The following is a 115,343-nucleotide window of genomic DNA, read 5'->3' on the forward strand; positions in this document are numbered from 1 at the left end:
GGTTTTCTTTTTTGGAACTTTTTTAAAGAAACGTACCCTCGAAACTATGAGTATGTTTTTTTAGCAATATTTCATATCAGGCAGATAGTTTTAGAACTAATCGAAAGATATATGCGGCGAATTCCTCATTATTTTCAAAAGCTTGTGCGTGTTTATCCACAGTTATCCACAGCCCCTGCGGAGGACTCGGAAGCCCCTCTGAGTCAAGCCACTTTTTGAAAAATTATTTTGTCGGAGAACATATCGTGCCCGTCTAAAAAACCGTCAATCAAAACGCATTGAATCCAAAGGCGTTATTGCTCTCTCGACCGATTCTCTGCTTGAGGGCACAGGGCATGCAAGTCTTTCTTGAAGAAAAAACTGCAGATCTTAGGCTTGCTCTTTGCCGTAAGGCTTCGTTAAAGTCAGAGCCATAAGAGGGGTGGGCCGATGGCCCGGAGTTAGCATTAAATAGGATGTCTTATTGGCGTGGGCAGCTTTGTCCGCGGGTGCTGAATTCTGGTCTTAAGGTCCTGTTCTTATTAAGTTTGTCTCTTTTGGTGATTGCTTACCATTCATTAACCGGAATGCTGTTTTTGGCGCATCTTCGCAATTGAATGGTTGTGGCAAATTCCGATCCGGGCAATCAGCCTTGAGCAAGGATTTGATGAGTCGTAACGAGTAGCTCAACAGGAGTTATCTGGGTGTTTGTCCGCAGCAGTTGTTCGATTGCGGACGGTTTGAGTTTGTGTGCGGTTCTTAGAAAGAACCAGTGTGAATTGAGTACCAGCTGGGTTTCTGGTTCCCCAAACCGGACACGATGCAGGAAATAACGACAAGCGCTGTAAAACTAGCGCGTAGGAATGTGAAGGCAGGCGAGACGATGGCAATGATGACTGGTAAGTCGACGGCAACGATGGGTGATGATGCGCATGCGAACCGTATCCATGGATCTTCTGCTACTGGAAAAGAAAACAGCCTCGTGGTGAGTGCTGAAAGCAACGTCGGCGAAGACGTTTTCGAGCGTCTGACTGCAAAGCTCAAGGCACGCGTCGGCAGCGAGATTTATTCAAGCTGGTTTGGTCGCCTCAAGCTCGATGACCTCTCCAAAAGCGTTGTTCGTCTGTCGGTTCCGACCGCATTCCTCCGCTCTTGGATCAACAATCATTATTCTGAACTGCTGACCGAGCTTTGGCAGGAAGAAAATCCGCAGATTCTCAAAGTGGAAGTCGTTGTGCGCGGCGTGAGCAGAGTCGTTCGTACTGCAGCACCAGCAGCGGATACGAATGACGCGATTGAAGCAAAACTGTCTGTCGCCCCACGCGAAAAGATGGCTTTCCCTGTAGGCCAGCCAAGTGCTGAAAAACGCGGTTCCGCAGTTGTTGCAGAATCGGTTGCCGCTTCCGGTGCCGTTCTCGGCTCACCGCTCGACCCACGTTATACGTTTGATTCTTTCATTGATGGTGCATCCAACCGTGTAGCCCTTGCCGCCGCCCGCACCATCGCAGAAGCAGGTTCTAGCGCTGTTCGCTTCAACCCGCTTTTCATCCATGCATCTGTCGGTCTTGGTAAGACTCACCTTCTTCAGGCAATTGCCGCAGCAGCGCTGCAGCGTCAGGAAAAGGCCCGAGTCGTTTATCTGACCGCTGAATACTTCATGTGGCGCTTTGCAACTGCGATTCGTGACAACAATGCTCTTTCCTTCAAGGAACAGCTTCGTGATATCGACCTGCTCGTCATCGATGACATGCAGTTCCTGCAGGGCAAGTCGATCCAGCATGAATTCTGTCATCTGCTCAACACGCTGCTCGATAGCGCTAAGCAGGTTGTTGTTGCCGCCGACCGTGCACCTTCGGAACTGGAATCGCTTGATGTCCGCGTGCGCTCGCGTCTTCAGGGCGGTGTCGCTCTGGAAGTTGTTGCACCAGACTACGAAATGCGCGTCGAGATGCTGCGCCGCCGTCTGACGGCTGCTCAGGTCGAAGATCCAAGCCTCAATATCGATGACGATATCCTCGCTCATGTCGCCCGTACGGTCACTGGATCGGGTCGCGAACTGGAAGGTGCATTCAACCAGCTTCTGTTCCGTCAGTCGTTCGAGCCTAATCTCTCGATTGATCGCGTTGACGAACTGCTTGGTCACCTGACACGCGTAGGCGAACCAAAGCGCATCCGCATTGAAGAAATTCAGCGCATCGTTGCTCGTCACTATAATGTGTCGAAGCAGGACCTGCTTTCAAATCGCCGCACGCGTACCATCGTGAAGCCACGTCAGGTTGCAATGTATCTTGCCAAGATGCTGACGCCACGTTCGCTGCCGGAAATCGGTCGTCGTTTTGGTGGTCGCGACCACACGACGGTTCTTCATGCGGTTCGCAAGATCGAAGATCTGGTCGGTGCTGACACCAAGCTGGCGCAAGAACTTGAGCTTCTCAAGCGTCTGATCAACGATCAGGCAGCCTGATCGACAGAAATTAGTTAAAAAGCCCGCGCCGTGTCGATTTGCGACGTGGCGCGGGCTTGCTTTTCGTCTCAAAAATCTGCCACTTTAGCAAACCTTCGGGCGCCACAAGCGCCTTACTGATAGGGGCGTCTGCCCGTTGCGCGGTTGCCCAGTCCTAGAGAGCGAGTGCGTTTCAATATGCGTGTAACCCTGGAACGGTCGAACCTTCTTAAATCCCTCAATCATGTGCATCGCGTTGTCGAACGCCGCAACACGATTCCTATCCTGTCGAACGTGCTTTTGCAGGCAGAGGGCGCAAGCCTCGCGCTGAAGGCCACCGACCTTGATCTTGAGGTCAATGAAGCAACCGCAGCCATGGTCGAGCAGGCTGGTGCCACCACGGTTCCGGCACATCTTCTTTATGATATCGTGCGCAAACTGCCGGATGGCGCTGAAGTGATGCTGTCCACCAATCCGGATGGCGGGTCGATTTCGGTGATTTCCGGAAAATCCTCTTTCCGTCTGCAGTCGCTGCCACAGTCCGATTTTCCGGAACTGACTGCCGGCGCTTTCACCCATTCATTCCGCATCGATGCACAGGCTCTCAAGCGCCTGATTGATCGCACCCAGTTTGCGATCTCGACGGAAGAAACTCGCTATTACCTCAACGGCATTTATTTCCACGCCATTGAAAGCGATGGTGCTTTGAAGTTGCGTGCCGTTGCAACCGATGGCCATCGTCTGGCACGCGCTGAACTCGAAGCCCCTTCTGGCACTGAAGGTATGCCGGGCATCATTATTCCGCGTAAGACGGTTGCTGAACTTCAGAAGCTCGTTGATGCTCCGGATACGGTTGTTTCGGTTGAACTTTCTGACGCAAAAATCCGCTTCACTGTTGGCTCGGTGGTTCTGACCTCCAAGCTCATCGATGGCACATTCCCGGATTACCAGCGCGTGATCCCTTCGGGCAATGACAAGAAGCTCACCATCAGCCGTCAGGAATTTGCTGCTTCTGTTGATCGTGTTTCCACGATTTCCAGTGAGCGCGGCCGTGCGGTCAAGCTTTCGATCGCTGATGGTCAGTTGACGCTGACGGTCAACAATCCCGATTCGGGAAGTGCGACCGATGAACTGGCTGCGGATTACGATGCTGATCCGATCGATATCGGTTTCAACTCGAAATATCTGCTCGACATCACCAGCCAGCTTTCCGGTTCCGATGCCGTCTTCATGCTGGCTGATGCCGGTTCTCCTACGCTGGTGCGCGATACCGGCGATGAAGATGTGCTCTATGTTCTGATGCCTATGCGCGTCTAGGATATGAAAACCGACCGTGAGCATTTCTGAACCCATTATAAGCCGTCCGGATCGAGTCTCGGTCCGGCGGCTTAAACTTTCTGATTTCCGCAACTACACGGAACTCACGCTCCCGCTTGGTCCCGGCCATGTGGTGCTGACAGGTGAAAACGGTTCAGGCAAAACCAACCTCATTGAAGCCGTTTCCTTTCTGTCGCCGGGCAGGGGGCTGCGCCGTGCTTCCTATGATGACGTGGCTCGCACCAGCGGCCATGATGGCTTTGCCATTCATGCTTCGCTTGATTGTATGATCTATGGTGATGCTGAAATCGGCACCGGCACAGCGGGCGGTGGTGAAGGCGGCCGCAAAGTCCGCATCAATAGCAATGCTGCATCCGGTGACGAACTTCTCGATTATGCGCGCATTCTCTGGGTGGTGCCGTCAATGGACGGTCTATTTACCGGTGGCGCATCGGACAGGCGGCGCTTTCTTGACCGCATGGTGCTGGCAATCGATACCGGCCACGGCAAGCGCGTGCTGGATTATGAGAAGGCCATGCGCTCGCGCAATCGGCTGCTGAGCGATGGTAACAGCGACAATCAGTGGCTCGATGCGATTGAAAGCCAGATGGCTGAGCTTGGCATTGCCATAGCGGCGGCCCGCTCAGAGGCCATGCGGCTGATCGCTGCGATGATTGAACGCCTGCCTGCTGAAGGTCCTTTTCCCAAGGCAGACTGCTTTCTTGAAGGAACACTTGAGCAGCGCATTGGTCTTGAAGCAGCGCTTGATCTTGAAGAAGATTTTCGGCGCACAATGCGAGACGGTCGTGCCCGGGATCGCGCTGCAGGACGCACGCTTGAAGGCCCGCATCGCACGGATCTGATTGTGCAGCATCGGCCAAAATCCATGCCCGCTGCCCTTTGTTCCACCGGCGAGCAGAAGGCACTGCTGATCGGGCTTATTCTGGCTCATGCAAGGCTGACGGGCGAGCTTTCGGGCATGGCACCGATTTTGTTGCTTGATGAAATCGCGGCCCATCTCGATACCGGACGCCGCGCGGCTTTATTTGGTATTCTCGATGATCTTGGCGGACAGGCTTTCATGACCGGCACCGACCGTTCACTGTTTGAAGCTCTTGAAGGGGATGCGCAGTTTTTCAATGTTGCTGGGGGCGAACTCACCAGACTTTGAGACAAAATATCCGCTGACAGATGGCCTTAACGGGCCTATGTTTATGCATCATGAACGCACCATCAAAGCCCTTTTCATCCGAAGAATTAGAGCGCTATGCGCGCCATATTGTGCTGCCGGAAATCGGCGGGCCTGGACAGCAGCAGCTGAAAGCTGCCCGTGTGCTCGTGGTGGGAGCTGGCGGACTCGGTGCGCCGGTTCTGCAATATCTGGCCGCAGCTGGTATCGGAACACTTGGCCTTGTCGATGACGATACGGTGTCGTTGTCGAACCTGCAGAGACAGGTAATCCACGACACTGAGAGCGTTGGTCAGAGCAAGGTTGCAAGTGCGACGGCTTCGATTGCTCGTATCAATCCGCATGTGAAGGTCGAAGGCCACGCATTGCGCCTCAACAGTGAAAATGCACAAGCCCTGATCAGCCAATATGATGTTGTTGTTGATGGCTCTGATAACTTTACGACACGTTATGCACTCGCAGATGCAAGCGCTTTGGCAGAGCGACCACTGGTCTCAGGTGCAATGGGGCGCTTTGACGGCACGGTCACTGTGCTTATGCCTTATGCAAAGGGCGCAGATGGAGCGCCTAATCCTTCCTATCGTGATCTGTTTCCGGATATGCCGCCGCCGGGTGCCGTGCCGACCTGTGCTGAGGCCGGAGTTCTCGGTGTATTGCCGGGCGTGATCGGCAATTTGCAGGCCATGGAAGTCATCAAGCTCATAACGGGCATTGGCGAACCGCTGGTCGGAAGGCTCCTGCTTTACAACGCATTGAACGTGCGTTTTGAAACAATCCGATACAAGGCACGCAAACCCAAATGACAGAATTTCGCATGACATCCATCGACGCGGATTTTGGTCACTGGGACGAACTTTTGAAGCTCATTCAGAGCAGCTTCGTTTATATGGATGGCATTATCGATCCGCCATCGTCTGCGCATCATCTGACGATAGAGGCTCTTCAAGGGAAGGCAGCCGTAGAAACCGGCTTTGCAGTGTTCATCGGTGATGCTTTGGCTGGTTGTGTGTTCATCGCTGAGAAAGAAAATCATTTTTATCTCGGCAAGCTTGCTGTCGCACCTGCCTTTGAAGGCCGGGGTATTGCACGTCAGCTCATGGCAAAGGCCGAGCAGCAGGCAGTCACGCGCGGCAAACCTGTAATGGAACTGCAAGTGCGTATCGAGCTTGAACGCAATCACATTGTTTTCGGTAGGCTCGGCTATCGCAAAGTAGCCGAGACATGCCATCCCGGGTTTACAAGAACGACATCGATAACCATGCGTAAGGAGATCTCGCGTGGCACTGACATTAACCCATGAAGAGCAGTCGATAGCTGCCGGGGAACAGGGACAAGGGGCTGCGATGGCCATGCGCATCGTAGCCGAAACAGCGCGTTTGATGGGGGCATCGCGCCTCATCCCGATCGCGTCTGCACATATTGATGGTGCGCTCTATCACGGCGATAGCGGTACGCTGTTCGCTGAACGACTGGTTGATGGCGGTGCCAGAACCAAAGTGCGCGCCACCCTTAATGTGGGATCTATTGATCTCACCGGCTGTTCCCGCAATTTGTTGCCGCAACATGAGGCCGACATGGCCAGACGCATGATGCGGGCTTATATCAAGCTCGGATGCGAGCCGACATGGACCTGCGCGCCTTATCAGGCCGGACATCGTCCCGCAAAGGGAACAGACGTTGCATGGGGCGAGTCGAACGCCGTCGTATTCTGCAATTCCGTGCTTGGTGCCAGGACAAACCGCTACGGCGATTTTCTGGATATAGCTTGCGCTATTGCCGGACGCGCACCTGATTATGGTCTCCATCGAAACGAGAATCGTCGAGCGACGGTTATTCTCGATATTTCCGCAATTAATCCTGCTTTCCTTCAATCAGAGGTCGCGTGGCCGATTCTTGGCAATCTGTTTGGCCGGAGTGTTGGCACAAGTATCGGTGTTGTGGCTGGTGCGGGAATGCGTCCGGATGAAGATGCGCTGAAGGCCTTTGGAGCTGCGGCAGCCTCGGTGGGGTCTGTTGGCCTTTTCCACGTCGCGGGTGTGACCCCGGAAGCTCCCGACCTTGAAACAGCCATGCAGCATCAAAAGCCAGACGGCATCATTCATGTGACACAGGAAATGATCGAAGCCACCCGCAAACGTCTGTCGACGGTCGATCATGCGGATTCAATAGATGCGGTGGCGATTGGCAGCCCGCATCTGTCGATCACTGAATTTGACAGGCTCGAACGTGCAATCGCGGGTCGGAAGCTTGCCGTGCCGCTTTATGCTTGTACCGGGCGACATGCCCTTGTTGAGCTGGAAAAGAACGGACGCAGAGCGCTGCTTGAAAAGGCAGGCGTTGTCATCGTAGCGGATACTTGTGTTGTGGTGACGCCGATCATGCCAACAAAAGATGATGCGGTTCTGATGACCAATTCCGGCAAGTTCGCGCATTATGCGCCGGGTAATACCGGCTATGGCGTACTGTATGGCTCACTTGAGGAATGCGTTGAAAGTGCTGTCGCTGGTCGACCTATATTTGAGAGGCAGGCCGCATGAGTACCTCCAATTATATGTCATCGGTTCTGGTCGCGGGGAAGGCAACAGAAGCTCACGCACTGGTTTTGTCGGCTCCTATCAGCTTCTGGGGCGGAGTTGACCCCAAAACCGGACGGATTGCCGATGTCCGCCACCCGGAACACGGGCAGAGTATTTCGGGCTATGTGTTGTGTTTACCGGGAACGATCGGCTCGTCATCAGCCGCAGCAGTACTGCTCGAGCTGGTTCATGCCGGTTTGGCACCGGCCGCAATCATATTGCATGAACCCGATGCGATCCTGCTTCTCGGGCTTATTGTTGCACGCGAGATGGGACATGATGTTCCTATCGCAGTCGAGTTTGACCGGGAGAAGCAAAAGAAACTCGCCGGCCATCGGGTGACGGTCGGCGAGAATGGGAATATTTCGATCAGCGCCTAATATTGCGTGGCGCGGTCAACCACGTTTTCGAGCGTTCCGTCGCGTTCAAACGCTTCGATCTGGCGGATAATCTGCGGAACAATTGCGGTTGCCGAGGAGCTTGCAGCCGCATGTGGCGTGATCGTTACCTTCGGATGCGCCCAGAGCGGGCTATCAGTGGGCAGCGGTTCCTGGTTGAACACATCGAGCGTGACCGCCGAAAGCAGGCCACGATCAAGAGCTGCAAGAATATCAGCTTCGTTCTGCAAGCCACCACGACCTGCGTTGATCAGCACAGGCGCGCCCAGCGGACCGTCGCTTTTCAATTGCGCAAACATCGTCATGGACAGAATGCCCTTGGTGTCCGGCGTCAAAGGCAGAAGACAGACGAAGATATCGGCGGTCTTGAGGAAGCGTGTAAAGCCTTCCTTGCCGTTGAAGGTCTGAACGCCGTCGATCTCCTGCGGACGGCGACTCCATCCGGTAACATTGAAACCAATCGCTTTGAGCTTTTCTGCTGCATCACGGCCCAAGACACCCAATCCCATAATGCCGACAGTCACTTCATGGGCTGCTGGCTGGCGTGGGTCTTCATGCCAGACGCGATTCTTCTGCTGCTTGCGGTAGCTTGCGCCAAGGCGATGATGATCAAGCACCTGCCAGACCACATATTCGGTCATGCGCATGGTGAGATCATCTGAAATGACCCGTACCAGCGGTACGTCCGGAATATGCGGATCATGAAAGACATGATCGACGCCAGCCCCCAGCGAGAATATCACTTTGAGATTTGGAAGATTGGTCAGCGAACCGGGCTTTTGCTTCCAGACAAGCGCGTATTCGATGCTTGGATCATTTTCTGTACGTTCTGTCACGACATTGCGTTCAGGCGCATGGGCCTTGAAGCTATCGATCCAGATGGCCGGGTCCCAATTGGTCACGGAGAGTAAGATATTGCCGCTTTTGCTCATTGTTTCACTCCTCCCAAAGTGGTTGCCTCCATGTGGAAGGCTGCTGCCATCAGTGCCTTGGTATATTCCGTTTTCGGATTGGCAAAGACTTCCTTCGACGTTCCGTATTCGACTGCCTTGCCATTGCGCATCACCAGCACATCATTGGCCAGTGCCCGCACTACTTTCAGATCGTGGCTTATGAAAAGATAAGCGAGATCATGCTTCTTCTGCAATGCGCGCAAAAGATCAACCACCTGCGCCTGTACGCTCATGTCGAGCGCCGAAGTTGGCTCATCCAGCATTACGAATTTCGGATTGAGTACCATGGCGCGTGCGATGGCAATGCGTTGGCGCTGACCGCCGGAAAACTCGTGCGGGTAACGAAAGCGACTTTCAGGATCAAGGTTCACTTCTTTGAGCGCGGACACAACGCGCTCGTCGCGATCATCAGCGGAAAGCTTCGGCTCATGCACCAGCAGACCTTCAGCGATGATATCTGCGATGGTCATACGCGGGCTTAATGAGCCGAACGGGTCCTGAAAGACGATCTGCATTTCACGGCGGAGCGGGCGCATATCCTTGAAGCTGAACTTCGCAATATCGCGTCCGTCGAAGCGGATTTCGCCCTTGGATGAGATCATGCGCGACAGGGCCAGCCCAAGCGTCGTCTTGCCGGAACCGGACTCACCCACGACACCCAGCGTCTGTCCCGCGCGCAGTTCCACATCAATGCCATCTACGGCCTTCACATGATCGACTGTCTTACGCAGGAAGCCCTTTTTGATCGGGAACCAGACGCGGACATCCTTGCCTTCCATCACTGTCTTGGCAGAGAGATCGGCCAGTGGTGGCTCGCCCTTTGGCTCTGCGGCAAGCAGATGCTTGGTATATTCGTGTTGCGGATTATCGAAGATTTCCTTGGTCGGCCCAGTCTCGACAATCTTGCCTTTGCTCATCACGCAAACCCGGTCGGCGATTTTGCGAACGATGCCGAGGTCATGGGTGATAAAGAGCATCGACATGCCCTGTGCTTCTTTTAGGTCTGCAAGAAGCTTCAGGATTTGCGCCTGCACCGTGACGTCGAGTGCTGTGGTTGGCTCATCAGCGATCAGCAGCTTTGGCTTGTTGGCAAGCGCCATGGCAATCATCACGCGCTGGCGCTGGCCACCCGAAAGCTGATGTGGAAAGGATTGCAGGCGTTTTTCCGGCTCACGGATGCCCACTTCTTCCAGCAATTCCAGCGTCCGCTTGCGTGCTGCCTGATCGCTCATGCCCTGATGCATCTTCAGAATTTCACCGATCTGTCGCTCCACCGTATGCAACGGATTAAGCGAGGTCATCGGCTCCTGAAAGATCATGGTGACATCGTTGCCGCGCACGCGCCGCAACTCAGGCTCGGAAGCCTTCATCAGGTCTTTGCCGTTGAAGAGAATTTCCCCGGATGGGTGGCTTGCAGCCGGATAGGGCAAAAGCTTCAGGATGGAGAGTGCTGAAACGGACTTGCCGGAACCAGACTCACCAACCAGTGCAATTGTTTCACCTTCGGCGATATCGAAGGAAACGCGGTCGACGGAAATGCGTTCTTCACCATTCTGGCGGAAGGCGACGGAAAGATCGCGGACGGAAAGCAAAGGCTTATTCATCGACCCACTCATTGACCGGCTCATTGAAATGCCTTTCGTGGATCAAATGCGTCACGGGTGGCTTCGCCGATGAAGATCAACAGCGACAGCATGACCGAGATAACCACAAAGCCTGTAATGCCAAGCCATGGGGCTTGAAGATTGTTCTTGCCCTGCGCAAGCAATTCGCCAAGCGAGGCCGAGCCTGGCGGCAAACCGAAGCCAAGGAAGTCGAGCGCTGTCAGCGTCGTGATCGAACCATTGAGAATGAACGGCAGGAAGGTAAGCGTTGCGACCATCGCGTTGGGCAAAAGATGTCGCCACATGATTGTGCCATTCTTCACGCCGAGTGCACGGGCTGCATTCACATATTCAAAGTTTCTGGCACGCAGGAATTCAGCACGCACCACGCCAACAAAGGCGACCCATGAAAACAGCAACATAATGCCCAGCAATACCCAGAATCCGGGCGGTAGTATCGCAGCGATAATCAGCAGCAGATAAAGCACCGGAATCGAAGACCAGATTTCGATCACGCGCTGGAAGATAAGATCGACCCAACCGCCGAAATAGCCCTGCACAGCACCAGCTGTCACGCCGATGATGGCGGAGAAGAAGGTGAGGATCAGACCGAACATCACCGAGATGCGGAAGCCATAAAGCGCGCGGGCAAAGACATCGCGGGCCTGATCATCAGTGCCGAGCCAGTTCCAGTTGCCGACGATGCAGTTCGGGTCGTTGATACCGTCCGGGTAACGCTGGCAACGCTGTTCTGCCGTATAAAGCCATGTAGGCTTTGAAGGTGCTGCTTCTGGAATCTCGTTGTTGACGGTGTTGTAGGAATACCGAACGGGTGGCCAGATTGCCCAGCCATTATTCTTGATTTCATCCTGAATAACCGGGTCGCGGTAATCGGTGACGGCGTAAAAGCCTCCGAATTTTTCTTCCGGATAATCGACAAAAACCGGCGTGAGCAGCTCGCCTTTGTAGGAAACGAGGATCGGGCGGTCGTTAGCGATAAACTCGGAACAGATCGCTGCCACAAGAAGCACGAGGAAAATCCACAGCGACCAGTAACCGCGCTTGTTGGCTTTGAAATTCTGCCAGCGACGACGATTGAGCGGTGAAAGAAACGGGCGCTTTACCGGCTTGGCTTGAGGGGAAAAAGTGGCGTCTGTCATCACACGTCCCTCCGGTCAAAGTCGATGCGCGGATCAATCCATGTGTACATAAGATCAGACAAAAGCCCGACCAAAAGCCCGATCAGCGAGAAAATAAACAGGCTGGCAAACACTACCGGATAATCGCGGTTGATGATCGACTGATAGCCAAGAAGCCCCAGACCATCGAGCGAGAAGATCGTTTCGATCAGCAGTGAGCCAGTGAAGAATGCCGAGATGAAGGCGCCCGGAAAACCAGCAATTACGATCAGCATGGCATTGCGGAACACATGGCGGTAAAGCACCTGATGTTCGGTCAGTCCCTTGGCGCGTGCCGTGGTCACATATTGTTTGCGGATTTCTTCCAGAAACGAGTTCTTGGTCAGAAGGGTTGTGGTGGCAAAGGCCGACAGGACCAGAGCTGTTACGGGCAGAACCATGTGCCAGAGATAATCGCCGATCTTTCCCAATACCGACATTTGCGCAAAATCAGGCGAGGTGAGGCCACGGAGCGGGAACCAGTCGAAAAACGAACCACCGGCAAAAAGTACAATCAGCAGGATGGCGAACAGGAAGCTCGGAATAGCATAGCCGACGATGATGATGGCGCTGGTCCATGTGTCGAAGCGGGTGCCTTCCTTGATCGCCTTGCGAATGCCAAGCGGGATCGAGATCAGATAGGACAGGAAGGTGAGCCACAGTCCGAGCGAGATGGAAACCGCCATTTTCTCTTTGATGAGGTCGATCACGCTGATGTCGCGAAAATAGCTGCGGCCAAAATCGAAGCGCATATAGTTCCAGAGCATCTGTCCGAAGCGCTCGAGGGGAGGCTTATCGAAGCCGAACTGCTTTTCAAGATCGGCAATGAACTGGGGGTCGAGTCCCTGCGCACCGCGATATTTCGAGTTGGATGAACCACTATCGAGGTTGTTTTGGCCAAAATCACCGCCACCGCCCGAAAGTCGGTCAAGAGCATCGCCGCCCTGACCGGAAAGCTGTGCAATCACACGCTCAACAGGCCCGCCGGGAGCAAACTGAACAACGGCGAAGGATATGGCCATGATGCCGAGAATGGTCGGGATCATCAAAAGCAGGCGGCGTAAAATATAAGCGCCCATCAGCCTTCACGGCTCCGGAAATTCAGGTTGCTCTTATGGCTTGCCAACAGCTTTTGCCCTTTTGTTTTTCAAGATCATGATCTTGCCCGAAAACGGGTCCCCTTTTTGGGGTTATGTTTTAATCCACCAAAGCGTCTCAACCGGGAAGCCATAATCGGGCTTTGGCTCCTTGAAACCAAAACGGTCCCAATAGGCCGCCAAGTGATTCGCTACAGTCCAATTTGGAATCCACTCGCGCCGGATACGCAAGTACCGATCAAGCACCCGGATCGTTGCGACTAGTTCGTCGCGCGTGGAAACCTTGCCCACATCCTCGATCAATGCGTCGATAATGGGATCAGACGTGCCCGGAAAGTTATAAGTGCCCGGTGTTTTTGCCGATTCTGATCCGAACATGCTCGCTAGCGAATCCTTGGTTGGCGTCGCGCTGAACTGGATCGCCATGCCGACCATATCGAAATCAAAATTCTGCAACCTTGCCTGATACTGGCTGGCATCGACCAATCGTTGACTCGCATCAATGCCAATTGCCCGCAGCTTCTGTACAAAGGGATTGTAAATGCGTCCAAAGGCATCTGAGTTGCTGAGAATTTCCAGCGAGAATTTCGTCCCGCTCTTGTCATGGAACTGACCGTTCTTGCGTTCAAAACCTGCCTGCTGCATCAGATCAACGGCACGCGAGAAAAGTTTGCGATCTCGTCCGGTGCCGTCGGAAACCGGCATGACCGGAACTTCCGCAAAAATCTCCTGCGGAAGCTTGTCACGGTAGCGTTCAAGGATCTTCAACTCGTCTGATCCCGGCGCTCCCGTCGCCTCAAAATCCGAGCCGTTGAAGCATGATTGCGAGCGCTCATAGGTATTGTAGAACAGGTTTGCGTTGGTCCATTCGAAGTCAAAGCAAAGATTGATGGCTTCACGTATGAGCGGATCGCGGAAACGTTCGCGGCGCTGGTTGAGCGCCCATGCCTGCATCAGTGGACGCTTCTCTCTCGGGAACGTGCGCTTGATCACTTTCTTCTGCTGAACGGCAGGGAAGTCATAGGTCGTCGCCCAGTTCTTTGCGACATTCTCTTCGCGAAAGTCTATGGCACCTTTCTTGAAGGCTTCAAACTCCGGCTGGCGATCCTGATAGAACTCAATCCGAATGCGATCAAAATTGCTGGTTCCGCGCCTTACGGGCAAATCTTTCGCCCAATAATCCTCTACACGCTCATATTCGATTGCCTGCCCAGCAGACACTTTTCCGACCCGGTAAGCGCCAGATCCAAGAACGGCCTCCATGCTGGCCGAATCAAACTCGCGATCCTTGAACCAGTTTGCAGAAAGGATAGGGAGTTCAAGAGAATCAAGAATTGCCTGCGGATTTCGACCTTCTGCAAGGCGCAAACGCACCTGATATGTTCCGACCGCATCCACTTTTTCAATAGCCGCCAGCGATTGTCGAAGGAGGGGATGCCCCTTTTCCTTGATCGTTATATAGCTGAAGACCACGTCTTTTGCTTCAACGGTTGAGCCGTCGTGAAAGCGTGCTTCTTTACGAAGATCAAACAGGAAAGACCGGCGGTCTTCAGACAGAGTTACGCTCTTCGCCAGCAGACCATACATGGAATCAGGTTCATCGAGTGCTGAGGCCATCAGACTGTCGAAAGTGAGTTCCATGCGCGGCGGCGCATCGCCTTTAAACGTCAGAGTGTTGAGCGTGTTGAAGGTCTGTGTGTTCTGGTTCCAGAACCATGTGTTCGGTGCCAGCGTGAATGTTCCGCCCTTTGGCGCATCGGGGTTCACATAGTCGAAATGCGTAAAATCTGCCGGATATTTGAGTTCGCCAAAAGCCGATAATCCATACAACGCTTTTTGGGTTGGCAATTTGGCAAAGGCCATTTCTGGAAGCCAGGCCGCAATAGCGGCACTGCCTGAAAGACCTAGAAAATGGCGACGGTCCATAAGTAGGATGGTCATTTTCGCCGTCCTTATTCAGTGCCAGTCTTGATCTTGGTTTCCTTCGCAGGGTCTATCCACCAGGAAAATGGGTCAATCCCCATATATTCAGGCTGCTCTTCCGGCATACTGAATTTGTTCCAGTAGGCCACGTTGATGTGGTCGGAATACCATTGCGGAATGACGTAATAATTCCACAGCAATGCGCGGTCGAGGGCATGAGATGCCGTAACCAGCTCCTCGCGGTCCTTCGCATAAATGATACGGTCGATCAGTTTGTCGATGGCCGGATTTTTAATGCCCGCATAGTTGCGGCTACCTTTGAAGTCCGCGGCTTTCGAACCCCACATATCGCGCTGCTCGTTGCCTGGCGAGGCGGTCTGTGCGGTGACGGAGGTGATTACGTCGTAATCAAAGTCATTAACGCGGGCTTGATACTGCGCGGTATCGACGATGCGGACCGTCGCGTTAATACCGATCTTGCGCAGGCTTGCTGCAAACGGATTATAGATGCGTTCATCCGTTGGGTCTTTACCCAGAAATTCAATCGTGAACTGATTGCCTTTGGCATCAACAAGCTTGTTGCCCTGCAATTTCCAGCCAGCTTCGCCAAAAAGCTGCAACGCCTTGCGCAGATTATCGCGTGTTGCCTGTGGCGTATCGTAAACCGGAAGCTTGAACTCTTCGGTCAGAGCCTCGGCCGGTAGTGCGTCCTTTACGGTTTCAAGAATTGCCGTTTCTTCCGGCGTTGGCGCTCCGCTCAGCTGCAGTTCGTTGCCAGCAAAATAGCTGTTGATGCGTGTGTACTGATTGAAGAATAGAAGGCGGTTCATCGATTCAAAATCGAAAGCATAGGTCAGTGCTTCACGTACTTTCGGGTCTTTGAACTTATCCTTGCGGGTATTCAGAAAATACCCCTGCATTCGACCGACCGCATTGAATGGGAATGATTTTTTTACAACATCGCCGCGTTGCACCGCTGGGAAATTATACTGCTCGGCCCAACGCTGCGCGCGATTCTCATTGCGGTAATCGTACTGACCGCCCTTCTTGAAGGCTTCCCATGTCGCATCTTCGTTGAAGTAATATTCGTAGCGCACTTCATCGAAATTGTTGCGTCCGATATTTACAGGCAAGTCTTTGCCCCAATAATCGGCTACACGTTCCCATATGATGGAGCGACCGGGCACAACACTCTTGATCTTGTAAGCAGCGGAACCGAGCGGAATTTCCAATGTGGGGCGGCTGATATCGCGCTGCTTGCCCTGCGCATTTTTACCTTCCCACCAATGCTTTGGCAGAATGGCAAGCTGACCAACAATCTGTGGCAACTCGCGATTGCCGGTCTGCGAGAAGGTGAATTTCACCTCATGGTCGCCGGTCTTCTCGGCTTTTTCCACATCGCTATAATATTTGTTGTAAAGCGGCGACTGCTTCTTGAGGATATCGAAAGACCAGATAACGTCATCGACAGTGATCGGTTTGCCATCATGCCATTTGGCGTTGGGATTGAGTTTGAACTTCACCCAGGAAAAATCATCGGGATACTGCAAAGCCTCCGCAATCAGCGGATACTGTGTCGATCCCTGATCCAGCGAGTCCGTCATCAGTGTATCGTAAAGCATTCCGCCGCCAAAATCGGCGAGTCCTGCTGCGGGCACGCCCTGAACCACAAACGGATTGAGGCTATCAAATGTGCCGACTGCCACTTGATTGAGTGAGCCGCCTTTCGGCGCATCAGGGTTCACATAGTCGTAGTGTTTGAAGTCTGCCTGATATTTGGGCTCGCCGATAAGGCTGGAAGCATATCTCCATTGAGGCTCGGCATCCGTGGCATGACCAAACGATACCGTGCTCGCCAGCATGGCTACTGCGAACGCTCCCGCCCAAAAACCTCTCATCCAGCATCTCCGTTTCTGCTTCGGATATTTTGGGAGCGATTTTTATGGGTTTTTGCGGAGGAAGAAAGGCACAAGTTGAAAAAACATGCAGGCAATAAAAAAGCCGGGTCGAAACCCGGCTTTTTCTCGATATTTCAATCAGCTTAGTTCGCTGGCGCTGGCTGTGCCGGCGCAGGTGCTTCACCGCCGCCCGCTGGAGCCTGTTCTGCAGGCTTTTCAGCTTCACCTGCAGGCGCCGCACCTTCAGGTTTTGCTTCGCCACCTTCCGCAGGGGCTGCATCGGCTGTCGGAAGCGGAGCAGGATTGTCGGAAAGCGTGCGCAGATAAGCAATCAGATCGGCGCGCTCATTGTCCTTCTTATCGCCAGCAAAGCCCATGGCTGTGCCCTTGATGAAGCCCTTTGGCGAGGTGAGGAATTTGTTGAGATGTTCGTAATCCCACTTGTTGCCAGCAGCACCAAATTCTTTCATCGCAGCCGAATAGCCGAAACCTTCAACAGAGGCAGCTGGACGGTCCAGCACATCCCAAAGATGTGGTCCAACCTTATTGGCGCCACCCTTTTCACCGGTATGACATGCCGCGCAACGCTTGAAGACGGTTTCGCCGCGTGCAGGATCAGCGGATTGCAGCAAAGTTGCAATCGACACTTCTTCCTTGGCAGGTGCAGCTTCACCACCAGTCGAAGCTTCTGCCGCTTCGATTATGAAACCTGGCTTTTCAGGTGCGGGTGCATGAAACAGCGTATCGGACAGAATGCCCGTTGTCATGACAACGAAAACCGTTGCCAGAAAAGCCATGATAAACTTATTAGTCCGGGTTGAATTCATCGCCGGTCAGCGCTCCCTCTACTCAACGCCTCCAAAGCCGGCATGCAGAACCTGTGTAAAAGGCTAGCAAGTCTCTCCCCGGCATTGGGCGGAAACTAGGTCTTTTACAGGGGGGGTGCAACACCTATAAGGGGTGCTACCCCCGTGACTTTTTGACACTTTTGCTGCATTTGCTATGCAGATAAAGGTCGCCAGGAAGCAACATCAGACCTTTTAAGGCCACATTAAACACCAAGAGGCGATCATGCTTCAGACTTTGAAAACACTGACACTCATTCCGGCGCGAATGGCCTCCACACGCCTGCCAAACAAGCCTCTCGCCGACATTTGCGGCAAGCCGATGATCGTGCATGTGGCCGACCGTGCTGCGGCAGCCAAGCTCGGTCGTACTGTGGTGGCGACTGATAGCGAAGATATTTTTGCAGCAGTTCAGGCACATGGTCATGAGGTCATTATGACGCGCAGCGATCATGAGTCGGGCTCGGACCGCATTTATGAGGCGCTGCAGACAGTCGATCCGAATGGCGAGATGGAGGCGATCGTCAATGTGCAAGGTGATCTGCCGACAATCGACCCTGAAACAATCCGCCGTGCATTATTGCCGCTGGTCGATGGACCTGCGGATATCGCAACGCTTGGCGTCGAGATCACCATGGATGAAGAAAAGATCAATCCCAATGTAGTCAAGATCGTTGGTTCGCCGATGAATGATGGCGAACGCCTGCGTGCGCTCTATTTCACACGCGCTACTGCCCCTTATGGTGATGGCCCGCTTTATCATCACATCGGTCTTTATGCCTATCGCCGGGCGGCGCTGGAGCGTTTTGTGAAGATCGGGCCTTCGCCGCTCGAAAAGCGCGAAAAACTTGAGCAATTGCGTGCCCTTGAAGACGGCATGCGCATTGAAGCAGAGATTGTCCGTACAGTTCCGCTTGGCGTTGATACGCAGGCTGATCTTGACCGGGCACGGGAAATTATCGCAAAGGGTTTGTGATAAGTAAGTTTCGATTGTTGCGAAACATTTCAGAAAGTACGGATACGATGAAGACCAACCGGATTTCCTTTCAGGGTGAAGCGGGCGCCAATTCCGATACGGCTTGCCGCAACATGTTTCCCGATATGGAGCCTTTGCCGTGCCCGACTTTTGAAGATGCCTTTAATGCGGTCGAAAGCGGTGTTGCGGATCTTGCCATGATCCCGATCGAAAACACGCTCGCAGGCCGCGTTGCCGATATTCACTATCTGCTGCCGCTTGCTGATATGCATATCGTTGGTGAATATTTCCTGCCGATCCACTTCCAGCTTATGGTGCTTCCGGGCGTCAAGCGCGAAGAAATCAAGACTGTTCACAGCCATATTCATGCGCTCGGTCAGTGCCGCAATGTCATTCGTAGCAATGGCTGGAAGCCAGTGATTGCAGGCGATACGGCGGGCGCTGCACGCCTCGTTGCCGACATGAAAGATCGCTCAATGGCGGCGCTTGCGCCAAGCCTTGCGGCTGAACTCTACGGTCTCGATATTCTGGAAGAGAATGTTGAGGATTCGGAAGACAACGTGACCCGCTTCGTCGTTCTGTCCAAGAACAAAAAATGGGAGCCACGTCCAGAAAACGGCGAGCGCATAGTCACAACTTTTGTCTTCCGTGTTCGCAACGTGCCAGCCGCGCTTTATAAGGCGCTCGGTGGCTTTGCTACCAACGGCATCAACATGACCAAGCTGGAAAGCTATCAGATCGGCGGCCGTTTTATCGCGACGCAGTTCTATGCTGATGTCGAAGGTCATCCGGAAGACCAGAACCTTCAGCTCGCATTGGAAGAACTGCGCTTCTTCACCAAGGAAGTGCGCATTCTCGGCGTCTATAAAGGGGCCGATACGCGCGGCACGCAGTTGTTGGCGGCTGAATAGTTAACTACTCGCCCAGGCCTTGATCAGGTGGGTTGCGATGGCACCGGATGCCGGTACACGCAGCCCATTTTCATGTGTACCTGCAAGCATGGCACGCACTTCCACCTTGTCGAACCAGCGACCGTCTTCCAGTTCTGAACAATCAATAGTGAAGTCGTCAGACAGTACTTCGGCATGGCAGCCGATCATCAGTGAATAGGGGAATGGCCATGGCTGGCTCGCATGATAGGCGACGCGGCCGATTTCGAGCCCCATTTCCTCAAAACTCTCACGGCGCACAGCAGCTTCGATTGTCTCGCCATGCTCGATAAAGCCAGCAAGGCAGGAGTAAGACCCTGCGGTAAAATGTGGGCTGCGCGCGAGAATACATTTCTCACCGCGAACGGGCAGCATGATCGCTACGGGATCAGTGCGCGGAAAATGCTCGGCACCGCAATTCGGGCAGACACGTTTGCCACCACCGGCACGCATTTCGCTTTTTGTGCCACAACGCCCGCAAAAACGGTGGTTGCTGTGCCATGCGGTCAGTGCTGCGGCTTGTGCCAAAGCACCGACGATATCTGCAGGTACGAGCCCTTCCATGTAGATGCTGCGATAGTCCTGCGCCCGAAATGGCTCTGCAAGAGCATCCGGATCGAGCGGTGCCATGAGTGCCACAATCGGTGCGCCATCTTGCAATCCAAGCAGTACCGGCTCGTTGAGATCAGGCGAAAATGCCTGTGCTTGTTCAAGTGAGAACAGGGCGCGGGGCGCGGTTTCTTGCGTATAATCAAGTAGAAGCTTATTGCCGCCTAAAACCATCACGCGGGTTTCAGGCAACTCCAGCGCTGTAAAAGCGGAATCGTCCTGTCGCTTTTCGGAAAGGCGGTCAATGCGGTTGCCTGCAAAGCCGACAAGACGGCTCGGTTCTGTCTCCGGCAGGTCGTAAAGGCGAAAAGCCATGATGTTCTCGGGAAAATGTTTGGGAGGGAATCAGAGTGCTTCGCGGATTTCTTCAATCAGCTTTTGTGCGTCAGCATCGCTATAGGGTTCGCGGGTGCCGTGCCCCCAGACGGGGCCGGGCCAGCCTGCATCACCTTCATTGCGCGCAATGACATGGATGTGCAGCTGGCGTACGATATTGCCAAGCGCGCCGCTGTTGATCTTCTCGCAATTGGTCAGTTTCTTGACCGCCTGCGCAACAATGCCGGTTTCAAAGGTCAGCATGGTCTGATCAAGCGGCGTCATGTCGTGAATTTCGCTCAATGAGCCACGGCGCGGAACAAGGATAAGCCATGTCCAGCGCTTGTCATTCATGAGCCGCAGCTCGCAAAGGCCGAGCGGGACCACTGAAAAAGTGTCGGCGGAAAGCCGTTTATCGAGTTCAAACTGTTCCATAATAGAATTCTTATCAGTTTTTTCGTCTCTGCGCTTGTTTTTTGCGCCATGCCCTTCTTGCTTTTTGCTTCATAATTGACGATATGCAGCGTGGGAGGTTGGTGGTGGACGAGCCACTCGCCAACCGGGTCAGGTCCGGAAGGAAGCAGCCCCAACGAGCACGGCACGGGTCATCGTGCCAGCCTCCCACCTTTCTTTCATGACGATTATGGCTGTTGATGGTTGATAAGCCAGCGTCGAAGTCACTTTCGTCTGCGGTCCAAACTGTTTAGAGTTTGTTGATCGGAACAAGCGAACAGGGAACGGAAGGGTCGCAATGGACACAAAATCCGAAACTGGCGCTTATCGCGTTCTCGCCCGCAAGTATCGCCCCCAGAATTTCAATGATCTGATCGGCCAGGAGCCGATGGTCCGCACGCTGAAAAACGCGTTCGAGACCGGTCGTATCGCGCAGGCATGGATGCTGACTGGTGTTCGCGGTGTGGGCAAAACCACAACTGCGCGTATTCTGGCGCGCGCGCTTAATTACAAGACCGATTCTATCGATCAGCCGACAATTGATCTCTCCGTAATGGGTGAGCATTGTCAGGCGATCATGGAAGGCCGCCATGTCGATGTCATCGAAATGGATGCGGCTTCGCATACAGGTATCGATGATATTCGCGAAATCATCGAGCAGGTGCGCTATCGCCCTGTTTCGGCGCGCTACAAAGTTTACATCATCGACGAAGTGCACATGCTGTCCAATCAAGCCTTCAATGGCCTGTTGAAGACGCTTGAAGAGCCGCCGCCGCATGTGAAATTTATCTTCGCCACCACCGAAATCCGCAAGGTTCCGATCACAGTTCTGTCGCGCTGTCAGCGTTTTGATCTGCGTCGCATCGAATCGGGTACGTTGGCTGCACATCTGCGCCGGATTGCCGAAGCTGAAGCAATCGAAGTCGATGACACATCGCTTGCGATGATTGCGCGCGCGGGCGAGGGGTCCGCACGCGATTCGCTCTCCATTTTTGATCAGGCCATCGCGCATGGCGCGGGTCATGTTTCGGCGGAAGCCGTGCGTTCAATGCTCGGTCTTGCAGACCGCGCGCGCATTATCGATCTCTTTGAGATGATCATGCGTGGGGACGTTGCTGGTGCTTTGACCGAATTTCGTGCGCAATATGATGTCGGAGCCGACCCATCGGTCGTGCTTACTGATTTGGCCGATTTCAATCATCTGGTGACACGTCTACGGTTTACGCCGGATGTGGCGGAAGATGTATCGCTCTCGGAAGATGAGCGCGTTCGCGGTCGCGATTTTTCGCAGAAGCTTTCGGTGCGCGTGCTGTCTCGGACATGGCAAATGCTGCTTAAGGGCATTGCAGAAGTGGATACGGCAACGCGGCCTGTGCAGGCCGCAGAAATGCTGCTGATCCGTCTGGCCCATGCCGCTGATCTGCCAACGCTTGATGAAGCACTGCGTGGACTTGAAAATGGCTCTGTTTCGGCTCCGCGTCCGCAATCTCCAAGCGGCGCAAGGCCAAATGGCGGTTCGCAGCCAGAAGCGCGCGGCAGTGTTGATGCGGTTTCCGCCTCAACCATGATGCCTGCATCGGGTGGTCCTGCAACAGCCATGCGTCTGGTGGAAACACAGCCGCAGCCGGTTCAACCGCCCGCACCACAGCAGTTTGTCGATAGCACACCACAGCCTTCGGTTCAGATCAACAGCCTCAATGATATCGTTGCGCTGGCTGATAAGTTTCGCGACATGCAGTTCAAGATTCTGGTCAAGAACTGCGTGCGCCTGTCCTCCATCGCTGCCGGAAGGCTTGAGATTGGTCTGACCGACGATGCACCGAAATCGCTGCCGAGCGATATTTCGCAGCGCCTGCACAACTGGACCGGCATTCGCTGGGTCGTGACAGTTGCGCGTGACGTTTCTGGGCAAACTGTTGCAGAAGCTGAAACCGAGCGTCGCGATAACCTCGTGACCGATGCGCGCGCTGATCCCGATGTTGCTGCAATTCTTGCAGCTTTTCCGGGCGCAAAGATAACAGATGTCCGCATTGCCGTTGCAGAACAGGGCGATGATGACGATATAGACCTTGATACTGTCGAAGACGTGCCCGGCGCGCCTTCTGACGATGATTGAATTTTAGAGCGCATCCCGAAAAGTGCGAAGCGGTTTTCGGAGTAAGATGCGCGTTCAAAAAATGATGGAGTGAACCCATGCGTGACATGATGGGCATGATGAAACAGGCAAAGGAACTGCAGGCCAAGATGAAGGCCATGCAGGACGAGATTGCCAATCTTGAAGCAACCGCTTCTTCGGGTGGCGGTTTGGTTACTGTCACGCTTTCGGGCAAGGGCACCTTGTCGGCTCTGCGCATAGATCCTTCACTTGCCAAGGAAGACGAGGTCGAAATCCTCGAAGATCTGATCATCGCAGCTCATAATGATGCCAAGGCGAAGCTCGAAGCTGAAATGGCTGAAAAGACCCAGTCGCTCACCGCCGGTCTGCCAATTCCTCCGGGCTTCAAGCTGCCGTTTTAAGACTATTCGGGGAGCTAACCAGCTCCCCTTTTTACCTCTTTATGACTCCCCAACCACCTAAAGCAGCATGTCAAAACGTATCGCCGGTCCCGAAATTGAACGTCTGATCCAGCTTCTGGCTCGTGTGCCGGGATTGGGGCCGCGTTCTGCGCGTCGTGCGGCGTTGCACTTGATCAAGAAAAAAGAGGCGCTTCTGGTGCCGCTTGGCGGTGCCATGCAAGAGGCTGCTGAAAAAGTGCGCATCTGCTCATGTTGCGGCAATGTCGATACTTCTGACCCCTGCACCATTTGCACTGATGCTCGTCGTGATCCTACGACGTTGATCGTCGTGGAAGATGTGTCCGACCTCTGGGCGCTTGAACGCGCGGGCACCATGAATGTGCGCTATCATGTGCTGGGCGGTCGCCTGTCGCCTCTGGATGGCATTGGCCCGGATGATCTCAACATCAAAGGGCTGGTCGAGCGCGTTGCAACGGGCGACATCAAGGAAGTGATTCTCGCGGTGAATGCGACAGTCGAAGGCCAGACGACAGCGCATTACATTACCGATCAGCTGACAAATTTTGAAGTCCGTGTAACACGGCTTGCGCATGGCGTTCCTGTTGGCGGTGAGCTTGATTATCTCGATGAAGGAACGCTTGCGGCTGCATTGCGAGCGCGAACGACGCTTTAAGTCTCAATTATTCTGTTTTGGGAGACGTGTATGAAGGCTGCATTCTGGAAACGAGGCCTGACCACGGCTCTTTGTGTGGCTGCGTCCCTATCTGTAGCGCCTTCTTTTGCAGCCCCCTCCAAAGCGCAGATTGAGAGCCAGTATCGCAACTGGATTGAAAAAGACCTCTGGCCCGAAGCAAAGGCGGCTGGTGTTTCACGCCCTGTTTTTGAGCAGGCTTTTGCAGGTGTTACGATCAACTGGAAACTGCCTGATCTTGTCATTCCGGGCGAAAAACCAACAGCACCCAAAGAGCAGAAACAGGCGGAGTTCGGCGCGCCGGGCAAATACTTCAATGCCAAAACGATTGGTTCTGTCACAAGCGGCGGCAAAGCGCGGCTTGGTCAGAATGCAAGCCTGCTCAAAAGCATCGAGCAGCAATATGGCGTGCCGGGCCGCATCCTTGTGGCCATCTGGGGTCGCGAATCGGGCTTTGGCACGGTCAAAATTCCGTACAATGCCTTTGAAGTACTGGGCACCAAGGCCTTCATGGCAACGCGCAAGGAAATGTTCCGCAAAGAGCTGATTGCAGCACTCCAGATCACCTCACGCGGCTACATCTCCAATGGTTCGATGAAAAGCTCGTGGGCGGGTGCGCTGGGTCAGCCGCAATTCATGCCGACATCCTATCTCAAACATGCCGTTGATTTTGATGGTGACGGCAAGCGAGACATCTGGAATTCGGTGCCCGATACGCTCGGCTCCATCGCCAATTATCTAAAAATCCATGGCTGGCAGGCGGGGCGCGACTGGGGCTATGAAGTCAATGTGCCTCAGAATATTTCCTGTTCTCTGGAAGGGCCAGACCAGGGCAAGACATTTGCCGAATGGGCAAAGCTCGGTATCGCCCGCACCAATGGCAAGGCGTTTCCGGCCAATGAAATGCGCGGTGAGGGTTTTCTGCTCATGCCCGCTGGTCGTTATGGACCGGCCTTTATCGTGACGCCGAATTTCTACGTCATTAAAGATTACAATATGAGCGATCTCTATGCGCTCTTCATCGGCCATGTTGGCGACCGTATTGCCTATGGTGCGGGTGATTTCCAGACGCAATGGGGCAATGTCGGCACCATGTATCGCTCCGACATTCTTGCGATGCAGAAGCGTATGCAGGCGCAGGGTTACGATGTTGGTAAGGCCGATGGTCTGCCGGGCTTCAAAACCCGTCGCTCGATTGGTCTTTGGCAGTCAAAGAATGGGCTGGCACCAACCTGTTTTACCCAGCCCGAACTGGTTAAATCCATCCGCTAAGGTGGATTGCCGGGAGCGAAAACTCCCGGCATCAATATTTTAAGCGGCCTTTGTCAGCATACCGTGCGGGTCGAGTACGAATTTCTTCGCCACGCCATGATCGAAGCTTTCGTAGCCTTGCGGCGCTTCTTCCAATGAAATCACCTGCGCATTGACGATATCGGCAATGTTTAGACGGCCATGCAGAATAGCCTGCATGAGTTGGCGGTTATATTTAACCACCGGCGTCTGACCGGTATGGAAAGATTGTGCCTTTGCCCAGCCGAGGCCAAAGCGCAGTGACAGGCTTCCCTGCTTGGCAGCACTGTCGACAGCGCCCGGATCTTCGGTCACGTAAAGACCAGGAATGCCAATAGAGCCTGCCGGGCGGGTGATTTCCATCATCTGGTTGAGAACGATGGCCGGTTGTTCGCCACCGCTATGGCCGCGGGCCTCAAAGCCAACCGCGTCAATGGCGCTGTCCACTTCGTTGCTGCCGGTGACTTCGGCAATCATATCGCCAAGGCGATCACTCGCTGAAAGGTCAATCGGCTCAAAGCCGACCTTGCGGGCATGTTCCAAGCGCTCTTTGTTGAAGTCGCCAACCATGACGACCGCAGCGCCAAGGATACGGGCAGAGGCGGCCGCAGCAAGTCCAACAGGACCAGCACCAGCCACATAGACAATGGAGCCCACGCCGACACCCGCCTTAACCGCGCCATGGAAACCGGTGGGCAGAATATCGGACAGCATGGTCAGATCGCGAATTTTCTCAATGGCCTGTTCGCGGTCTGGGAATTTCAGCAGATTGAAGTCGGCATAAGGCACCATGACATAGCGTGCCTGCCCGCCGATCCAGCCGCCCATATCGACGTAGCCATAAGCGCCGCCAGCGCGTGATGGATTGACGGTAAGGCAAACGCCGGTGTCCTGCGACTTGCAGCAACGGCAGCGCCCACAGGCGACATTGAACGGCACGGATACGATATCGCCCACTTCGAGCATTTCGACATCGCTGCCTTTTTCAATCACTTCGCCGGTGATCTCATGACCGAGCACAAGGCCGGGCATTGCGGTGGTACGACCACGCACCATGTGCTGGTCGGAGCCGCAAATATTGGTGGTGATCACTTTCAGGATGACGGCATGGTCCAGCTTGCGCCCATCGGGAGCGCTCAACACCGGATCATCAATATCTCGAACTTCGACTTTACCCGGGCGCATATACACAACGCCTCTATTCCTGCTCATGTCTACCTCCTCCAGATCGACGTGCGGATCATTCCCGATCCGCACATAGTGGGCCGGGATGTGCGGGGATATACCCGTGGAAGAAGCGTACAGTGGTTATCGGTCGGGGAGTTGTTCTGTGCGCGACATGTCCGGTTCTCTCATCAGCATGTCAGCGAAAGATTTAAGCGCCTTTGTCTGATAGCGGTCATTATGCGACAGCATCAGAAACTGGCGTTGTGGGAGAGTAAAATCGGCCTTGACGAGTGTGCCTGCTGCAAGATGCGGTGCTGCGACGAGTTCCGAAATTGCAGTCACGTAATTGCCTGACAGGACGGCCGAACAGATCGCTTCGTTGGATGGAAGTTCCAGAGCTATTTTGAGGCGTTCAGGATTGTAACCCGCAACCCGCATCGCATCTTCAAACACGCTGCGAGTGCCTGACCCATGTTCACGCAATATCCATTGGCCGCTGAACAACGTATCCCATGTGAGTTTAGCGGCAGTGCGCCATTCATGCGCAGGGCCTGTGACAACGATAAGCTGATCCGTTCCAACCTTGCGCATCGAGAGGGCGGGAGCTTGCACAGCGCCTTCCACGAGACCGATATCCGCCAGTCCTTCTTGCGTGGCCTGCGTGACACTCTCGGTGTTCCCGAGCGTCAGGAGCAAGTCGATCATCGGATGCGTCGCATGAAACCGTGCCAGATAAGGCGGTAGCCAGTAACTTGCGATAGTCTGGCTGGCATGGATTGTAAGAATACCGCGTTTGCCGCCGCCAAGTTCTGAAAGCATACGCTCTGCCGATTGTGCACGGGCCAGCGTCGCGCGCGCTTCATCCAGAAATATGCGGCCATCGCCTGTCAGCTCGATACGACGACCGATGCGGTTGAAAAGCATCGCGCCATAGCGTTCTTCGAGCGTGCGAATGGCCGAACTCACCGCCGATGGCGTGAGATGAAGTGCTTCCGAAGCGCGGGTGAGGTGTTCGCGCTCGGCCACCTCGATGAAAATACGCAGTTGTTCCAGTGTCATAGTTTCAATCGTTCGATTTTATCGAATGAATTGTGCCATATTATGCGATGGAATGAACAGAAGAATTAGCGCATCTCATTGGAAAATATTTCTCAAGATTTGAATGCTGATTCCGATGACCACCGCAACTGCCACAAAATTTCAGAACATTCTCCCGGGGCTTGCACTTAGCCTTGCTGTTTCGGCTGTGGCGATCGGGCTTGAAAAGATTGAGGAGCATTATACCGGTAAAGCTTGGCTGGAAGCGCTGGTGCTGGCAATTCTGATTGGCACCGCCGTCCGGACCATTTTCCGCCCCGGTAAGCAATTTTCCAAAGGCATTAGCTTTTCCGCGAAACTTCTGCTGGAGATAGCGGTCGTGCTGCTTGGCGCTTCGATCAGTGCCAGTGCCGTCATTGACGCTGGTCCCGGCCTTATATTTGGCATTGCCTGTGTTGTGGTGATGGCCATTACATTCAGCTACGGGATTGGACGATTACTGAAGCTGCCGCATCGCATGGCTGTTCTGGTTGCTTGTGGCAATTCCATCTGCGGTAACTCGGCGATAGCGGCAACGGCTCCCGTCATTGGTGCAGACAGTGAAGATGTTGCAGCTTCCATCGCATTCACGGCCATTCTGGGTGTCGTCGTTGTGTTGCTCCTGCCGCTGCTGGTGCCGTTGCTGGGATTGTCTTTCACGCAATATGGCGTTCTGGCTGGGCTGACGGTCTATGCCGTGCCGCAGGTTCTGGCTGCTACCGCTCCAATCGCCACAATCAGCGTCCAGCTTGGCACATTGGTCAAGCTCGTCCGCGTGCTGATGCTCGGCCCTGTCATTCTGGCGCTTTCCGTGCTGGCTGGCAACAAGGACGCGGAAGTAAAACCCGGCTTCCTGCAATTAGTGCCGTGGTTCATCATCGGCTTTCTGGTGATGATGGCACTGCGTTCGCTGCACCTGATCCCCGAAGCCATTCTTCCCGGCATTCAGTTTGCGTCCACCGCACTGACGATCATTTCCATGGCAGCACTTGGTCTGGGCGTCGATGTGCGCTCTGTGGCTTCCGCTGGCGGGCGGGTGACACTGACAGCTATTCTGTCGCTGCTGGCGCTTGGCGCTATCAGTCTGGGCTTGATCCATATGCTGAACATTGTCTGACGCCTATTGTCGGACTTCACCAGAATAGATTTGCGATTGTCCGGGCTGCGGAAAAATGCTGCGATAAGTCATAGCTGATCAACGACTTGCGAGATTAGAAATGGCAGTATTACCGCTTACCAAAATCCCAGACCCGCTTTTGCTCGCGGTCTCTCTGCCTGTCGAAACCATCGACGACGATATTCGCGTTTTTGCGGATGATATGCTTGATACGATGTAGAAGTCGGGTGGTGTCGGCATTGCCGCAGTTCAGGTGGGAAAGCTCCTGCGTATCACGGCCATTGACGTGAATTACCGGGATGGCGAACGCAAGCCGCTGATTGCGATCAATCCAGAGATCGTTGCTTCCTCCGAGGAACAAAGCAGCTACGATGAAGGTTGCCTTTCGGTCGGGCCTTATCGGAGTTCTATATCACGTCCAGCGCGTATTACTGTCAGCTATACCGATCTTGAGGGTGAGAAACACCAGATCGAAGCTGATGGTATTCTGGCAACATGTTTTCAGCACGAAATCGACCATATGGACGGTGTGTTGTTTTTCGATCATCTGACCAAAGAGCAGCGACAGGAAATTCTGGATCAGGTGGCTGCGGAACAAACGTCTGTAGCCTGATGTCTATGGAAAATGCAGATCGGCGCATTTCCAATGCTTGTCCGCGATCAGGATAAAGAAAAAGCCCGCCATTTGGCGGGCTTTCTCATGTTCAGTCGAAGGGACGGAAAACTTAGTTGTTTTCCGACTTCTTCATTGCTGCAGCAAGAATATCGCCGAGCGAAGCGCCTGAGTCGGACGAACCGTACTGAGCAACTGCTTCTTTTTCTTCAGCGATTTCGAGCGCCTTGATCGAGACCTGCAGCTTGCGGGTCTTCTTGTCGAAAGCGATGACGCGAGCGTCAACCTTCTGACCAACCGTGAAGCGTTCTGGGCGCTGTTCGTCACGATCACGCGACAGATCCGAGCGCTTGATGAAGCTTTCGAGGTCGTGATCGACCAGGCGAACTTCAAGACCGCCATCGGTAACAGCGGTTACTTCACAGGTTACAACGGCGTTCTTGCGCAGATCACCCGAAGCTGCTGCTTCACCGACCTTGTCGCCGGAAAGCTGCTTGATGCCGAGCGAGATGCGTTCCTTCTCAACGTCAACGTCGAGAACGACAGCCTTAACGACTTCACCCTTGTTGTACTCTTCGATGACCTGTTCGCCTGGACGGTTCCAGTCGAGGTCGGAGAGGTGAACCATGCCGTCGACGTCGCCGTCGAGACCAATGAACAGGCCGAATTCGGTCTTGTTCTTAACTTCACCTTCAACGATCGTGCCCTGAGGGTACTTCTGAGCGAAGGTCGTCCATGGGTTGTCGAGTGTCTGCTTGAGACCGAGGGAGATACGGCGCTTGACCGGATCAACTTCGAGCACAACAACTTCGACTTCCTGAGTGGTCGACAGGATCTTGCCTGGATGCACGTTCTTCTTGGTCCACGACATTTCCGAAACGTGGATCAGACCTTCGATGCCTGGCTCGATTTCGACGAATGCACCGTAGTCGGTGATGTTCGTGACAGTACCGGTGATCTTTTTGCCGATCGGGTACTTCGCGCCGATGCCATCCCAAGGATCGTTCTCGAGCTGCTTCATGCCGAGCGAGATACGATGGGTATCCTGGTTGATACGGATGATCTGCACCTTAACGGTCTGGCCGATGGTGAGGATTTCCGATGGATGGTTGACGCGGCGCCATGCCATGTCGGTAACGTGCAGGAGGCCGTCGATGCCGCCGAGGTCAACGAACGCACCGTAATCGGTGATGTTCTTGACAACGCCTTCAACAACCTGACCTTCTTCAAGGTTCTGAACGATTTCCGAACGCTGTTCCGCACGGCTTTCTTCAAGAACGGTACGACGCGAGACAACGATGTTGCCGCGACGCTTGTCCATCTTGAGGATTTCGAAAGGCTGTGGGACGTGCATAAGCGGGGTAACGTCGCGGATCGGACGAATGTCGACCTGCGAACGTGGAAGGAATGCAACTGCACCGTCCAGATCGACGGTGAAGCCACCCTTGACCTGGTTGAAGATGACGCCGTCGACGCGCTCGCCATTGGCGAACTTCTGCTCGAGCTTGCCCCAGCTTTCTTCACGACGTGCTTTTTCGCGCGACAGAACAGCTTCGCCGAGTGCGTTTTCGATGCGCTCAACGTAAACTTCAACTTCGTCGCCCGGCTTCATCGAGCCGTCTTTGCCCTTCGCGCCGAATTCCTTCAGCGGTACGCGACCTTCGACCTTGAGGCCAGCATCGATGATTGCCATGTCTTTTTCGATGGCAACGATGCGACCCTTTACAACATAACCTTCTGCAAGGTCATTGTTGGCAAAGGATTCGGCCAGCAGCGACTCGAAGTCTGCGAGGGAGGGATTGAATTCAGACATAAATACTCCTGATGCATCCGGTATGAAACAACATCGGATGCGGCGCCGGGGGTTAGAGTTGCGTTAGGCCTGTCCTTCAGCTCCGTCTCTTTGAGACAACCGGCGCATGGAACGCGAAGTCAGGTTATAAATATGGGTGAGACCTATATAGGAACAAACCCGGAATTATCCAGCATTTCCAAGGCCTATCTTATCAGAAAGTCGTTAAACTGTCCCGATATTATGCCTTGTGCTGCGCGAAAGCGTGATCAATCAGCTTTTTTGCTGCAAGAAATGCCGCTTCTATACTCATTTCACTCGTATCTAGCAAGTGCGCGTCTTCAGCGGGCCTAAGCGGAGAATCGGTGCGGTTCATGTCACGCTCATCGCGCTTCCTGAGATCGGCCAGAATTTCATCGAGATCAGCCGTCCCGCCTTTGGCAACGATTTCCTCAAAGCGGCGTTGTGCGCGCACTTCAGGCGATGCCGTCACAAAAAGCTTTATATCAGCCTCCGGGCAGACCACAGTTCCAATATCGCGGCCATCAAGTACGCTTGACGGCAATGCATTGGCGAAACCGCGCTGGGCTTCAACAAGAGCGCGCCGCACGGCAGGCATCACTGCTACTTTCGACGCCGCCTCGCCAATAGCATGGGCTGAAAGAACGGCCTTGTCCATCTGATGAAGGTCAAGATTAAGCGCCACATCAGCTGCAATTGCTTCATCATCAAGCGGCAGCCCCTGATCGAGCAGAGCTTTCGCCACTGCACGATAGGTGAGGCCGGTATCGAGATGCGGCATGCCGTAATGAATGGCAATGCGCCGGGCAAGGGTTCCCTTGCCCGAAGCTGCTGGTCCGTCGATGGCTACGACGAAACTTGTCATTGCTGCTCGCTGACTTCGATTTTTGCACCAAGGCCGGGCATCATGGTCATGAATTCGGGGAACGAGGTTGCAATCATCGTGCTGTCATCGACCGTGACTGGCTTTTCAGCGGCCAGCCCCATGACGAGGAAGCTCATGGCAATGCGGTGATCGAGATGCGTTGCAACGGTGCCGCCTCCAAGGCCTTTGCCGTCTGGACGACCACGAACCGTCAGCGACATCTCGCCTTCGGTGCAATCGACACCATTGGCTTCAAGGCCGCGCGCAACAGCTGCCAGACGGTCTGATTCCTTCACACGCAGCTCGTCGAGGCCGTCCATGACGGTTTCGCCTTCGGCAAAAGAAGCCGCAATCGCCAGAACCGGATATTCATCGATCATCGATGGTGCGCGTTCCGGAGGAACCGTGACACCCTTGAGCTTCGATGACTTAACGCGCAGATCGGCAACATCTTCACCGCCAGCAAGGCGTGGATCGATGATTTCGATGTCTGCGCCCATTTCCTGCAATGTCAGGATAAGGCCGGTGCGGGTCGGGTTCATCAGCACGTTACGGATGGTGACATCCGAACCTTCGACCAGCAGAGCCGCAACCAGCGGGAAGGCGGTCGAGGATGGATCACCCGGTACGTCAATGGTTTGGCCCGTAAGCTTGCCCTGCCCGACGATGCGAATGTGACGCACGCCATCCTTGTCGGTTTCGACGGTGAGATCGGCACCGAAGCCCTGCAGCATCTTTTCGGTGTGATCGCGCGTCATGACAGGTTCAATGACGGTTGTGACACCTGGCGTATTGAGACCGGCGAGCAGAACTGCCGACTTCACCTGAGCAGATGCCATAGGCACGCGATAGCTGATCGGGTTTGCAGTCTTTGGGCCGGTCAATGTCAGCGGCAGACGGTCGCCTTCTGCGGCTTTCACCTGTACGCCCATTTCACGCAGCGGATTGAGCACACGGCCCATCGGACGCGATGTCAGTGATGCATCACCGATAAAGGTTGTCGTCATGTCGTAAGTGCCGACAAGGCCCATGGTCAGGCGGGCGCCGGTTCCGGCATTGCCGAAATCGAGCGGTGCTTCAGGTTGCAACAGGCAGCCATTGCCAACACCGTTGATGACCCAGATATCGCCGTCTTTGCGAATCTTGGCGCCCATCGCCTGCATGGCGCGGCCGGTATTGATGACATCTTCGCCTTCGAGCAGGCCGGTGATGCGGGTTTCACCCGAAGCAAGGCCGCCGAACATGAAGGAACGATGCGAGATGGATTTGTCACCCGGAATGCGGATTTCGCCCGTTAAAGCCTCCGAGCGGCGGGCGGTTGCAGGTTTCGGGGTAGCGGAATGGGACATGGATTCTTCACTGTCTCATTTTGGCGTTATTCACGCTGGATTAATCAAAGCGGCAGCTTCCTAGCACATGAACGGGGCGGGGTCATCCGCGAATACGTCTTTAAAGAGAGCTCTCTTTAAGACTATCGGGGCTGCAACGAGTCTTTAGCTTTGACAAAAGCTGCAAATTGCGTTTATGCACCGAACAACACCGTAAGGCGCGCCTTACGCCTTCTCTCGACCGTTTATGGTTATTGAGTATGATGGCGAGCAACATGTATGTAGTCATGGCAGGCGCGGTTGAATGAATTTGTGTCCCCGGGTGAACAAGTGGCGGAAATGCTGCAAGTGCTACGGGGGAAACATCAGGCGTGGAGTGCCACAGGCACGACAGGGATAAAAACTCACGAGGCTAAACGTGGCAAAAACTGAACTTGGTACCAAGCGCATTGACCCGGAAACGGGCAAGAAGTTTTACGACCTCAATCGTGATCCGATTGTTTCGCCTTACACCGGCATTTCCTACCCGCGTTCGTATTTCGAAGCGACCGTAGCAGAAAGCCGTGCGGTCGAAGAGGAAACCGAAGAGGAAGAACTGGATACGGCACTCGAAAAGCCGGAATTCGTTTCCCTTGAGGACGCGGACGACGAATCGAAGGGTGGCGAAGATCTTCCGGATATCGACGACGATGTCGATCTGGGCGACGACGATGAAGACACCTTCCTTGAAGAAGAGGAAGATGAAGACGACGACATGTCGGGCATTCTCGGCGGCGGCGTCGGTGGTGAAGACGAAGAAGGCTGATCGTCTTCTTCACCAAGCTTTTTTGCAGGGCGGTCCAGTGGGCCGCCCTTATGCATTTAGGCGGGTTAACGGCAATGTTCTGTTCCAGATTGCGGGGCGAATCTGCACAACCGGCAAATTAATTTGCCCGATACGAAAAGAGTTGCGATTTAGCTCTTGATCTTCTGTAACGAGCCATTTAATAAGCCGCCACACCGGACAGAAATTCCTGTCTGGCCCACCTCGAAAGAGGTCTGATGGGGCCATAGCTCAGCTGGGAGAGCGCTTGCATGGCATGCAAGAGGTCAGCGGTTCGATCCCGCTTGGCTCCACCAAATTTTCCAAATCATTTATATCGAGATTTACGATAGAGCATTGTACACGACCGAATGGTCGCAGGGGTTGTAACGCATCTCGACTTTTCCCAAAAAGTTGCTACTGACATATCAATGAAGTAAAACTCTGCGATACGTTGAATGAAAAGACTTTCTGATTTCGACGGTATGCGATTTTTATTGTGTATCGGAATCGCGCTCTTTCATTATTCTTTTCGGATTTCCGTAAAGAACGACGCTATCCAAAATATTATATTAACATTTGCTTATTTTACGGATATCTTTTTCATTGTATCCGGTCTTTTCCTCGGGCGGCGTCGCAATTATGTTTGGGGTGCTCGCCACTATGCAGGCTTTGTAGGAAGGCGCTTGGCGCGCATCTATCCGCTTCATGCCGTGGTGTTTTCCTGCTTCGCTCTCATATCCGTTCTGACCGCCTGGGGCATGTTGCACCCCTCTACACAGCCGAACATGAGCTGGTGGACCGGGTTTGCGCAATTGCTGCTGATTCACAATTGGGGGATGGGGCAGACCTTCTCCTATAATTATGTCAGTTGGTCGCTCAGCGCGCTTTTCATGATGTATTTGTGCTTCCCCTTATTTGATATTCTATGCAAGCGGCTGGGAGGCTGGCTTCTCGTTATTATTGTCGCTGCAATCATTGGCGGTGATTATCTGGCGCGATTACTTGGCGCATCATCGCTCACCCGAATCCAGTTTGCCGATGTTGGTGTGTTCCGTGCTCTGCCGTCATTCCTTTTCGGTATGTGGCTTGCGAGACGCGAGCAGAGCGCTTTGCCAAAGTGGCTTATCAAGATCGCGCTTGCAGCCTGCATGATCGTGTTTCTGTTCTATCACCCGTCGGGTAGTGATACTGATACTGCAACGCTGGAAGGGCCAAAACGGCTCCTCTTCCTCTACTTCTGCATGTACATGCTTTATGCCGCCAGTACACAGCAACTCTATACGCCGTTGCGATGGAGCGGCTTTGTCCAGCTCGCCCGCTACAGCTTTGGAATCTTCATTCTGCATCCGCTGATCGGACTTTTTTTCTTCAATGCACTGCCTAAAAGCTGGGGGCAGAATACGCTCGAAGCAGTTCTGCTGATCGGTGCAGGCGTTCTGGTAAGCATCGGGGCAGCCATCGTCGCTTATCATTTTTTCGAAAACCCGGTTAATCGCTGGCTGGTGGCAAAGATTAATGCTTGGGAGAACCGGACGCCTGATATCGTTGTGGAAACGGCTTCTCCCACACAGTCAGCCTGACAGAACGCCAACCCCAGATAGCGTTAATTTAGAGCGCATCCCGAAAAGTGCGAAGCGGTTTTCGAAACAAGATGTGCGTAAAAACAAATGTATAGAGCATTTCCAATGACCCAATCAAAACAGGAAATGCTCCAAATGGGCGAAGATCCGCTGTTTGATATCCCAATTGAACTGCTTTTCAGAAGTTGCATTATTATCAGTCATCGTTGACCCGATATTTATCGGCAACCCAAAACGATGCACCAGCAATATGGATTTCATTATAAGTTATTGATCGGTTGGCAAAACTGCCGATTTTTTTCAGAAAACAATGGGACAAGTAAGCAAGGCTCAGTTTGGGTACTGCTTCGTTTCCTTCATTAAAACCCGTGGACGTTTCCTCAACACTCCCATAGAAATTTGCCCACACATTGATGACTTGCGCTGCAAGTGATCGAGCATGATTCTGGGAGGAATGATGAATATCGAGGCCGTTTCCGCTGACAGCCAGCCATTGTGGCAACCTGATGCAAAACGCATTGCGGCAAGTAATCTGGAGCAATTCCGTTTGCGCGCAGAAAAGCTTACGGGGCAAGGTCTGGCTGATTATCAGGCCCTGCATCGCTGGTCGATTGAAGATCGTGCAGCTTTCTGGACACTCATCTGGGACTTTTGCGAGATCATCGGTGAACGTGGGGAAACAGCGCTGATCGATAAAGGTCATATGCGTGAGGCAAAATTCTTCCCCGGCGCTAAACTCAATTTTGCTGAAAATCTCCTGCGTCACAAAGGCGATGGCGAGGCGATCATCTTTCGCGGTGAAGACAAGGTCGAGCGCCGCCTAACATGGGATGATCTGCACGCGTTGGTCTCAAAGCTCCAGCAGTTCATGCTGGCAGAAGAGGTGAAGCCTGGAGATCGCATTGCAGGCATGATGCCCAATATGCCAGAAGCGGTTGCGCTGATGCTGGCAGCAGCGTCTATCGGCGCGGTATGGTCTTCGTGCTCGCCTGATTTCGGCGCACAGGGCGTGCTGGATCGCTTTGGTCAGATCGAACCCAAGCTGTTCTTTGCCTGCGACGGCTATTGGTACAATGGCAAACGCATTGATGTGGCCGACAAGATTGCCGAAGTCACAGCCAAGCTTCCGAGCTGCAAGCGCTCAGTTATCGTCACCTATCTCGACGAAGCGGAAGCTGTCGCCAGCAAGGCTGCAAACGGCATCGCGCTTGATGCTGCACTCGCATCGTTCACTGCAAAGACTGTCGAGTTCACGCGACTGCCATTCGACCATCCGCTTTATATCCTGTTTTCGTCTGGTACGACGGGCATCCCAAAATGCATCGTGCATCGCGCTGGCGGCGTGCTGTTGCAACATCTTAAGGAACATAGCCTGCACGCGGATATTCGCGAAGGCGACCGATTCTTCTATTTCACCACCTGCGGCTGGATGATGTGGAACTGGCTGGCCTCAGGCATCGCATCAGGCGCAACGCTTCTGCTCTATGATGGCTCGCCCTTCTATCCCGATGGCAATGTATTGTTCGATTATGCGGCATCCGAAGGCATGACTTATTTCGGCACGTCAGCAAAATTCATCGACGCCGTTTTGAAAGCCGGGCTGCGTCCCGGTGAAGCCCACGAACTATCCGCACTTCGCACCATTTCCTCGACCGGCTCGCCATTGTCGCCGGAAGGCTTTGCTTTTGTATATGACGCAATCAAGAAGGATGTGCATCTCGCATCCATCTCGGGCGGAACGGATATCGTTTCGTGCTTCGTGCTGGGCGTGCCAACCGAACCGGTCTGGCAAGGCGAAATTCAGGGCGCGGGTCTTGGTATGGCTGTCGATGTCTGGGACGACGATGGCAAGCCGGTGCGCCGCGAGAAAGGCGAGCTGGTTTGCACCAAGGCTTTCCCCTGTATGCCGCTGCAATTCTGGAACGATCCGGACGGAGCGAAATATCAGGCGGCCTATTTCGAGCGTTTCGATAATATCTGGTGTCATGGCGATTTTGCTGAATGGACCGAACATGATGGCATCGTCATTCATGGCCGTTCGGATGCGACGCTTAATCCGGGTGGTGTGCGTATCGGTACGGCGGAAATCTACAATCAGGTCGAACAGATGGCAGAGGTCGCAGAAGCGCTTTGCATCGGGCAAGATTGGGACAATGACGTGCGCGTGGTGCTCTTTGTGCGACTTGCTGAAGGTGTATCGCTCGATGACGATCTCAAAGCGCGTATCAAGACCAAGATCCGCACCGGTGCAACGCCGCGCCATGTACCTGCGAAGATCATCGCTGTTAGCGATATTCCGCGTACCAAGTCTGGAAAAATTGTCGAACTTGCCGTGCGCGACATTGTGCATGGGCGGGAGGTGAAAAACCGTGAAGCATTGGCAAACGCCGAGGCGCTGGAGCTTTATCGCAAGATTGCCGAGCTTCAGAAGAATTGATGCGGAACATGCCGCGAAAGAAAATTTCGTAATAGGGTAATAAATAGCCACAGAACGCCGCGCAAAGCCATTGCCTATTCGTCCGCCACGGGACACTCTGACCGGAACATAGCTGTTTTCAAAAACAGCAGCCGGGCAGAACTTGTGGAGGACGAGTATGTTTGCTTCTGGCATGAATTTCGGTCTTGGCGAGGAGATCGAAGCCCTTCGTGATACGGTGCGCCGTTTCGCGGAAAGCCGCATTGCGCCGCTTGCCGCCGAAACTGATCGCAGTAACGCATTTCCTATGCATCTATGGCGTGAACTGGGTGATCTCGGTGTGCTGGGCATCACAGCACCTGATGACTATGGCGGTGCGGGTATGGGCTATCTCGCGCATTGCGTGGCAATGGAAGAAATCAGCCGCGCATCGGCTTCGATTGGCCTGAGCTATGGCGCGCATTCCAATCTTTGCGTCAACCAGATCAATCGTAATGGTTCCCCCGAACAACGCGCAAAATATCTGCCTAAGCTCATTTCCGGCGAGCATGTCGGCGCGCTTGCGATGTCAGAGCCGGGGGCAGGTTCTGACGTTGTTTCGATGAAGCTGCACGCTGAAAAGCGCGGCGAAAGTTACGTTCTCAACGGCAACAAGATGTGGATCACCAACGGCCCTGATGCCGAAGTGCTGGTGGTTTATGCCAAGACTGACCCGTCTGCTGGTCCGCGTGGCATCAGCGCCTTCATCATTGAGAAAACCTTCAAAGGGTTCTCCACCGCGCAGAAACTGGACAAGCTCGGTATGCGCGGCTCCAACACCTGCGAACTGGTGTTTGAGGATTGTGAAGTTCCGGCTGAAAACCTGCTCGGTGAAGCGGGCAAGGGCGTCAATGTGCTGATGTCCGGCCTCGATTATGAGCGGGTGGTGCTGGCGGGCGGTCCGCTCGGCATCATGGCGGCCTGTCTTGATGTGGTTATGCCTTATGTGCATGAGCGCAAGCAGTTCGACCAGCCGATTGGCGAGTTCCAGCTCATGCAGGGCAAGCTTGCCGATATGTATGTGCTGTTCAACGCTTCGCGCGCCTATGTCTATGCGGTGGCAGCTGCGTGTGATCGTGGCGAGACGACGCGCAAGGATGCGGCAGGCTGCATTCTCTATGCAGCTGAAAACGCCACCCAAATGGCGTTGCAGGCGATACAGGCGTTGGGCGGCAACGGCTATATAAATGATTATCCGACAGGTCGTCTTCTGCGGGATGCGAAGCTTTATGAAATCGGTGCGGGTACGTCGGAAATCCGGCGGATGCTGATCGGGCGGGAACTCTTTCAGGAGACCCGTTGATGCCGGTTCTGAAATCTGAAATTTCGACACGCAGCGCCGTCTTTGAAGCCAACCGCCAAGCCATGCTTGCAGCGATTGATGTGGTGGCACAAGCATCACGCACTGCCATTGATGGTGGCGGTGAAAAGGCGCGTGAACGCCATGTCTCGCGCGGAAAGCTTCTACCGCGCGATCGTGTGGCGCAGCTGCTTGATCCGGGTTCGCCGTTTCTGGAAGTGGGGCTGACGGCAGCGCATGGCATGTATGATGGTGCAGCACCTTCCGGCGGTATGATCACCGGCATTGGCCGTGTATCTGGCCGTGAATGCATGATCGTCTGCAATGATGCGACGGTAAAGGGCGGCACCTACTATCCGATCACCGTGAAAAAGCATCTTCGCGCACAGGAGATCGCGGGCGAGAATCGCTTGCCGTGCATTTATCTGGTTGATTCCGGCGGGGCCAATCTACCCAATCAGGATGAAGTGTTCCCGGACCGCGATCATTTCGGACGCATCTTCTATAATCAGGCGCAGATGTCGGCGGCGGGCATTCCGCAGGTCGCGGTCGTCATGGGATCGTGCACGGCAGGCGGCGCTTATGTGCCTGCCATGAGCGACGAGACGGTCATCGTGCGCAATCAGGGTACTATTTTTCTGGCCGGACCGCCGCTAGTCAAAGCGGCGACGGGCGAAGTGGTGAGCGCGGAAGATCTTGGCGGTGGCGATACGCATACAAGGCTTTCCGGTGTTGCGGATCATCTCGCCAATGACGATACTCATGCACTGCAAATCGCACGCGCTATCGCCGCCAATTTCAACAGCCAAAAGCGCGAGTTTATTCCAAAGGGCGATGGTGCAGCACCGCTTTATGACGCGGAAGAAATTCTCGGAATTGTCTCAGCTGATACCCGCATTCCCTATGATATACGCGAGCTGATTGCGCGGCTGGTCGATGGTTCCGACTTCGATGAGTTCAAGGCACGATTTGGCCCCACGCTGGTTTGCGGTTTTGCAAGCCTTTATGGAATGCCGGTCGGCATTATCGCCAATAATGGCGTGCTGTTTTCGGAAGCGGCCTTAAAGGGTGCGCATTTCATCGAGCTTTGTTGCCAGCGCAATATTCCGCTGGTGTTTTTGCAGAATATCACCGGCTTTATGGTCGGGCGGAAATATGAGGCCGAGGGTATTGCCAAGCACGGCGCAAAGCTGGTGATGGCTGTTGCGACCGCAAATGTGCCGAAGATCACCATGCTAATTGGCGCATCCTATGGCGCAGGCAATTACGGCATGGCGGGGCGGGCCTATTCACCGCGCTTCCTGTGGACATGGCCGAACAGCCGCATTGCGGTGATGGGCGGCGAACAGGCGGCGGGGGTGCTGGCCACCGTCAAGCGCGAAGGCATTGAGCGCACCGGCGGCACATGGTCGGCGGAAGGTGAAGCGGAGTTTAAACGCCCAACGCTGGAAATGTTCGAGCGCCAAAGCCACCCGCTTTATGCCTCGGCGCGGCTTTGGGATGATGGCATTGTTGATCCACGCAAGAGCCGCGAAGTGCTAGGTCTTTCGCTTTCTGCAACGCTGAACGCTCCAATCGAGCCGACGCGCTTCGGCATCTTCAGAATGTAAAGAGGGCGATCAGATGTTTAGGAAAATACTGATTGCCAATCGCGGAGAAATCGCCTGTCGGGTCATTCGCACGGCGCGCCAATTGGGCATTGCCACAGTCGCGATTTATTCCGACGCCGATGTCAACGCGCTTCATGTCGAAATGGCCGACGAGGCCGTCCGTGTCGGTCCTGCCGTTTCTGCGCAAAGCTATTTGAATGTCGAAGCGATCATAAAAGCGGCGAAGGATACGGGCGCAGAAGCCATCCATCCGGGCTACGGCTTTCTGTCGGAAAATGCCGGTTTTGTAGATGCTGTCGAAGTGGCGGGCCTCACCTTCATTGGCCCATCGGCAAAAGCCATCCGCGCCATGGGGCTAAAAGATGCTGCCAAGGCGTTGATGGAGAAAGCCGGTGTCCCGGTCGTGCCCGGCTATCACGGCGATAATCAGGATGGCGATTTCCTCAAAAGCCAAGCCGATGCAATCGGCTATCCCGTGTTGATCAAGGCCCGCGCTGGCGGCGGCGGCAAAGGTATGCGCCGTGTCGATCAGGCGGCTGACTTTGCAGCGGCGCTGGACAGTGCGCGACGCGAGGCGGAAGCGTCGTTTGGCGATAGCGCTGTGCTAGTGGAAAAATACATGACCAAGCCGCGCCATATCGAGGTGCAGGTCTTTGGCGATAATTTTGGTAATGCGGTGCATCTTTTTGAGCGCGATTGCTCGTTGCAACGCCGCCATCAAAAGGTGATCGAGGAAGCGCCAGCGCCCGGCATGACGCCTGACATGCGCGCCGCGATGGGCGATGCAGCGGTGAAGGCCGCACAAGCCATTGGTTATTCCGGCGCAGGCACGGTGGAGTTTATCGCCGATGTGTCGGAAGGGCTGCGATCCGACCGATTCTTCTTCATGGAAATGAACACACGGCTACAGGTTGAGCATCCGGTGACGGAAGCAATAACCGGCCTTGATCTGGTCGAATGGCAATTGCGCGTGGCATCCGGCGAGGCCCTGCCGAAGCGTCAGGACGAGCTTTCCATAAACGGTTGGGCTTTCGAGGCGCGGCTTTATGCCGAAGACCCGGCGCGTGATTTTCTTCCCGCGACCGGCAAGCTTGCGCTGTTTGCAGCGCCTGAAAATGCGCGGGTGGATTCTGGTGTGCGAAGCGGCGATACCATCACACCGTTCTACGATCCGATGATTGCGAAGATTATCACGCATGGCGCTACCCGTGACGAGGCGTTGAACCGGCTTGAGAGCGCCTTAAACAAAACCCGTATCGCCGGACTTGTCACCAATCGCCAGTTCCTGTCCGACCTTTGCAAGCTTGAAGCGTTTCGCTCGGGCGATGTTGATACGGGGCTTATTGCCCGCGAGTCGGCTGTTCTTTTCAGGGATGAACAACCTTCCGAGATTGTATTTGCGCTGGCGGCACTCGGTGCGCTTGGTCTTCTGGATTTGCCACAAGAAGGCGATCCATGGGGCAGCCTGCGTGGGTTCCGCCTTTGGGGTGAGGCTTCACGCTTGGTTCTGCTTGATCATCATGGCGAACACCATGCTGTAAGCTTCACGACCAAAAACGACAGGCATTTCGGTTTTGCTTTTGGCGGTGTTGAAGTCCGCAATTACAAAAACGGTCTGGCTCGCTTTGCCGTTGATGGCCGCGTTGCGGAAGCTTCAGTCTCACGCAACGGCCATGACGTGACCGTGCAGTTCGAAGGCCGCGACACCATATTTCATTATGTTGAGTCTATCGGCGCAGAGGAGGAGGCTTCGAGCGAAAGCCGCATTCTGTCGCCAATGCCGGGACTTGTACGACTGGTTTCCGTCGCGGAAGGTGCCAGCGTCGCCAAAGGCGACCGGCTTGTGACGATGGAAGCGATGAAGATGGAGCTTTCACTGACTGCGCCGCGTGATGGCAAGGTCGCATCTGTGAGCGTCGCGGCTGGCGATCAGGTCAATGAAGGCGCGCTACTGGTCGAACTGGAGGAAGAACATGGCTGAACACGTTGAGATCGTCGAAATGGCTGCGCGTGACGGCCTGCAAAACGAGAAGCGTTTTGTACCAACAGCTGAAAAGATTGCACTGATCGACCGTCTGTCCGATTGTGGCTATTCCCGCATCGAGACGACCAGTTTTGTCAGCCCCCGATGGGTGCCGCAACTTTCCGATGCTACTGAAGTTATGGCCGGTATCCGCCGTGCCGACAGTGTGCGCTATTCGGTGCTCGTGCCAAATATGAAGGGCTATGAGCTCGCGGCGAGCGCCAATGTCGATGAGATTGCGGTGTTCATTTCGGCTTCTGAAGGTTTTTCCAAAGCCAATATCAACTGCACTATTGCAGAGAGCATTGAGCGGCTTGCGCCAGTGATTGGCGCGGCCATCAATGACGGGCTGGCCATTCGCGGCTATGTCAGCTGCGTTGTCGAATGCCCCTATGATGGATCGACCGCGCCGCAGGCGGTTGCCGATGTTACGGAACAGCTCTTTTCGCTTGGCTGTCACGAAGTGAGCCTTGGTGACACGATTGGGCGTGGTACACCCGAAACTGTGAGCGCCATGCTGGATGCAGTCTTGAACGTGGCACCAGCGCATAGTCTTGCAGGTCATTATCACGACACCAATGGACGGGCGCTCGACAATATTCAGATCAGCCTTGAAAGAGGGTTGAGGGTGTTCGATGCATCAGTCGGCGGGCTTGGTGGCTGTCCATTTGCACCGGGTGCCAAAGGCAATGTCGATACTGTGGCAGTCGTGGAAATGCTGCACCGCCTTGGCTTTGAAACAGGTCTTGATATTGAAAAGCTGAGATCAGCAGCTTTGTTTGCGCAAGCACTCCGTCAGGATAAAGCGGCATGACAGAGCTTGAAACTATCCGGATTGCTACTGACGAGCGTGGCGTTGCTACGCTAACGCTCAACCGGCCTACGCAGCATAATGCGCTGTCCGGTCTTATGATTGATGAGCTTCTGACTGCCACGCTTCGATTAGCAAATGATGATGCGGTGCGTATCGTAGTGTTAACCGGCAGCGGCACCAGCTTTTGTGCTGGCGGTGATCTTGGCTGGATGCGAGAGCAGATAAACGCGCCCCGCACACAACGTATTGAAGCGGCGCGCAAGCTTGCGTTGATGCTCAAAGCATTGCGCGATCTGCCGAAACCTCTTATCGGACGCGTGAATGGGCAGGCCTATGGTGGTGGTGTTGGGCTGATTAGCGTTTGTGATGCGGCGATTGGTGTTTCTGATGCGCGTTTTGGGCTGACGGAAACCAAGCTCGGTCTGATCCCGGCAACCATCAGTCCCTATGTGGTGGCGCGTATCGGTCAGGCTCATGCACTGAGATCCTTCACCTCGGCACGATTGTTTGATGCAAACGAAGCAAAGCATATTGGATTGCTGCATCAGGTGGTCGAAGCCGAGCAACTCGATGCGTCTGTAAAGTCCGAGATCAGGCCGTATTTTTCCACTGCCCCGGCAGCGGTTGCTGCCTCAAAGCGGCTGGTTCATGCGCTGGGCAGTCCGATAGACGAGGCCGTCATCGAAATGACGCTCACCCGCCTTGCTGATACATGGGAAACGCCAGAGGCCGCAGAGGGAATTGCGGCCTTTTTTGCAAAGCAATCACCATCATGGAGGAGAGGAGGATAGGCATTTAATGGGAGGCCGATTTTCGTTGTAGTTGCGGGCACTTGGCCCCTTGCAATCGGAAGCCGGAAATGCATTCTTATTACATCATGAAAGCTCGCTCCCGTTCTGGAGCATGATTCCGAAAGAGCAGGTGCAATTTCGGATAATATTATGGCTCTGGCACCTTAAATGGATGATGGCGCGGCGTGCTTTTAGATTAACCCTTTGAGATCATACGATGGAAAAAAGGGAGGGCCCGGCATTTCGGCAGCGCAATCGCGCTGAGATTTGACCGGCATGGGTTGTCTGAGGTCATCGATGAAAAAGCGAGACCTCGCCAAAGGAGAAAAAGAATGAATCTGAAACTGCTTTCCAGCGTGGCTTTTGCCGCAACACTTGGCTTTGCCGGTGCCGCTTATGCAGATATCACGATCGGTGTTATTGCACCGCTGACAGGTCCGGTTGCGGCCTATGGTGATCAGGTTAAGAAGGGCGCGGAAACCGCCGTTGAAGTCATCAATGCAAAGGGCGGCATCAAAGGCGAAAAGATCGTCTTGAAGTTTGCTGACGACGCAGGTGAACCAAAGCAGGGTGTTTCGGCAGCGAACCAGATCGTTGGCGATGGCATCAAGTTCGTGGTTGGTCCGGTTACGACCGGCGTCGCAATTCCTGTTTCTGATGTTCTTTCGGAAAATGGCGTTCTGATGGTTACGCCAACCGCAACCGGTCCAGATCTGACCGCGCGCGGTCTGGAAAATGTGTTCCGCACCTGCGGCCGCGATGACCAGCAGGCTGACGTCATGGCTGCTTACTTCTTGAAGAACTTCAAAGACAAGAAAGTCGCAATCGTTCATGACAAGGGCGCATACGGCAAAGGTCTTGCAGATTCCTTCAAGGCTGCAATCAACAAAGACGGCATCACTGAAGTTCAATATGATTCGGTTACACCTGGTGACAAGGATTTCAGCGCGCTCGTTTCCAAGCTGAAAGCCGCAGGCACTGAAATCGTTTATTTCGGTGGCTATCATGGTGAAGGCGGCCTTCTTTCCCGTCAGCTGCATGATGCGGGCCTCAAGGCTCTCATCCTTGGCGGCGAAGGCTTGTCCAACACCGAATATTGGGCAATCGGCGGCACCAATGCTGAAGGCACGCTCTTCACCAACGCTGTTGACGCGACGAAGAACCCAGCTTCCAAGGAAGCCGTCGATGCACTGACGGCTAAGAAAATCCCGGTCGAAGCATTCACCATGAATGCATATGCCGCTGTCCAGGTTCTCGCGAGTGGTATTGAACGCGCTGGTACGACGGATGATTCTGCCGCCGTTGCGAAGACCCTCCGCGACGGTCAGCCAATCGATACCGTTATTGGTAAGCTGACATATGGCGAAACGGGTGATCTGTCGTCACCAAGCTTCGACGTGTTCAAGTGGTCGGATGGCAAGATCGTCGGTCTCGATTAATTGCTGATTTAAAGTAAGTGAAACGCCGGGGTTTTATCCCCGGCGTTTTTGTTTCAGACGAAAGAATTGCTGCAGAATTACGAGTTCGGAAAGCCAAGCTCGGCTTCGATGGCCTCAAAAGTTTCTTCCATCGCATAGGTTGGGCTGAAGGGAATTCCGAAATGGCCATAAGCGATTGACATTTGCCCTTCGGCCCTGCGTTCGCCACCTTTGGCTACGGCGGCGACATAAAGTGCTGCGGCAAGACCCGTTCGGTCTGATCCAGCTTTGCAATGAATGAGAATTGGCTTTTCAGCAGTCTGCATGAGTGCAATCAGCTCGCGTGTCCGCTCTGGCGTCAGCTGGCGACTGGACGACATCGCATAGTTCGTGAGCTTGATGCCAAGAGCGCTGGAAGTTGTAACTTCGTCGTCATACCATTTCGCGCCAGGCTCTGCGCCGCGCAGGTTGATGATTGTTTTAATACCATCAAGCTCTTTTAATTTAGCGATGCGAGACGGATCGGGTTGGTTGGATCGATATGCCTGCCCCGCTATAATCGTATGGATATTACCTTTGTATTGAATCGTAAAAAGATAGCCGCCCAAGAAGCTAGCGCCGATTAAGCCGCTGACACTTAGTATTGGGACGTGGTTGAGCGAGAAATTGGCGTATCTTTTGAAGAAGTTCATGTTTTTCTTTAAAAGAGGATTGTTGAATGAAGCATTTTTTCATTTATTCTTTGATTTAGATTTTTATGTAGTTATATTGAGGCTTAATATTGTTCGTTGAGAATATATGTTTGATTTTTGTCTGAGTTATCAGGGTTGACCCGATCGGACATTTGCTCGCTATAGCTTGAAGAATTTCAGTTTTAGCTCAAATGATCGTCAACAGGTAAGCTTCGGTTAACCATAAGCGTTTAGTGTATATGTATCAAAATGGGGCAATTAGCGGAGCAGGTTTATGCAGCGCTATAGATTTGACGATAAAAGAGTTCTGATCGAAGCAATCGTTGAGCTTCTCAATAGAGGTGTGGAGCCGGATGAGCTTGATCTTGTATTAAGCCGTATTGGGCCGGTTGATCTTGATCTCATGCAGCAATGCCTGATCGAAGTCTGGAATTATAACCATCCAGAACCGATCGAAACACCGATGGCGGCTTAATCGGCATCTTTGATTGTGAAATCCACTCTTGGTGTACGGCGGTAAGGTTCCCTGAGAGTGTCACAATCTTGAAATGCTCGGCTGCTATATCCATATTGTATCGGGAATTCATTTGGTGATGTGACCACGGATGTACTGGCGCAACCTAAATGAGAGCGGAAGGTCGGGTTCACCCCGGCCTTTTTCGTTTTTGGCTGTTAATGAATTCTTGCGATGATAATTATTCCCGACATGCAATATTTATCCTGCAGCGGCTCCAGTTAAGACTGAATCGTTGGGGCTGCTGTAACTGTTTGTTTTTACGCATTTTCCGACGCATCGCAGCAGGAAAAGAAATCAGTCCGGCGAACTGATTTCCCAGCGGAGACGCTTCGCACTTTTGCTGGAAATGCTATAAGTCTCGGAAGACCGGTTTGGCGCGGGTGTTAACCCAAGCTAGTATTAATTCGACGTTATCACAGCACGGATTTTCATCATGATACGCCATATAGTTCTTGTTAAATTCAAAGCCGAACTCGATAGCGCGAGCATTGAGGCTGCTTTGAATGCAGTTGTCGCTCTGAAAGATAAAATTGAGGGCATCATTGCCGTAAGTGTTGGTGATAACAACAGTCCGGAAAATCTGGAAAAAGGCTTTCGCCACGGCTTTGTTGTGGACTTTGTGGACTCGGCTGCGCGCGACGCTTATCTGCCCCACCCAGAGCACGCGAAAGTCGGAAAAGCGCTGGTCGAAGCCGCAGAAGGCGGCCTTGCTGGGATTTTGGTTTTCGATTACACCTTTTGATCGTTTTAAAGCAGAAGTCCACCGACGCCCATTCGTGCAAGGGCGTCTGAATCAAGTGCTAAGCCAGCCATTAATCTGTCTAGCACTTGGTCGAGACTATTCTCACGCGCACTTCGAGCTGTTCCCGGCGCCACGATGATGTACTTTCCGTTGAGCTTTCCGAGCGAGAGTAGATTGCCGGGATCAACGGGAATACCGATACGGAGGATTTCTCCTCCTGCCTGAACGATGGACCTCGGCACAATATCGATCTCGTCCGCAACCGCGGAAGCACTGAAAATAATCAGCAGATCGCAACTGGTGCTCAGCTCACTTATGGCCTTAGACAAGGGAGCTATTTCGTGTGCTACACGCGTCTCCGCTATCACCGAGCCGCAATTGTGTTGCACGCGCTTCGTAATCAATTCGTGGGTTTTATCGAGCACAGTTTCGCGAACGGAAGGAAGTCGTGACTGAATGACGCCGAGTCTCGTTTTCTCAAACGAATGAACCTTGAGAACCTGTTTTGTCTCGAGGACTGTGCGAATATTTCCAATAAGAGAGCCTGGAACGGCAAACGGAATGATTTTGACGGTTGCAACCATTTGCCCACTTTCAACACGGCTAAGATTGTTCAACGTGGCCACTGATATCCTCGGGTCGAGCAAGTTAATTGTATCGATGCCAGCAACATCAACACTAAACAAACCGTTGCTGCGGGCAAAGAGATTGACACGGCCGGTTGTGGCAGGGCCTGCCTCAATCATATCTTCAATCAGGCTTTGCCCTATTACGAGGGCTGCTTCATCTTCGCCAATATCATTGGGTTCCAGTCGAGCGGCAACAACGCGGTTGATTCCCGCCCGTTTCAAAGCTTCGATGTGATTTTCGGTCAGCAAGGTGCCTTTGCGAACACTCTCCGCCTTCGTCACCAGCGTATAAGCCAGTATTGCACCCTCTGCCTCGTCAATCGCCCACTCAGCGAAAATCATGAACGTATCTCTTGGTCGCTATTTCATGAAAGTTGCCCGGTAATGTCAGAACTCTTATCTAAAATGAGATCGTTAAGAAACGACCGGTATTCGCAACGATGGAGTTTATCTCTTTCAGAAAACGAATACTTTCCCAGATAGAAGCTGTAAAGCTGATGTGGGTTGAGAGTCTTTCCGCGCGGTTGCGTTGACATTTAACAAAATATACGTCTCTATCAGGTCGGATTTATTATTAGTTTTTATTTTTTTATTTAAGTAAATTAAAATTTAGATGCGTACTAGTGTCGAATTTTTAATTATTGATTTCTATTTACGTTAGTAAATTTCTATCACGATTAGGTTATTTTTCTTTTTTTATTTATCCGTTTTAGAAAAGATCATGACTTATGGCTAACTTACGGCAAACTATATCAATTTTGTCGTTCTCCGAGTCATTTCTGACTCATGTGGCGTGTCCGGCCGCGACATTTCGAACCAGTACATTTTGCTCCAGGCAGGTGACAAACGGAATTATTCGTTATAACGGTTCCTTTGGAATTTTCAGAATTTACCGAAAACTAGGAAATGACGCATGCGCCGGAGCTGAAGCTCTGCGCGCAGGATGGAAAGACAAATGAAACACGGCACCCCCCGGACGATCGTTTCGTTCGCCGTCTTGGCCCTCACGGCGTTTCTCGCCGGCTGCGAGAACCAAGTCCTGCTCTCTCCGAAAGGAGAGGTCGGTGTGGCTGAGCGCGATCTTATGCTTTTCGCAACTGGTTTGATGCTTCTCGTCGTGCTGCCGGTCATCTTTATGACCTTGTACTTCGCGTGGAAGTATCGCGCCGACAACGATAAAGCAGAATACAAACCTGACTGGCATCATTCTACGAAGATTGAAGCCGCAGTCTGGCTTATTCCGTGCGCCATTATTGTGGTTCTCGGAACGGTAACTTGGATCAGCACGCATAAGCTCGATCCTTATCGTCCGCTGGAATCAAATATTCCGCCAATCAATGTCGAAGTCGTAGCGCTCGACTGGAAGTGGCTGTTTATCTATCCGGATCAGGGTGTTGCCTCTGTCAACGAAATGGCAATGCCTGTTGGTGTGCCTGTCAACTTCAAGCTGACTTCCAGCAATATCATGAACTCCTTCTTCATTCCGGTACTCGGTAGCCAGGTCTATTCCATGCCCAGCATGCAGACCAAGCTTCACCTGATTGCTGACCACGAAGGTGTGTTCGACGGCATTTCCGCAAACTACAGCGGCCAGGGCTTTGCCCAGATGCGTTTCAAGGCGCATTCGCTGGATCAGGCCGGCTTTGACAAGTGGGTTGCTGATGCAAAGGCTTCTGGTCAGGAACTGTCGCGTGAGCGTTATGCTTCGCTGGTTCAGCCAAGTGAAAAAGCTCCGGTTCAGCATTTTGCTTATAACGACAAGGCACTGTTTCATAACATCGTAAACCGTTGCTGGGATGGCAAGTCGGTCTGCCTGGATGATCAGATGCACCAGGCTCAGATGGTTCGTGAAGCTCGCGCAAATCTACGCAAGTCTTCGCCAGTCGATTTCAGCCTTTGGGCAAATGACATCATTTGCGCCATTCAGCCGCAGCGCCTGTCGCAGCTTGAAAACTGATTTGCCGATGCGGCTTAGCCCTGGAGATTGTCCGGGGCTAAACCGCTGATCGCACTCCAATCGAAGTAAGAATAGAAATGTTCGGAAAACTTACGCTCGAAGCGATCCCGTATCACGAGCCTATCATCATGGTCACATTGACCGCGATAGCTGGTGGGGCGCTCGCTATTCTCGCAGCCATTACCTACTATAAAAAGTGGGGTCCACTCTGGAACGACTGGCTGACCTCTGTCGATCATAAACGTATCGGCATTATGTACATTATTCTGGCTTTCGTGATGCTGTTCCGCGGCTTCTCGGACGCTGTCATGATGCGTGCCCAGCAGGCTCTGGCTTCTGGTGCAAATGAAGGCTTTCTGCCGCCACATCACTACGATCAGATATTCACCGCCCATGGCGTGATCATGATCTTCTTCGTCGCAATGCCTTTCATCGTTGGTCTGATGAACTTTGCCGTACCGCTTCAGATCGGCGCGCGCGACGTTGCGTTCCCGTACCTCAACTCACTGAGCTTCTGGCTGACAGTTGCTGGTGCGATTCTGATCAACGTTTCGCTCGGCGTTGGCGAATTCGCCAAGACCGGCTGGCTGGCCTATCCACCGCTTTCCGGCAAGGAGTTCAGTCCAGATGTCGGGGTCGACTATTATATCTGGGCCTTGCAGATTTCAGGTATGGGTACGCTTCTTTCGGGCGTCAACCTGATCACAACCATCATCAAGATGCGTGCACCCGGCATGGGCATGATGCAGGTTCCGGTTTTCACTTGGACCGCACTCTGCTCGAACGTGCTGATCGTGGCTGCGTTCCCGATCTTGACCGTAACGCTCGCTCTGCTATCGCTTGACCGTTATCTGGATTTCCACTTCTTCACCAATGATGGTGGCGGTAATCCGATGATGTATGTGAACCTGATCTGGATCTGGGGTCACCCAGAAGTCTATATTCTGGTTCTTCCTTGCTTTGGCGTTTTCTCTGAAATCATTGCGACCTTCTCTGGCAAGCGTCTGTTTGGTTATGCATCGATGGTTTATGCGACCGTTGCCATTACCATTCTGTCATTCCTTGTCTGGGTGCACCACTTCTTCACAATGGGTGGCGGAGCAAGCGTAAACGCCTTCTTTGGCGTTGCAACGATGATCATCTCGATCCCGACCGGTGCAAAAGTCTTCAACTGGCTCTTCACCATGTATAAGGGGCGGGTTCGCATGGAAACCCCGGTCATGTGGACCATCGGCTTCATGTGCACCTTCGTTGTTGGTGGTATGACGGGCGTTCTGCTTGCTGTTCCGCCTGCAGACTTCGTACTGCACAACTCAGTGTTCCTGATCGCCCACTTCCACAATGTGATCATCTCGGGCGTTCTGTTCGGCTGCTTTGCCGGTCTCATCTACTGGTGGCCAAAGGCCTTTGGCTTTAAGCTGCATGAAGGTCTTGGCCGCAAGGCATTCTGGTGCTGGCTCGTTGGCTTCATTCTCGCCTTCATGCCGCTCTATGTGCTCGGCCTGATGGGTATGACCCGTCGTCTGAACCACACCGAAAACCCGGCATGGCACATCTATCTGATCGTTGCTGCTATCGGTGTCGCGATTATCCTTTGCGGTATTGTGTTCCAGGTTCTGCAGATCATGATCTCCATCCGCGATCGCGAAAAGCTGCGCGTTGTTGATGGCGACTCATGGGGCACAGGTCGTACACTCGAGTGGTCGATTTCGTCGCCTCCGCCATTCTACAACTTCGCTGAAGTGCCGCATGTCCGCGATCACGACAGCTGGTGGGATATGAAGCAGAACGATTATGTTCGTCGTACCGAAAAGTTCGCGCGCATTCATATGCCAAAGAACACCGGAACGGGCTTCATCATCGGTATCCTGTGCATTCCATTCGGCTTTGCCATGGTGTGGCATATCTGGTGGTTGGCAATTGCATCGTTCATCGCTGTCTTCGCAGTTGCTATCGCCCACTCCTTCAACAATGACAGGGACTTCTATGTCTCGGCCGATGAAGTACAGCGCGTCGAAGACGCCTATACTCGGCAACTGAATGCTCAGGAGGCATGATCCATGAGCGCGACTGTTACGACTACCGGCCCTTTCAAGGGCGGAAACGAGCATCCCGCTCACGAAGACCATCATGATGCAGGGTCGACCACACTGGTCGGCTTCTGGATCTACCTGATGAGCGACTGCGTTCTCTTCTCGGGCCTCTTTGCAACCTATGCTGTTCTGGCACATCAGTTCGCGGGCGGTCCAACCGGCCGTGAACTCTTCGACCTGCAGTTTGTGTTGACGGAAACCATGCTGCTTCTGGTGTCGTCCCTGACCTATGGTCTGGCGACGCTGTCGATGTACAGGAATAACCGTGCAGGCGTTCTGTTCTGGTTGGGCGTAACCTTCCTGCTTGGTGCAGCGTTCTTGGTTATGGAAATCTATGAATTCCATCACCTGATCGTGGAAGGTGCAGGTCCTGACCGCTCAGCATTCCTTTCGGCATTCTTTGCGCTGGTTGGAACGCATGGTCTCCACATTACTTCGGGTCTGGTCTGGATTCTGGTGCTTTCGGCCCAGCTTCTACGCGATGGCCTGACTGAAAAGAACCGGACGCGCGTGATGTGCTTGAGCCTCTTCTGGCACTTCCTGGACATCATTTGGATTGGCGTCTTTACCCTTGTCTATCTGCTGGGTGTATTGTGATGAGCTCTGGACACGAAACACATGATCAAGCCGCACACGGCAGCCTGAAGTCTTATCTGATTGGCTTTGTGCTGGCGGTTATTCTCACCGTCGTTCCCTTCATGCTGGCCATGAACGGTTACTTCACGCCGGCAACCACCGCAGCCATCGTGCTCGGTATCGCCGTCGTTCAGATCCTGGTGCATCTGGTTTACTTCCTGCATCTTGATCCGAAGTCGGAAAATGGCTGGAACATCCTCGCGCTCATTTTCACGGTCATCATTCTGGCCATCGTGCTTGCTGGCTCCATCTGGGTCATGCATCACCTCGATACCAATATGATGCCGATGTATATGACGCCGGATGATGCACGTAATCTGCCATAATTAAACTTCGAAGGGCCTGTTTCTGCAGGCCTTTTGATATCAGATACCTGGCCTGACGGCCCGGTTCCGCGGCTTTTTTCCTCCCTCTCCCCCTTAAAAGCCGCGTGGCGCCCCGGTTCCCTCCGGGGCGCTTTCATTTTACTTGGTAAGAAGATGAGGCATTTATTCCAAGTTTATCTTGTATAAAATTTTAATAAAATTTCGATTCTTATTGCTGGATGATATCCGTAATACGGCTATTGTGTTTATAATTCCGCATCAACAATAATGATATTTACCATCATAAATAGACTTATTTGATTTAATCTATTTAATGTTGTATGTGTTGCTTCGTTAATTTCTTCGCATTGCATTTGTGTAGTTGCATATTTGGAGAAGTATCGATGTTTTTATTTAAGAGAGTACTTAATAATAAGTTTGTTGGGGGATTGACTTTTGCTATGGCTGTTGCCGTTCCGGCATTGGCGTTTGCAGCCTCTGCAACTGTGACTGCAAACGTAAATGTTCGCAGTGGACCCGGCGCAAATTATGCGCGTTTGGCTGCTCTGCCCGCAGGTGTTAGCGTGAATGTGGGGTCATGTCGTGGAAGCTGGTGCCAGATCTATAATGGCAACAGAGTTGGGTTTGTTTCTGCACGTTATGTTCGCTTTGGCTCCTATAACGGCAACGCTTATGCTGCTCCGTCTAACACGACTGTAATTGTCGGCAATGATGGCTACAACGACGGTTGGGCCCCTGGTTTCGGTCTAGGTCTAGGTCTCGGCTGGGCAACAGGTGGCGGCTATTGGGGGCCGGGTTGGGGCGGTCCAGGTTGGCGAGGCGGGCCAAACTATTACAACGGTTGTATTGGCCGCAATTGCCAATCCAATCGTGGCGGTGGGCGCAATGGCTGGAACCCTCGCTGGGGCCATGGTCCACAATGGGGTGGCCGTGGATGGCCGCGGGGCCAGGTTCGCGGTAACTGGGGCCCCGGTCCGGTTGTGGGGCCGCGCTTCACATCTGGTCAGGGTCACTTCGGCGGGTTTAACCGCCCAGCATTTGGTAATCGCGGTTTTGGTGGTGGCTTTAGCGGTGGCGGTATGCATTTTGGGAACATGCGTCCCATGCATGCCGGACGGTAGCAATAATCACTCACAGCATTTCCAGCAAAAGTGCGAAGCGGTTTTGCGTCGGATAATGCGTAAAAACAAACAGTTACAGCGAATCCAACGGTTCATTCTTAGCTGGAGCCGCTGTAATTCACTCGATATCAGGTCGTTATCCTCCCCTCCTGATGGCCTGATCCGCGGCTCACTGGAAACTCCTCCCTCCAGTGGGCCGCAATCATTTTGCAATGTTCGCTTTGCATATTAACCCTCCATTGACTCAATCTATTCAAAATAGGGAATAAAGAATGTTTGGGTTTTGGAAGCATTTTGAGATTCTGATCGAGCCGATGTGTATTTTCGGTTTTGCTTAGATAAAATCTCGTCCGGGCCTGAAATGTCTTAACGCATCTGGGTTGAAGCTTGGCCTTCCCACTACTCTATGTTAATCCCTGAATCGTCCTGGGATTTGGGGGAGGACGAAGCGCTACCCGAGCGGTCGTAAAACAGAAACCGGACAGTAACGTGTATGACTTGGAGTAACAGGACGATACAGGGAAGAAGTCTTATTGTGCTCGCGCTTGCGGTGCAATTTGCTTCGATGACGGTGTCGCCTGCATTGGCGTTTGAGATTTTTGGCGTCCGTCTCTGGGGCAAGGATAAGACGGAGGATGCCGCTGCGGTTATCTCCGATCCCAAACATTATTCAGTCAACGTTGAGGCAACGGGTAGTCGCAAAAATGCTGACGGTAGCGATGCTGACGTGAAATCCGTTATCGAAGGCGCTTCTGGCCTCGTATCGGATGAAGATAAGCCAGCATCAGGTTCAGCAGGGCTTTTGGCCAAGGCGCGTGGCGATTATCGCCGCATTCTATCAGCGCTATATGGCGAAGGTCGATATGGTGGCACGATCTCCATCAAGGTTGATGGTCGTGAAGCCAATGATATTCCCGTTGATGCCGTTATCCCAGACAATGCCAAGATTGACATTTCAGTTGATCCCGGTCCTCAGTTTTTGTTCTCGCGCACAGCAATTTCCAACATAGCGCCGCCGCCTGTCGACAAGCGCGATAAAGTGCAGTCGCCGGAAGAAGCTGGCTTTGCACCCGGTCAGGTTGCCCGTTCAGGTACGATCCTGAAGGCAGAGCGTCTGGCAGTCGAGGCCTGGCGTCAGCAGGGCTATGCGAAGGCAAAAGTAACCGGTGAAGACATTGTTGCGGATCACGACGGCAATACACTTGCCGCTGACGTTTCGCTCGATCCGGGTCGTAAGGCGCATTACGGTCCTGTGAGTGTGGTTGGTACAGCGCGTATGGACCCGCAATTCGTGGCCTGGATGACGGGCTTGAAGCCGGGACAGGAATACGATCCTGACGATATAGAGAAGGCTAAAAAGCGGCTTGGTCGCATGGAAGTCTTCCGTGCGATGAATTTCGAGGAAGCCGAGAAAATTGAGGCGGATGGCAGTCTGCCAATGACGCTCAATGTTCAGGAGCGCAAACCACGTCGCTTTGGTTTTGGTGCAGAATATTCAACGCTTGATGGCTTCGGCGTCACCGGATACTGGATGCACCGCAACCTTTTCGGCAGAGGCGAACGTTTGCGCTTTGATGCCAAGGTCAGTGGTGTAGGTGGCTCACAAGACAACTCGTTCGATCCGGCCAACTTTACCTATACGCTGGGCACCAGCTTCACAAAGCCTGGGGTTTATACGCCGGATACGGATTTCGTTGCAGCACTCGATGCAAAGCGTGAAGTGCTCGACGCTTATACCGAAACATCGATCAATGCGAAGACCGGCTTCACGCAGATTTTCAGTGATGAGCTTTCGGGGGCGCTTTATGCCAAGGCCAGCCATGGCCGCTTCGATGACGATTATTTCGGAACCCGTGAATTCACGACAGTCGGGCTTGAAGGCAATCTTCTTTATGATGGCCGTAACAACAAGCCCGACCCAAGCTCCGGTGTCTATCTCGAAGGCAATATTCAGCCGTTCTACGAGTTTCAACGCGGCAATTTTGCAACCCGTTTTACAGCTGAGGGCCGTGCCTATTACGGGTTTGGAGCAACAAACCGCGTGATTCTCGCAGGTCGCGTAAAGGTCGGTTCGGTTGTTGGTGCCGATATTGCAGATCTGCCGCCCAACCAGCTGTTCCTTGCGGGTGGCGGTGGCTCCATCCGTGGCTATTCCTATCGCGGTGTCGGTGTTGAAACATCGACGGGCGATGTCATCGGTGGCCGCTCGCTGGTTGAAACATCGGGTGAAGTGCGCGCACGCGTCACCGATTCCATCGGTGTTGTTGGCTTTGTCGATGCGGGCTATGTGGGTGAGCAATCCTATCCAGATTTTTCGGAAGAAATGCGTGTCGGCGCGGGTCTCGGCTTACGCTATCTGACGGGGCTTGGGCCGATCCGCCTCGACGTCGCACTTCCGCTTAACCGCCGCTCGGGCGATCCGAGCTATGCATTCTACGTAGGCATAGGACAGGCGTTTTGACCAGATTTCTTGCACTCTTAGTCTTCATTCTCTTCGCCATTCCTGTGGTCGCGCAGGAGCAGGCGGAAGAGGAAAAGTCGTATTTCATTTCTTTCGTGGAGAGCAAGCTTTCCGCGCCAAACCGTCGTATCCAGTTTTCGGGTCTGAGCGGTCTTCTGTCATCTGAAGCGAGTGTCGGCGCAATTACCATTGCCGACCGTGAAGGTGTATGGCTGCGAATTGAAAATGCAAAACTCAACTGGAGCCGCACGGCGCTGTTCACTGGCCGACTCAGCATTCAGTCGCTGGTGGCAGAGCGTATTGACCTGATCCGCAAGCCGTTGCCGGATAACAGTCTGCCTTCGCCTGAATCATCAAGCTTCAGCCTGCCGGAACTGCCGCTTTCGATCAATATCGACAGCCTCGACGTCTCAAGCCTGCACTTTGGTCAGGATATTTTCGGTCTGCAATCGGAAGTTTCGCTCAACGGTAATCTGTCGCTGGCCGATGGATCGCTGAATTCCGCTTTCAATATCAAGCGCCTTGATGGTCCGGGTGGCAATTTTTCGCTCCGGGCAGCTTATGCCAATGCCGATCAGAAGCTTGATCTCGATCTGAAGGTCGCGGAACCGGCCAATGGTATTGTTGCCAATGTGCTCAATATTGATGGCCGTCCGCCTGTTGATCTAACGCTGACCGGCAATGGCACGCTCGACGACCTCAAGATCGATCTGGCTCTTGATACCAATGGCAGCCGTACGCTCACCGGCGGCTTTACGCTGGTTCGTCAGGCTGATGGGCGTGTTTTTGCAACGCGTGTCGATGGACCTATCGCGGTTCTGGTTCCGCCAGCATTTCGCGACTTCTTTGGTGCAGAGACTGCACTTGTCGCCAATGGTTTGCTGAAAGACGGCGGTGGCTTCCGCCTTGATGATCTGGCGTTGAATACCGCCGCTTTGAAGATAAAAGCTTCAGCTGAATCCGGAAATGATGGCTTCCTGAACAAGCTTCGCGTTGATGCGGCCATTCAGGATGACAGCAAGGGCGAGGTGCTCCTGCCAGTCAAGGGTGGTGATACGACTATCAACAACGCCACACTGCAAATCTCTTATGGTGATCGTCCAAACAATGACTGGACGGGTAAGCTTGCGGTTTCAGGTTTCAAGAATGCAACCGTATCTGCTTCCAGTATCGTGCTGGATATGGGCGGCGTTGCTGAAAATCTTGGTGATATTACAAATCGCCATGTCACTTTCAATGTGAACGGCGGCATCAGCGGTATTGATGCAACGGATGCAAAAGTTGCCGAAGCGCTGGGTCAGAAAATCGATCTGGCGATTGCGGGCGGCTGGCGCGCCGGCTCGGCTGTTGAGCTCGCCAAGGCAAGCATCGAGGGCAATGGTCTGAGCCTTGAGCTTCAGGGCAACATTGATGACTTTGCATTCAACGGCGATATCATTGCCAAGGTTGCGAGCCTTGCTCCTTATGCCGAGCTCGCCGGACGTGATCTGGCTGGCAGCATTGACGTGAAGGCATCCGGCATTGTCAGGCCGATCAGCGGCGCATTCCAGCTCAATCTTGATGGTACAGCGCAGAACATGCGTACCGGCACCGAAGCCGTGGATAATATCCTCGACGGTGAAGTCCGTCTCAGTGGCGCTCTGGGGCGCAGCGCGGAAGGATTTTCCGCGCGTGATTTCCGCATCGGCAATGAGCTGAGCGAAATCACTGCCAATGGCTCATTTGCATCCGATAAAGCCGATTTCGATTTTGGCGTCATGCTGTCTGATCTCAAGCTTCTGTCCGACAAAGCTTCCGGTCGCATGACGATCAAGGGTAGCGCGCGTGGCGATGATAAGCTTATTGCTTTGGCCCTTCGTGCCGATGCACCACAGGGCACGCTTGCCGACCGCAAGCTCGCCGATGGTGCTCTCGACTTCAACGCGCTTCTGGACGGCAATGCAACGACGGGCGCATCGCTTTCGGGCAAGCTTGCAGGCAGTGCGTTCCTCAATGGCGAGAAGATTGATCTCGGGTCACTAATCGATATCGTCAATGATGAGAAGCGTCTGACCAACCTCGTATTCAATGCAGGCGGCGCGCATCTTTCCGGCAATGTTACACAGAATGCCAAAGGCTTGCTTGCTGGCCAACTCAATGTGGATGCACCGGATATCTCGACAGCCGCGGCACTTTTCCTCGCCGATGCAACGGGTGCGGCGAATGCCGACATTACGCTCGATGCCAATGGCGAACGCCAGAATGCAACTGTTAATGCCAAGGCCAATAGTCTCAAGATCAATGGTAATCACATTGCTTCGGCTGATATTGCGCTAACGGCCCAGGATCTGTTTGGTGTGCCGGTCGTCGATGGCACAGCGGCAGCGCGCGATATTCTCGTTGGCACTTTCGGCATCGACAATTTTGATGCAAAGGCCAATGCAACAGGAACAAAGACCGAATTCACTGCGAGCACCAAGCTCAAGATTGGCACTTTGGCCAATGCATCCGGTTCGCTGGAGCCGAAGGATGGTGGTTTTGAGCTGGGGCTGACATCTGCCGATGTGAAGCAGGGTTCACTTTCAGCGGTACTAGCAGCGCCTGCAACCATTGCCATGAAAGGCAGTGACATTTCGTTTGGCGATATCATCGTCAATACCGGTGACGGTCAGGTAAAGGTCAATGGTGCGATTGGAGAGCGTCTCGATCTTTCGGTTGCACTTTCCAATCTGCCTTTGGCGCTCGCCAATACCTTCAAACCTGATCTTGGTCTTGGCGGCACGCTCAATGGCACGGCTCGCGTCACAGGAACGCGTGAGAAGCCGAATGCGGCTTTCGATATTGCCGCGCGGGGCGTCACGGCGGCACAGCTAAAAGATCAGGGCATCGCGCCGCTCAATGCTGATGCCAAGGGTAGCTCGGATAATAATCGTCTGAATGTGGATGCTCATGTTACTGGTGGTGGTGGCATTGATGTGACCGCAAAGGGTGGTGTTCCGCTCGGACAGGGCGATATGGCGGTCGATATCAATCTCGCCAACCTGCCACTGACTGCACTGAATGGCGCTGTGAAAGGGCAGGACCTTGCGGGTAATGTCACGGGTACAGCGCGTGTCACCGGACCTTTGACCAATCCTGCTGCAAGCTTCAATCTGCGTGGCACAGGACTGGCGGCAAAGCCTCTGCGCGACAACGGCCTTGCGCCGCTGAGCCTGCAGGCGGCTGGTAACTATGCGGCAAAGGCGGTCGATATTTCTTCGCTGACTGTTGATGGTCCGCAGGGCCTCAATGTCACAGCCAACGGCAAGGTTCCATTCTCGGGGCAGGGCCTTGGTGTCAATGTTTCTGGCAGCCTTCCACTAGCACTCGCCAACCGCTTCCTCGCGGACCGTGGTGCGCAGGCAAGCGGTACGCTTTCGTTGACGGCAAGTGTTTCAGGCGGATTTGATAAGCCACAGCTTCGCGGGATGTTCTCGGCGTCAGGTGCGCAGTTTATCGATCCTGAAACCAATGTTCGTCTGAACAACATCAATATTATGGGCGCGATGGAGGGTGAAACCATCACACTCCGTCAGGTCAATGCAGCCTTTGGTAGCGGTGGCGCGATTTCTGCAACTGGTACGATCTCGACTAACGCTGCAGCCAACTTCCCGGCCAATATCGATATCAAGCTTGATCGTGCGCGCTATGCCGACGGCAAGCTGGTGGTGGCAACGGTGAATGGTGGTATTACGATCTCCGGGCCGCTGATGCGTGATCCGCTGATTGCAGGCCGCATCGATGTGGATCGTGCCGAAATTACTGTGCCGGAAAATCTTGGCGGGGGCGCAACCTATGTTCCGGTGCGTCATATTAATACGCCCAAGAACGTTCAGGCGACGCTCGATCGCGCTAAAGTGGAAACGCGCCGCAGCAAGGTGCCGACGCCCACTGCGCGCCCGACAGTTCCGCGTCTTGATGTCGTTGTAAACGCGCCAAACCAGATATTTGTTCGTGGTCGTGGCATTGATACTGAGCTTGGCGGTCGCGTACGGCTGACAGGTCCTGTGACCGGCATCCAGCCCGTTGGCTCATTTGATCTTATTCGCGGTCGTATTGGCATTCTCGGCCAGCGCATTACCTTCGATGAAGGACATGTCACACTTGTTGGCGACCTTAATCCGCAAATCAACTTCGTTGCACGCAGTGAAGGCGATGACATCACGGCAATTGTTACGGTGACCGGCACCGTCGATAATCTCAATATCGTGTTCTCGTCTTCACCGGAATTGCCGCAGGACGAGGTGTTGGCGCATCTGATCTTCAAGCGCTCAATCGGCGAATTGTCGGCGTTTCAGATTGCACAGCTTGCTGCAGCAGCGGCAGAACTGGCCGGCGGTTCCAACAACTCGCTGATGGGTAAACTGCGTCAGGGCACGGGTCTCGACGATATTGATGTCGTGACTGACAGCAAGGGCGAAACTGCCGTCCGTGCGGGTCGCTATATTCGGGACAATATTTATCTGGGTGTTGAAGCCGGTTCTGGCGGATCGACCAAGGGCACCGTCAATCTGGACATTTCCCGCAACCTGAAGGTCAAGGGCGCGCTTGGATCAGAAGGCGATTCCAGCGGCGGTATCTTCTACGAAAAAGATTACTGATCGATCAGTAAAGCTTGATCCAAAGGCCGGGTATCTCCCCGGCCTTTATTTTATCGACCTCACAGTAACCATTTTTCTTAACGTTTACGCGAGTGATTTAACGCTTCCTCAACCATAAGGACGCAAATTGTTGGGACGATAAAAGGGCATTTTGCCGATTGTTTCGAGTTGGACGATTTGTATGTCTAAGTTGAGTGAGAAATTAAGCCGTCGTCATTTTCTGCTGGGCACCGGCGCTGCCATGCTTGGCGGTGTCGCGGGCTGTTCGCAAACCATGGACATGTCTGCTTTTCAGATGAACATCGACCCGATGTCCACAAGCGGCATTTCGCCGATGCGTCCGCAGATCAGTGTCGATAAGAACATTACGACGCCGGATGTGATGTATGCTTCGGTGCAGGAAGGGCCTTATGCGCTTCCAGCCATTCCATATCAGAAAGTGCCGAAAGAATTTCGCCGTCAGATCGTGCCTGATCCGACAGGCGAGGCGCCTGGAACCATCGTGGTTAGCACCAAGGATCACTTTCTGTATTACGTTCTCCCGGGTGGCGAAGCGCTGCGGTATGGCGTCGGCATCGGTAAGGCTGGCTTTGAATGGCAGGGCCGCGCCAATGTTCAATACAAGAAGCAATGGCCGCGCTGGACGCCTCCGCCGGAAATGATTCAGCGCAAGCCAGAGCTTGAAAAATACCGCAATGGTCAGGAGCCTGGGCCGCAAAATCCGCTGGGCGCGCGTGCGCTTTATATCTTCCAGAATGGCCGCGACACCGGCTACCGCATCCATGGGTCGCCGGAATGGTGGTCGATTGGTCAGTCCATGTCCTCGGGCTGTATCCGTTTGATGAACCAGGACATCATCGATCTTTATAATCGTGTTCAGGGGCAAGCACCGATCATCGTTGGATGATCGGTTCACCGATGGGCAAAAAATAGAGCGCGCACATATGATCTATGTACGCGCTCTCGTTTTTACCGGACGGACTGGAGGCGTTTCGCCCGGCTGATCGTTGCTTTCGCTTATTCGTAATGAACCGGCTTGGTCGCGGTGTCGGCAAAAGCAACAAGGCGAGAAAGCTCGATCTTCATGCTGTCGACCGATGCATGAAGGGTGGTTGATGCAGTCGTATCCTGCGCCATCTGGGTCGATATTGCTGGCATGGCAAAGGCTGCCGTCGTAAGTGCGATAGCAGCAACAAAGCCGAGGCGTCGTTCGGTTCTGGCTTGCATTTTCGTTCTCCTCGCGCCGCTTTCTGCGGCCTAAATCAAATTCATTTCCTACGCAGCGTTCCTGAAATCAGTGAAAGGTCGCGCGCCGGTTTATGTTCAAAGCACTGTCGATGGCGTGAATCGGTATTGGCAACAAAGTCTGTCCGAAATCGGCCAAAGTATCGGCAAAACTGCGGGCTGCATCTGCCACATCGTCGCAACGCCGTTTGCAGGCGATTGCTTCAAGGCATGTTTGGAGCAGTAAGCCATCCTGATTCTGAACGCCTGAAATCAGGCCCAGCGTCAGGCACTCTTCTCGGCAGACATGCTGTGAATCGAATGGAAAGGCGCGTAGCTGGCAGCTTGCACAATGACGCAGCACGCGGATGAACTGCGAGAGCTCCCCCACAGCACGCTTTGCTTCCGATGGTCCAAGCAATTCCGAATAGAGGCCCCAGGTCATTTCCCAAGGAATGATCGATCCGGTTTCAAAACCAGCTGTCCAGCGGCGATAGCCTTCCAGCACCAGCTTCTCAGGCAGGCGATCATAATAGCCCACGCTGTTGGCGCCGTTCAGCTCTGTTATGCGCATATTCATGTTCGCCTCCACTCAGAGGTACGAACTGACGCGCAGCTTTGCTGCTTTTGCTTCGCGAGGCGTTCTGTTTCCCCTCGCGCATTGCAATATCCGGTCGGCATAAGATGAAGTTGCCAAGGCAACCCATCCACATTTGCGGACCGGCACTCACTGAGACCGATCATAGGTCCTCCAATCGAACGGGTTCAAGGCCCAAACATCAAAGGCTGCACAAAATAACTCTCGCGCATAAAAGCTCTAAATTGATCTGGAGTCAATTACTCAGCTTTTAGAAAAGTGAATTATTTCAACAGTGTAGAATTATTCTAGACTATAAAAGTCATGTTTATAGCAATAAACGAAGAACGCAACCGCTACAATTGGGTAGCGGTTGCGGCAAACGGGCGCATAATGCACGGAGAGAAGCGCGTTACCACCCTTTGCTCTAGAGCGCCGTGCGCCCTTTTGGGCGCAAAAAATGGCTCTAACACTCTATATTTACGGCATAATTTTACCTCAATCCGATTCAGATTTAAGGAATTATGCTGTGGTGTCTTACGATATCAGTGGTTTGAATGATCGTCGGACTTGCCGCTCTGCGGCGTCACAGGAAATTCGAGATCGACCTTACCAGCCTTTTCGAATTCCAGCGTCGCGGAAACCTTGTCGCCTTCCTTGTAAGGCTGGTCTGGCTGAATGAACATCAGGTGATAGCCACCGGATTTCAGCTCAACCGTTTCGCCAGCTGGAATATCCAAGCCGCTGTCGAGCTTGCGCATCTTCATGACCTGATTTTCCATGCTCATTTCATGGATTTCAACGCGCTTGACACCGGTTGTTGTGACGCTGACCAGCTTGTCTGCATCCTTGCCATCGTTTTTGATGGTAAGGAAGCCACCAGCAACTTTTGCACCTGGAACCATGGCGCGGATTGATGGGCCGCTGATGCTAAGATCGCCGACCTTGGTTGGTGCCATGGCGTGATCCCCATGTGCGCCATGTCCTGCATGATCATCAGACGAGGCAGCTACGAGCACGCGAAGCTGCGGCGCAGGGTTCTTCAGATCATGCGGATTTTGGCCGTCAGCAGCAATTTCGGTCCACGCAACGGAATCATCTGTGCCACAGAACTGCGTGACCGGGAAGGAAAGGGTTGTGTCCTTATCGAACTTGGCAAGCTGGCCAACCACGACAAACTCATCATAGAAGTCGCTTGGCAACTCGCCTTCGCTCCATGTGACCTGCTTTACGCCGGAGGTCACGTCTTTGCCGTGGATCTTATAGCTCTGCGCATAGTCGCCCTTGGCTGTTTCAACTTTCCAGCCAGCCTTTGGCTGTGGCTGAGCTGAAACAAAACCTTCTGGCAGTTCAATCTTTACAGCGGTCGTGGCTTGGCCCTCGCAGCCGTGCGGGATGCGGACAACCGCCTTGTAGAAACCGCCAGCCTTGGCTTCGCTCTGTTCAAGCGACGAGTGGGCACTGGCAAAGCCGGCTGAAGCGCAAAGTGCGAGAACCGAAATAGCGGATGTAAGAAAACGAGTGTTTTTCATCGTAAGAAACCTGAATAATCAAATGTAGGGACGCAGCGCTGTTAAGCGTGCGCAGGAAAATTGATTTCAGGCAAAGGGCGGCGCTTGTGGCGGCGCGGACGGTGGATAGGCTGTTTGCCGTAAGATTGGCTCTGACGGTACAACAATGTCAGCAGCGGCAACATTCGGTGCAGCACCCGTTGATGGTGCGGGGGTAGGGCAAAGGAATGCCGACGAAATACGGCAGGCATCGCAGATATTACTGTTATGCAGATGTTGATCCCGATCATGCCCGTCCTGATCGATTGCGTGATCAGTGATACAGAGAACGGGATAACTGCCATCAGGCAGAACATATTCTGCAAGCAGCAATTGTTCAGGAGAAGCGAGCGTAACAGGCTTGTGCCCAAAAGCGACAAGCATCAGTGCCAATACGCTCAGAATGCGTATCGCCAATGTTGCCCGTAACTGGACTGCGCGCGTGTTCAACCCAAAAATCTCCTTCAGGATCGACCTTATCTATTCCAACGTGGCTGTCTTTGCCAAGCGTCAAATAGAAGCGTTCTTAAGGCAGTAGAGAATAAGGTGGGAGCTCAGAGCCAAGAATTTTGCTTGCGCTCAAAGAAGGTCTGCGCCCCCTTATTCCCTTACTCAAACATAGCGCCCGCCGTGCTGAATGACTTCGATCTTGTAGCCATCCGGATCTTCGACAAAGAAGAAGCGCGCGACCTGCACGTCACCATTCTTAAAGTCTACCAGCTTGCCGACCTTGAAGCCCAGTCCTGTGAAACGAGCATGTTCTGCATCAAGTTCATCAACCACAAAAGCTAAATGGCCATAACCGTCGCCGAGGTCATATGGCTCTGTACGCCCCTTGTTGATGGTCAACTCTACTTCGAAGTCGGCTTCGTCATTGCGCAGATAAACAAGCGTAAAGCTTTCGAAATCGATGCGCTCGGCGATCTTCAGACCGAAAGCCTGATCATAGAAGGAAACAGACTTTTCCTCATCAAGAACGCGTATCATCGTGTGGATGGCTTTGGCCATTATGTCACCTGTCTCTCAAAACTCTTTGCTTGGTTCTATTGGCCTTTTGGCTAAAACTGCATTATCTCAAGACATGCAAAGCGGGCAAGCCGAGAGCTTGCCGCAGACGAGGTTGGAATAATGTCAGGCGTAACGCGTGAACAGGTTCTCGAACGGCTGAAAGCTGTGACAGGACCAGATTTCGAAAGCGATGTTGTGTCGCTCGGTCTGGTGTCGGATATTTTCATTGCCGACGGCAAGGTCTTCTTTTCCATCACGGTTCCTGCGGATCGCGCAAACGGGCTTGAACCGATGCGTTTGGCTGCTGAAAAGGCGGTTAAGGAAATCCCGGGTGTGTCTGGTGCGCTGGTCACGTTGACTGCGGAAAAGAAGGGCGGTCGCACAAGTGATGATGCGCCTCCTCCACCAAAACCACAGCCTCGTCCTGCACAGGCTGCGGCAGCGCCAAATCGCCAACCACCGCAACCACGTCCGGCAGCCAAGCCTGGTATTCCCGGCGTGGGCGCAATCATTGCTGTTGCATCCGGCAAGGGCGGCGTCGGTAAATCCACGACTGCGGTCAATCTGGCGCTCGGTATGGCCGCAAATGGCCTGAAAGTTGGCATTCTTGATGCCGATATTTATGGCCCATCCATGCCACGTCTGCTCGGCCTTTCCGGTCGCCCGGAAACGGTTGAAGGCCGCATCCTGAAACCAATGGAAAACTACGGCGTCAAGGTGATGTCGATGGGTTTCATGGTGGATGAAGACACGCCGATGATTTGGCGCGGACCGATGGTCATGTCGGCGCTGACACAGATGCTGCGCGAAGTGGCATGGGGCAATCTCGACGTTCTGGTCGTCGATATGCCGCCCGGCACAGGTGATGCACAGCTCACCATGGCGCAGCAGGTGCCGCTGGCGGGTGCAGTCGTTGTTTCCACACCGCAGGATTTGGCTTTGATTGATGCGCGCAAGGGATTGGCCATGTTCCGCAAGGTCGATGTGCCGCTTTTGGGCATTGTCGAGAATATGAGCTATTTCATCGCGCCCGATACTGGCAAACGCTATGACATTTTCGGCCATGGCGGCGCGCGCAAGGAAGCCGAGCGCCTAAACGTGCCATTCCTTGGGGAAGTGCCGCTGCATATGGATGTGCGCGCGCATTCCGACAACGGCACACCGATCACGGTCGTTGAACCCGACAGCGAACATGCGAAAATCTATCGCGATATCGCGGCCAAGGTTTGGGCGAATATGAAGTCGGGCGAAGGGGCTGGAAAGCCCGCTCCGGCGATTGTGTTTGAGTAAAAAAGAAGGGCCCGTAAGGGCCCTTTTTATTATGTGATTACGCTTGGCTCAGTCCGTCCACTACGCTTTTTTACCTCGGCAACTTGTTCTGCTGCATCAATCAGCGTTGCCAGTGTTTCCTGCGTGTCGAGATCATGCTTGGCCTGATCTGCCTCATATCGCTCGATATAGATGCGGATGGTGGCACCCGATGTGCCTGTGCCGGAAAGACGCAGAACGACACGCGCACCGCCTTCAAAATAGATGCGTATGCCCTGATGTTCGCTTACCGAATGATCGATTGGATCATGATAGGCGAAATCATCGGCCTTTTCGATCTTCAGACCGTTGACGCTTGTGCCCGGCAGGCTTGCAAGCTTGCCACGCAGATCAGCAACCAGCTTTTTTGCGATGTCGGAATCAACAGCTTCATAATCGTGACGGGTGTAATAGTTGCGGCCAAAACGCGCCCAATGCTCTTCGACAATGGCTTTCACGCTTTCCTTGCGCACCGCCAGAATGTTGAGCCAAAGCAGAACTGCCCACAGCCCGTCTTTCTCGCGCACATGGTCAGAGCCAGTGCCGGAGCTTTCCTCACCACAGATCGTCACCTTGCCGTGGTCGAGCAGATTGCCGAAGAATTTCCAGCCGGTTGGTGTCTCGTAAATGCCAATGCCGAGTTTTTCCGCAACGCGGTCAGCCGCCGCGCTGGTTGGCATGGAACGGGCGATTCCCTTGATGCCGTCCTTATAACCGGGGGCCAGATGCGCATTGGCCGCAAGCATTGCCAAAGAATCGGAAGGGGTTACGAAAATGCCGCGTCCGATGATGAGATTGCGGTCGCCGTCGCCGTCCGATGCCGCGCCAAAATCCGGTGCATTATCCGACATAAGAAGGTCGTAAAGCTCTTTGGCATAAACGAGATTTGGATCGGGATGATGTCCGCCAAAATCTGGCAGCGGAACGAAGTTCATCACGCTGCCTTCCGGCGCACCAAGACGGTGCTCAAAAATTTCCTTGGCATATGGGCCGGTAACAGCATGCATGGCATCGAACTTCAACCCGAAGCCGCCCTTGATCATGGCGCGTATAGCATCAAAGTCGAACAGGCTTTCCATCAGTTCGGCGTAGTCTGTGACTGGATCAAAGACCACGATTTCTGTGTCGCCAACTTTGGCGGTTCCAAGCGTGTTGAGGTCAATATCAGCTGCTTCTATGATCTTGTACTGATCGATCACCTTCGAGCGCGCAAAGATCGCTTCGGTGATCTTTTCAGGCGCAGGACCGCCATTGCCGATATTGTATTTGATGCCAAAATCTTCGTTCGGGCCGCCGGGATTGTGGCTGGCGGAGAGAATGAGACCACCAAAAGCCTTGTATTTGCGGATCATGTTGGAAGCTGCAGGTGTGGAGAGAATACCACCCTGACCAACCATGATGCGGCCGAAACCGTTGGCCGCTGCAATCTTGATGACTTTCTTGATCACTTCGCGATTATAGAAGCGACCATCACCACCAACCACGAGCGTCTTGCCCGCAAACCCGTCCAGCACATCGAAAACCGACTGGATGAAGTTTTCAGCATAATTGGGCTGCTGGAAAACCGGAACCTTCTTACGCAGACCGGATGTTCCGGGTTGCTGATCCTGAAAGGGCGTGGTGGCAACTGTCTTGACGGTCATATTTTTCCCGTTCGATTCAATGATTTGAACTAGCAAGTGATCAGTCTTTGCGGTCATTGCAAGACAAGATAGATCAAACTTATTGTTTGAAAATAACAAACTGTGTGCTGTTTTGCAGAAACACTTCCATTTTTCATTTCTGGTGCCCTCATATGAAGCCTTGTCCAACAGAAAATCTGCCTGAAGAAATTCTCTTAAAGCTTTCGAATACAGATGGCCGTTTGATTGTTGCGATTGCTGGTCCACCCGGAGCAGGTAAGTCGACGATCTCTGAGTATCTGCGGGATGCGATCAATAAAGGCGGGGTAGGGCCAGCCGTTATTGTGCCGATGGACGGCTTTCATCTGGACAATGCAATCCTTGACGAGCGCGGCCTTCGGAGCCGTAAAGGGTCGCCGCCCACTTTTGACTGCGCAGGTTTTGCAGCTCTGCTGGGGCGTTTGAAAAATGCTTCGGAAGACGTCGTCATTCCGGCCTTTGATCGCACGCTTGATCTTGCACGCGCTGGCGCAGCAATTGTGCGCGCCGATCATCAAATTCTGCTGGTGGAAGGCAATTACCTTTTGCTCAATCAGCAGCCTTGGACGGAACTCGCATCGTTTTTCGATATGACGATCTTTCTGGAAGTGCCTTTTTCCGAGCTTGAACGTCGCCTCATCCAGCGTTGGCTTGATCATGGACACACAGAAGACGCAGCACGTCAGCGCGCACTTTCCAATGATATTCCTAATGCCGAACTCGTGGTCTCATCCTCACGCGATGCGAATTACATCGTCACAACGGCATAATAACGCATGACGGAAAATTGCACCGCCAAGGCTTGCCGCAGATGATTCCTGCCTGCATGATATTCAATATCAGTTATATTCTCACGGGATCAGCCTTTCATGACAAACTATGTTTTCGCGCCTTCTCCGCAGCCATTCGTGCCGGTTAAGGGAACCGAAGCGCGTTTTCCCGTGCATCGCATTTATTGCGTCGGTCAGAACTATGCCGATCACGCGATTGAAATGGGTGGTGATCCAACGCGCAATCCGCCTTTCTTCTTCCAGAAAAACCCGGATAGCCTTGTGATTGAAGGCGGTGATTTTCCCTACCCGCCGCAGACCGAAGACGTGCATCATGAGATTGAGCTGGTCGTGGCTCTCAAAACAGGTGGCAAGGACATTGCAGTCGAACAGGCACTGGACCATGTTTATGGCTATACAGTCGGCATCGACATGACGCGCCGTGACTTGCAGGCCGTTGCAAAGAAGGCGGGTCGTCCTTGGGAAGTGGCGAAAGCTTTTGAGCATTCCGCGCCATGCTCAGCCATTGTGCCCGTATCGGAAATCGGCCATCCCGAATCGGCTGAAATTTCTCTGAAAATTAATGGAGAAACCCGCCAGTCGGGCGATCTTAATCAGATGATCTGGAAGGTTGCCGAAACGATTTCTTATCTTTCGTCTCTGTTTGAGCTTCAACCGGGCGACCTTATTTACACTGGCACACCGGCAGGCGTCGGACCTGTCCAGCGTGGTGATCTTCTCGAAGGGTCTGTGGGCGGCGTTGGGTCAATTTCTGTAAAGGTTATCTAGGCTGGCTTAGGGGGCTCCGAGCATTTGGGTGAAAACTGCGCATCAGTTTTGTGCAGGGTAATGCTAAGAACGAAAGACGGAGCGCTGGCCTCATTGGAAAGCGCTCTGATAACGGAGGAACGATGAGCACCTATCTCCCCACTGACGTGCATGACGCTCTCGAACGTTTCATTCATGAGATGCATCCGGGCCTCAATCAGACTGAGGCAATTATTCTCATTCTCCGAAAGGCGCTCGTGCATCAGGGCTATCTTGCAGCAGAGCCAGAACATGGTACACCGCCAGAAGATTTGAATGCCACGAATGACGATTGAATATGAATAAGAACCCACCTGAGGGAGCGGGCCAGAAGGCAGCTCTCGGTCGCCGCCTTCTGCTTCTGACGATTTTGGCGATTTTGCTGACATGTGCGCTCATCTGGATGAGCATTTATCTGTTTGATCCCGATGGTGGTCTCGGTTTTGACGACTTCGGAATTTTTGCACATGAATTCAATGCGATAGATACGATGCTGCCTCGCATTCTGTGAGGCTTAAAATCGTTCTATTACGCTTTGAAATATTCATTTTGACGCGCCTTTGACGTTCTGGGCTTCCGCTTTGCGTATTTTGCGTGGTACATGACTGTCATCGATTGAAAGAATATTGTCTGAACCGGGCCGCAAAACGGACCGCTCAAGCCAAGAGGGTCTTATGGCATTCGAGGACATCAAAGCGGAAATCGCCCTGCTTTTTGAGCAGATGGTAAACCAGCCGCAGGACGTTCATGAGATTCGTGAAACGGTTCGTGAGAAGCTTAACACGCTCAAAGCCACAGGTATGCCTCTGCCAGCTGATCTGGTTGAACTCGAAAAACGCATCGAACAAGATTTCGATTCATAGGATCGGTCACTCATGCGCACACAAGCTCCATCAAAGCCGCTTTCTCTAACCTTTCTTAAAGGTGCTCTCCTCCTCGGTTGTGCAATTGCTCTCAGCGCCTGCAACACGACAAGTGACGGAAAGCCTGCAAAGACCGCGCTGATTTCGCCGACTGAAAATTCAACGACGACCGCAACCGTATCTGCATCGGGCGACACGGCAACTCCAGTCGCAGGCGCCACCGCAGTTGCTGACGCGACTGCTCCTGCTGATGGAACGCAGGCAGTTGCATCGCTCGAAAGCCCGGTTCTTCCTACCAATGTGCCGATTCCGGGCATTCGCGGTCAGTCTGAGCCGATGATGGCTTATGCCGGTGCGCAGGCGGAAGCCTCACCAGCCTCCATGGCTGCCAATATGGCATTTGAAACACCTGATCACGCACCGGAAGAACTCGACGCGCTGATTACCAAATATTCTGTTGCCTATGATGTGCCGGAGCGTCTGGTACGCCGCGTGGTGCATCGCGAAAGCCGTTTTAATCCGGGTGCGCGTAATGGACCATATTGGGGTCTGATGCAGATCAGTCATCCAACCGCGCGCGGTATGGGCTACAAGGGCAATGCCAAGGGCCTTCTCGATGCTGAGACGAACCTGAAATATGCGGTTCGTTACCTCTCCGGCGCCTATAAGGTTGCTGGTGGAGACGAAAGCCAAGCTGTTCGTTTCTATGCACGCGGTTATTATTATGATGCCAAGCGCAAGGGATTGCTGCAGGAAACCGGACTTGATGGCAGCTGGAAGCGTAGTGGCCCAACCCGCGATGCCGCAGCGGCGTCATCCGAAACGACAACTCTGCCAGATGCAGCTGCTGCTCCGTTGCCGGGTGTCGCACCGATTCAGGCTTCCTATACGCCTTCCGCGCAATAAGTTCATCCGACAAACTGTCATCTTGACGCTGCAAAGCGATGGCAGTTTGCTGTCTTAACAAAAGCGTGTCGCGGTTTATCCCAAAACCGGTTCCCACCTTTAGAAGACAAGAGCGCGTGAGATGGATGTAAAACTGCCTTATCCAATTAAATGGAAATATGATCGGGCTGAGCTTTGGGCCGATGGCGTCATCCATGTGCTGGGTGTTGCTCTGGCGCTTGCCGGTGCAATTGCCATGTTGCTCTATTTTCTACCGAATATGTCGGCAGCCACGTCGATTTCTTCGAGCGTTTATCTGGCAAGTCTTCTGGGTGCGCTCGGGATTTCAGCAGTTTATAATATCTGGCCGGTTTCGCCGACAAAATGGTTTCTGCGCCGTTTCGATCATTCGGCCATTTATCTCTTGATTGCTGGCACTTATACGCCTTTTGCCATGCATATGGGTGATCGCGCCTTGCCGCTGCTTCTCTTTGTCTGGAGCGTGGCGTTTGTCGGTATCTTTCTCAAACTCTTCATGCCCGGACGCTTTGATCGTCTATCGATCCTGCTTTATCTGGCGCTCGGCTGGAGTGGCGTCATGGTCTATGACACCATGGTGCAATCACTGCCGCCTGCCGTCTTCTGGCTGATCGCTGCAGGCGGTATGGTCTATTCGCTGGGCGTGATCTTCCACGTCTGGGAACGCTTGCGTTTTCAAAATGCCATCTGGCATGGCTTTGTCGTGGTTGGCGCAGCACTTCATTATTGTGCGGTGTTTGTTGTCGGGACGTGATTTCAATCCTAATGAAAGTCGCGTGAGTTCGGCATAATCTTCACATTTCGCGGATGACGTGCGGTCGTTTGTGAGGGCGCAATGAGCCTTTGCGGTTCGCGCCCGCTCATTTCAATGAGTGTAGCGGAACGATCCTGAATTTTTGCCGCCACCAGATGCACGACGCCCTCTGGGCTGCGCTGAACCTGCCCATCAATAAGAATAAGCCGGGCTCCCATAACCTCGCGGCGGAAGGTCTTCATGATCTTTGGCCAGACGACGATATTGGCAATGCCCGTTTCATCTTCGATGGTTAGAAACACCACACCCTTGGCGCTGCCGGGGCGCTGGCGCACGGTGACAATGCCCGCAACCTTCATGCGGCTTCCCTGTTTGCCTTCCTGCACGGCCCGACAGGTGGAAACACTTTCCGCAGAAAATCTTTCACGCAGATATTGCAGCGGATGGCCTTTAAGTGAGAGCCGTGTCGTTTCATAGTCGGCAATCACATGTTCGGAAGCAGCCATTTCCGGAAGTTTCGTGCGCGGTTCTTCCGCCAGTTCACTTGTTTCAGCAGCACGGAACAGCGGCAATGTTTCATCATTGGGCAGGCGCCGCACGGCCCATAATGCGGCACGGCGGTCAATGTCGAGTGAGCCGAAAGCGTCGGCATCAGCAAGGAGAGTGAATGTGCGCCGGTCTAGCCGCAGACGGCGGTGCATGTCTTCAATGCTGCGATAAGGATCATGTTGGCCTGCCATAAGGAGCTCGGCATTGCGCTTGGAAAACCCGTCGATCTGACGAAAGCCGAGCCGAAGCGCAAGTTTCCCGTCCTGCGTTCCTGCCAGAATATTGTCCCACTGACTAAAGTTCACATCGACAGGCAATGCCCTCACATCATGCTCACAGGCATCGCGCACGATCTGCGCTGGCGCATAAAACCCCATTGGCTGTGAATTGAGGACCGCTGCCGCAAACACCTCTGGATGATGGCATTTGATCCATGCGGAAATATAGACCAGATGCGCAAAGCTTGCGGCATGGCTCTCCGGAAAGCCATATTCACCGAAGCCTTTGATCTGGTTGAAGCAATTCTCGGCAAAGGTCCGATCATAGCCACGATTGACCATGCCATCGATCATCTTCGTTTCCATGGTATGGATGGTGCCCATCTTGCGGAAGGTCGCCATGGCACGTCGCAACAGATTGGCTTCATCTGGCGTGAATTTCGCGGCCTCAATGGCAATGCGCATGGCCTGTTCCTGAAACAGCGGCACGCCTTTGGTCTTTTCCAGAATTTTTCGCAGCTCGTCCGGCTCGCCATGTTCGGGGGAAGGCGAGGGATAGGTGACACTTTCCTGCCCGCTTCGCCGCCTCAAATAAGGATGTACCATATCTCCCTGAATGGGGCCGGGGCGGACGATGGCCACCTGAATGACAAGGTCATAATATTCTTGAGGACGCAAACGCGGCAGCATGTTCATTTGTGCGCGGCTTTCAACCTGAAACACGCCGACCGAATCGCCTTTGCAAAGCATGGCGTAAACGGCTTTGTCTTCACGCGGCAGAGTGGCAAGTGTGAGCTTTTCACCACCATAAAGCTGCGGTTTGTGCGAATGAATGAGGTCGAAAGCCTTGCGGATGCAGGTGAGCATACCAAGCGACAGCACATCGACTTTCATCAGACCGACTTCGTCGATGTCGTCCTTGTCCCATTCAATGAACGAGCGTTTGTCCATTGCAGCCGGACCGATTGGCACAGTCTCGTCCAGACGGTCACGCGTCAGCACAAACCCGCCCACATGCTGCGACAGATGCCGTGGAAAACCGATCAGCTCCAGCGCCAGTTCGACGGCACGCCGGATGATGGGATTATCAGGATCAAGCCCTGCCTGCCGGATATGTTCCTTGTCGATACCGCCACCCGATATGCCCCAGACTGTGTTGGCAAGTGCAGCCGTCACATCTTCAGTCAGACCCAGCGCCTTGCCGACATCGCGGATGGCGCTGCGCGAGCGATAGCTGATGACGGTCGCAACAATCGCCGCACGGTCTCTCGTGTAGCGATTATAGACATATTGCATCACCTGTTCCCGCCGCTCATGCTCGAAATCGACGTCAATGTCCGGCGGTTCTTTGCGCTCGACGGAGATGAAACGCTCAAACAGAAGATCCACTTCTGCCGGGTCTACGCCCGTTATGCCCAGACAGAAACACACAACAGAATTGGCTGCTGATCCTCGCCCCTGACAAAGAATTTTTTGGTCGCGGGCATAGCTCACGATGTCATGGACGGTGAGAAAGTAAGCCGCATATTGCAGTTGTTCTATCAGTGCCAGTTCCTTACGGATCAGTCCTTGCACCTTCGGCGGTATGCTATCCGCGCCATAATGCTGGGCAGCGCCGTCCCATGTCAGATCATGCAAATGCTGTTGTGGTGTCTTGCCCGGTGGCACTGGCTCATCAGGATAATCATAACTCAGCTCATCAAGCCTGAATGTGATAGGCGTTACAAAATCGGCGGTTGTCTCAATCGCTGCCGGGTAATTGCGGAACAGGCGCACCATTTCATGCGGTGGTTTGAGGTGGCGCTCGGCGTTCTTTTCAAGCAATCGCCCTGCCGCGAAAACCGTTGTGTAATGCCGTGTTGCCGTCAGCACATCTTGCAGCGCACGGCGATCCGTATGGTGATAAAGCACATCATTGGTGGCAAGCAACGGCACGTTCGCTTCCGCTGCAAAGCGTGCGATGCGCTCTGCGCGGCGTCCGTCATGACCCTGATGCGGCATGGTCAGCGCCAGCCAGACAGAGCCGGGAGCGGCTTGTGCGATCTCCGTCAGACGTGCAGCAAAATCAGGATCATCTTCATCGGGAGCAAAGACTGCGATCTGAAACTGCCGCGCCCGAAATAGCAGATCACCCCATTCAAGATGGCATTCTCCCTTGGCGACAGCGCGGTGTTTGCCATCCGTCAGCAGGCGGCACAATTGTCCATAGGCCGCGCGATCACGCGGATAGACGACCATGTCTGGCGTGCCGTCGATGAAGGAAAGGCGGCAGCCGATGAACAGACGGAAGTCGCATGTGTCGCGAATATCTTTCCATGCAGCATGAGCGCGAACCACACCGGCCAGCGTGTTGCGGTCAGCAATGCCTATACCGGACAGCCCGAGTGCGTGGGCTTGCAAGACCAGCTCCTGGGGATGCGATGCGCCACTCAGGAAAGAAAAGTTGCTGGCCACAGCCATTTCAAAATAGCGGGGCATCACGCAAACAGCCCATGCAAAAACCAGCGCGGATGATTAAAGCCGTCATAAAGCCCTTCGCGGAAAATCCAGAAGCGCTGGCCGTTATCATCCTCCACGCGGTAATAATCGCGCAGCTTCGGCACATCATGACCGATGGAAAGCCACCATTCCGGTTCGATCCGCTCCGGCCCTTCGGCAAGGCGCACATGATGACGCACACGCCGCCACAGGAAAAACGACGGCGGACTGTCGGGTACTTCTGCAATACTCTCTATTGGCTGCGGCGGACGAAACAGTTTGATTGGTCGCGGGGGCGGATCATCGGGAAGTGTTGGGCTGCTTTCATAATAGTCTTCGCTTTTGCGGATTCGCAGGGCAGGGCGCAGGCCAAAAGCACGTTCTGGAATATGCGTGTTGCGCGAGAAGGAAACCAGTACACGCTCCTGCCCCAGTCGCGCCGAAAGCCGGTCGATCAACTGGCTGAAGCCAGCTTCATCTTCTTCATGCTGATCAAGCCCTGTCTGGCGCTGGGCGATTGCTCCGCTGCGAAGTGCTGCCAGACGGATCATGTCGAAGCCAAAACCGGCATCAAGCGGATCGGTGAGAGCCTTGAGCCGCTCCCGTGCCAGCCTGAGAAATACCCGATCTTCACGCAAAGGCTGGCCAGTTTCGATACGGATATGGCGCACCTCGCCGTCGACACGGAAGAAGGATGCTTCGATCAGAAGCGCGCCTTTTCCCTCGACTTCAAGAAGTGCAAACAGCTCCTGCGCCAGCTCCTGCAAAATTTGTTCAACAAGCTCCATCACCGTGACCGGTTCGGACATGCGGCGTTCGGCAATGTTGAGCGGCACGATACGCAGGGGCGAAATCGGTGCGCGCTCCTGTCGTGCCAGCCGGTCAAGCTTGGTGGCAAGGTCGGTTCCAAAACGAGCAGTCAAGGCTGCGCGGGGCAGCGCCATCACATCGCCAATGCGCTTTAGCCCGGCGCGTTTAAGGCCCGTCTCAGCAGCCTCGTTCAGTTCAAGAGAGCTGATCGGCAGGCGTGGTAAAAAATGGTCGACACCAGCCTTGCTGAAAACGCCGCCGCGCGTTCCGCGCGCCAGAAGCCGTGCGGCAAAGCTGTTGTCAGCCATTGCCGCCTGTATGTTCAGGTCAGCCCGTTCAATCCGCATGATTGCGTCCTCACGCATGGCAGCAAGTCCGCCAAAAAGATGTGCGCAGCCGGTGATGTCGAGCATCAGCCCATGCGGCTCGTCGAAGGCTATAAGCGGCGTGTAGCGTTCGCACCAATGGGCAAGACGCTTGAGCAACGCTGCATCGCGTTCCGGTGCGGCTGTTGCAACGTCAAGTCTTTCCACCCGCGCTCGCGCATCGGTCAGCGCCATGCCGGGGAAAAGACCGAGCTTTGCAGCTGTAGCATCCACTGCCGTCAGGCGCAGCGCATTGGCCGTGCGCTCGGTGACGACAAGCGGCATTTTTTCTGTGCCATTATGCTGAATGTTGTTGCGCAGCCGGTCGGTCGGCAGAAACGGAAACCAGAGGGCGAGGAACACGCGATCTGCCGTTCTGTTCGGCTGTTCCAAATTCGAGGGTTTCATTGTTCCATTCCATGATCCATTGCCCACAGGTACCGTGTCGATTGCGTTCCAGAATTGCCGAAAACACCGGCTTTCCGGGTGCATTCGCGCCACTGGAGCGGGAGGATGCAGGCGCCACCCGCCAGCGGCTGACGGCAGCGCTCTGCACGCCTGTTCGGTGGCTCCTGAGCAGGATGACAGGCAAATGTGCGGTTTCGGTTGCCAGAAGCAGGCGACGCGAGGCAGTCAGGTCGAGACATTTCGGCTGGCCGCTCACCGAGGCGACCACGCCGGAAATGAGGTTCGAAGCCTTGCCGCTTGCCTCTTCAAGCGCATCATTCGCTGCTTTTAAAACATCTTGAGCGGTTGGGCAGCGCACGATCAGCAGGCGTGACGGATTGATTCCGAAGGCATGAAGCCCCGGTGGATAAAGCCCGCCATATTCGCTTGAGGCGCTTTCTTCCTCAATCCAGATGATTGGTCTTCTTGAAGGGGATGCACGCAAAGCCATTGCTAGCGCGAAACCGGTAGCGGCCATATGTGCACCGGGGTTTTCAGCAAAAACCTCATGCAGTGCATCGCCTCTCAGGCCATGCGGAAAAGCATCATCAGCTCCGGTAAGGCCGAGCGTGAAACTGCCTGAACGCCCGCAGCCTGTTCCGGTCTCGTCTGCAAAACTCGCCTGTGAGGCATTGCCTTCGATGGCCGTAACCATGCGCCGCAACGCCGTGATGTCGATGCCGCTCACGTTCAAAACCCTGTGTTTGTAAGGATGCAATTCCAGACGTAAACTGTTTCACGCTTTTATTGGAATGCTATTTGTTCACTTTATGTTCTAGTATTGAATCGAGTCCGCAAAGAGTCAAGCGGGATCAGCTGTGAGGACGTGTGGATAAGAAAAATGCTTCCTCTCAGATAGCACTCTGAAAGGAAGCATCTACGGTCATGGTTGATCAGATCAGGCGGCTTCTTTGAAAGGCACTCCCGCCAGTTGGGCGAGATGGCCACCAAGATCGGTGCCAGCACCTGCCGCATTGACGGTATCAAAATAATAATGCCAACCGGTGGCGGTGATTCCGGCAATCAGCATGTCGAGAGCCATCTCATCCGGGAAGCGCCAAATCGCAAAAAAGCTTTGCTTCGGCGCATAAGGTTTGGTTGGGTTAATAGGGCCGAGGGCCAGAGCCTCGATACCATGTTCGGCCAGACTGCCCATGCCGGCACCGACCTTTTCAAAGAAAACCTGCCTGCCTTTAAGATCAAGTGCCAGCCAGCTTGCCTTGGGTGAATAGAGTTCTGCGAGATAATGGGTCATGTCGTTTCCGGGAGGTTATTTAGAAAAGGAACGCAGTGCGCGTTTGCAGATACGTGCAGTCGTGGGATTTGTACTTGCTTCAAGCCAGTCTGCGCAAAGCGCCTTCACCCATTCGGGTCGGCTTTTGGCTGCATCATTGAGCCAGTTGGCGACCGAATCCTGCACATAAGGTGCGGGATCGGCGCGAAGTGGTGTCAGAATTGACAAAGCCTTTTCAGGGGCTTCTTTCAGGCTTTTGATATGTGCCGACCAAACGCCACGCGGACGGGTGGCTTCGCAGGCAAATCGCCGGATATAGGGGGACGGATCGGCAGTCCATGGCGTAAGCAGTTGGATCGTTTGGTCAATCTCAGAAGAAATATGCTCGCGAAGACCGAGCCATGCCCATTCGCGCACGCCAAAATGTAGATCATCTGCGAGCGGGCGTATGAGCTTCAGACGTTCTGCAAGAGAAAGGCTTTCTAACTGACCGATGGCAAAACAGGCCCAGCCGCGCACGGTATCTGACGGATGGATACTCAGAGAATTGATTACTTGACCGCCAGAGCGTGAGAGCAAAAGCTGTGCTGCCAGCATCATGCGGCGTGAAATGCCAAGATCTTTGGCTTCATGCATTACCTGCAAGGCGCCCCGATCAACGGCCGGAAATACGTTTTGCATGAGGCTCGCAAAGTCAATCGCCAGACATTCGGTCAGTACGGTCGTTTCAACCGTTCCGCTGTGTAACGCAGAAAGTCGTTCGGCCGAGATATCGGAAATTTTCAGTGGCGATTTGCTCATGGCTTTCGTCCGGCATCCGTGCGGCTGAAAATACGGCGCAGCAATGTGCTGAGCACCGCTTGTTCATCGGCGGAAAGATCGCTCATCAGGCTCGCAATCCATGTTGTATGTTCAACGAAAAGCTGTTGCGCCAGTTGCGCTCCTTCGGATGTCAGCCTGATCGTCAGTTTGCGGCGATCTTGCGTGTCCGCATGGCGCTTGAGAAAGCCATCGCGTTCCAAGCCATCAAGCAGGCCGGTAATGGTCGCGCGTGTCACGCCAGCACGCTCTGAAAGCTCGTGCGGTGAAAGGCCATCAGGCGCATTCTGCAACAGAAACAACAGAACAAACTTGCCTTCGGAAAGCTTGTGGGGAGCAAGCCTGTTGGCGCAGTCTTGGTCAATTGCAGCGGCAAGCGACAGGATTTCAAAACAAGTTTTAAGCGCGTCAGAAGACGGACTGCTGCGGCGTTCCAGTTCACCCAGAAGGGCGTGATGTTTTTGCTCAATAATTTCCATACGTCGCCATATAATATGGCGCCATACTAAAAGCAAATGGTTTAGATCAGCTCACTGAGATTGGGCGTCTTGATAGGCTAAGATATACGGTTTATATATGTTTCATATATAACGAATTGGAAAGTATTATGGGTATCGTAAAAATCGGCGATGAACTGCATGAGGAATTGCGCAAGGCAAGTGATGTCATGTGCCGTTCGATCAATGCGCAGGCTGAATACTGGATGAAAATCGGTATGTTGGCACAGGCAAATCCGGAACTGTCCTTCAATGAGATCGTGCAGATGCAGTTGCGCGCGGCACAAGTTGAGCTTCCTGTTCTGGTGGTGCAGTCATCATGATAAAGACACCTGCCGAGGTGGAAAAAATGGCGGCTTCCGGCGCGTTGCTAGCGTCCGTTTTTACACTTCTCGATCATACACCGCTTGCTGGCCTGACTACGATGCAGGTCAATGATCTGGTTGAGGATTATATCACCCGCGAATTACAGGCGCGGCCTGCAAGCAAAGGGCAGTATGATTTTCCTTATGTGCTCAATGCCTCAAGGAATGAAGTCGTCTGCCATGGAATGCCATCGGATAGCAAAATCATCGAAAATGGCGAGATCATCAATTTCGACATTACCCTTGAGAAGGACGGCTATATCGCTGATTCCAGCAAAACCTATATGGTCGGTGAAGTGACTCCCTTTGCTTCGCGTTTGGTGCGTGTGACCTATGAGGCACTATGGAAGGGTATTGCTGCCGTGCGTCCTGGCGCTACGCTGGGCGATATTGGCTATGCTATCGAGCGTCACGCAAAGCGTCATGATTACAGCGTGGTGCGTGAATATTGCGGCCATGGCATTGGTCGTGAAATGCATGAAGAGCCGCAGGTTCTGCATTTCGGCAAGCCGGGCACGGGTGAGCGTCTGCGTGAAGGCATGGTATTCACCATCGAGCCGATGCTTAATCAAGGCACAGCCAAGGTAAAGACCGAAAAAGACGGTTGGACCGTGGTGACGCGCGATGGAAAACTCTCAGCGCAGTTTGAACATACCGTCGCTGTCACGTCGAATGGCGTGCGGGTGCTGACCTTACGTCCTGGTGAAGAAAAGATGCTTGCAGCAATCAGAAACGCTGTCTGACATTATCAAATTTTGTCTGCCAGCAAGAGCACGAAGATAATCGTTCCGCCAATGCTCAATCCGCTTGCCAGAATGACTCCTATGATGACAGGCGCGAGTTTCAGAAAGGAAATATGAGGCGATATGTCCAGCTGAAAATTTGGCCGGATTTTTTCAGGCGTAAGACAGGTAATTTCGTAATCGCCGGGTATCGTGCATTCAAAACTACCAAGGGCATGAGAAGCATAGCCCTGCATGTCCGTCCGTCTGACGCTGAGCAGCGAACGGCTTGTGGAACGATAGGCGATTGCTGCACCGCTCTCGCGCTCTCTGATTGCAAATTGCGCAGAGAAATATGCGATCCCCGAAATAATCGTCAGTGGTGGAAAGACGATACTGAGGGTGTATCGCCCGGCTTTGGGCAAATGAAATACATGCGGCTTAATGTCGGCAGGAAAGCGATACCGGATCGCTGGCATGATATTGCCCCACAGAATGGAAATGCATCGGACCAGCAGATAAATCCCGAGCAGAATGCAAAGAGGCATCGCAAGATAGAGAAACACGGCTCACGCTCCGTTTAGTTCTTGAAAAGAAAAAGCCCGCCGGAAGGCGGGCTTTTGCCGTGTTTTAAAAAGCTTAGCGACGGTCGCGTGCAGCCAATGTGCGCAGACGAAGTGCATTGAGCTTGATGAAGCCTGCTGCGTCCTTCTGGTCATAGGCGCCCTGATCGTCTTCAAACGTCACGAGCTTGTCGGAATAGAGCGACTTGTCCGATTCACGACCGGTCACAATCACATTGCCCTTATAGAGCTTGAGCGTGACTTCACCTTCGACGTGACGCTGGCTGAGATCGATAGCAGCCTGCAGCATTTCGCGTTCTGGCGAGAACCAGAAACCGTAATAGATGAGTTCCGCATAGCGTGGCATCAGCTCATCCTTGAGGTGCGCCGCACCACGATCGAGCGTGATCGATTCGATGGCGCGGTGTGCTGCCAACAGGATCGTGCCACCTGGCGTTTCATAGACGCCGCGCGATTTCATGCCGACGAAGCGGTTTTCAACGAGGTCAAGACGACCAATGCCGTTGTCACGGCCATAATCGTTGAGCTTGGCAAGCAGCGTTGCAGGCGACAGACGTTCGCCATTGATCGAAACCGCATCACCCTTTTCAAAGCCAATCTTGATGATGGTTGGTGTATCCGGGGCGGTTTCTGGCGAAATCGTGCGCATATGCACATATTCAGGCGCTTCGATCGCCGGATCTTCCAGAACCTTGCCTTCAGACGAAGAGTGCAGCAGGTTTGCGTCAACCGAGAATGGCGCTTCGCCCTTCTTGTCTTTCGCGACCGGAATCTGGTGCTGTTCAGCAAATTCGAGCAGATGCGTGCGGCTCTTGAACGACCAGTCGCGCCATGGAGCGATGATCTTGATGTCCGGGTTCAGCGCATATGCGGAAAGCTCGAAGCGAACCTGATCATTGCCCTTGCCGGTCGCGCCGTGCGCAATTGCGTCAGCGCCGGTCTTCTTGGCGATTTCAATCAGGTGCTTGGAGATCAGCGGACGGGCAATCGAAGTGCCGAGCAAATAGACGCCTTCATAGACGGCGTTGGCGCGGAACATCGGGAAGACGAAATCGCGCACGAATTCTTCGCGCACATCCTCAACGAAAATTTCCTTGATACCCAGCATTTCGGCCTTCTTGCGTGCTGGTTCAAGTTCTTCGCCCTGGCCGAGATCGGCGGTAAAGGTGACGACTTCTGCGTTAAGCTCAGTCTGCAACCATTTCAGGATGATCGAGGTGTCGAGACCGCCAGAATAGGCGAGAACGACCTTTTTAACGTCTTTCAGCTTGCTCATAGTTCACTTCCGTCTGAGATGCGATTGTGGCCCAAAGGGCCGTAGAACAGGATGTTGCAGTTCTTTTATCAGTTGCTAAGCGGCGCGCAAGCCGGATGGCACTTTGTCAGCGAAAAGAAAGCGTCATCTGCCATTATGGACAGTCTTGACTGTCACTTTGATTTGTAACTATAAAAGTTACATGATTAATTCTGACAATCCATTTACCGATCCGCAGGTCGTAGCACGTTACGCAGAAGGGCCGCCGAAAGCTGTGCCGGGATTTCGGGATATGCAGCGCATGACGCGTTTGCTGCTTGCCGAAACCGTGTCCGATACTGCAAGCATTCTGGTGTTGGGTGCGGGCGGTGGTCTTGAACTCAAGCTCTTTGCGGAAAATCACCCGCATTGGACCTTTGAAGGTGTCGACCCTTCCGCAGAAATGCTTCAATTGGCGCGGCAAAACCTTGGCACCAATGCAGCTCGTGTGAACTTCCATGAAGGTTATATCGATAGCGCAGTTCTCGGGCCATTTGATGGAGCAGTTTGTTTGCTGACCATGCATTTTCTGGATGAGAAAACGCGCAAACAAACTCTTTCAGACATCCATCGCCGCCTGAAACCCGGCGCACCATTTATCATGGCACATTTCAGTTTTGAGCAGGGGAGTGCCGATGAGCGAGCTTTGTGGTTGTCACGCTATTCTGCCTTTTTGAATGATTCCGGTGTCGATATGGCAAGTGCAGTAAAAGCCGGTACAGCGATCAATGAGCGTTTGCATATTCTTACGCCGCGACAGGATGAGGCGCTGATACGTGGTGCGGGCTTCAAGGATCTGAGCCTTTTTTATGCATCTTTCACCTATCGCGGATGGGTTGCCTACGCATAAATAAGGGACGCTGAGACGGCTAAAAGAATCCTATGGCGGCGCAATTGAATTCGCGTTAGCTTGCCGCGAATTCTCGGAGTGCCTTTCGATGTCTTTTCTGACAAACCTGACCTTCATTCCCGAATGGACCATCTTCGTCCAGTTCGTGATCGCTACTGCAATTTTATCCATCACCCCCGGCCCGGACATGACGCTTTTCGTCGGTCGTGCGCTTTCTGAAGGCAAGGCCGCTGGCTTTGCCTGTATGGCAGGCGCAAGCACCGGCATTGTTGTGCATACGAGCATGGTAGCACTTGGACTTTCAGCGCTCATCCTCGCTTCGCCTGCAGCCTTCACCGCATTGAAGGTGGTGGGTGCGGTATATCTCGTTTGGCTTGCAGTACAGGCCATCCGCAAAGGTTCGGCATTTTCACCGGAAAAGAATGGTGGCAAGAAGCACACGTTGGTTCAGAACTGGGCGACCGGACTTGGCATCAACCTGCTCAATCCGAAGATCATCCTGTTCAACATGACCTTCCTGCCGCAGTTCGTTTCGGCACATGATCCTCATGCGATGGGAAAGCTGTTCTTTCTGGGATTGTCCTTCATTCCGCTGGCACTGCCTTTCACCATTCCAATGGTGGTTGCAGCCGACAAGTTCGCCGGTCTTCTCAAGAAGAACCCAACTGTTACGCGAATTGTCGATTGGCTTTTTGCGGGCGTCTTCTCGGCTTTTGCGCTGAAAATTATCACCGCACAGGCAAAGTGAAATTAAGCAGCCGGTCCGTTAGAGCGCGTTTTGATTTGATTGGATCAGATCAGCGCTCTAACTTATTTTTTTACCGCGCATCTTTGTCCGAAAACCGTTTCACACTTTTCGGGATGCGCTCTAAAAATCGCCCGGCGTTGCGACCGGCAATCAGCCAGTAGACGAAGCCGCCGACGATGCCTGAACATGCAAAGGCACCGGTCAGAAGAGCGATACTTGCAGCAATCTGTTGATCAGCGACAGCAAGTAGTGATCCAGCGCCCGCTCCCAGCAGACCAATCAAAAGTCCGCCAATGCAATAGGGCAGGGATGATTTCCAGCCACGCACTTCGCTGATCACGATCAGCACTACTGCCGGGAAAAAGCTGAAACCACCCGCCATTGTGGCCAGTACAGGGCCACCTACCAGAACTGCCGCATAAAAGCCGGTCATATCCCAGGCGTCGCGAATCTCGTTGAAAACATCCTGAAAAAACGGATCGGAAAGCGCATAGCCGAGCACATCGATCTGGCTATAAAGAATTGCCGCCAGAAAGAATCCGGCGGCCAGAACGGCTACGCAATAGCCGAAAACAATAACAACAAAACGCGAGATATAATCGAACGTATCAGTCAACCGCGCTTAGTCCTCGTAAATTACTCACCGTGTCCGGCGATCATCATCGCTTCAAGCGCCAGACGTTCCGTCTTGCGCATACGTTCTGATTCCGACTTCAATTGACCACAGGCCGCCAGAATATCGCGGCCGCGTGGCGTGCGGATCGGCGAAGCGTAGCCTGCCGCATTCACATAATCGGCGAAGCGTTCAATATGCTCCCAGTCGGAGCACTGGTAGTTGGTGCCCGGCCATGGGTTGAACGGAATGAGATTGATCTTGGCCGGAATACCGCGTAGCAGCTTCACCAGCAGCTTGGCGTCTTCCATGCTGTCATTGATGTCCTTGAGCATCACATATTCAAAGGTGATGCGCTTGGCATTCGACAGGCCGGGATATTCACGGCAAGCCTTGATCAGCTGTTCCAGCGGATATTTCTTGTTGATCGGCACCAGAAGATCGCGCAGTTCGTCGCGCACGGCATGTAGCGAGATCGCCAGCATCACGCCGATTTCTTCGCCGGTGCGATAGATTTCCGGCACAACACCAGAGGTCGAAAGCGTGATACGACGCTTGGAAAGTGCCAGCCCATCACCATCGGATGCAATCAGGAGAGCCTTCTTCACTTCCTCGAAGTTATAAAGCGGCTCACCCATGCCCATCATGACGATGTTGGTGACCTTGCGGCCCTCAGCAGGCACGATAGCGCCATCCGGTGTGTCGGTATCCGGGAAATCACCAAGACGATCACGCGCGGTCAACAGCTGCGCCAGAATTTCTTCTGATGTCAGGTTGCGAACCAGCTTCTGTGTGCCAGTGTGGCAGAAGGAGCAGGTAAGTGTGCAGCCAACCTGAGAAGAAATGCAAAGCGTGCCGCGGCCTTCTTCAGGAATATAAACGCATTCGATTTCGACAGGGCGCCCGGCACCGCGTGGTGGGAAGCGGAACAGCCATTTGCGCGTTCCATCCTGCGAGATTTGTTCTTCAACCACTTCCGGGCGCGCAATAGTGAAATGCTGCGCCAGAAGAGCGCGCAGATCCTTGGAAATGTTACGCATATCAGCAAAATCGGAAACGCCGCGCACGTATAGCCAGTGCCAGAGCTGCGCAATGCGCATCTTGACCTGCTTTGGCAGAACGCCAACCTTGATCAGCTCATCAGCCATTTCCTCGCGCGACATGCCTATGAGCGACGGCTTCTGCTCCATGTTTGCGCGCACATGGCGGGCAAGCTGGTCGCGCGTATCATCAATGGTTAAGTCGAACGAAATGGACATCTGTTTTCAACTGTTGAGGACGCCGCATAAAGCGCGCCGGTAAATCTAGAGCATGTCTCCCGAAAGTGGGAACCGGTTCCGGGATGAAGACATGCGTAAAAACAAAAGCTTAAAGCGTGTCGCCCGTATCTGATTGAACGCGACATGCTTTAGCGATTGCATGGATATATGGGCTCGTTCATTTGAAATGCGAGCCCTTTGCGCGCGCTCATAGCACACAATATTCGATCCGTCATCCCGCACTGTTTCGCGGCAGGCATGCATAAGTGACAATACAACGTTAAAAAGAAAAGCCGGAGCGGAGCCCCGGCTTAATAATTTAACTCGAACCGATTGGCTTATTTGCACTTCTGAATGGCTGCGAGCGCTGCCGAAATGCCCTTGAGCGAATAGGTGTAATTGGTCTTGGTGCCGCGCTTGGACTGTGCCTGCACCTTCATGTCCGAACCGCCGCGCATTGCTGCGATCAGCTGTGGCTCTTCTGCTGCATTTTCCATCCAGCCGGATTTGCCATTGACGAACATCGTGAAATTGCGGTTGCCGATGGTCACGATAACCTTGGCATTTGCATTTGTATTCAGCTCATAACCGGCCATGAACTGTGGTTCAAAGCTGACGTTCTGTCCTGGCTTCTGGCTCACGAGGAAGAAGTTATCGCCATGATCAACGTTAGCAGGCGCTTTCTGCGTCGGAACGGACAGGACATAGCAAACCTTGCCATTGCCTGACTGATAGCTATAGGCGCCCCAGGCGTCGAACTGCTTAATCTGGGTCGGTGTCTGGGCGAGTGCCGAACCCGCCATTGCAATCGTAAACACCGAAGCCGCGACGATCGATTTTCCAAGCATGGTTTTTTACCGGTTCTCTTTCGTTTGCTTCAAAGTCGAATATCGGGATATCGCCGTTCATCACGCCGTCCCGTTTAGTGACCCTTAATGTGCCTTAATCTGGGTTACCAAACGGTGAAGTTTTGAAAGAAAACTTGAACGAGTAGACCTAAGTCCCCGCGATCCCGTTGCCAACTTCATCCAAAAGAAAGCGGCAAGAGTTTGTCATATTGCGTCAATGCACGATGATCGTGATGTCGCCCCATAACAAAGCTGTGAAGGGGAGAGGCCGCTTTAAGCAGCCTCACCGTCGTCGCGAAGAGCCTCACGGGCTGCGATTCTATGGGCGGGCGTTATATGTGTGCGAACAGCAGTCAATGCCGCCATAAGCACTGCAATGTCATCGGTGAAACCAATGCCAACCAGCATATCGGGGATGACATCGAAGGGCAGAACGAAATAGGCAAGTGCTGCCATCAGTGTCATGCGCACACGCGTCGGCGTGTTTTGGTCGAGCGCGCAATAATAGGCGGCCACAACCTCATCCATAAACGGAACCATGCGACCGGCACGACGTGCGGTCTTCCAGAATCCTTTTTTCACCCGTTCGCTGCGATCATTGAAATCGCCTTCATTGCCGGGCTCCAGGATTTCATCAATCTTGACGCTATCCATGTTTGGGCAATCTCCAGTAAGCCGAATGCAAGGCCACAATAGCATTGGAAATGGGAATATTGCATCCAGCTTTCAAGTCGGAATGCATTTCCTGCATGAACCGTCAGCTACAAAAAGCCTCTGAAATCAACAAAATATGGATTCCAGAAAAACCGGGTTTCGGCCTGATTTGCCTGCGTGAACGAGCTTAAAGCATGTCGCGGAAAAGTGGGAACCGGTTTTCCGATAAAGACATGCATAAAAATGAAGAGATAGAGCGAACGCGGTAGCTAGGATTAAGCGCGACATGCTCTGGTTGATTGGAGAACCTTGATGCATTTCACCGGCTATGGCGAAAATTTTGTGCGCAGTGACCGGTCAAGCCAGTTCTATCGCGGCCATCAGCTGGCGGCAGCTCAGGACATTAGCGATCATGTCACCATCGATGTGAAGGATGGCATTTGCTACGACATCACCGCCTATATGCGTTTTCTGCTGGGGGCAGGTATTTCCGAGCACACGTTACGCGGCACATCGGGCCAAAACTGGATTCCGCTGCTGAATTTCAAAGCCGGTGAACTGTGGAACGGCTATTCGGCGCTTCCATACGGGCGGGCGATTGGCTTCTACGACGTGAAAGCGGGGCACATTTTTCATTCAGCCGTTGCGGTCGGTGACATCTATATTCGCAGCATCAATGGCGGAACGCTCGGTCAGAACTGGAGTGATCGTATCGATCTAACCAAAGCGCTCCCTTATATGGGACGAAATCGCGAAGGCAATTTCACGCATCAGAAAAAGCCGATAATCGTTTATATTTCAAAAGTTTGATCGTTCTAAACCAGCGCATTCATCTTGCGAGCAAGCTTGATGTCCAACTCGGTGATTCCGTTCTCGCTGTGGGTCGAGAGCGTGACATCGACACGATTATAGACATTGAACCATTCGGGGTGATGGTCAAGCTTTTCGGCATAAAGTGCTGCTCGGGCCATGAAGCCGAACGCCGCGTTAAAGTCCTTGAATTTAAAACTTTTGCTGATTGCTTCGCGGTCATCGACCTTCTGCCAGCCATTAAGCTCGCCAAGTGCCTGTTTCAGTTCGTCATCAGTCAGCCTGTTGCGTGCCATTGTCTTTTGCCTATGTTGTTGGCTATTCAGCTCTAACTTATCATAGCCGCGAGAGTTCCGTGACCCGATCAGCCCCGACCAGTATTCTATTTGTCTGTGCAGGCAATATCTGCCGTTCGCCGCTTGCGGAAGGCGTGATGGCTCAGGTTCTGGCTGAGCGTCGCATTGATCATGTGCTGATCGATTCGGCGGGCACAAATGGCTACCACACTGGCGAAGAACCGGATGATCGTTCGATCCGTGTTGCAGCGAAACATGGCCTCGATATTTCCGAGCAGCGCTGCCGCCAACTGACGCCGGGCGACTTTACGCGTTTTGATCTCATCCTAGGGATGGATCGCTATAATATGCGCATGATCGCTCAAAGACAGCCTGCAAATGCAAGCGCTCGTATCGGGCTTTTCACCGAAATTGCAGAAGGAAAAGCCGTTGAAATCCCCGATCCTTACTATGGAGATATCGGGGATTTCGAACAGGTTTACCGGATGGTTCTAGCCTCATCAAAGGCGCTTGCCGACCAGTTCTGGCGTGAAACGGCCATCAAAGGCCAGGCTTCCTCGACGACATAAGGTCCGCCGCCGACAGAATCGCGTGAGGACATCAGCACGAAGCGGCCCACCTTGAACGGCATTGTTGAGAAATTACCTCTTGATGAGAGATAATGCACGACATCCGCAATGTGCGGATTTCGCAGCCGTGCCAAAGTCACATGGGGTGTGAATTTACGCGGATCGGCGGGAATGCGAAGCCGCTGGCAAATGCGTTCGATTTCGCCTTGCAATGCGTTGAGTTCAGGCGAGGGGGATACGCCCGCATAGATGCTGTGCGGCTTCTTGGAACCGAAAGCATCGACACCTGACAGGTTGAGCATGAATTCGGGGCGCCGCACGCGATCAAGCGCATTGGCAACCTCGTCGGCCACATGGCCTTCCACATCCCCGATAAAACGCAGGGTTATGTGGTAATTTTCGACATCAATCCAGCGTGCGCCGGGGAGGCCGCCTCGTAATAACGAGAGCGAAAGCGCGGCGTCGCGCGGGATTTCGAGGGCAGTAAAGAGACGCGGCATAAAGCATCCTCCTCGAATCGTTCTGCGCCAGAGCGTCGTGTGGTCTAAGCCACGGGAGGACGCTCTGAGTTAGAGTGCCTATGCACCGATCATCAGAAAAACGAATCTTTTTCCCTTACCGATGCAACTCTCAGCGAATCATTCTTCGCTGTTTTGAGCAAGCTGTTTATGCCTCCTGATTGTGTCAGCCGCCCGATGTCCCCGCCTTTTGTTCAGCTTTCAGGGTTTTCTCGATCACCGGCATGAAATTGGTGACCATTGTTTCAACGCCCTTTTCATTCGGATGCATTCCGTCTTCCAGCAGTAGCCCCTTTTGCGTGGCAACGCCGTCGAGGAAGAACGGATAAAGCGGCACGCCGTACTTCTGCGCAAGCTTCGGGTAAATCGGGTTGAATTTCTCGGCGTAATCCTTGCCCATATTGGGTGGTGCCATCATGCCTGCAAGGATAACGGAAATGCCGCGTGTCTTGAGGCGCGACAGCATTTCATCGAGATTTTTCTCGGTAATGTCGGGGGAAATACCGCGCAGCGCATCATTCGCACCCAGTTCCAGGATGACCAGATTGGTGCCATCAGGGATCGACCAGTCAATGCGTGCAAGTCCACCCGTTGTCGTGTCGCCCGATACGCCGGCATTTTCGATACTGACTTCATAACCCTTGGCGTCCAGCGCTTTTTCAAGTTGCTGCGGGAAGGCGGCGTTAGAAGGCAGAAAATAGCCCGCCATCAGACTGTCGCCAAAGCCAACGATCTTGACCTGTGCAAGCTGTTCGGTCGGCAAAGCATCTTCAAGACCGGTCGGATCTTCCTGCGCACGCGCACCGGTAGCAATAAAAGACGCAGCTATGACAAAAATCGATAGCCATACCGGGATCGAGAGTTTGAAACGCATCGTTAGCAACCCATATCTAGCAAAGGTGGGCAAATCGCCCAGAGGACTTCTCTTCAATTTCTGGCGCAAAACAAGTTCAAATTTGTGGCGCGCTCTGGCCTTGAATATTCATATAGGAAGAAAAACGCGTGACGGAACAGGTGACTTCGCTAAATCATGGCCCGATCATCGAGCTTGAGAATGTTCATCTGACTCTGGGACATGCGGCATCATCCGTACATGTGCTTAAAGGCGTCTCGCTTTCAATTGCCCAAGGAATGTCTGTTGGCATCGTCGGTCCGTCGGGATCAGGCAAATCCACACTTTTGATGGTTCTGGCCGGTCTTGAGCATATCGACCAGGGAACGGTCAAGATTGCCGGTGAAACCATCAGCCAAATGACCGAGGATCAGGCTGCCGCTTTTCGTGGCGCCAATATCGGTATCGTTTTCCAGTCCTTCCACCTCATCCCGAATATGACCGCATTGGAAAATGTCGCCGTCCCTCTGGAGCTTGCCGGGCGCAAGGATGCCTTTGAGGTGGCCGAACGTGAATTGCGCGCTGTGGGTCTTGGCGAACGCCTCACGCATTATCCGTCAGAACTGTCGGGTGGTGAACAGCAGCGCGTGGCCATTGCCCGGGCGCTTGCGCCAAGCCCCAAAATCCTGATTGCCGATGAGCCGACAGGCAATCTCGACACGGCTACAGGTCGTCAGATTGCCGATTTGCTGTTTTCCAAGCAGCGTGAAAACGGATTGACGATGGTCCTTGTCACGCATGATCCATCGCTTGCCGCTCGATGCGATCAGGAAATTCCGGTGCGTTCAGGCCGTATTGAGGAGCCCACACGAAAAGAGACTGCGCTTGAAACAGCGGTGGCTGGCGAATGAGCAGGCCGATGAGCAAGTTTGCTTCCTTCTCTCTCGCTCTCCGCTTTGCATTGCGTGAAATGCGTGGCGGGCTCTCCGGATTTTATATCTTTCTGGCCTGTATCGCCTTGGGTGTCGCAGCGATTGGTGGCGTGAATTCAGTTGCACGTTCGGTCAGCACAGGGATTGCAGTCGAAGGCCAGAGTATTCTTGGCGGCGATGTCAGCTTTGCGCTTAATCAGCGCGAGGCAAGTGCCGACGAGCGCGCTTTCATAGACCAGCAGGGCAAGGTTGCCGAAAGTGCCACGATGCGCTCCATGGCACGTCTGCCGGATGGCTCCGATCAGTCGCTGGTTGAAGTGAAGGCGGTTGATGCCGTCTATCCGCTTTATGGCGCATTGAAAGTAGCACCTGAGCTTTCGCTTGAAGACATGACGAAACAGCAGAATGGTGCCTATGGCGCCGCTGTCAGTCAGGATTTCCTCAATCGCATGGGCGTTCAGCTTGGAACGAAAGTTCTGCTTGGTTCTGAAACTTTTGAGCTGCGTGCATTGATCGAAAGCGAACCCGACCTTCTGTCGTCGGGTTTTAATTTTGCGCCGCGTTTTCTGGTTTCGATGGATGGCCTTCGTGCGTCTGGGTTGATCCAGCCCGGAAGCCTTGTCGATCATATCTATAAGGTGGCATTGCCGGATGGTGCGCCCGATTCCGCAATTGCTGAGCTTCGCACCCGTGCAGCTGCAGATTTTCCGGATGCAGGCTGGAATATCCGCTCACGCAACAACGCAGCCCCGGCGCTGACCGCAAATATCGAACGCTTCTCGCAGTTTCTCACACTGGTGGGCCTGACGGCGCTTATTGTTGGTGGCGTTGGTGTCGCAAATGCTGTGCGTGCCTATCTTGATGGCAAGCGCGGCGTGATTGCGACTTTTAAGTCATTGGGTGCACCTGCACGTTTTGCAGTGCTGGTCTATCTCGTGCAGATCATGGTGATCGGCCTTATCGGCATCGTTCTAGGTTTGGTGCTTGCCGCGATCATTCCATATGCAGCCGCTTTGGCGCTCGCCAATTATCTGCCCGTTGCAGGTGGCGGCGGCTTCTTCCCGCAAGCGCTAGCTTTGGCGGCAGTTTTCGGTCTCATCACGACGCTTGCCTTTGCGATTATCCCGCTTGGTCGTGCCCGTGAAATTCCGGCAACGGCGCTATTTCGCGAACAGGGCTTTGAACAACGTGGATTACCGCCACTTCTTTATCTAACGCTCGCTGTTTTGCTGATTGCTGCTTTGGCAGGCTTGGCACTTTACGTCGCTTATGATCGACGGATTGCTGCGATCTTCATCGTATCATCAATTGCGGCCTTTGGTGTTTTGCGGCTGGTCGCGGACGGTATCCGTTGGCTGGCGCGTCGCGCGCCGCGCACGCGTTCGACAGCAGTTCGGCTTGCTGTTGGCAATATTTATCGCCCTGGCGCGCTGACACCATCCGTGGTGCTTTCGCTGGGGCTTGGCCTTACGCTAATGGTGGCGATTGCGCTCATTGATGGTAATCTGCGGCGTCAGGTAACGGAGAATATTCCGGCACAGGCTCCGGACTTTTTCTTTGTCGATATTCAGAACAATGACATCAGTGACTTCACCAAGCTTGTGAGCGGCATTGTCCCGGATGGCAAACTCACCTCCGGTCCGATGCTGCGCGGTCGTATCGTCGCTTTTAACGGCACCAATGTTCGTGACATGACCATTCCACCGGAAGCAGCCTGGGTCCTGCGTGGCGACCGTGGCATTACCTTTGCTGACAAAGTTCCAGAAAATTCGACGCTGACCGAAGGCGAATGGTGGCCCGAAAATTACTCCGGCGAGCCACTTGTTTCTTTCGCAGAACGTGAAGGCAAGGAGCTTGGGTTGAAGCTTGGCGATACGGTTACGGTCAATGTGCTTGGCCGTAACATCAATGCCAAGATTGCAAGCTTCCGGCAGTTACAATGGGAAACACTGGCGATGAATTTCGTCATGGTTTTTTCGCCGAACACTTTTACCGGTGCGCCTGCCACATGGCTAGCAACGCTTACAATTCCTGATGGTCAGAAGAACCTGGCGCCCGATGTCCTGCGACAGGTTACAAAAACATGGCCAGCGGTTACGACCGTCAGCGTGACTGATGCGCTGGATGTGGCGAATGATCTGATCAGCCAGCTTGCAACGGCAATTCGGGCTGCTGCATCCATCGCTCTTGCGGCTTCTGTTCTGGTATTGGGCGGTGCTCTGGCTGCAGGCAACCGCGCCCGCGTTCACGATGCGGTTGTGCTGAAAACGCTGGGTGCCACGCGCGGCACGCTGATTGCAGCCTATATCGTCGAATATATGCTTCTGGGCCTTGCAACAGCGGTATTTGCGCTAGTCGCAGGCGGCGTTGCTGGCTGGTATGTGGTGGTTGAAGTCATGAAGCTGAAGGCGCAGTTCTTGCCGGACGTCGCGCTGATGACGGTGGCTGTGGCACTCGTTCTAACCGTTGGATTCGGTCTGGCCGGCACATGGCGCGTGCTGGGTCAGAAGCCTGCAACCGTGCTCCGAACCATATGAAGCATTTGTAACCTTGCAGCTTAAATTCGCTTAAGCCCTTGGATCGCATGGATAATGCGATCCATTTTTCAAGTCGTTTATCACGATTTTTTACAGCTGGTACTTGTGTGAGAACGCTAAAATCCCCATAATAAAACGCAGGCATGCTGGGGTCCCGCCAGCGGCGCCTGGGAGCGGCTCGAAATGAGCCTGACCCCGACACCGGACGGGACAACGCAAAAGGATTTAAGTCATGGCTGACTTTCGCAATATTCAGGCACAGCAGAGGCCGGTAGGTGGCGCTCGCGTTGGTGCTGACATCGATCAGGGCCTCCGCAGCTATATGCTCGGCGTCTACAACATGATGGCAATTGGTCTGGTTGTTACAGGCCTTGCTGCTTTGGCTGTCTCATCGTTGGCAACCACAACCGATCCGTCGGCAGCTGTTGCACAGCTTGCAAACGGCAAAATGCTCACCTCACTTGGTGCAGCACTTTATACATCTCCGCTGCGCTGGGTGGTTATGCTCGCTCCGCTCGCAGCTGTATTCTTCCTGAGCTTCCGCATCGAGCGTCTGTCGGTTTCGACCGCTAACGCCGTGTTCTGGGGCTATGCAGCTCTCGTCGGTCTGTCGCTGTCGTCGGTCTTCCTGGTCTTTACCGGCCAGAGCATCGTTCGCACCTTCTTCGTAACGGCTGCTTCGTTCGGCGCATTGTCGCTCTATGGTTACACAACCAAGCGCGACCTGTCCGCAATGGGCTCGTTCCTGATGATGGGTCTGTTCGGCCTGATCATCGCTTCGGTCGTTAACATCTTCCTCGGCTCCACCGCGCTGCAGTTTGCAATCTCGGTGATCGGCGTTCTGATCTTCGCAGGTTTGACCGCTTATGACACGCAGTCGATCAAGGAAATGTACTTTGAAGGTGATTCTGCGGATTCGCAGGGCCGCAAGGTTGTTATGGGCGCGCTGCGTCTGTACCTCGACTTCATCAACATGTTCATGTTCCTGCTTCAGTTCATGGGTAACCGTGACTAAGAGCATGTCTCCCAAAAGTGGGAACCAGTTTTGGGTTAAAGATCTGCTGAGAAGATACTAAACGAAGAATACGTGAGGGCAGCGGCAACGCTGCCCTTTTTGCTTTTCAAGCGGGCAGCCCGGAGTCATGCTGGACGGGCAATTTTAACTGAGTCTTGGCCTCCAACATGCCCCATATCCGCGATTTCAAGCCCACTGATATTGAAGCCATCACGACGATCTACACGGAGGCCGTGCTGAACGGTTCCGGTTCTTACGAGATCGAGCCGCCCACCATTGAGGAAATGACACGGCGCTTCGACATCTTTGTCGAGCAGGGCTTTCCAATTCTTGTTGCGGAAGAAAATGGACTGGTCTTGGGCTATGCCTATATAAGCTATTTTCGAACCCGCCCGGCCTATCGCTGGCTTGCGGAAGATTCGATCTATATCGCACCCGATGCCAAGGGGAAGGGCGTCGGCAAGCTTCTGCTTGGCGAGCTCATCCAGCGTGCGACAGCATTAGGCTTCAGGCAGCTGCTGGCGGTAGTTGGTGATGGTGAGCACAATATCGGCTCTGTGAAGCTGCATGAGAGCTTGGGATTTATCCATTGCGGACGAATCCAGGGCTCAGGCTTCAAGCATGGGCGCTGGCTTGATACGGTCCTCATGCAGCTGTCGCTCAATGGAGGTTGCGCTGTTGACCCCGGCGAGATGCCGCTGGCTTAATTATCAACCAGCTTCAGGCTCTTATCGAAAACGCGGAGCACACGTTCAAGCTCGTGTCCGCGTTTCATAATGAGACCGCTTGCAGATATCACAGAATAGGCACCCTGCTTCTGGGCAAGCTTTGGATTTTTCTCGACGCGGAAAAGCGGGACCTCGCTCGCACGGCGGAAAATAGAGAACACCGCTCTGTCTGCGAGATGGTCAATCGCATAATCGCGCCATGCACCTGTCGCGACCATGCGGCCATAAATATTGAGGATTTTACCAAGCTCGTGTCGGTCGAAGCTGACGGTCGGAGCAGGCGGTTTTATCTGCCCTAGAGGTACAACCTTGGGCGATGCCGAAGGATGGGAAAGCGAATGAGAGGACGCATCCTCGTTCGCAGCGCTTGGTCTATCCATGTCCTTCCTTTCGTCGCCGACATTGATTGTAAAGGAAACGCGGGAACACCGATCAAATCAGCTCATGACAGTAAGGTGATGCTTTTGTAAAATGATTGCAAGACCATGAAGCTTCTATGGCAGCTTCTGCCAAGCTTATCCTATAAAAATAGGTCCCAATTTATTGTATATTAGTTGATCACGAAAAGAGAATGCTTGTTCTCAATGGTGATTGTCAGCCACATTTTGGCCTTGTCAACTTCGCATTCCGGCCTGATTATGACGTCAGCATCTACACGTTGCCTGAGACGGTTCGGTTCGGGTATGTCCGACCCCAAGCCCCCCGCCCAAAGGACTGCCCGAACCGAACCAACCTTTACTGGCCTACAGCGTAATTCCTTAAACTTGAACCAGTTTAAGGTAAAAGATTGCCGTAAATATAAAGTGTTAAAGCGACCTTTGTGCGTCCAAAAGGGCGCACTGCGCGTTAGCCACTCAGACAGATGCAACGCTTCCTAAAAATCAAAGATTTTACGTATTCACCAAGCATGGATTGTGTCTGCCTAGGAAGTCTAGAGACCTAGCCGATCTTCCTGTTTGAAAATAGCTGCACCGTGAATCTGGCCAAGAGCATTGTCGCTTTTGCTTTCCTGCAGTACGACCGCACAGCCGGTCACGTCTTTGCGCGTGAGTTCTGAGGCAGGCAGCTCAATCTTCAGAGCTTTGCCATCCCACATGCCGATTGTATTGATGTCAGTCACGGTGTTGCGATAGGTGACTGACTGCCCGGCGTTCTCACCCTTATCAATCGGGATTGTCACTGAATCGCGCAGGTAAAACATTACCACATGAACAGGCTTTGCAGGCTTTTTGCCTGCCGCTATCTCGATAGACAGACGACCGTCATCAAGCTTCTTGATACTAACGGGAACATTGAGCTTGCTCGCCGCAATATGCTGCTTAACAACCTCGGCGTCGCCGCCATTCATTTCCGATGCGCCATTTACGATCGCTTGAGGCGTGTAGACCATCTTCGCATTGAACGAATTGCGATAGGCATTCTGGCGATCTGTATTGTCCTGAGAAGCTAGCGTATCTCGCCAGCCCATATAATCCCAGTAATTGACGTGGAATGACAGCGCGAGCACGTTCGCATCATCGGCGTATTTCGCCAAATTCTTGTCAGCCTGTGGGCAGGATTTACAGCCCTGACTGGTATAAAGCTCAAGAACCGAAGTTCGCGTGCTGCTATCTTGGGCCTTTGCCACCCCATGCATGGATAGACACCCGGTGAAGGCCAAACCCAGCGCGGCACAAACACCGCGCAAGCCGGGAACGTATTCACCGGAAAGCCATGTATTTGTCCCTTGGAAGGGCGAATGGAAGGTCACTTTGGGTTCATCCTGCAATAATTGACGCTGACATCTATTATGTAGGAATTACGACGATCAATAGGAATTCACGTTGCAGTGAGATTTGCAGGCAATGTGTTTCTTTTATCTCACTGTCACAATCTATGGAAAAGCCGCCGAATTGCTCCGGCGGCTTTTTATTTCGACGATTTCGCTGATTAAGCAGCGAGATCGCGCAGAACGGTCTGCAGAATGCCACCATTCTTCATGTAGTCGAGCTCGTCCAGCGTATCGATACGGCAGATGAGCGGAACCTTCTTCACCGTGCCATCGGCATAGGTGATGGAAGCTTCAACCTTCTGGCGTGGGCGCACATCGGCAAGGCCTTCGATGGAGACGATTTCGTCACCCTTCAGACCGAGCGTCTGCCAGCTTGTGCCTTCCTCGAAGACGAAAGGCACAATGCCCATGCCAACGAGGTTGGAGCGGTGAATACGCTCAAACGACTGCGCAATCACAGCCTTCACGCCGAGCAGGTTGGTGCCCTTTGCAGCCCAGTCACGCGACGAACCATTGCCATATTCGACACCCGCAAAGATGACGAGCGGAACACCCTCGGCCTTATACTGCATGGCAGCATCGTAGATCGAGGTCTCTTCCTTCGACGGGTAATGGATGGTGTAGCCGCCTTCACGACCGTTTTCGCCCAGCATGTGGTTACGAATACGGATATTGGCGAAGGTGCCGCGCATCATCACTTCATGGTTGCCACGACGCGTGCCGTACTGGTTGAAGTCAGCAATGCCGACGCCATGGTCGATGAGATATTTACCAGCAGGCGACTGTGCCTTGATGGAACCAGCAGGCGAGATGTGGTCGGTCGTGATCTTGTCGCCGAAGAGGCCCAAAACGCGGGCGCCCTTGACGTCTGCAATCGTACCAGCCGACTTGCCCATGCCCACGAAGTAAGGCGGGTTCTGTACATAGGTTGAATTGTCGTCCCATGCATAGGTCTGGCCAGCAGGAACCTGCACGGCCTGCCAGTTTTCGTCGCCCTTGAACACATCCGCATATTTCTCCGAGAAGACTTTGCGGGTGACATTCTTGGCGATGAATTCCTGGATTTCAGCCGATGAAGGCCAGATGTCACGCAGGAACACCGGATTACCGTTCTGATCTTCGCCAAGTGGCTCTTTGGTCAGGTCCTTGGTGACCGTGCCAGCAAGCGCATGAGCAACAACCAAAGGCGGCGAAGCCAGATAGTTTGCCTGGACGTCAGGCGAAACACGACCTTCAAAGTTACGGTTGCCGGAAAGAACGGCTGCCGCAATCAGACCCTTTTCATTGATGGTCTTGGAGATCGGAGCAGGCAATGGACCGGAGTTACCGATACAGGTCGTGCAACCGAAACCAACAAGGTTGAAGCCGAGCGCATCAAGGTCTTTTTGCAGGCCAGCCGACTCAAGATAAGCGGCAACCACCTGGGAACCAGGAGCGAGCGAGGTCTTGACCCAAGGCTTGGTCTTAAGCCCCTTGGCAACGGCGTTGCGTGCCAGAAGACCGGCAGCAATCAGAACGCTTGGGTTCGAGGTGTTGGTGCACGATGTGATAGCGGCAATTGCCACATCGCCATGACCAAGATCATAGTCTTCGCCTTCAACGGCATAACGCGTGGTCTGGCCGGTCGTCTTCTTGTATTCGGTTTCAAGCGAAGTTGCGAAACCCGATCCGATGTTTTCCAGCGCAATGCGGCCTTCAGGACGCTTTGGACCAGCCATCGATGGAACCACGTCACCCATGTCGAGTTCAAGAATGTCGGTGAAGACCGGGTCTTCGGAACCCTTTTCACGCCACATGCCCTGCGCACGGGAATAGGCTTCAACAAGCGCGAGACGGTCTTCTGCGCGACCGGTCGTGTTCATATAGTTGAGCGTTTCCTTGTCGATCGGGAAGAAGCCGCAGGTTGCGCCATATTCCGGGCCCATGTTCGCAATAGTCGCGCGATCAGCGAGCGTCATGTTTTCGAGGCCTTCGCCGAAGAACTCGACGAACTTGCCGACGACGCCCTTCTTGCGCAGCATCTGCGTGACGGTGAGCACGAGATCTGTTGCGGTCACGCCTTCTTTGACCTTGCCGGTCAGGCGGAAGCCGATGACTTCCGGCAGCAGCATGGAAACCGGCTGGCCGAGCATCGCAGCTTCCGCTTCGATGCCACCAACACCCCAGCCAAGAACGCCAAGGCCATTGACCATGGTGGTGTGGGAATCGGTGCCGACGCAGGTGTCAGGATAAGCAACGGTCACGCCGTCCTCTTCCTTGGTCCATACTGCCTGTGCCAGATATTCGAGGTTCACCTGATGGCAGATGCCTGTGCCCGGAGGAACGACGCGGAAGTTCTTGAATGCCTGCTGGCCCCATTTCAGGAAGCGGTAGCGTTCGCCATTGCGCTGATATTCAAGATCCACATTGGCCTTGAATGCGCTGGGATTGCCGAATTCATCGACGATGACTGAGTGGTCGATGACGAGATCGACAGGAACCAGTGGGTTGATTTTTTCAGGATCGCCGCCGAGTGCCTTGAGGCCATCGCGCATGGCTGCAAGGTCAACAACGGCAGGAACGCCGGTGAAGTCCTGCATGAGCACGCGTGCCGGGCGATAGGCGATTTCTGCACCTGCCGAACCGCGATCTGTGAGCCATGCGGCAACAGCTTCGATATCCGACTTCTTGACGGAGCGGTCATCTTCAAAGCGAAGCAGGTTCTCAAGCAGAACCTTCATGGAAAATGGAAGTTTGGAAATGCCAGTAAGACCGTTCTTTTCGGCTTCGGTCAGGCTGTAATAGACATAGTCCTTACCGTTGACGGTAAGCGTTTTGCGGCTTTTGAAACTATCAATGTTTGACACGTTAGTTCGTCCTCATGCTACTGGCCGGAAAACCAGGACGAACGCCTAGGCTTGCGTTTCAAGGACGCGCCAAGGTGCGGGTGCAGTCATTTCCGCTGTCCGTCCCGAAACCTGTGCTCTCACGAGCGCCAAGTGTTTGAGATCGGCCAAAATTTGTTTCCACACCGACCGCTGGCATGGTAACTCAGATATAGGGAGTTTCTTATAACGATTCCAGACAGATTATCGTGAACGTCATCCCTTGCGGCAAAATGTTGCGATATCCCATTTGGCGTATGCCAAATGTGGTAAGGAGAGAATATGCGGCTTGGGGCCGAAAATCTGGCGGGCGAGCGCGGCGGCGAAACGATCTTTGCAGGTCTTTCATTTGAAGTATTGTCCGGCGAAGCGCTGATTGTCACTGGCCCGAACGGCTCCGGAAAGTCTACTTTACTGCGCATTATCTGCGGTCTGCTTGCCCCTGAAGCTGGCAAGATCGAGCTGCTGGAAGACAGAGCCGCGTTGCCCGTTCGAGCAACCTGCCATTATCTCGGCCACCAGAATGCAATGAAGCCCGCTTTAAGCGTACGTGAGAACCTTTTGTTCTGGCAGAAATTCAACGGTTCAGCACGATTTGACATTGATGAAGCGCTGGAAGCCGTTGATCTGCCGGGAGTTGAATATTTGCCTTTCGGCTATCTCTCGACAGGGCAAAAGCGCCGCGTTTCCATTGCCAAGCTGCTGATCAGCCACCGTCCGCTCTGGATCGTAGATGAACCGACCGCTGGTCTCGACAAGGCATCTGAATCTCGCTTTGCAGAATTGATGCGCGATCATATGCGGGACGGCGGTATGGTTATTGCCGCAACGCATATTCCGCTGGGCCTCGAAGGTGTGCGGACGCTCGACATGGCCAGCTTTTCGCACGAGGTTGCGTGATGCTGGCACTTTTTCTGCGAGATTTGCGTCTGAGTTTCCGTGCCGGCGGCGGCGCGCTGATCGGCATTCTGTTTTTTCTGGCAGTCATTTCAGTGATGCCATTTGGCGTCGGTCCCGATCTCAATCTACTGGCGCGCATTGGGCCTGCCATGCTGTGGATCGGCGCTTTGCTGGCGACACTTCTTGGCCTCGATCGGCTGTTTCAGGCGGATCGCGAAGATGGCTCGCTTGATCTGCTGCTGATCGGCGCAGACCGCCATATGCTGGCTTTTACAGTGTTTGTGAAATGCGTCGCTCATTGGGTCGCGAGTGTTCTGCCGCTGGTCATTGCCTCGCCGATGCTTGGGCTTTTTATGAATATGGATACGACGGCAACCGCTGCAACAGCGCTCACACTTCTGGTCGGAACCCCCGCAATTGCCTTTATCGGCGCTGTAGGTGCGGCACTTGCTGTGGCTTTGCCGCGGGGCGGTCTGCTGGTTTCGGTGATCGTGCTGCCGCTGACTATTCCAGTGCTGATTTTCGGCGTATCTGCTTCTTATGGCGCGACCGATGCGGTGGCGCCTTTCTTTGCACCGTTTCTTATTCTCTGCGCATTGACTTTGTTTTTTGCAGTTTTGGGGCCGATCGCTGCGGCGGCTGTTCTTAAAACGTCGGCGGATTGACGCAGTTGATTACGGTCAATTGAACGCCCTATCGGGTCGGGTTAAATAAAGGTCATGACGAAAGACATCGTGAAAACCACAAGCTGGCTCGATCTGGCAAATCCCACGCGCTTCCTCGCTTTCGCGGGCAAGGTTTTGCCGTGGCTTGGCGGCCTGTCTGCGCTCATTCTGGCAGCCGGCCTTTATATGGTTTTCCTGTCGCCGGATGATTATCAGCAGGGACTGACTGTCCGTATCATGTATATCCATGTGCCTTTCGCATGGCTTTCCATGATGTGTTATTCGATCATGGCAATTTCGGCGCTGGGCACGCTGGTCTGGCGTCATCCGCTGGCCGATGTTTCGATCCGCGCTGCGGCTCCCTTGGGCGCGGTGTTCACAGCACTTGCACTTGCAACCGGTTCGCTCTGGGGCAAGCCGATGTGGGGCACATGGTGGGTGTGGGACGCGCGCCTGACATCCGTCTTCGTGCTTTTCCTGATGTATCTTGGCATTATCGCGCTGTCGCGTGCAATGGATGACCCGGCCAAAAGCGCCAAGCCTGTGGCGGTGCTCACACTGGTCGGCTTCATCAATATTCCTATCATCAAATTCTCGGTCGACTGGTGGAACACGTTGCATCAGCCAGCATCCGTCTTCCGTATGGATGGCCCGACGATTGACGGCTCCATGCTTCGTCCGCTTTTCGTGATGGCCATCGGCTTCACACTGCTGTTTCTGGCGCTTCACATGATGGCGATGCGCAATGAAATCTGGCGTCGCCGGGTGGCTTCGATGAAAAAGCTTGCAGCCCGCAATGTGGATCGCAATCGCGCCAAACAAGCTGGGGAGCGTGCATAATGGGCAATCATCTAGGGTTTGTTCTGGCATCTTATGGCATTACGGTTGTGGCACTTGCTGTCACCATCGGCTGGATATTGATTGATCAGCGTATCCAGAAAAGTGAGCTGAAACGGCTTGAGGCGCAGGGTGTGCGTCGCCGTTCTGCCAAAGCATCCGGTTCTGCGAAATGACAGAGACAACGCAAAAGCAACCCGCACCCAAGAAACGTTCAACCTGGGTGGCATTGCTGCCGCTGCTGATCTTCGTGGCACTGGCTGCGGTTTTTGCTGTGCAGCTTTTGTCGGGCAAGGATAGCTCAACCATCCCGTCGGCACTTATTGGCAAGGATGCACCGCAAACCAGTCTGCCAGCCGTTGAAGGTTTGACACGCGACGGCGCGCCTGTTCCGGGGCTCAACAGCGAAGATTTCAAGGGCAAGCTTACACTGGTCAATGTGTGGGGATCGTGGTGCGTTCCTTGTCGTCAGGAGCATCCGCTGCTGATGGAAATCGCCAAGGATGAGCGCATTCGCGTGGTTGGCTTGAATTACAAAGATCAGCCCGAAAACGCCCGCCGTTTTCTAGGCGATCTCGGCAATCCATTTGCAGCAGTCGGTGCCGACCGTGCCGGACGCTCGGCCATCGAATGGGGCGTCTATGGCGTGCCTGAAACCTTCCTCGTCGATAAAGACGGCAAGATTGTCTACAAGCATGTCGGGCCGTTTACGCCGGAATCTGTGAAGAACGATCTGATGCCAGCGGTGGCCAAAGCACTGCAATAATAAAAGTCTATAAAATGGAAAAAGCCCCGCATGTGCGGGGCTTTTGCTTTTTTAGTTCAATCAATCAGGCAATTTCCGGACTGCGCCCTTGGCAGCACTGGTTGCCATCGAAGCATAAGCCTTCAGCGCGGTTGAAACCTTGCGCTTGCGCTCTTCAAGCGGCTTCCAGCCTGTTTCATTCTGCTCGGCGCGGCGTTCTGCCAGCGTTGCATCATCAACAGCCAGATGAATCTTGCGATTTGGAATGTCGATATCGATGATATCGCCCTCACGCACCAGACCGATTGTGCCGCCTTCGGCTGCTTCCGGCGAAACGTGACCGATCGAAAGGCCCGAAGAGCCGCCCGAGAAACGTCCGTCAGTGATCAGCGCGCAAGCCTTACCCAGACCCTTCGACTTGAGGTAACTGGTCGGATATAGCATTTCCTGCATACCCGGACCGCCGCGCGGACCTTCGTAGCGGATCAGCACAATGTCGCCAGCCTTGATCTTGCCGTTCAGGATGCCGAGCACGGCGGAATCCTGGCTTTCGAAGATGCGTGCAGGGCCGGAGAATTTCAGAATGGAATCATCCACGCCTGCGGTCTTCACGATGCAGCCATCTTCCGCGAGATTGCCGTAAAGTACCGCCAGACCACCATCCTGACTGAATGCATGTTCCTTGGAACGGATGACGCCCTTTTCACGGTCAGCATCGACGCTGTCAAAGCGGCGTTCCTGAGAAAAGGCAACCTGTGTCGGCACGCCGCCCGGAGCCGCCGAATAGAACTTATGCACCATTTCGCTATTGGTACGGGTGACGTCCCAATGATCAAGCGCCTTGCCCATCGTTTCGCTGTGTACGGTCGGCAGATCGGTATTGATGAGGCCTGCCTTGTCGAGCTGACCCAGAATACCCATGATGCCGCCCGCGCGATGCACATCTTCCATGTGAACCGTGTTGTTGGCGGGTGCGACCTTGCAGAGAACCGGCACGCGACGCGACAGGCGGTCGATATCGGCCATGGTAAAGTCGATTTCGGCTTCCTGTGCGGCTGCAAGCAGATGCAGAACCGTATTGGTCGAGCCGCCCATGGCAATGTCGAGCGTCATGGCGTTTTCAAAGGCCGGGAAGCTCGCTATCGAGCGCGGCAATACGCTTTCATCGTTCTGCTCATAATAACGGCGAGCAAGATCGACAACCAGATGACCGGCTTCAACGAAGAGGCGCTTGCGGTCGGCATGGGTTGCAAGCGTCGAACCATTGCCCGGCAGCGACAGGCCAAGCGCTTCGGTGAGGCAGTTCATCGAGTTTGCGGTGAACATGCCCGAGCACGAACCACAGGTCGGGCAGGCAGAGCGTTCAATCGCCTTGACCTGATCGTCGGTGTAGCTGTCGTCGGCAGCTGCGACCATTGCGTCAACGAGGTCGAGTTTCTTGACCTGGTCGTCCCAGATAACCTTGCCGGCTTCCATAGGACCACCGGAAACGAACACTACCGGGATATTGAGGCGCAGAGCAGCCATCAGCATACCGGGAGTGATCTTGTCGCAGTTGGAAATGCAGACCATCGCATCCGCGCAATGGGCATTGACCATGTATTCCACCGAGTCGGAGATCAGTTCACGCGATGGCAGCGAATAGAGCATACCGTCGTGACCCATGGCGATGCCGTCATCGACCGCAATGGTGTTGAATTCCTTGGCAACGCCGCCCGCACTTTCGATTTCGCGCGCAACCAACTGACCCAGATCCTTGAGGTGCACATGGCCCGGCACGAACTGCGTGAACGAGTTCACCACAGCAATAATAGGCTTGCCAAAATCCTCATCTTTCATGCCGGTGGCGCGCCATAGGCCGCGCGCGCCAGCCATATTGCGGCCGTGGGTGGTAGTACGCGAACGATAAGGAGGCATTTTCAAACCTTTTAGGACTATTCTAATTTGTGATGTCGGTATGACAGAACTGCTTCCGCAGAGCAAAGCGCAAATTGCCCCAGCGCCTGCACCGGTTGCGCACCCTTAAAGGATGTTGCGTTCAGCGGAAAGGTTCAGGCGTGCAACAACAATTGCAGGCACCGACGCGGCCAATCTAGCACATTCTTGATATAATGCAAAAGATTTAAAGCTTTAAACGTAAGGAAATTTCTTAAAGCTCATTTGTCGCAGAAGCCATGGCGCTATCGAGAAGCGCATTGGCTGTCTTCATACGCTGTTCTGCCGCCAGACGAAACTCTTCCGGCAGACGATCGGGGTGATTGTTCGCTGCAAAGCTGCGACGCAGTCGCTGTAGCTCGGAGCGTTTCATCCCCGGTTTAAGATCGAGTTCACTGCGAATTGATGCGGGAGAATGGTTCTTCATCCGCTCGACCAAATCGCGTTTCACATTCTCCGCTTCATCATCGACTTCATTTGTGTCGAAAGAAGGAAAGGTTGTTTGAGTAGCGTGTCCCGAACTTGAAATCGGGCTGAAGCCAGCTGAGAAAACCGCCGAAGCAAGGCCGATATGCGGGCGATGTGTTTGCTCGTCGCTGTCGCCACCCGCTTCAGCTTCTTTCAGCACTGTTGCAAAATCGGGAAAGTTTTGGCGCATCAAACCTGCTGCACAATTTCAGACGATAGTGCCGTTGCTAGAGCTCGTGTCAGCACATAGGGCGGAACAGGTTTTTGAAATACCGGAACTTCCGGGTATCGAGCCGCCAGATGTGCAGGTAGACCGCCGCCAGTATGAATAACAACGAAGATATTCTGACTTTTCAAGCGGTCTAAAATGGGTTCCAGATCACCGTCAGCAAGGTTCACGTCGAGGATCGCAGCATCGACTGGCTGCTTGCTGATGAGGTCTATGGCTTGTCTTACTGTGCCGACGGGGCCGACAACGGTTCCGTTGGCATCTTCTACAGTCGCGGCCACGTCGAGGGCGACGAAAATTTCGTCCTCCACGACCAGTACCTTTCTCTGCTCAAGATTATCCATCGTCTTTCCAGTGTCGCTTTCGATTTAATCTTACATGAGGCCCATTTGCGCGGGCTATCACAGAGTCAATGCGCAAGGACACAGGGAGGTTCCCTGAGAGAATAGGATACTAGACTAATGGTGAATCAAATCTTTACTTCGCTGAAGTCTCAAGGCGAAGTTTCAAAGGGTTGATCCTGCCTCGCCTCGTCAATTTTTAGAAAGCGGTGAAGGTGAGGGTGGTCAGAGAGCGCACGATGTTTGGAATGTTCAAAACGTTCTCATTGATGAATTTTCCGATATCGTCGCCTTCTTTGACGTAGATTTTGGCCAGAAGATCGAACTCACCGCTCGTCGAATAGAGTTCCGATACGATCTCACGCTGATAGAGCGTATCCGCAACTTCATAGGTCTTGCCAGGGGCACATTGCAGTTGCAGGAAAACGGGCTTCATATTTCTTCCTTTCGCCACCAGTTGCCCGGCGGACAAGTAACTGGATTGCCGGTCGCGTTTGCTGGTTTCAAGCACGGCCACTGGAGTGAAATCAAGTGCATTTCACACAAGTCCCTGCCGTTTCACAATCAGCACTAATTTACTGAATTGTGTTTTTAATAGAGGAAGGCGATAAGACTCCCTAAAAGTTGAAGTAAGATAATCATTAGATGCTCTATGTACTGCCCGCCGTTCTGCTCCTGTTTTCACTGGCCTTCGTAATCGTTTGGGCCATCGATCAACTGCGCAGTTATCTTTTATGGTGTGCTCTCTGCTTCTTCTGCATCGGCATTGCCATGCTTGCCCAGCTTGTCGATATACCTGCAGATGATGGGCAGAATACAATGCTCACCGCCACAATATATGTGCTGGGGGCTTTTGCTGGTGGACAGGGCATACTCCGCAGGTCAGGTCTTCGCTTGCCTGTCTGGTTTGGCCTTGTCAGTCTTGCTCTTATCTTCGGCGGGATCGTTTTCTTCCTTTATCCCTATCCGAGCTTGCTTGGTCGGGTTTACGTCCTGAACTTCGGCTTGGCCTGTATGATCTTGGCCTATGTCTGGTATCTGCGCGGGCTTGTGCGCGGTTCGCAGGCCGACAAACTGATCCTCGGTATGTTGTTTCTGGTGGCGATACATATTTTCGTGCGAACGTCACTCACTGCACATTCCATCGTTGGAAATGACACGGAAGTCGATTTTGCCTACACGCCGTTCTGGCAGTGGACGGTATTTTCTACCGCTGTTGCCTCTGTGATTGCAGGACTTGTGCTCTTTGCTGCAGCCGGTGCCGATCGATTCAGCGAGCTTGTTCATGAGCGGGACAGCGATCCATTAACCGGTCTGCTGAACCGGCGCGGTCTCGAAACCCGTATGAGCGCTTTAGGGCGTCATGATCTTTCGGGTTGGATCGTCGCCTGCGATATCGACTATTTCAAAACGATCAATGACGTTTATGGCCATGCAACGGGCGACGTTGTTCTGAAAGAGTTCGCAGAAATCCTTCAAGTACATTCCAGAGCGCGCGATCTGACGGCGCGCATAGGCGGGGAGGAGTTCATCATCTTCATCGATGATATGCCGGCGGATGAAGCCTTTGCTTTGGTTGAACATATTCGGGAGGGCGTGAAGACACGCGAATTTTCGCGGCTGGCCAAAGGTGCGAATATTAGCTGTAGTTTTGGGGTGGTGCGGCTCAACAGCAAGGATGATTTCTGGCAGGCCGTGGAACGTGCAGACAAGGTCCTTTACACTGCCAAGGAAGCGGGACGCGATCGTACCTTGTTTGAAGAGAGAGGGGCGTGATCTGTTCAACTCGTTCTTATGGGGACGAAGGTCGATAAAATTGCCGTGATGGTCGACAAGATGGCCCAAAGAGTGTGTTAGTAAGCCTTCCTATTGAAACTATTGCGAAGCGAGTTATCCAGAATCCAATGAAATTTCAGCTCAATCCTGTCGTCGCCCGCCTTTTGTCACTGGTCACCATGTCGGTTGCTGTTTCATTGAGTGCTCCCTCAATGGCCATGACAGCACTTGAAAAGGCCCAGCTTGAAAAGCTCGATCCTGCAACGCGTCTTGAACAGCGCTGCGATGTCGAGGCGATGGAACAGATCAGCCGGGACGAGCGTAAGCTTTCCGTTGATAAGGTTTTGGCCTACGCTTTTTCTGATCCAGAAGTTTCAAATAATACGATCAAAGCAGGCGGAGCTGCTTTTCGCAGTCGCGAGCACTGGTATAAGCTTGCCTTCGTTTGCAAAACCGATGATGAGCACATCAATGTCGTTTCATTCGACTATGATATTGGTGACGAGGTTCCGCAGGATCAGTGGGACAAGCATTATCTCGTCCCCTGATTAATATCGCCCATTTAGCGGAACATTTATTCCTCACTATCGTCGGCGCGGCAGGCTGAAAGCAGCGTCACTTCTTTGGCGGTATGATCTGCCTCAAGGTGACTAAGTACAGCCTGACCGTCTTTTTCAGCCCAGCGATAGCTGTCCTGCTCGTCCAGAGCGACATATTTCTTGAGACTTTCGTGCCATTGCAGGGCGACCATTTTTCCCTCGGCATCCAGCACCGCAAAAGCCGGAAGATCACCTGTTTTGATATAGGTTACAGGCACGACGACGCCGCGTTCACATATATAATCGATACGTTCCACGGTTTTCTGTTCCACGGTTTCAGCATGGGCAGGGAGGATTTGGGCGAGGGCTGCAACGCTCAGTGATGTCAGCAAAACAGACGTTTTATATTTCATTGTCATCGACCTCTTTCAGTTTTTTGGAACCGCTTATGCGGATCAACCGCGGCGAAGATTTGTTGGTTTTAATTCACTAATAAAATCCGACTTAAAAACCGAATATTTTTGAAAAGCGATGCAACGAAATTCAACTTCGCCCGTTCTTAACCTGCTGGTCGTTAGATCGGCCGGGGCCCGGAGTAAATTTGCCCCCGCAATCCCAATCCGGGTCCCACCCTATTGAGGGTGAATATTGATATGAGAACTGGGATCTCTTCAATCACCACATTGATAATTATTACCTCTGCTCCAGCTTATGGAGATGAGCGCTAGAATTTTATTCCTCGTAATTCGTTAGGATTGCTTAGAATTTCCGAACTGCTTTCAAATAAGAGAAACGTTGTGGCATCCTGTGAGCAAAAACCTCTGATACTGTTTCATCAATAGAACGCGGAGAGGTGGCCCTGAACATGTCGAAGAACCTATCGAAATTTTCATTTGCACTTGCGGCGTTTGTAGCGACGGCAACGCTTGCAGGTGGCATCCAGACAAGTCATGCTGATCAGACACTGTTGAACGTGTCCTATGATCCAACGCGTGAGCTTTATAAAGATTATAATGCAGCTTTCGCAAAGCACTGGAAAGAGGAAACGGGTGAGACCGTCACCATCCGCGCTTCGCATGGTGGGTCGGGCAAGCAGGCGCGCTCAGTGATCGATGGCGTGAAGGCTGACGTTGTCACGCTTGCGCTTGAAAGCGATATCGATGCAATCGTCGAGCATACGGGCAAGATCGACAAGGAATGGCGCAAGCGCCTGCCTGATAATTCCTCGCCTTACACGTCAACAATCGTCTTCCTCGTTCGCAAGGGTAATCCGAAGGCGATCAAGGACTGGGGCGATCTCGTCAAGGATGGCGTCGAGGTCATCACTCCGAACCCCAAGACATCAGGCGGTGCGCGCTGGAATTATCTCGCGGCCTGGGCCTGGGCTCACAAGCAATATGGCGGTGATGAAGCCAAGATAAAGGAATATATCGGCGAACTTTTCCGCCATGTTCCGGTGCTTGATACGGGCGCGCGCGGCTCAACCACGACATTCGTACAGCGTCAGCTCGGTGATGTGCTGCTGGCTTGGGAAAACGAAGCCTATCTTTCGATTGCTGAGTTTGGCGAAGATGCTTTTGATATCGTCGTCCCACCACAGTCCATACTTGCCGAGCCACCAGTCGCTCTCGTTGACAAGAACGCAGACGACAACGGCACCCGCAAAGTTGCTGAAGCCTATCTCGAATATCTCTATTCGCCAGAAGGACAGGCCATCGCAGCCAAGCATTTTTATCGTCCGTCCAAGCCTGATGTCATTCCCGCTGACCAGAAGCGCGAATTCCCTCAGTTGCAGCTTGTGACGATTGATGATCCAATCTTTGGTGGTTGGGCCAAGGCACAGCCTTATCATTTCGGTGACGGAGGCACTTTCGACCAGATCTACAAGCCTGCAAAATAATCCAGTTAGGACGCAGTCATCCGACAAATCAATAAAAGGGAACAAATATTGATGTCTTCGCGCCCTGCACCGGTCAGAGCAGGGTGGCATTTTAGAAAACCGAGTGTCATTCCGGGCTTCGGACTGACACTCGGTTTTAGTGTCGCCTATTTGACCCTTCTCATTCTTATCCCGCTGGCAGCTCTGGTTCTGCGCTCGACAGATGTCGGCTTTGCAGGTTTCTGGCGTATCATCACCGATGAACGCACGATCAGAGCTCTTGAAACGAGCTTCGGCACTGCTTTCATTGCAGCTCTCATCAATGTTGTATTTGGTGTGATCCTGGCATGGGTTCTGGTGCGTTATCGCTTCCCGGGGCGGCGGTTTATCGACGCGATTGTCGATATTCCTTTCGCACTGCCCACAGCTGTCGCCGGCATCGCGCTTGCCTCGATCTACGCACCAAATGGATGGATCGGCAGTCTGCTTGCACCTTTCAATATTCGGATCGCGTTTTCGCGCGCCGGCATCGTGGTGGCGCTGATTTTTATAGGTCTCCCGTTTGTGGTGCGCACTGTTCAGCCGATCATGGAGGAAATCAGCCGTGAGGTTGAGGAGGCCGCTGCCACATTGGGTGCATCACGCTTTCAAACAATCTGGCGTGTGCTTCTGCCCAGCTTGCAACCTGCCGTTCTGACCGGCTTTGCGCTCGCTTTTGCGCGTGGAGTTGGCGAATACGGTTCGGTGATCTTCATTGCGGGCAACACACCCTATGTGTCTGAAATAGCGCCCTTGCTGATCGTTATCCGGCTTGAAGAATATGATTATGCCGGTGCCACCGCGCTTGCGACTGTGATGTTGGCGCTGTCGTTTGCCATGTTGCTGTTCATCAATCTGATCCAGTCCTGGACAAGAAGGAAGTACGGCCATGTCGAATAATGTGTCAGCTTCCACGCAAAGCGCCGTAACGGAAAGCCTGCCGACACGGATCTTGTTGATCGCGATCGCACTTGTATTTCTGGCGCTGTTTCTCATCTTGCCGGTGATAGCGGTTTTCGTCGAAGCTTTCCGCAAAGGCGCGGGCGAATATTTTGCAGCTTTGGTTGAACCGGATGCCTGGGCAGCTATCAAACTGACGCTGCTGGTCACTGTCATTGCGGTGCCGCTTAACCTCGTGTTCGGTGTTGCAGCAGCATGGGCCATCGCCAAGTTTGAGTTTAAAGGCAAGGCACTTCTCACCACGCTTATAGATCTGCCATTCTCAGTATCACCGGTTATTTCCGGTCTGGTTTTTGTGCTGTTGTTTGCAAGTCATAGCGTTCTGGGGCCTTGGCTCTCAAGTCATGGCATCGATATCCTGTTTGCAGTTCCCGGGATTGTTCTGGCAACGTTATTTGTGACGTTCCCATTCGTGGCCCGTGAGCTTATTCCGCTGATGCAGGAGCAGGGAAGCGGTGATGAGGAGGCCGCAATCTCGCTGGGAGCCAATGGATGGCAGACGTTCCGCTATGTTACCTTGCCCAATATCAAATGGGGCCTTCTCTATGGCGTTCTGCTTTGCAATGCGCGCGCGATGGGTGAGTTTGGCGCCGTGTCTGTGGTGTCTGGCCACATTCGTGGGCTCACAAACACAATGCCACTGCATGTCGAAATCCTTTATAACGAGTATAATTTCGTCGCGGCCTTTGCAGTTGCGTCTCTTTTGGCGTTGCTCGCCCTTGTCACCTTGGCGATCAAAGCTTTCCTTGAACTGCGTTACGGCGATGAACTTGCTGGCGGTAACGGGCACTAATAACCTATAGATGAGAATAAGCCGCCCAAGCTTTAGCTTAGCGTTGGCGGTAGGGGAAAGGATTGGGAATGGAAGTTCGTGTCGCCGGTGTGCGTAAAGAGTTTGCTCGCTTTCCGGCATTGCATAATGTGTCGCTGGACATCCGTTCGAGCGAGTTGATTGCTTTGCTTGGACCATCTGGCTCAGGCAAGACGACCTTGCTGCGCTTGATAGCCGGGCTGGAAAAGCCAACGGAAGGTGCAATTTATTTTGGTGAGGAAGACGCCTCGCACAAAAGTGTCCAGGAGCGCAACGTCGGCTTCGTGTTCCAGCACTATGCATTGTTTCGTCATATGACGGTCGCAGAGAATATTGGCTTTGGTCTGAAGGTTCGCCCAGGCAGCACGCGTCCAGCCAGCGCTGAAATCAGACGCCGCGCGCTCGAACTGCTTGATCTGGTGCAACTGAAGGGGCTTGAAAACCGCTATCCTTCGCAGCTTTCAGGCGGTCAGCGCCAGCGTGTTGCGCTTGCACGCGCCATGGCAATCGAGCCAAAGGTTCTTCTTCTCGATGAACCATTCGGCGCTCTTGATGCACAGGTACGCAAAGAGCTGCGTCGTTGGTTGCGCGAAATTCATGACAAGACCGGTCACACGACCGTTTTTGTGACGCACGATCAGGATGAAGCGCTGGAATTGGCGGATCGTGTCGTGGTCATGAGTCAGGGACGAATCGAGCAGATCGGTACACCGGACGAGGTTTATGACACCCCTAATTCTCCCTTCGTCTATGGCTTTATCGGCGAATCCAGCACTCTTCCTGTCCGTGTCGAGAATGGTGAAGTTTGGCTCGCAGATCGCAATATCGGACTGACTGCGAATGGCGCTGCGGACGGTGAAGCGCAGCTTTTCTTCCGTCCCCATGACGTCGAACTGCTCGAGGGATGTGGTGGCTGTATTGCCGGAACGGTCATTGCAAGCCGCAGATCCGGCGGCAAACGGCGGGTAGAACTTGAGATCGGAGGCTCTCGCGAGCGTGTCGAGATTGAGATTCCCGCTGAACATCCGGCGGCAGAGAAAAGCCGCATCGCTTTCCGCCCTCGCTATTGGCAGGTTTTTGGAAACGAGGATGCTGAAAACGCCGCTGATCAAGCACCGGCTTTGGCAGAGTAAAATCTGTCGTCAGGACCGGTTCAGTCCTGCACTATTATGAAGACATCCACCTCTTTTCCGAGATGTGGATGTCTTTTTTCATTCAAGGGGCAGAAAAGTCCCGCAAGGCATTTTCGCAAACTATTACGCAGAGTAGTATTATTCTTATTTTCAGTATGTTAGGGTTGTAAAAGCCGGATATTTCATAACGCAACATTAATGTTCGGAAAGAATTGTGCGTTGCGATTTAAACGGTTTGAATATCAGCACAGCCCGTCGTCGCATTTTGGCCAAATGATATCGACATTCAGGGAACGAATTACGGATACTGTCGTTTTTCTGAATTGAAACTCTATTTAGTATTCACCCGCCGCATTCAACTCATTCCCTTCGGAAAGGCTGTTAAGGCACATGCCGGAATTGTCTTCTTCGCCGTCTAATTCGTCCATTGCCGATCGCAAGACTTCGGATCAGATTCCGCCCGAACAACCTTCTCCGATACGTGCTCTTTACAAAACAGAGGACGAGCTGCGCGAGCTTGCGGCATCCGTTGCGCGCGGAGATGAGCTGGCTTTGCCAGGTTATCTGCCTTTCGAATATGATGAGCGATTGTCTGAAAACGGTAAGCTGATCCTTCACGCCTACCGCTCTTCTGACGCTGCGTCTCGCGCGGGCGAGACCATCAC

At 53.5% G+C, this 115,343-nt stretch carries 107 protein-coding genes, 1 tRNA gene, 1 other RNA gene and 2 pseudogenes (1 of these 111 running past the window's edge); 66 read left to right on the forward strand and 45 right to left on the reverse strand.

Going from position 1 to position 115,343, the window contains the following annotated elements; genetic code table 11:
• The first annotated feature begins 868 nt into the window (after nucleotides 1–868).
• The 7 genes from dnaA (at nucleotide 869) to KMS41_00035 (ending at nucleotide 7,884) form a co-directional block, all read left to right on the forward strand.
• Nucleotides 869–2,443 (forward strand): chromosomal replication initiator protein DnaA, encoded by a 1,575-nt coding sequence (gene dnaA, locus KMS41_00005; GenBank protein ID QWK78720.1) that lies wholly within the window; start codon nucleotides 869–871, stop codon nucleotides 2,441–2,443.
• Nucleotides 2,444–2,620: 177 nt separating this feature from the next.
• Nucleotides 2,621–3,739: a DNA polymerase III subunit beta gene (gene dnaN / locus KMS41_00010; GenBank protein ID QWK77674.1), complete on the forward strand. Its 1,119-nt coding sequence runs from the start codon at nucleotides 2,621–2,623 to the stop codon at nucleotides 3,737–3,739.
• A gap of 16 nt (nucleotides 3,740–3,755) precedes the next feature.
• Nucleotides 3,756–4,910, forward strand: coding sequence for a DNA replication/repair protein RecF (recF, locus tag KMS41_00015; protein QWK77675.1), 1,155 nt, complete (start codon nucleotides 3,756–3,758; stop codon nucleotides 4,908–4,910).
• A 50-nt stretch (nucleotides 4,911–4,960) separates the two neighbouring features.
• On the forward strand, nucleotides 4,961–5,731 hold the full coding sequence (locus KMS41_00020) for a molybdopterin-synthase adenylyltransferase MoeB (GenBank protein QWK77676.1): 771 nt from the start codon (nucleotides 4,961–4,963) through the stop codon (nucleotides 5,729–5,731).
• Nucleotides 5,728–6,228 carry a GNAT family N-acetyltransferase gene (locus KMS41_00025; protein ID QWK77677.1) on the forward strand — a complete coding sequence of 167 codons (501 nt, stop codon included), beginning with the start codon at nucleotides 5,728–5,730 and terminating at the stop codon, nucleotides 6,226–6,228. Before KMS41_00020 ends, KMS41_00025 begins: the two co-directional genes overlap by 4 nt.
• Nucleotides 6,206–7,465, forward strand: a complete 1,260-nt coding sequence (locus KMS41_00030; GenBank protein QWK77678.1) for an aconitase X catalytic domain-containing protein — start codon at nucleotides 6,206–6,208, stop codon at nucleotides 7,463–7,465. The genes KMS41_00025 and KMS41_00030 overlap by 23 nt, the downstream gene beginning before the upstream one ends.
• On the forward strand, nucleotides 7,462–7,884 hold the full coding sequence (locus tag KMS41_00035; GenBank protein ID QWK77679.1) for a DUF126 domain-containing protein: 423 nt from the start codon (nucleotides 7,462–7,464) through the stop codon (nucleotides 7,882–7,884). The genes KMS41_00030 and KMS41_00035 overlap by 4 nt, the downstream gene beginning before the upstream one ends.
• On the opposite strand, the gene KMS41_00040 is transcribed toward KMS41_00035, so the two are convergent.
• The 7 genes from KMS41_00040 to KMS41_00070 form a co-directional block, all read right to left on the reverse strand.
• On the reverse strand, nucleotides 7,881–8,834 hold the full coding sequence (locus KMS41_00040) for a glyoxylate/hydroxypyruvate reductase A (protein ID QWK77680.1): 954 nt from the start codon (nucleotides 8,832–8,834) through the stop codon (nucleotides 7,881–7,883). The two genes, KMS41_00035 and KMS41_00040, sit on opposite strands and share 4 nt — an antisense overlap.
• Nucleotides 8,831–10,459, reverse strand: a complete 1,629-nt coding sequence (locus KMS41_00045) for an ABC transporter ATP-binding protein (protein ID QWK77681.1) — start codon at nucleotides 10,457–10,459, stop codon at nucleotides 8,831–8,833. The genes KMS41_00040 and KMS41_00045 overlap by 4 nt, the downstream gene beginning before the upstream one ends.
• 20 nt (nucleotides 10,460–10,479) lie before the next feature.
• Nucleotides 10,480–11,619 carry an ABC transporter permease gene (locus tag KMS41_00050; GenBank protein QWK77682.1) on the reverse strand — a complete coding sequence of 380 codons (1,140 nt, stop codon included), beginning with the start codon at nucleotides 11,617–11,619 and terminating at the stop codon, nucleotides 10,480–10,482.
• Nucleotides 11,619–12,716 carry a microcin C ABC transporter permease YejB gene (locus KMS41_00055; GenBank protein ID QWK77683.1) on the reverse strand — a complete coding sequence of 366 codons (1,098 nt, stop codon included), beginning with the start codon at nucleotides 12,714–12,716 and terminating at the stop codon, nucleotides 11,619–11,621. Before KMS41_00055 ends, KMS41_00050 begins: the two co-directional genes overlap by 1 nt.
• 111 nt (nucleotides 12,717–12,827) lie before the next feature.
• Nucleotides 12,828–14,675, reverse strand: a complete 1,848-nt coding sequence (locus KMS41_00060; protein ID QWK77684.1) for an ABC transporter substrate-binding protein — start codon at nucleotides 14,673–14,675, stop codon at nucleotides 12,828–12,830.
• Nucleotides 14,676–14,686: 11 nt separating this feature from the next.
• Complete coding sequence (locus KMS41_00065; protein QWK77685.1) at nucleotides 14,687–16,555, reverse strand: extracellular solute-binding protein; 1,869 nt, start codon at nucleotides 16,553–16,555, stop codon at nucleotides 14,687–14,689.
• Between the two features lie 143 nt (nucleotides 16,556–16,698).
• Nucleotides 16,699–17,382, reverse strand: coding sequence for a cytochrome c family protein (locus tag KMS41_00070; protein QWK77686.1), 684 nt, complete (start codon nucleotides 17,380–17,382; stop codon nucleotides 16,699–16,701).
• A gap of 244 nt (nucleotides 17,383–17,626) precedes the next feature.
• On the opposite strand from KMS41_00070, the gene KMS41_00075 reads away from it, so the two are divergent.
• Nucleotides 17,627–18,376 carry a 3-deoxy-manno-octulosonate cytidylyltransferase gene (locus KMS41_00075; GenBank protein QWK77687.1) on the forward strand — a complete coding sequence of 250 codons (750 nt, stop codon included), beginning with the start codon at nucleotides 17,627–17,629 and terminating at the stop codon, nucleotides 18,374–18,376.
• Between the two features lie 47 nt (nucleotides 18,377–18,423).
• Nucleotides 18,424–19,287 (forward strand): prephenate dehydratase, encoded by an 864-nt coding sequence (locus KMS41_00080; protein QWK77688.1) that lies wholly within the window; start codon nucleotides 18,424–18,426, stop codon nucleotides 19,285–19,287.
• Here the strand turns inward: KMS41_00080 and nudC are convergent, their stop codons facing one another.
• Entirely contained in the window at nucleotides 19,288–20,229 is a 942-nt protein-coding gene (gene nudC / locus KMS41_00085) for an NAD(+) diphosphatase (protein ID QWK77689.1), read from the reverse strand. It abuts the gene before it with no gap.
• Between the two features lie 30 nt (nucleotides 20,230–20,259).
• Nucleotides 20,260–20,664: an HIT family protein gene (locus KMS41_00090; GenBank protein QWK77690.1), complete on the reverse strand. Its 405-nt coding sequence runs from the start codon at nucleotides 20,662–20,664 to the stop codon at nucleotides 20,260–20,262.
• Nucleotides 20,665–20,757: 93 nt separating this feature from the next.
• On the opposite strand from KMS41_00090, the gene ffs reads away from it, so the two are divergent.
• The 5 genes from ffs to KMS41_00115 all read left to right on the forward strand — a co-directional run bounded on the left by ffs (nucleotide 20,758) and on the right by KMS41_00115 (nucleotide 25,162).
• Nucleotides 20,758–20,854, forward strand: an RNA gene (ffs, locus tag KMS41_00095) — signal recognition particle sRNA small type.
• A gap of 126 nt (nucleotides 20,855–20,980) precedes the next feature.
• Nucleotides 20,981–22,798: a DNA polymerase III subunit gamma/tau gene (locus KMS41_00100; protein QWK77691.1), complete on the forward strand. Its 1,818-nt coding sequence runs from the start codon at nucleotides 20,981–20,983 to the stop codon at nucleotides 22,796–22,798.
• A gap of 77 nt (nucleotides 22,799–22,875) precedes the next feature.
• Nucleotides 22,876–23,199: a YbaB/EbfC family nucleoid-associated protein gene (locus KMS41_00105; GenBank protein ID QWK77692.1), complete on the forward strand. Its 324-nt coding sequence runs from the start codon at nucleotides 22,876–22,878 to the stop codon at nucleotides 23,197–23,199.
• Between the two features lie 67 nt (nucleotides 23,200–23,266).
• Nucleotides 23,267–23,872, forward strand: a complete 606-nt coding sequence (gene recR / locus KMS41_00110; protein QWK77693.1) for a recombination mediator RecR — start codon at nucleotides 23,267–23,269, stop codon at nucleotides 23,870–23,872.
• Between the two features lie 30 nt (nucleotides 23,873–23,902).
• Complete coding sequence (locus KMS41_00115; protein ID QWK77694.1) at nucleotides 23,903–25,162, forward strand: lytic murein transglycosylase; 1,260 nt, start codon at nucleotides 23,903–23,905, stop codon at nucleotides 25,160–25,162.
• A gap of 39 nt (nucleotides 25,163–25,201) precedes the next feature.
• Here KMS41_00115 and fdhA read toward each other — a convergent pair whose 3' ends face one another.
• On the reverse strand, nucleotides 25,202–26,392 hold the full coding sequence (gene fdhA, locus KMS41_00120; protein QWK77695.1) for a formaldehyde dehydrogenase, glutathione-independent: 1,191 nt from the start codon (nucleotides 26,390–26,392) through the stop codon (nucleotides 25,202–25,204).
• 96 nt (nucleotides 26,393–26,488) lie between these two features.
• Nucleotides 26,489–27,406, reverse strand: coding sequence for a LysR family transcriptional regulator (locus KMS41_00125; protein ID QWK77696.1), 918 nt, complete (start codon nucleotides 27,404–27,406; stop codon nucleotides 26,489–26,491).
• Between the two features lie 103 nt (nucleotides 27,407–27,509).
• Between KMS41_00125 and KMS41_00130 the strand changes: the two genes are divergently transcribed.
• Both KMS41_00130 and def read left to right on the forward strand, forming a co-directional pair.
• Entirely contained in the window at nucleotides 27,510–28,541 is a 1,032-nt protein-coding gene (locus KMS41_00130) for a YeiH family protein (GenBank protein ID QWK77697.1), read from the forward strand.
• A 100-nt stretch (nucleotides 28,542–28,641) separates the two neighbouring features.
• Nucleotides 28,642–29,154 (forward strand): annotated as a pseudogene (gene def / locus KMS41_00135) (peptide deformylase).
• A gap of 112 nt (nucleotides 29,155–29,266) precedes the next feature.
• Here def and rpsA read toward each other — a convergent pair.
• The 3 genes from rpsA to aroA all read right to left on the reverse strand — a co-directional run bounded on the left by rpsA (nucleotide 29,267) and on the right by aroA (nucleotide 33,181).
• Complete coding sequence (gene rpsA / locus KMS41_00140) at nucleotides 29,267–30,967, reverse strand: 30S ribosomal protein S1 (GenBank protein QWK77698.1); 1,701 nt, start codon at nucleotides 30,965–30,967, stop codon at nucleotides 29,267–29,269.
• A gap of 220 nt (nucleotides 30,968–31,187) precedes the next feature.
• Nucleotides 31,188–31,832, reverse strand: a complete 645-nt coding sequence (gene cmk / locus KMS41_00145) for a (d)CMP kinase (protein QWK77699.1) — start codon at nucleotides 31,830–31,832, stop codon at nucleotides 31,188–31,190.
• Complete coding sequence (aroA, locus tag KMS41_00150; protein QWK77700.1) at nucleotides 31,829–33,181, reverse strand: 3-phosphoshikimate 1-carboxyvinyltransferase; 1,353 nt, start codon at nucleotides 33,179–33,181, stop codon at nucleotides 31,829–31,831. The genes cmk and aroA overlap by 4 nt, the downstream gene beginning before the upstream one ends.
• Before the next feature lie 397 nt (nucleotides 33,182–33,578).
• Here aroA and KMS41_00155 point away from each other — a divergent pair, with 397 nt between their 5' ends.
• The 10 genes from KMS41_00155 to KMS41_00200 all read left to right on the forward strand — a co-directional run bounded on the left by KMS41_00155 (nucleotide 33,579) and on the right by KMS41_00200 (nucleotide 45,977).
• Nucleotides 33,579–33,965, forward strand: coding sequence for a TIGR02300 family protein (locus tag KMS41_00155; protein QWK77701.1), 387 nt, complete (start codon nucleotides 33,579–33,581; stop codon nucleotides 33,963–33,965).
• 238 nt (nucleotides 33,966–34,203) lie between these two features.
• Nucleotides 34,204–34,279, forward strand: a tRNA-Ala gene (locus KMS41_00160).
• A gap of 141 nt (nucleotides 34,280–34,420) precedes the next feature.
• On the forward strand, nucleotides 34,421–35,545 hold the full coding sequence (locus KMS41_00165; protein QWK77702.1) for an acyltransferase: 1,125 nt from the start codon (nucleotides 34,421–34,423) through the stop codon (nucleotides 35,543–35,545).
• Between the two features lie 457 nt (nucleotides 35,546–36,002).
• Nucleotides 36,003–37,982: an acetoacetate--CoA ligase gene (locus tag KMS41_00170; protein QWK78721.1), complete on the forward strand. Its 1,980-nt coding sequence runs from the start codon at nucleotides 36,003–36,005 to the stop codon at nucleotides 37,980–37,982.
• A 172-nt stretch (nucleotides 37,983–38,154) separates the two neighbouring features.
• The gene (locus KMS41_00175; protein ID QWK78722.1) at nucleotides 38,155–39,303 is read left to right on the forward strand and encodes an isovaleryl-CoA dehydrogenase; all 1,149 of its coding nucleotides are present in this window, start codon (nucleotides 38,155–38,157) and stop codon (nucleotides 39,301–39,303) included.
• On the forward strand, nucleotides 39,303–40,910 hold the full coding sequence (locus KMS41_00180) for a methylcrotonoyl-CoA carboxylase (protein QWK77703.1): 1,608 nt from the start codon (nucleotides 39,303–39,305) through the stop codon (nucleotides 40,908–40,910). The genes KMS41_00175 and KMS41_00180 overlap by 1 nt, the downstream gene beginning before the upstream one ends.
• Before the next feature lie 13 nt (nucleotides 40,911–40,923).
• Nucleotides 40,924–42,891 carry an acetyl/propionyl/methylcrotonyl-CoA carboxylase subunit alpha gene (locus KMS41_00185; protein QWK77704.1) on the forward strand — a complete coding sequence of 656 codons (1,968 nt, stop codon included), beginning with the start codon at nucleotides 40,924–40,926 and terminating at the stop codon, nucleotides 42,889–42,891.
• Nucleotides 42,884–43,747, forward strand: a complete 864-nt coding sequence (locus KMS41_00190; GenBank protein QWK77705.1) for a hydroxymethylglutaryl-CoA lyase — start codon at nucleotides 42,884–42,886, stop codon at nucleotides 43,745–43,747. The genes KMS41_00185 and KMS41_00190 overlap by 8 nt, the downstream gene beginning before the upstream one ends.
• Nucleotides 43,744–44,538, forward strand: coding sequence for a crotonase/enoyl-CoA hydratase family protein (locus tag KMS41_00195; GenBank protein QWK77706.1), 795 nt, complete (start codon nucleotides 43,744–43,746; stop codon nucleotides 44,536–44,538). Before KMS41_00190 ends, KMS41_00195 begins: the two co-directional genes overlap by 4 nt.
• A gap of 332 nt (nucleotides 44,539–44,870) precedes the next feature.
• The gene (locus tag KMS41_00200; GenBank protein QWK77707.1) at nucleotides 44,871–45,977 is read left to right on the forward strand and encodes an ABC transporter substrate-binding protein; all 1,107 of its coding nucleotides are present in this window, start codon (nucleotides 44,871–44,873) and stop codon (nucleotides 45,975–45,977) included.
• A 77-nt stretch (nucleotides 45,978–46,054) separates the two neighbouring features.
• Here KMS41_00200 and KMS41_00205 read toward each other — a convergent pair whose 3' ends face one another.
• The gene (locus KMS41_00205) at nucleotides 46,055–46,648 is read right to left on the reverse strand and encodes a tyrosine-protein phosphatase (GenBank protein ID QWK77708.1); all 594 of its coding nucleotides are present in this window, start codon (nucleotides 46,646–46,648) and stop codon (nucleotides 46,055–46,057) included.
• 274 nt (nucleotides 46,649–46,922) lie between these two features.
• Here KMS41_00205 and KMS41_00210 point away from each other — a divergent pair, with 274 nt between their 5' ends.
• Both KMS41_00210 and KMS41_00215 read left to right on the forward strand, forming a co-directional pair.
• Nucleotides 46,923–47,123 carry a hypothetical protein gene (locus KMS41_00210; protein ID QWK77709.1) on the forward strand — a complete coding sequence of 67 codons (201 nt, stop codon included), beginning with the start codon at nucleotides 46,923–46,925 and terminating at the stop codon, nucleotides 47,121–47,123.
• Nucleotides 47,124–47,598: 475 nt separating this feature from the next.
• Complete coding sequence (locus KMS41_00215; GenBank protein ID QWK77710.1) at nucleotides 47,599–47,907, forward strand: Dabb family protein; 309 nt, start codon at nucleotides 47,599–47,601, stop codon at nucleotides 47,905–47,907.
• Nucleotides 47,908–47,912: 5 nt separating this feature from the next.
• Here the strand turns inward: KMS41_00215 and KMS41_00220 are convergent, their stop codons facing one another.
• Nucleotides 47,913–48,878, reverse strand: a complete 966-nt coding sequence (locus KMS41_00220) for a molybdopterin-binding protein (GenBank protein QWK77711.1) — start codon at nucleotides 48,876–48,878, stop codon at nucleotides 47,913–47,915.
• A 613-nt stretch (nucleotides 48,879–49,491) separates the two neighbouring features.
• On the opposite strand from KMS41_00220, the gene cyoA reads away from it, so the two are divergent.
• The 8 genes from cyoA to KMS41_00260 all read left to right on the forward strand — a co-directional run bounded on the left by cyoA (nucleotide 49,492) and on the right by KMS41_00260 (nucleotide 62,656).
• Nucleotides 49,492–50,493, forward strand: a complete 1,002-nt coding sequence (gene cyoA, locus KMS41_00225) for a ubiquinol oxidase subunit II (GenBank protein ID QWK77712.1) — start codon at nucleotides 49,492–49,494, stop codon at nucleotides 50,491–50,493.
• A 77-nt stretch (nucleotides 50,494–50,570) separates the two neighbouring features.
• Nucleotides 50,571–52,550 (forward strand): cytochrome o ubiquinol oxidase subunit I, encoded by a 1,980-nt coding sequence (gene cyoB / locus KMS41_00230; protein ID QWK77713.1) that lies wholly within the window; start codon nucleotides 50,571–50,573, stop codon nucleotides 52,548–52,550.
• Nucleotides 52,551–52,553: 3 nt separating this feature from the next.
• The gene (gene cyoC, locus KMS41_00235) at nucleotides 52,554–53,183 is read left to right on the forward strand and encodes a cytochrome o ubiquinol oxidase subunit III (GenBank protein QWK77714.1); all 630 of its coding nucleotides are present in this window, start codon (nucleotides 52,554–52,556) and stop codon (nucleotides 53,181–53,183) included.
• Nucleotides 53,183–53,548 carry a cytochrome o ubiquinol oxidase subunit IV gene (gene cyoD, locus KMS41_00240; protein QWK77715.1) on the forward strand — a complete coding sequence of 122 codons (366 nt, stop codon included), beginning with the start codon at nucleotides 53,183–53,185 and terminating at the stop codon, nucleotides 53,546–53,548. The genes cyoC and cyoD overlap by 1 nt, the downstream gene beginning before the upstream one ends.
• Nucleotides 53,549–53,931: 383 nt before the next feature.
• A complete protein-coding gene (locus tag KMS41_00245; protein QWK77716.1) occupies nucleotides 53,932–54,669 on the forward strand; it encodes an SH3 domain-containing protein in 738 nt (245 codons plus the stop codon).
• A gap of 535 nt (nucleotides 54,670–55,204) precedes the next feature.
• Nucleotides 55,205–57,130: an autotransporter assembly complex protein TamA gene (locus KMS41_00250; GenBank protein ID QWK78723.1), complete on the forward strand. Its 1,926-nt coding sequence runs from the start codon at nucleotides 55,205–55,207 to the stop codon at nucleotides 57,128–57,130.
• On the forward strand, nucleotides 57,127–61,749 hold the full coding sequence (locus KMS41_00255; protein ID QWK77717.1) for a translocation/assembly module TamB: 4,623 nt from the start codon (nucleotides 57,127–57,129) through the stop codon (nucleotides 61,747–61,749). Before KMS41_00250 ends, KMS41_00255 begins: the two co-directional genes overlap by 4 nt.
• A gap of 181 nt (nucleotides 61,750–61,930) precedes the next feature.
• The gene (locus tag KMS41_00260; protein QWK77718.1) at nucleotides 61,931–62,656 is read left to right on the forward strand and encodes a L,D-transpeptidase; all 726 of its coding nucleotides are present in this window, start codon (nucleotides 61,931–61,933) and stop codon (nucleotides 62,654–62,656) included.
• Between the two features lie 110 nt (nucleotides 62,657–62,766).
• On the opposite strand, the gene KMS41_00265 is transcribed toward KMS41_00260, so the two are convergent.
• From KMS41_00265 to KMS41_00285, 5 genes are all read right to left on the reverse strand, one after another.
• Entirely contained in the window at nucleotides 62,767–62,976 is a 210-nt protein-coding gene (locus KMS41_00265; protein ID QWK77719.1) for a hypothetical protein, read from the reverse strand.
• Between the two features lie 67 nt (nucleotides 62,977–63,043).
• Entirely contained in the window at nucleotides 63,044–63,553 is a 510-nt protein-coding gene (locus KMS41_00270; GenBank protein QWK77720.1) for a hypothetical protein, read from the reverse strand.
• A gap of 542 nt (nucleotides 63,554–64,095) precedes the next feature.
• Nucleotides 64,096–65,082: a DUF1775 domain-containing protein gene (locus tag KMS41_00275; protein ID QWK77721.1), complete on the reverse strand. Its 987-nt coding sequence runs from the start codon at nucleotides 65,080–65,082 to the stop codon at nucleotides 64,096–64,098.
• A gap of 66 nt (nucleotides 65,083–65,148) precedes the next feature.
• On the reverse strand, nucleotides 65,149–65,550 hold the full coding sequence (locus KMS41_00280; GenBank protein QWK77722.1) for a hypothetical protein: 402 nt from the start codon (nucleotides 65,548–65,550) through the stop codon (nucleotides 65,149–65,151).
• A gap of 162 nt (nucleotides 65,551–65,712) precedes the next feature.
• Entirely contained in the window at nucleotides 65,713–66,108 is a 396-nt protein-coding gene (locus KMS41_00285) for a VOC family protein (GenBank protein QWK77723.1), read from the reverse strand.
• A 120-nt stretch (nucleotides 66,109–66,228) separates the two neighbouring features.
• On the opposite strand from KMS41_00285, the gene apbC reads away from it, so the two are divergent.
• Nucleotides 66,229–67,398 (forward strand): iron-sulfur cluster carrier protein ApbC, encoded by a 1,170-nt coding sequence (gene apbC, locus KMS41_00290; protein ID QWK77724.1) that lies wholly within the window; start codon nucleotides 66,229–66,231, stop codon nucleotides 67,396–67,398.
• Nucleotides 67,399–67,427: 29 nt separating this feature from the next.
• Here apbC and KMS41_00295 read toward each other — a convergent pair whose 3' ends face one another.
• Nucleotides 67,428–69,059 (reverse strand): alpha-D-glucose phosphate-specific phosphoglucomutase, encoded by a 1,632-nt coding sequence (locus KMS41_00295; GenBank protein QWK77725.1) that lies wholly within the window; start codon nucleotides 69,057–69,059, stop codon nucleotides 67,428–67,430.
• Nucleotides 69,060–69,211: 152 nt separating this feature from the next.
• On the opposite strand from KMS41_00295, the gene KMS41_00300 reads away from it, so the two are divergent.
• From KMS41_00300 to KMS41_00330, 7 genes are all read left to right on the forward strand, one after another.
• Entirely contained in the window at nucleotides 69,212–69,847 is a 636-nt protein-coding gene (locus tag KMS41_00300) for a nucleoside/nucleotide kinase family protein (protein QWK77726.1), read from the forward strand.
• A 99-nt stretch (nucleotides 69,848–69,946) separates the two neighbouring features.
• Nucleotides 69,947–70,636, forward strand: a complete 690-nt coding sequence (locus KMS41_00305) for a fumarylacetoacetate hydrolase family protein (GenBank protein QWK77727.1) — start codon at nucleotides 69,947–69,949, stop codon at nucleotides 70,634–70,636.
• A gap of 122 nt (nucleotides 70,637–70,758) precedes the next feature.
• On the forward strand, nucleotides 70,759–70,950 hold the full coding sequence (locus tag KMS41_00310; GenBank protein QWK77728.1) for a hypothetical protein: 192 nt from the start codon (nucleotides 70,759–70,761) through the stop codon (nucleotides 70,948–70,950).
• Nucleotides 70,951–70,952: 2 nt separating this feature from the next.
• Nucleotides 70,953–71,165 (forward strand): hypothetical protein, encoded by a 213-nt coding sequence (locus KMS41_00315; GenBank protein ID QWK77729.1) that lies wholly within the window; start codon nucleotides 70,953–70,955, stop codon nucleotides 71,163–71,165.
• 163 nt (nucleotides 71,166–71,328) lie between these two features.
• The gene (locus tag KMS41_00320; GenBank protein QWK77730.1) at nucleotides 71,329–71,517 is read left to right on the forward strand and encodes a hypothetical protein; all 189 of its coding nucleotides are present in this window, start codon (nucleotides 71,329–71,331) and stop codon (nucleotides 71,515–71,517) included.
• A gap of 12 nt (nucleotides 71,518–71,529) precedes the next feature.
• On the forward strand, nucleotides 71,530–72,423 hold the full coding sequence (locus KMS41_00325; protein QWK77731.1) for a lytic transglycosylase domain-containing protein: 894 nt from the start codon (nucleotides 71,530–71,532) through the stop codon (nucleotides 72,421–72,423).
• A gap of 121 nt (nucleotides 72,424–72,544) precedes the next feature.
• Complete coding sequence (locus KMS41_00330) at nucleotides 72,545–73,195, forward strand: hemolysin III family protein (protein QWK77732.1); 651 nt, start codon at nucleotides 72,545–72,547, stop codon at nucleotides 73,193–73,195.
• 8 nt (nucleotides 73,196–73,203) lie between these two features.
• Here the strand turns inward: KMS41_00330 and KMS41_00335 are convergent, their stop codons facing one another.
• The 6 genes from KMS41_00335 to KMS41_00360 form a co-directional block, all read right to left on the reverse strand.
• Complete coding sequence (locus KMS41_00335; protein ID QWK77733.1) at nucleotides 73,204–76,440, reverse strand: error-prone DNA polymerase; 3,237 nt, start codon at nucleotides 76,438–76,440, stop codon at nucleotides 73,204–73,206.
• Nucleotides 76,440–77,900, reverse strand: a complete 1,461-nt coding sequence (locus tag KMS41_00340) for a DNA polymerase Y family protein (GenBank protein ID QWK78724.1) — start codon at nucleotides 77,898–77,900, stop codon at nucleotides 76,440–76,442. The genes KMS41_00335 and KMS41_00340 overlap by 1 nt, the downstream gene beginning before the upstream one ends.
• Before the next feature lie 13 nt (nucleotides 77,901–77,913).
• Nucleotides 77,914–78,750 carry a hypothetical protein gene (locus KMS41_00345; GenBank protein ID QWK77734.1) on the reverse strand — a complete coding sequence of 279 codons (837 nt, stop codon included), beginning with the start codon at nucleotides 78,748–78,750 and terminating at the stop codon, nucleotides 77,914–77,916.
• Nucleotides 78,751–78,960: 210 nt separating this feature from the next.
• Nucleotides 78,961–79,317, reverse strand: coding sequence for a hypothetical protein (locus KMS41_00350; protein ID QWK77735.1), 357 nt, complete (start codon nucleotides 79,315–79,317; stop codon nucleotides 78,961–78,963).
• Nucleotides 79,318–79,332: 15 nt separating this feature from the next.
• Nucleotides 79,333–80,097 (reverse strand): DNA alkylation repair protein, encoded by a 765-nt coding sequence (locus KMS41_00355; GenBank protein ID QWK77736.1) that lies wholly within the window; start codon nucleotides 80,095–80,097, stop codon nucleotides 79,333–79,335.
• Nucleotides 80,094–80,594, reverse strand: a complete 501-nt coding sequence (locus tag KMS41_00360) for a MarR family transcriptional regulator (GenBank protein QWK77737.1) — start codon at nucleotides 80,592–80,594, stop codon at nucleotides 80,094–80,096. Before KMS41_00360 ends, KMS41_00355 begins: the two co-directional genes overlap by 4 nt.
• A 128-nt stretch (nucleotides 80,595–80,722) precedes the next feature.
• Between KMS41_00360 and KMS41_00365 the strand changes: the two genes are divergently transcribed.
• Nucleotides 80,723–80,935, forward strand: a complete 213-nt coding sequence (locus KMS41_00365; GenBank protein QWK77738.1) for a ParD-like family protein — start codon at nucleotides 80,723–80,725, stop codon at nucleotides 80,933–80,935.
• Nucleotides 80,932–81,720, forward strand: a complete 789-nt coding sequence (gene map / locus KMS41_00370) for a type I methionyl aminopeptidase (protein ID QWK77739.1) — start codon at nucleotides 80,932–80,934, stop codon at nucleotides 81,718–81,720. Before KMS41_00365 ends, map begins: the two co-directional genes overlap by 4 nt.
• A gap of 5 nt (nucleotides 81,721–81,725) precedes the next feature.
• On the opposite strand, the gene KMS41_00375 is transcribed toward map, so the two are convergent.
• Entirely contained in the window at nucleotides 81,726–82,265 is a 540-nt protein-coding gene (locus tag KMS41_00375; GenBank protein QWK77740.1) for a hypothetical protein, read from the reverse strand.
• A 73-nt stretch (nucleotides 82,266–82,338) separates the two neighbouring features.
• Nucleotides 82,339–83,559, reverse strand: a complete 1,221-nt coding sequence (locus KMS41_00380) for an argininosuccinate synthase (protein QWK77741.1) — start codon at nucleotides 83,557–83,559, stop codon at nucleotides 82,339–82,341.
• A gap of 181 nt (nucleotides 83,560–83,740) precedes the next feature.
• On the opposite strand from KMS41_00380, the gene KMS41_00385 reads away from it, so the two are divergent.
• Both KMS41_00385 and KMS41_00390 read left to right on the forward strand, forming a co-directional pair.
• Nucleotides 83,741–84,427 carry a class I SAM-dependent methyltransferase gene (locus KMS41_00385; protein ID QWK77742.1) on the forward strand — a complete coding sequence of 229 codons (687 nt, stop codon included), beginning with the start codon at nucleotides 83,741–83,743 and terminating at the stop codon, nucleotides 84,425–84,427.
• Between the two features lie 88 nt (nucleotides 84,428–84,515).
• The gene (locus KMS41_00390; GenBank protein ID QWK77743.1) at nucleotides 84,516–85,175 is read left to right on the forward strand and encodes a LysE family translocator; all 660 of its coding nucleotides are present in this window, start codon (nucleotides 84,516–84,518) and stop codon (nucleotides 85,173–85,175) included.
• Nucleotides 85,176–85,245: 70 nt separating this feature from the next.
• On the opposite strand, the gene KMS41_00395 is transcribed toward KMS41_00390, so the two are convergent.
• The 4 genes from KMS41_00395 to KMS41_00410 form a co-directional block, all read right to left on the reverse strand.
• Nucleotides 85,246–85,791 (reverse strand): hypothetical protein, encoded by a 546-nt coding sequence (locus tag KMS41_00395; protein QWK77744.1) that lies wholly within the window; start codon nucleotides 85,789–85,791, stop codon nucleotides 85,246–85,248.
• A gap of 20 nt (nucleotides 85,792–85,811) precedes the next feature.
• Nucleotides 85,812–87,047 carry a 23S rRNA (adenine(2503)-C(2))-methyltransferase RlmN gene (rlmN, locus tag KMS41_00400; GenBank protein ID QWK77745.1) on the reverse strand — a complete coding sequence of 412 codons (1,236 nt, stop codon included), beginning with the start codon at nucleotides 87,045–87,047 and terminating at the stop codon, nucleotides 85,812–85,814.
• Between the two features lie 338 nt (nucleotides 87,048–87,385).
• Nucleotides 87,386–87,895, reverse strand: coding sequence for a hypothetical protein (locus KMS41_00405; protein QWK77746.1), 510 nt, complete (start codon nucleotides 87,893–87,895; stop codon nucleotides 87,386–87,388).
• A 273-nt stretch (nucleotides 87,896–88,168) separates the two neighbouring features.
• On the reverse strand, nucleotides 88,169–88,549 hold the full coding sequence (locus KMS41_00410; GenBank protein QWK77747.1) for a DUF1232 domain-containing protein: 381 nt from the start codon (nucleotides 88,547–88,549) through the stop codon (nucleotides 88,169–88,171).
• Between the two features lie 312 nt (nucleotides 88,550–88,861).
• Between KMS41_00410 and KMS41_00415 the strand changes: the two genes are divergently transcribed.
• Nucleotides 88,862–89,359: a hypothetical protein gene (locus KMS41_00415; protein ID QWK77748.1), complete on the forward strand. Its 498-nt coding sequence runs from the start codon at nucleotides 88,862–88,864 to the stop codon at nucleotides 89,357–89,359.
• Nucleotides 89,360–89,364: 5 nt separating this feature from the next.
• On the opposite strand, the gene KMS41_00420 is transcribed toward KMS41_00415, so the two are convergent.
• Complete coding sequence (locus KMS41_00420; protein QWK77749.1) at nucleotides 89,365–89,655, reverse strand: 4a-hydroxytetrahydrobiopterin dehydratase; 291 nt, start codon at nucleotides 89,653–89,655, stop codon at nucleotides 89,365–89,367.
• Nucleotides 89,656–89,714: 59 nt separating this feature from the next.
• Here KMS41_00420 and KMS41_00425 point away from each other — a divergent pair, with 59 nt between their 5' ends.
• The gene (locus KMS41_00425; protein QWK77750.1) at nucleotides 89,715–90,224 is read left to right on the forward strand and encodes a low molecular weight phosphotyrosine protein phosphatase; all 510 of its coding nucleotides are present in this window, start codon (nucleotides 89,715–89,717) and stop codon (nucleotides 90,222–90,224) included.
• On the opposite strand, the gene thpR is transcribed toward KMS41_00425, so the two are convergent.
• Nucleotides 90,134–90,724, reverse strand: coding sequence for an RNA 2',3'-cyclic phosphodiesterase (thpR, locus tag KMS41_00430; GenBank protein ID QWK77751.1), 591 nt, complete (start codon nucleotides 90,722–90,724; stop codon nucleotides 90,134–90,136). The two genes, KMS41_00425 and thpR, sit on opposite strands and share 91 nt — an antisense overlap.
• 184 nt (nucleotides 90,725–90,908) lie before the next feature.
• The gene (locus tag KMS41_00435; protein QWK77752.1) at nucleotides 90,909–91,616 is read right to left on the reverse strand and encodes an arylesterase; all 708 of its coding nucleotides are present in this window, start codon (nucleotides 91,614–91,616) and stop codon (nucleotides 90,909–90,911) included.
• A gap of 128 nt (nucleotides 91,617–91,744) precedes the next feature.
• Between KMS41_00435 and KMS41_00440 the strand changes: the two genes are divergently transcribed.
• The 4 genes from KMS41_00440 (at nucleotide 91,745) to KMS41_00455 (ending at nucleotide 96,765) form a co-directional block, all read left to right on the forward strand.
• Nucleotides 91,745–92,485, forward strand: a complete 741-nt coding sequence (locus tag KMS41_00440; protein ID QWK77753.1) for an ABC transporter ATP-binding protein — start codon at nucleotides 91,745–91,747, stop codon at nucleotides 92,483–92,485.
• An 8-nt stretch (nucleotides 92,486–92,493) separates the two neighbouring features.
• Nucleotides 92,494–95,043 (forward strand): ABC transporter permease, encoded by a 2,550-nt coding sequence (locus KMS41_00445; GenBank protein QWK77754.1) that lies wholly within the window; start codon nucleotides 92,494–92,496, stop codon nucleotides 95,041–95,043.
• Nucleotides 95,044–95,275: 232 nt separating this feature from the next.
• Entirely contained in the window at nucleotides 95,276–96,058 is a 783-nt protein-coding gene (locus KMS41_00450) for a Bax inhibitor-1/YccA family protein (GenBank protein QWK77755.1), read from the forward strand.
• A gap of 167 nt (nucleotides 96,059–96,225) precedes the next feature.
• The gene (locus KMS41_00455) at nucleotides 96,226–96,765 is read left to right on the forward strand and encodes a GNAT family N-acetyltransferase (protein ID QWK77756.1); all 540 of its coding nucleotides are present in this window, start codon (nucleotides 96,226–96,228) and stop codon (nucleotides 96,763–96,765) included.
• On the opposite strand, the gene KMS41_00460 is transcribed toward KMS41_00455, so the two are convergent.
• From KMS41_00460 to acnA, 3 genes are all read right to left on the reverse strand, one after another.
• Nucleotides 96,762–97,166, reverse strand: coding sequence for a DUF2794 domain-containing protein (locus KMS41_00460; GenBank protein QWK77757.1), 405 nt, complete (start codon nucleotides 97,164–97,166; stop codon nucleotides 96,762–96,764). The two genes, KMS41_00455 and KMS41_00460, sit on opposite strands and share 4 nt — an antisense overlap.
• A 551-nt stretch (nucleotides 97,167–97,717) precedes the next feature.
• Complete coding sequence (locus KMS41_00465) at nucleotides 97,718–98,452, reverse strand: thioredoxin family protein (GenBank protein ID QWK78725.1); 735 nt, start codon at nucleotides 98,450–98,452, stop codon at nucleotides 97,718–97,720.
• A 263-nt stretch (nucleotides 98,453–98,715) separates the two neighbouring features.
• Complete coding sequence (gene acnA, locus KMS41_00470) at nucleotides 98,716–101,403, reverse strand: aconitate hydratase AcnA (GenBank protein ID QWK77758.1); 2,688 nt, start codon at nucleotides 101,401–101,403, stop codon at nucleotides 98,716–98,718.
• Nucleotides 101,404–101,703: 300 nt separating this feature from the next.
• Between acnA and ccmA the strand changes: the two genes are divergently transcribed.
• Genes ccmA through KMS41_00495 form a run of 5 tightly spaced genes read left to right on the forward strand, consistent with a single transcriptional unit; the run spans nucleotide 101,704 to nucleotide 104,589 of the window.
• Complete coding sequence (gene ccmA, locus KMS41_00475) at nucleotides 101,704–102,321, forward strand: heme ABC exporter ATP-binding protein CcmA (GenBank protein ID QWK77759.1); 618 nt, start codon at nucleotides 101,704–101,706, stop codon at nucleotides 102,319–102,321.
• Nucleotides 102,321–102,986, forward strand: coding sequence for a heme exporter protein CcmB (ccmB, locus tag KMS41_00480; GenBank protein QWK77760.1), 666 nt, complete (start codon nucleotides 102,321–102,323; stop codon nucleotides 102,984–102,986). The genes ccmA and ccmB overlap by 1 nt, the downstream gene beginning before the upstream one ends.
• Before the next feature lie 54 nt (nucleotides 102,987–103,040).
• On the forward strand, nucleotides 103,041–103,826 hold the full coding sequence (locus KMS41_00485) for a heme ABC transporter permease (protein QWK77761.1): 786 nt from the start codon (nucleotides 103,041–103,043) through the stop codon (nucleotides 103,824–103,826).
• A complete protein-coding gene (ccmD, locus tag KMS41_00490; GenBank protein QWK77762.1) occupies nucleotides 103,826–103,999 on the forward strand; it encodes a heme exporter protein CcmD in 174 nt (57 codons plus the stop codon). Before KMS41_00485 ends, ccmD begins: the two co-directional genes overlap by 1 nt.
• On the forward strand, nucleotides 103,996–104,589 hold the full coding sequence (locus KMS41_00495; protein ID QWK77763.1) for a DsbE family thiol:disulfide interchange protein: 594 nt from the start codon (nucleotides 103,996–103,998) through the stop codon (nucleotides 104,587–104,589). Before ccmD ends, KMS41_00495 begins: the two co-directional genes overlap by 4 nt.
• A gap of 60 nt (nucleotides 104,590–104,649) precedes the next feature.
• On the opposite strand, the gene ilvD is transcribed toward KMS41_00495, so the two are convergent.
• From ilvD to KMS41_00515, 4 genes are all read right to left on the reverse strand, one after another.
• Nucleotides 104,650–106,485 carry a dihydroxy-acid dehydratase gene (ilvD, locus tag KMS41_00500; protein ID QWK77764.1) on the reverse strand — a complete coding sequence of 612 codons (1,836 nt, stop codon included), beginning with the start codon at nucleotides 106,483–106,485 and terminating at the stop codon, nucleotides 104,650–104,652.
• 232 nt (nucleotides 106,486–106,717) lie between these two features.
• Nucleotides 106,718–107,161, reverse strand: coding sequence for a hypothetical protein (locus KMS41_00505; protein ID QWK77765.1), 444 nt, complete (start codon nucleotides 107,159–107,161; stop codon nucleotides 106,718–106,720).
• On the reverse strand, nucleotides 107,161–107,544 hold the full coding sequence (locus KMS41_00510; GenBank protein QWK77766.1) for a response regulator: 384 nt from the start codon (nucleotides 107,542–107,544) through the stop codon (nucleotides 107,161–107,163). The genes KMS41_00505 and KMS41_00510 overlap by 1 nt, the downstream gene beginning before the upstream one ends.
• A gap of 196 nt (nucleotides 107,545–107,740) precedes the next feature.
• Complete coding sequence (locus KMS41_00515) at nucleotides 107,741–107,977, reverse strand: Lrp/AsnC ligand binding domain-containing protein (protein QWK77767.1); 237 nt, start codon at nucleotides 107,975–107,977, stop codon at nucleotides 107,741–107,743.
• A 209-nt stretch (nucleotides 107,978–108,186) separates the two neighbouring features.
• On the opposite strand from KMS41_00515, the gene KMS41_00520 reads away from it, so the two are divergent.
• Both KMS41_00520 and KMS41_00525 read left to right on the forward strand, forming a co-directional pair.
• Nucleotides 108,187–109,317 (forward strand): GGDEF domain-containing protein, encoded by a 1,131-nt coding sequence (locus KMS41_00520; protein ID QWK77768.1) that lies wholly within the window; start codon nucleotides 108,187–108,189, stop codon nucleotides 109,315–109,317.
• 128 nt (nucleotides 109,318–109,445) lie between these two features.
• Nucleotides 109,446–109,865 (forward strand): DUF930 domain-containing protein, encoded by a 420-nt coding sequence (locus KMS41_00525; protein QWK77769.1) that lies wholly within the window; start codon nucleotides 109,446–109,448, stop codon nucleotides 109,863–109,865.
• Between the two features lie 26 nt (nucleotides 109,866–109,891).
• Here the strand turns inward: KMS41_00525 and KMS41_00530 are convergent.
• Nucleotides 109,892–110,209 (reverse strand): annotated as a pseudogene (locus KMS41_00530) (lysozyme inhibitor).
• Between the two features lie 512 nt (nucleotides 110,210–110,721).
• On the opposite strand from KMS41_00530, the gene KMS41_00535 reads away from it, so the two are divergent.
• From KMS41_00535 to KMS41_00555, 5 genes are all read left to right on the forward strand, one after another.
• A complete protein-coding gene (locus KMS41_00535; GenBank protein ID QWK77770.1) occupies nucleotides 110,722–111,756 on the forward strand; it encodes a sulfate ABC transporter substrate-binding protein in 1,035 nt (344 codons plus the stop codon).
• Between the two features lie 51 nt (nucleotides 111,757–111,807).
• Complete coding sequence (gene cysT / locus KMS41_00540) at nucleotides 111,808–112,674, forward strand: sulfate ABC transporter permease subunit CysT (protein QWK77771.1); 867 nt, start codon at nucleotides 111,808–111,810, stop codon at nucleotides 112,672–112,674.
• Nucleotides 112,664–113,527, forward strand: a complete 864-nt coding sequence (cysW, locus tag KMS41_00545; GenBank protein ID QWK77772.1) for a sulfate ABC transporter permease subunit CysW — start codon at nucleotides 112,664–112,666, stop codon at nucleotides 113,525–113,527. Before cysT ends, cysW begins: the two co-directional genes overlap by 11 nt.
• Before the next feature lie 68 nt (nucleotides 113,528–113,595).
• On the forward strand, nucleotides 113,596–114,678 hold the full coding sequence (locus KMS41_00550; GenBank protein QWK77773.1) for a sulfate/molybdate ABC transporter ATP-binding protein: 1,083 nt from the start codon (nucleotides 113,596–113,598) through the stop codon (nucleotides 114,676–114,678).
• A gap of 390 nt (nucleotides 114,679–115,068) precedes the next feature.
• Nucleotides 115,069–115,343, forward strand: the beginning of a protein-coding gene (locus KMS41_00555) for a DUF3131 domain-containing protein (GenBank protein ID QWK77774.1). 8,305 nt of this gene lie beyond the right edge of the window; 275 of the gene's 8,580 nt are visible here — the first part of the coding sequence; it begins with the start codon at nucleotides 115,069–115,071; its stop codon lies beyond the right edge, outside the window.

Origin of the sequence: Ochrobactrum sp. BTU1 (assembly GCA_018798825.1) — a bacterium.
Lineage (GTDB): Bacteria > Pseudomonadota > Alphaproteobacteria > Rhizobiales > Rhizobiaceae > Brucella.

Bases quoted from the DNA above. Each gene is read 5' to 3' on its own strand.
- KMS41_00350 (QWK77735.1), bottom strand. From the start codon at position 79,317: ATGACCCATTATCTCGCAGAACTCTATTCACCCAAGGCAAGCTGGCTG.
- KMS41_00285 (QWK77723.1), bottom strand. From the start codon at position 66,108: ATGGCCAAAGCCATCCACACGATGATACGCGTTCTTGATGAGGAAAAG.
- cysW (QWK77772.1), top strand. From the start codon at position 112,664: ATGTCGAATAATGTGTCAGCTTCCACGCAAAGCGCCGTAACGGAAAGC.
- KMS41_00485 (QWK77761.1), top strand. From the start codon at position 103,041: ATGACGAAAGACATCGTGAAAACCACAAGCTGGCTCGATCTGGCAAAT.
- KMS41_00330 (QWK77732.1), top strand. From the start codon at position 72,545: ATGGATGTAAAACTGCCTTATCCAATTAAATGGAAATATGATCGGGCT.
- thpR (QWK77751.1), bottom strand. From the start codon at position 90,724: ATGCCGCGTCTCTTTACTGCCCTCGAAATCCCGCGCGACGCCGCGCTT.
- KMS41_00045 (QWK77681.1), bottom strand. From the start codon at position 10,459: ATGAATAAGCCTTTGCTTTCCGTCCGCGATCTTTCCGTCGCCTTCCGC.
- recR (QWK77693.1), top strand. From the start codon at position 23,267: ATGTCAAAACGTATCGCCGGTCCCGAAATTGAACGTCTGATCCAGCTT.
- KMS41_00075 (QWK77687.1), top strand. From the start codon at position 17,627: ATGCTTCAGACTTTGAAAACACTGACACTCATTCCGGCGCGAATGGCC.
- nudC (QWK77689.1), bottom strand. From the start codon at position 20,229: ATGGCTTTTCGCCTTTACGACCTGCCGGAGACAGAACCGAGCCGTCTT.
- KMS41_00455 (QWK77756.1), top strand. From the start codon at position 96,226: ATGCCCCATATCCGCGATTTCAAGCCCACTGATATTGAAGCCATCACG.
- ilvD (QWK77764.1), bottom strand. From the start codon at position 106,485: ATGCCTCCTTATCGTTCGCGTACTACCACCCACGGCCGCAATATGGCT.
- KMS41_00405 (QWK77746.1), bottom strand. From the start codon at position 87,895: ATGCTTGGAAAATCGATCGTCGCGGCTTCGGTGTTTACGATTGCAATG.
- KMS41_00360 (QWK77737.1), bottom strand. From the start codon at position 80,594: ATGGAAATTATTGAGCAAAAACATCACGCCCTTCTGGGTGAACTGGAA.
- KMS41_00515 (QWK77767.1), bottom strand. From the start codon at position 107,977: ATGAAGCCCGTTTTCCTGCAACTGCAATGTGCCCCTGGCAAGACCTAT.
- KMS41_00175 (QWK78722.1), top strand. From the start codon at position 38,155: ATGAATTTCGGTCTTGGCGAGGAGATCGAAGCCCTTCGTGATACGGTG.
- KMS41_00390 (QWK77743.1), top strand. From the start codon at position 84,516: ATGTCTTTTCTGACAAACCTGACCTTCATTCCCGAATGGACCATCTTC.
- KMS41_00305 (QWK77727.1), top strand. From the start codon at position 69,947: ATGACAAACTATGTTTTCGCGCCTTCTCCGCAGCCATTCGTGCCGGTT.
- KMS41_00125 (QWK77696.1), bottom strand. From the start codon at position 27,406: ATGACACTGGAACAACTGCGTATTTTCATCGAGGTGGCCGAGCGCGAA.
- KMS41_00090 (QWK77690.1), bottom strand. From the start codon at position 20,664: ATGGAACAGTTTGAACTCGATAAACGGCTTTCCGCCGACACTTTTTCA.
- KMS41_00550 (QWK77773.1), top strand. From the start codon at position 113,596: ATGGAAGTTCGTGTCGCCGGTGTGCGTAAAGAGTTTGCTCGCTTTCCG.
- KMS41_00320 (QWK77730.1), top strand. From the start codon at position 71,329: ATGGCATTCGAGGACATCAAAGCGGAAATCGCCCTGCTTTTTGAGCAG.
- KMS41_00385 (QWK77742.1), top strand. From the start codon at position 83,741: ATGATTAATTCTGACAATCCATTTACCGATCCGCAGGTCGTAGCACGT.
- KMS41_00520 (QWK77768.1), top strand. From the start codon at position 108,187: ATGCTCTATGTACTGCCCGCCGTTCTGCTCCTGTTTTCACTGGCCTTC.
- KMS41_00040 (QWK77680.1), bottom strand. From the start codon at position 8,834: ATGAGCAAAAGCGGCAATATCTTACTCTCCGTGACCAATTGGGACCCG.
- KMS41_00025 (QWK77677.1), top strand. From the start codon at position 5,728: ATGACAGAATTTCGCATGACATCCATCGACGCGGATTTTGGTCACTGG.
- KMS41_00020 (QWK77676.1), top strand. From the start codon at position 4,961: ATGAACGCACCATCAAAGCCCTTTTCATCCGAAGAATTAGAGCGCTAT.
- dnaN (QWK77674.1), top strand. From the start codon at position 2,621: ATGCGTGTAACCCTGGAACGGTCGAACCTTCTTAAATCCCTCAATCAT.
- dnaA (QWK78720.1), top strand. From the start codon at position 869: ATGATGACTGGTAAGTCGACGGCAACGATGGGTGATGATGCGCATGCG.
- KMS41_00435 (QWK77752.1), bottom strand. From the start codon at position 91,616: ATGCGTTTCAAACTCTCGATCCCGGTATGGCTATCGATTTTTGTCATA.
- KMS41_00365 (QWK77738.1), top strand. From the start codon at position 80,723: ATGGGTATCGTAAAAATCGGCGATGAACTGCATGAGGAATTGCGCAAG.
- KMS41_00065 (QWK77685.1), bottom strand. From the start codon at position 16,555: ATGAGAGGTTTTTGGGCGGGAGCGTTCGCAGTAGCCATGCTGGCGAGC.
- KMS41_00100 (QWK77691.1), top strand. From the start codon at position 20,981: ATGGACACAAAATCCGAAACTGGCGCTTATCGCGTTCTCGCCCGCAAG.
- KMS41_00210 (QWK77709.1), top strand. From the start codon at position 46,923: ATGCAGCGCTATAGATTTGACGATAAAAGAGTTCTGATCGAAGCAATC.
- KMS41_00450 (QWK77755.1), top strand. From the start codon at position 95,276: ATGGCTGACTTTCGCAATATTCAGGCACAGCAGAGGCCGGTAGGTGGC.
- KMS41_00245 (QWK77716.1), top strand. From the start codon at position 53,932: ATGTTTTTATTTAAGAGAGTACTTAATAATAAGTTTGTTGGGGGATTG.
- rpsA (QWK77698.1), bottom strand. From the start codon at position 30,967: ATGTCTGAATTCAATCCCTCCCTCGCAGACTTCGAGTCGCTGCTGGCC.
- KMS41_00325 (QWK77731.1), top strand. From the start codon at position 71,530: ATGCGCACACAAGCTCCATCAAAGCCGCTTTCTCTAACCTTTCTTAAA.
- KMS41_00275 (QWK77721.1), bottom strand. From the start codon at position 65,082: ATGAAAAACACTCGTTTTCTTACATCCGCTATTTCGGTTCTCGCACTT.
- KMS41_00130 (QWK77697.1), top strand. From the start codon at position 27,510: ATGCTGATTCCGATGACCACCGCAACTGCCACAAAATTTCAGAACATT.
- KMS41_00410 (QWK77747.1), bottom strand. From the start codon at position 88,549: ATGGATAGCGTCAAGATTGATGAAATCCTGGAGCCCGGCAATGAAGGC.
- KMS41_00535 (QWK77770.1), top strand. From the start codon at position 110,722: ATGTCGAAGAACCTATCGAAATTTTCATTTGCACTTGCGGCGTTTGTA.
- cyoC (QWK77714.1), top strand. From the start codon at position 52,554: ATGAGCGCGACTGTTACGACTACCGGCCCTTTCAAGGGCGGAAACGAG.
- KMS41_00180 (QWK77703.1), top strand. From the start codon at position 39,303: ATGCCGGTTCTGAAATCTGAAATTTCGACACGCAGCGCCGTCTTTGAA.
- KMS41_00055 (QWK77683.1), bottom strand. From the start codon at position 12,716: ATGGGCGCTTATATTTTACGCCGCCTGCTTTTGATGATCCCGACCATT.
- KMS41_00295 (QWK77725.1), bottom strand. From the start codon at position 69,059: ATGACCGTCAAGACAGTTGCCACCACGCCCTTTCAGGATCAGCAACCC.
- cysT (QWK77771.1), top strand. From the start codon at position 111,808: ATGTCTTCGCGCCCTGCACCGGTCAGAGCAGGGTGGCATTTTAGAAAA.
- KMS41_00445 (QWK77754.1), top strand. From the start codon at position 92,494: ATGAGCAAGTTTGCTTCCTTCTCTCTCGCTCTCCGCTTTGCATTGCGT.
- KMS41_00050 (QWK77682.1), bottom strand. From the start codon at position 11,619: ATGACAGACGCCACTTTTTCCCCTCAAGCCAAGCCGGTAAAGCGCCCG.
- KMS41_00315 (QWK77729.1), top strand. From the start codon at position 70,953: ATGAATAAGAACCCACCTGAGGGAGCGGGCCAGAAGGCAGCTCTCGGT.
- KMS41_00070 (QWK77686.1), bottom strand. From the start codon at position 17,382: ATGAATTCAACCCGGACTAATAAGTTTATCATGGCTTTTCTGGCAACG.
- aroA (QWK77700.1), bottom strand. From the start codon at position 33,181: ATGTCCCATTCCGCTACCCCGAAACCTGCAACCGCCCGCCGCTCGGAG.
- KMS41_00310 (QWK77728.1), top strand. From the start codon at position 70,759: ATGAGCACCTATCTCCCCACTGACGTGCATGACGCTCTCGAACGTTTC.
- cyoB (QWK77713.1), top strand. From the start codon at position 50,571: ATGTTCGGAAAACTTACGCTCGAAGCGATCCCGTATCACGAGCCTATC.
- KMS41_00185 (QWK77704.1), top strand. From the start codon at position 40,924: ATGTTTAGGAAAATACTGATTGCCAATCGCGGAGAAATCGCCTGTCGG.
- KMS41_00355 (QWK77736.1), bottom strand. From the start codon at position 80,097: ATGAGCAAATCGCCACTGAAAATTTCCGATATCTCGGCCGAACGACTT.
- ccmB (QWK77760.1), top strand. From the start codon at position 102,321: ATGCTGGCACTTTTTCTGCGAGATTTGCGTCTGAGTTTCCGTGCCGGC.
- KMS41_00215 (QWK77710.1), top strand. From the start codon at position 47,599: ATGATACGCCATATAGTTCTTGTTAAATTCAAAGCCGAACTCGATAGC.
- KMS41_00510 (QWK77766.1), bottom strand. From the start codon at position 107,544: ATGGATAATCTTGAGCAGAGAAAGGTACTGGTCGTGGAGGACGAAATT.
- KMS41_00105 (QWK77692.1), top strand. From the start codon at position 22,876: ATGCGTGACATGATGGGCATGATGAAACAGGCAAAGGAACTGCAGGCC.
- KMS41_00115 (QWK77694.1), top strand. From the start codon at position 23,903: ATGAAGGCTGCATTCTGGAAACGAGGCCTGACCACGGCTCTTTGTGTG.
- KMS41_00220 (QWK77711.1), bottom strand. From the start codon at position 48,878: ATGATTTTCGCTGAGTGGGCGATTGACGAGGCAGAGGGTGCAATACTG.
- KMS41_00200 (QWK77707.1), top strand. From the start codon at position 44,871: ATGAATCTGAAACTGCTTTCCAGCGTGGCTTTTGCCGCAACACTTGGC.
- KMS41_00340 (QWK78724.1), bottom strand. From the start codon at position 77,900: ATGCCGCTTGTCGTCACCGAGCGCACGGCCAATGCGCTGCGCCTGACG.
- KMS41_00505 (QWK77765.1), bottom strand. From the start codon at position 107,161: ATGCGCCAAAACTTTCCCGATTTTGCAACAGTGCTGAAAGAAGCTGAA.
- KMS41_00035 (QWK77679.1), top strand. From the start codon at position 7,462: ATGAGTACCTCCAATTATATGTCATCGGTTCTGGTCGCGGGGAAGGCA.
- KMS41_00060 (QWK77684.1), bottom strand. From the start codon at position 14,675: ATGACCATCCTACTTATGGACCGTCGCCATTTTCTAGGTCTTTCAGGC.
- KMS41_00205 (QWK77708.1), bottom strand. From the start codon at position 46,648: ATGAACTTCTTCAAAAGATACGCCAATTTCTCGCTCAACCACGTCCCA.
- ccmD (QWK77762.1), top strand. From the start codon at position 103,826: ATGGGCAATCATCTAGGGTTTGTTCTGGCATCTTATGGCATTACGGTT.
- map (QWK77739.1), top strand. From the start codon at position 80,932: ATGATAAAGACACCTGCCGAGGTGGAAAAAATGGCGGCTTCCGGCGCG.
- KMS41_00495 (QWK77763.1), top strand. From the start codon at position 103,996: ATGACAGAGACAACGCAAAAGCAACCCGCACCCAAGAAACGTTCAACC.
- cmk (QWK77699.1), bottom strand. From the start codon at position 31,832: ATGACAAGTTTCGTCGTAGCCATCGACGGACCAGCAGCTTCGGGCAAG.
- KMS41_00380 (QWK77741.1), bottom strand. From the start codon at position 83,559: ATGAGCAAGCTGAAAGACGTTAAAAAGGTCGTTCTCGCCTATTCTGGC.
- KMS41_00270 (QWK77720.1), bottom strand. From the start codon at position 63,553: ATGAATATGCGCATAACAGAGCTGAACGGCGCCAACAGCGTGGGCTAT.
- KMS41_00080 (QWK77688.1), top strand. From the start codon at position 18,424: ATGAAGACCAACCGGATTTCCTTTCAGGGTGAAGCGGGCGCCAATTCC.
- rlmN (QWK77745.1), bottom strand. From the start codon at position 87,047: ATGTCCATTTCGTTCGACTTAACCATTGATGATACGCGCGACCAGCTT.
- fdhA (QWK77695.1), bottom strand. From the start codon at position 26,392: ATGAGCAGGAATAGAGGCGTTGTGTATATGCGCCCGGGTAAAGTCGAA.
- ccmA (QWK77759.1), top strand. From the start codon at position 101,704: ATGCGGCTTGGGGCCGAAAATCTGGCGGGCGAGCGCGGCGGCGAAACG.
- KMS41_00265 (QWK77719.1), bottom strand. From the start codon at position 62,976: ATGCAAGCCAGAACCGAACGACGCCTCGGCTTTGTTGCTGCTATCGCA.
- KMS41_00420 (QWK77749.1), bottom strand. From the start codon at position 89,655: ATGGCACGCAACAGGCTGACTGATGACGAACTGAAACAGGCACTTGGC.
- KMS41_00300 (QWK77726.1), top strand. From the start codon at position 69,212: ATGAAGCCTTGTCCAACAGAAAATCTGCCTGAAGAAATTCTCTTAAAG.
- cyoA (QWK77712.1), top strand. From the start codon at position 49,492: ATGAAACACGGCACCCCCCGGACGATCGTTTCGTTCGCCGTCTTGGCC.
- cyoD (QWK77715.1), top strand. From the start codon at position 53,183: ATGAGCTCTGGACACGAAACACATGATCAAGCCGCACACGGCAGCCTG.
- KMS41_00460 (QWK77757.1), bottom strand. From the start codon at position 97,166: ATGGATAGACCAAGCGCTGCGAACGAGGATGCGTCCTCTCATTCGCTT.
- KMS41_00170 (QWK78721.1), top strand. From the start codon at position 36,003: ATGAATATCGAGGCCGTTTCCGCTGACAGCCAGCCATTGTGGCAACCT.
- KMS41_00260 (QWK77718.1), top strand. From the start codon at position 61,931: ATGTCTAAGTTGAGTGAGAAATTAAGCCGTCGTCATTTTCTGCTGGGC.
- KMS41_00525 (QWK77769.1), top strand. From the start codon at position 109,446: ATGAAATTTCAGCTCAATCCTGTCGTCGCCCGCCTTTTGTCACTGGTC.
- KMS41_00415 (QWK77748.1), top strand. From the start codon at position 88,862: ATGCATTTCACCGGCTATGGCGAAAATTTTGTGCGCAGTGACCGGTCA.
- apbC (QWK77724.1), top strand. From the start codon at position 66,229: ATGTCAGGCGTAACGCGTGAACAGGTTCTCGAACGGCTGAAAGCTGTG.
- KMS41_00335 (QWK77733.1), bottom strand. From the start codon at position 76,440: ATGCCCCGCTATTTTGAAATGGCTGTGGCCAGCAACTTTTCTTTCCTG.
- KMS41_00165 (QWK77702.1), top strand. From the start codon at position 34,421: ATGAAAAGACTTTCTGATTTCGACGGTATGCGATTTTTATTGTGTATC.
- KMS41_00190 (QWK77705.1), top strand. From the start codon at position 42,884: ATGGCTGAACACGTTGAGATCGTCGAAATGGCTGCGCGTGACGGCCTG.
- KMS41_00195 (QWK77706.1), top strand. From the start codon at position 43,744: ATGACAGAGCTTGAAACTATCCGGATTGCTACTGACGAGCGTGGCGTT.